The organism is Sphingorhabdus sp. (assembly GCF_023910635.1).
In the GTDB taxonomy this organism is placed as follows: domain Bacteria; phylum Pseudomonadota; class Alphaproteobacteria; order Sphingomonadales; family Sphingomonadaceae; genus Sphingorhabdus_B.
The window spans coordinates 1-115,343 of record NZ_JAAVVZ010000004.1; the positions used below are offsets into that span (position 1 = coordinate 1).

The following is a 115,343-nucleotide window of genomic DNA, read 5'->3' on the forward strand; positions in this document are numbered from 1 at the left end:
CCCTATGAATCACCGATCCTACAAAAAGGGAATCCCCTAAATTACAAATCTGCCAAAGTAGTGCTAGGGTCAGGACCACTTAAACCCATCTTCGCGGTTTGAGGCCATTTTGACGCCGCGAAGGTGGATTTAAGTGGCCTTGACCCTAAGCACATCAAAAACACCCTGCTAAAGGCGTTCGTGACATGACCGACATAAAGACCAAGTTTGAAATTCGTCCTTTTGAAACGCTCGGTGCGGCGAACCTTGGCTGGCTTGACGCACATCACCATTTTTCATTCGGCAGTTATCACGACGCTGCACGGATGGACTGGGGTGCAATCCGCGTGTGGAATGATGACGTGATTGCGCCGCAGTCGGGCTTTCCTCCCCATCCGCATGCCGATATGGAAATCATCACTTATGTCCGCACTGGCGCGATTACGCACAAGGACAGTCTTGGCAATGAAGGTCGCACGGCGGCGGGCGATGTGCAGGTCATGAGCGCGGGCAGCGGTATCCGGCATGCCGAATATAATCTGGAGAATGAACCAACCACGCTTTTCCAGATATGGATCATACCCAACCGAACCGGCGGCGCGCCAAGCTGGGGCGCAAAGCCATTTCCCAAGGGTGAAAGGTCGGGCGCATGGCAAATCCTTGCCAGCGGCTTTGACGAAGATAATGACGCCCTGCCCATCCGCACCGACGCCCGCGTGCTCGGCGCGACCATCAAAGCGGGCGACAGCCTGGAATATGCTGTCGGCGCAAAGCGGCATGCCTATATGGTGGCGGCAACCGGCGCGATTGAAATCGACGGGCAGCGCGCGAATGCCCGCGACGGTGTGGCAATCGGCGAAGGTAAGGTCATGATCACGGCCATGGAAGACGCCGAAATCGTTCTGGTAGACTCGCGTTAATCCATGCGTGTGATATTGGCAAAATGTGGCGATGGCTGTTACAGCCGTCATTATGGCCTTTGACCTTCCCGAAGAATATCTTGAAGAAACCTTCTTGGCCTCCACCGGGCCGGGCGGGCAGAATGTCAACAAGGTCGCCACCGCCTGTCAATTGCGTGTCGATGTCTATGCGCTGGGTCTGCAACCTTATGCCTTCCGTCAGTTAAAAATCCTCGCGGGTAGCAAGATGACGATATCGGGTGAACTGATTGTCACAGCCCGCAGTCACCGCACGCGGGAGGCCAACCGCCAGGATGCCCGTGCGCGTGTGATCGATCTGATCGACCGCGCACATATCCGCCAACCCCGCCGCGTCGCCACCAAACCAAGCAAAGCCGCCAAGGCACGGCGGGTTGATGCCAAAAAGGGCCGATCCACGATCAAGAAAAACCGTGGCAAGGTCAGTTTCGATTGAGAAGGCAAGAAAATGTACACGTTTGAAATTGATACCACAGTACCTAAATCCGAAGTGTACGCAGAAATGGTCCGCTCTGCCGATGCGTTGACCAGCGGTGAGCCTGATGCCGTCGCCAATATGGCGAATATCGCCGCCTTGCTTTGGGAATATCTGCCGGACGTAAACTGGACGGGTTTCTACCGCGTGGTCGATGGCGAACTTGTCCTTGGGCCCTTTCAGGGCAAGGCAGCCTGCATTCGGATACCCTTTGGCAAAGGTGTATGTGGGACCGCGGCGCAATCGGGCGAGACGCAGTTGGTGGAAGACGTCCACGACTTCCCCGGCCATATTGCCTGCGATGCCAATAGCGCGTCGGAACTGGTGGTGCCTGTGAGGCGTAATGGCACAGTTATCGCGGTGATTGACCTCGACAGCCCAACACTGAACCGCTTTGATGCCGAAGACGCAAAGGGTGTTGAGCTGCTTGCACGAATGATTGCGGACAGAATTTGACGGCACCTCTCAATGCCTTCGTCCTGATACTGTTTGGTTGAACGGCGCAGCCTCACGGCCGGTTCAATAGCACTTCAGTATCGGGATCGAAACATTCCCACCCATCAGGCCCAAGGCGCTCCAACGGCCTATAGCGGGTCTTATAATGCATCCGTTCCGCACCATTCACCCAATATCCCAAATAGACATAAGGAAGCCCTGCGGCCTTTGCGCGCAAAATATGGTCCATGATGATGAAGTTGCCAAGACCAGATCGGCCCGCAATCTCGGGATTGTAAAAGCTGTAGATCATCGACATGCCGTCGCTCTGCTGATCGGTCAGGCACGCGCCGACCAATTCGCCAATCCGGCCGAATCGGGGCGAAGTCCGGTATTCAATAACTTGGCTGCGCACGGGCGATTGTTCGACCATGTCCGCATAATCCATATCATCCATATTCGCCATGCCACCGTCGGGATGGCGGGACGAAAGATAACGGCTTAAAAGGTCATATTGCTCGGTCGTTGACCAAGGGCGGCAGGCGCTAACAACCAGATCGGCGTTGCGCCGCAAAATTCGGCGCTGTGTGGCGTTAGGCCGGAATTCGTCCGTGCGCACGCGCACCGATACGCAGGCCTTACATTCCGGGCAACTTGGCCGGTAAGCGACATTCTGACTGCGGCGAAAACCAATACGACCAAGCGCTTCGTTCAGTTCATCGGCATGGTTGCCGTTGAGCTCGGTAAAGACTTTCCGTTCGGTTCTGCCCGGTAGATAAGGACAAGGGCCAGGGCTGGTTACAAAAAATCGCGGAAAACGGACTGGTGCGCTCATATTCTCTCCGCTGGGCAGCCTTGGCCTTTAATCTATTATTTACCTTTTATGCACACCTCAACCAATGCTGGAAAGCGTATTTACCATCTTTCTTGCGATGCGTGATTATTTGTTCAGCTCTACCCGCTCGACCTTGTAGCCAGCAACATTCAAACCATCAACAAGTCCTTGTAATTGATTGGCATCCCGCGCTTCGCATTCAATGTCGGTGATCAACCCCTTGGCTGGCAGGGTCGTAAAAATCCGCTGATGGTAAATTTCGATGATGTTGATGTTATGCTCGTTGAACAAACGCATCACCTTGTACAGCGCGCCGGGGCGGTCCTGAAGGGTCAAACGCAAACGCGCCAAACGACCGGACCGCGCAAGGTCACGCAAAAGGACGTTTGCTAACAACCGCGTATCGATATTACCGCCGCACAAGACGACACCAACATTCTTGCCTGAAAATTTCTCAGGATAGGCCATCACCGCAGCAAGGCCCGCCGCACCGGCACCTTCGGCAACGGTCTTTTCAATCTGCAGCAGTAGGCTGACCGCAGTTTCCAATTCCGCCTCATTCACAAGTACAATTTCGTCGACCAGTTCGCGGATGACTTCGCTGGTGAATGTGCCGGGTATTTTGACCGCTATGCCTTCCGCCAAAGTGTCGCCTTCGCATGGCATCTGCAGATTATTCAGCAAAGCATACATGGATGGGTAAAGCTCGGCTTGAACGCCGATGAGGCCGATATCGGGCTTCAACGCGCGCGCGGCCGTCCCCATGCCAGATAGCAAGCCGCCGCCGCCAATAGGTACTACCAACATATCAAGGGACGGGATGCTCTCGAGCATTTCAAGCGCAACAGTGCCCTGCCCTGCGGCAACATTGGGGTCATCAAAAGGATGCACAAAGGTCAACCCCTGCTCGGCCTCAAGCTGCCGTGCATGTTTGTAGGCGTCGTCAAAAGTCTCACCAAACAGCACAACTTTGCCGCCAACACTCTCAGTCTGCATGACCTTAACCGTTGGCGTTGGCACTGGCATGACGATGGTCACTGGAATGCCAAGGCGGGTACCATGATAGCTCAGCCCCTGCGCATGGTTCCCCGCCGACGCCGCGATCACGCCCTTGTTGCGTTGTTCTTCCGAAAGCAGAAGGATCGCGTTCAGCGCGCCGCGCTCCTTATAGGCTGCCGTAAACTGCAAGTTTTCAAACTTCAGGTAAATATTTGCGCCCGTCAGCTTCGACAAAGTCTGGCTGTGCAGGGTCGGTGTTGCCACGATGGAATCGCGAATACGGTCATGGGCGGCGCGGACATGGTCCAGGGTCAATAAGTCAGACATATAAAAGGCCCTAACGCATCTGGTGTTAACTGAAAACAGACATTAAGACCAAATAATGACCAGAATAGCTTTTATCGGATTGGGCGTCATGGGCGGCCCGATGGCACGGCATCTCAAACAGGCGGGGCATGATTTGACGGTGTATAACCGTTCGCGTGCCAAGGCCGAAAAATGGGCCGAAGCTTATGGCGGCACGCTTGCCACCTCGCCAGCAGACGCGGCCAAAGACGCCGAGGTCGTCATTAGCTGTGTCGGCACGGATGACGACCTGTCGGGCGTGACGCTTGGCCGCGACGGGGCATTCTCGGCGATGACCAAGGGCAGCCTGTATATTGACCATACAACGGTTTCCGCACGGATTGCGCGGCAGCTCGGCGTGGAGGCGAAATCACGGGGGTTATTGATCGTCGACGCGCCCGTGACCGGCGGGCAGGCGGGCGCAGAGAACGGCACCTTGTCCATCATGTGTGGCGGGACCGAATCTTCTGTTGCGGCAGCTTCACTTATTATCGCGGCTTACTCCAAACGTATCGTACATGTAGGCGGTCCCGGCACGGGTCAGATCACGAAAATGTGCAATCAAATCGCCTTTGCTGGCGTTATACAATCCTTGTCGGAGGCGCTGCGTTTTGCGCAGTCCGCTGAACTGGACGTTGAAAAGGTATATGAAGCCATTTCCGGCGGCGCGGCGCAAAGCTGGCAAATGGATAATCGCTGGGCGACGATGGCAGAGGATAAGTTCGATTTCGGCTTTGCGGTCGATTGGATGCGCAAGGACCTTGGATTAGCATTCGAAGAAGCCCGCGCGGTCGGCGCGACTTTACCCATCACTGCAATAATTGATCAGTTTTACGCCGATGTGCAGCATATGGGCGGGGGTAGGCTAGATACCAGTGCGATTGTGAAAAGATTGCCTAAAGGATGAAAAAACCCGCATTATCCATGGCGTTCGGTCGTAAAGCTCCATCCTCGTTCCAAGCCCCGTTTGTGTCAAACAAGACATGGCTATTTCTGAAATTATGCGCGATCGCCCTGTTCGCGAGCACTGCCGCATCGCCCGCATGCGCCGATGGGCTTGTCGAAAACGTTAACGGCATCACGCTCGACGAGGATGGCAAGGTCATCCGCTTTAACGCCATGCTGGTGGGTAGCGACGGTAAGGTGACGGAGCTGCTCACCAAAAAGGATAAGCTTCCCAAGCAACTCGATTTCCGCTTGGACGGACGCGGCGCGACATTGTTACCCGGTCTGATTGATGCGCATGGCCATGTCATGGGCCTTGGCTTCCAATTGCTGACTCTCGACCTTTCTGCGACCAACAGCCTTTCCGAGGCACAAGCCGCGATCAAGGCCTATGCCGCAAAATATCCCGAACGCCGCTGGATTATTGGTCGCGGTTGGAACCAGGAAAAATGGGGCCTTGGTCGTTTCCCGACGGCCCAAGACCTTGATGCCGCCGTCAGCGACCGTCCCGTCTGGCTTGAGCGGGTCGATGGCCATGCGGGCTGGGCAAACAGTCGCGCCATGGACATCGCTGGCGTAAATGCGACAACAAAATCTCCGCCAGGTGGGCGTATCGAACTTATCAGCGGAAAGCCAACCGGCATATTTGTTGACGCCGCAGCGGTTCTGGTTGGCAAATTTGTGCCCGCACCCAAGCCGCTAGAACGCGATATTGCCTTGGGAGAGGCGCAGAAGAAACTCCATAGCTTAGGCATCACCGCCATTGCCGACATGGGCACAACTATGGACGATTGGCAAAGCTATCGCCGCGCAGGCGATGCTGGCTGGTTGACGTTGCGGATCTTCGCATATGCTGGCGGCATCGACAATATGGTCGCCATTGCCGGTCCGCGGCCAAGCCCATGGCTGTATAATGACAAGCTCCGGCTTGGCGGGGTGAAGCTATATCTCGATGGCGCCTTGGGCAGCCGAGGGGCGTGGTTGAAAAAACCTTATGCTGATGCACCGGGCCAGACAGGCCTCCAATTTCTCGCCAGCGCGGAAATTCGCAACCTGATGGTCCGCGCATCCATGGATGGCTTCCAGACCGCCGTTCATGCCATTGGCGACGCCGCCAATGCGGAAGTCATCAGCGCGATTGAGGAATTGTCCGAAACCTACAAGGGTGATCAACGCTGGCGGATTGAACATGTCCAAATCGTTGATCCCGCCGATCTGCAAAAGCTTGGAAAATATGGCATCATTTCCTCGATGCAGCCGGTGCACCAGACATCCGACCGGCTTATGGCTGAAGCACGGCTTGGGCCAGAACGGCTGAACGGTGCCTATGCGTGGCAGTCGATTGCACGCGCCGGGGGCAAACTCGCTTTTGGTTCCGACGTGCCGGTGGAATCGGCGGATCCCTTTGCTGGCCTTGCCGCCGCGATAACGCGCGAAGATGCCGAAGGCCAACCCTTTGGCGGCTGGCGGCCAGAAGAGCGCGTGTCACGCGAACAGGCGCTTGCCGGTTTTACGACAGGCGCGGCCTATGCTGCTTTTGCAGAGGGCAAATTTGGTTCGCTGACGCCAGGGCATTATGCCGACTTCATCTTAATAGATGTCGACCCTTTGCTTGCAAGCCTCCGAGAATTGCGTCATGCAACCGTCAAGGAAACGTGGGTGGGCGGACGGCCTGTCTATAAAAATGCTGCAGCAAATGCTGCAGACGAAAAAATGAACGGAGAGAAACGATAATGCGCGCATGGACATTGGCTAGCCGCCCAGTTGGGCTTCCGAACAACAGCAATTTTGCCATTGTTGAACATCCCGACGCGCCCCTTGGCGCGGATGAGTTTCGGGTAACCAATGGCTGGCTGTCGGTCGATCCCTATATGCGTGGACGCATGAACGATGCAAAAAGCTATGCCGACCCGTTCATGTTGGGCGAACCCATGACTGGCGGCGCAGTTGGCACTGTGACCGAAAGCAACAATGCCGATTTTCCCGTTGGCGCAAAGGTGCTGCACATGGCGGGCTGGCGTGACACAGTCGTCTTTGGCGGCGGCAAAACGCCTCCTGCCGGAATGCCGCCGGTGAAACTGCCTGACCTTGGCGTGCCAGACCAACATTGGTTAAGCATCATCGGCATGCCCGGCGGCACCGCATGGTTCGGCCTGCTTAAAGTTGCTGAAGCCAAGGCTGGCGAAGTGATCTTCGTGTCGGCTGCGGCCGGCGCCGTAGGCTCCACAGTGACCCAAATTGCCAAAGCCAAGGGCATGAAAGTCATTGGCTCGGCCGGTGGTGCCGACAAATGCGCGTGGGTAAAAGAACTGGGTGCGGACGCCGTGATTGACTATAAATCCGGCAAGGTGCTTCCGCAGTTAATGACTGCGCTAAAGGATATGGGCGAAACCGGTATTGACGTGTATTTCGACAATGTTGGCGGCGAACATTTTGACGCCGCGCTTGCCACATCAAAGGAATGGGCGCGCTTCGCCATTTGCGGCATGATTGATGTCTACAACGACTTCAAGGCGCAACCTATGCAGTATCTACCGATGATCATTGGCAAAAGGATCATGATTAAAGGCTTCCTCTACCCTGATTTCTACGCCCAAGTACCAGAGTTTAATGCGGACATGTCGGCCCTCATTCAATCGGGCGCTGTGAAAGGCCGCGAGACCGTGAAGGACGGTCTGGAAAAAACCCCTGAAGCTTTCATCGGACTGTTCAGCGGCGAAAACACCGGCAAAATGCTCGTTAAGCTCTAACGCAAAATGCTGCGCAGCATTTTGTGTATGGCGCGCGAGAACTGTAATCCAAAACGCACGGTTTCCGCGACGTCAAAGCCACTAATGTTGCAATTTTGACGCACAATAATAATTTAATGATTTTTGCGGTTAACGCCAATGACATTCGTGCGCCCTTTCGCTAAATTGTCACAAAATGTGTCAATTAGGAGAGAAAATATGTTGCGACGTGACAAATCCCTCAACCGTGCATTGAGACTATCCGCCGCCTGCCTCGCACTTGCCGTGCCCGGCATGGCATTCGCACAAGAAGCGCCTCAAGCCGAAGAAAATGCCGACGCAGAAATTGTTGTGACGGCGCAAGGCCGTAGCCAGCTGCTTTCCGACGTTCCTGTCGCGATTTCTGCTGTTAACGCCGAAACGCTGCAAAACAGTGGCGCGAATGACATTCGTCAGCTTAACCAAGTCGCGCCATCTTTGCTGGTGTCCTCAACCGGAACAGAAGCTAATGGCTCGGCCCGTATTCGCGGAATTGGCACCGTGGGCGATAACCCCGGCCTTGAAAGCTCGGTTCCCGTGTTCATCGATGGCGTTTACCGTTCGCGTTCGGGCATTGGCCTGAACGAACTTGGCGAGATTGACCGCGTCGAAGTGCAACGCGGCCCACAAGGCACGTTGGGTGGACGAAACTCTTCGGCTGGTCTGATCAGCATCTATTCGAAAAAGCCAAGCTTCACCTTCGGTGGCAGCGGCGAGCTGACCTACGGCAATTATGACTTCATGCGCGCCGCGACAAGCTTTACTGGCCCGATTTCGGAGCAATTGGCATTCCGTGTTGACGGCGTGTATGTAAAGCGGGACGGTTTCTATCGCGATGACCAAAATGGCCGCGACGTCAATAACCGCGACCGTTACTTCCTACGTGGGCAATTGTTGTTTGAACCCACTGACGCGCTGTCGATCCGTCTAATTGGTGACTACACCTTCCGCACAGAAGAATGCTGCGCGGCAACTTATGTTGATCGGACCGTCAATCAATTTATTGGCGACCTCAACAATCCAAGCACGACGGGCGTAGCTTCAACAGCATCATCCAACAACATCATCAACGTGTTGCGCGACTTGGGTCAGCCATTGGCAGCGTTCAACCAGGGCTTCGGACGCAATGTGTCGGTTAGTCCGAACCGCGTGTTCAGCGGCGAGACCAAGGATTACGGTTTCTCCGGCCAGATCGATTATGACTTTGGCGGCGCAACTTTGACCTCGATCACCGCGTACCGCCAGTATCGTTCGGGTCAGGCGTCTGACACCGATTATGGCGAAGTCGACATCCTCTATCGCGCACCAAGCGACGATGCCTATCGTCAGTTCCACACCTTCACGCAGGAACTGCGTCTGCAAGGTGAGGCATTTGACGGCAAGCTTGACTGGTTGGTCGGCGGCTTCTTTGCCAATGAAAAATTGACGGTGCGCGACAATCTGCGCTTCGGTAACCAATATGGCCGCTTTGCAAATTGCCGCATTGTTTCCGGTGGCAGCCTAGCTTCGGGTTATCTGCCGTCTGGCCAGGCATGTCTCAGCGCGCCCGTTCGCGGCGCCATTGCCGGAGGATTTACCGCGCTTGGTGCTGGTGGTCCTGCTATCCTTGCAGGGCTTGACCGTCTCGACACTATGAACAACGTCGGCACGACCAATGACCGGTATTTCCAGAACGGAACGAACTGGGCTGTGTTTACGCATAACATCGTGCACATCACCGATACTGTCGATCTAACTCTTGGCCTTCGCTATACCAAGGACAAGAAGAAATTTGATGCAACCTTCGGTAACGACAATACGGTCTGCACCGCAAATCAGGCGGCACTTGGACCGCTGCTTGCAGGGCCTCTTGGCGCAACGGCAGGCGGCATAATTGGCCTTTCCTGTCAGGGCAACTCGACCGCTGAACTCAACGGCGTTTCGATCCGTGATAACCGCAACGAAGATCAAATCACCGGGACTGCCATCCTCTCTTGGAAGCCTATCGATGATCTTCTGCTCTACACGAGCTTTGCACGCGGATATAAAGCAGGCGGTTTCAACCTTGACCGGTCGGCCCTGAAATCGCCAGTTCCAACCTTTGCTTCGGTTGGCGGTGCGCAGGCTTTGGTCGGCAATCTCCAGTTCGATCCAGAACTGGTGGACAGCTACGAACTGGGTGCGAAATTCTCAAATGGTCCATTTGGCCTAAGCGTTTCGGCATTCCGTTCGGACTTCAGCAGCTTCCAGCTGAATACCTTCAACGGCACTGTCTTCCTCGTTCAGAATGTCAACGGTTGTGATAACCTTGTTGGCGGCTCAAACGCGGACACAGACCTTAGCAATACAACCGGCAGCTGCGCCAAGGCCGACATCACTTATGGTGTTCGCACGCAAGGCCTTGAGCTTGAAGCATCGCTCACGCCTGCACGCAACTTCCGCATGGCGGCGGGTCTGACCTATGCCAAGACGACCTATCGGGATGACCTGATTGGGACGAAGAACGGCGCGCCGTTGGATCTCGCACTGCGCAAATTGCCGGGCGACAATCTATCGAACGCACCTGAACTCGTTGCCACCTCCAGCGTCACATGGACGCCGGACATTGGCAGCAATGGCATGAGCGGCCTTGTCTACATCGACGGTCGCATGACCAGCGATTACAACACCGGGTCCGACCTGTTCGCACAGAAAGAGCAAGATGGTTTCGCGGTATTCAACGCGCGTATCGGTCTGCGCGGTCCTGACGAAGCCTGGGGCATTGAGCTTTGGGGCCAAAATATCTTCAATCAGGATTATGCGCAGGTCGCATTCAACTCGCCATTCCAGGCGGGCCAAAGTTCAGCACCATTTGTGGATCCACAATATCCCGGTGGCCGCCAGATCTTCTCGCAGTTCCTTGCCGAACCGCGGACCTATGGCATCACATTGCGCGGCAAGTTCTAGGAACTTCGCTCACTTAAATGGAAAAGGGCTCGCAGCGATGCGGGCCCTTTTTTTGAGGATTGAAGGCTAAGTGTCTGTTCTTGGAATCTATCCTCATCCTGAACTTGTTTCAGAATGACGATAGAAATATCATATTGAAAAAACGCGCCTAATCGCGCCGTATGCGGTGCAGCTTAACTACCGAAACCCACGCTCAGGAAACCCGGCATCGGCCCATTCCAGCCATCGTCGCCTGCATCTGCCCCATTCGACTGGTCTGGCTTAGCGACTTCAGCCTTAGGCGCTGACTTCTCACGCGCTGGTTTGGCGACAGCTTTCTCACGCACTGGCTCTGGCGCTTCGGCTGCTGCCTCAGGCGTGTCAGACCGCGTTTCCTTGGCCTTAGCCGAAGGTGTTCGGCGCCCCCGCTTTGCAGGCGCGCGTTCTTCGCCCTCGACGGGTGCTTCTATTTTGCCCAGACGCGCAATCTTATTGCCGATCAGCTTTTCAATGCTTTCAATCGCTTCTTCGTCGGCCTTTGTGACAAATGTAAATGCCTTGCCCTTCGCGCCGGCACGGCCCGTGCGGCCAATGCGGTGAATATAGTCATCGGGATGCCATGGCGCATCGAAGTTAAACACATGGCTAACACCCTTAACGTCAAGCCCGCGTGCCGCGACGTCGGATGCCACGAGCAAGTCAATGTCGCCATTCTTGAACGCTTCCAACTGCTTCTGACGCGACGCCTGGTCAATGTCACCGTGAATTTCGCCAGACCGAAGGCCGTGCCGTTGAAGGCTTGTGTTCAATTCGCGTACAGTCGTCTTGCGATTACAGAAGATTATCGCGTTCGACACTTTTTCGGTCCGCAACAGGTCGCGCAAAACCTCACGCTTTTTCATAGGCGACACGTTGACCAAAAACTGTTCGATATTGACGTTCGCCGTCGCCGGACGTGCCACTTCGATATATTTGGGGTTCGACAGGAACTTGTCCGCCAGCTTTTTAATGGGTGGCGGCATCGTTGCCGAAAATAACAAAGTCTGGCGCGTTGTTGGCAGTTTTGTGCAGATATGTTCAATATCGGGAATAAAGCCCATGTCGAGCATACGGTCCGCCTCGTCGATGACGAGCATTTCGCAGCCAGTCAGCAAAATCTTGCCGCGTTCGAACAAGTCCATCAACCGGCCGGGGGTAGCAATCAAAACGTCAACGCCCTTTTCAAGCGCCTTGACCTGGTCCCCCATTTGTACGCCACCAATCAGAAGCGCCATCGACAGCTTATGATATTGGCCGTATTTTTCAAAATTCTCTGCAACTTGCGCGGCCAGTTCGCGTGTTGGCTCCAATATCAGGCTGCGCGGCATCCGCGCGCGCGCGCGGCCATTGGCCAGCACGTCAATCATCGGGAGAACGAAGCTTGCCGTCTTGCCCGTCCCTGTTTGGGCAATAGCGATGATGTCGCGCATCATCTGGACTTGCGGAATAGCTGCAGCCTGAATTGGGGTTGGCGTGTCATAGCCAGCCTCGCTCAAGGCTCTCAACAATTCGTCAGACAGGCCGATATCGGCAAAACGCATATGGTGTTCCGGAAAAAAATGGCGCAGCGCCACCAGAAACAAATTCTCAGGGACGAGCGTGGCCATTGGTCGCTACCGCAAGAAATGTCAAGATACATGCCCGATGGAACGGACGCTAGCGCGGGATCAGCAACCTGAATTTATCGATATCGCATTTGGCGCCGGTGCGTGCATGCAAAAGATCGCGATTGACGCATAATTTGCCGTCATACGACCGTTCCATATAGGTGCCGGCGTAAAATTCGCGGGCAAGGCAGCCGTCACCCAAATATGCACGAATCAGAATGCCGTCGCGCGTCACCAAATCCAGACTGCGGTCAGGACCAGGGCGCGAACCGCCAAGCCTGTTGACCCAAAGGCATTTGCCGATCTTTTTTTCTTTATATTTGATCTTGCCAACGGACTGTCGCTGCGCACCCGCCGTTACTGGCTCTGAACCCGGGGCAGGAAATCGAACAATGACACTTTGGTCAATACGCACCTGATTAAAGTGGGTCTTTAACCCCAACAAGGGCATGAACGAACTATCGATCGCGGCAACCTTAAAGTGCGCAAAAGCCTTATGCGACAATGTTGTCCATGCGACCGCAAAAAGGAAGATTGCCAATAGTACGCGCAAGAAACATTCCGGTATGAAGTTGAAGTTCGGATCGCTTTACCCGATAGGGTTGAACCTACCATGAATTGCAAGCTAGGGCCGTCGCGGACAATGGAAAAAACTGTGCCAGATGTAAAGATTTTATCGAAATTTCGCGCCATATTGGGACCGAAGGGCTATGCGGACGAAACCGACGTGATTGCGCCTTGGCTGACCGACTGGCGCGGCCGATTTACAGGCGCAGCCCCTGCCCTGCTTTCGCCAGCCAATACGCACGAAGTTGCCGCGGTGGTGAGGCTAGCGGCCAAGCACCGGATTTCTCTGGTTCCGCAAGGCGGTAATAGCGGGATGGTCGCTGGCGCAACGCCGGATAAGAGCGGTCAGCAGCTAATCCTGTCTTTGCGGCGCATGAACAACATAACCACGATGGACGCGGAAGATGGGCTAATATGCTGTGATGCGGGTGTTATTCTACAGAATTTGCACGAAGCCGCAGCGGCGATTGGACGCCGCTTTCCGCTGACCTTGGGCGGAAAGGGCTCTGCCACCGTCGGCGGGTTGATTTCAACCAATGCCGGCGGAACTCAGGTACTCCGCCACGGCACCATGCGGATGCTCGTGGCCGGCCTTGAGGCGGTCTTGCCCGATGGTTCCATCTACGACGCAATGGCCCCGTTGAAAAAAGACAATCGCGGCTATGATCTGAAACAACTGCTGATTGGTGCAGAGGGGACGATTGGTATCGTCACCAAGGCAGTCTTACACACGGTCCCGGCCCTGATAGATCGCTGCGTCGTGTGGGCCGGTGTTGACAGCCCTGCCCAAGCATATGACTTGCTATTGTTCATGCAGCGGCACGGCCGGGAACGCTTGGAAGGCTTCGAAATCCTGCCACAGCGCGCGCTGAATGCCGTGACAACCCATATCGCCGGAACCCGGCCGCCCTTGGATACCACGCATGGCTGGCACGCGCTGATGGAATTTGTGCAGGATGATCCAGGGCAGACGCCCCCCGGCGAACTGGCCACGCACCTGTTGGAAAAGGCCGTGCATGAAAATCTACTGGGCAACGCAACCATTGCGAGTAGCGACGCGCAAGCCGAAGCATTCTGGAAAATCCGCGATTCCATTGCAGAGGCTGAGCGCGCGGAGGGGCCTGCGCTTCAACATGATATCAGCGTCCCCGTGTCGGCGATGGCCCGTTTCATAGAGGATGAATCCCCTGTGATTGAAAGCACCTATCCCGGCACCAAAACGCTTGCCTTTGGGCATTTGGGCGACGGCAATATCCATTTTCATGTCAAGGCCCCGGCCGGAATGGATATGACATCCTGGTATGAAGGAGACGGCAAAGCAATCACGTCGCATGTCTACGACCGCGTGCGCGCGTATGGCGGTTCGCTGTCCGCCGAACATGGTATTGGACAGGCCAAAATCGCCGAGTTCGAACGTCTAGCAGAGCCCGCGCGGCTTGCCGCATTGCGGGCCATTAAAAATGCGCTTGATCCGCTGGGAATTATGAACCCGGGCAAGCTTGTTCCTCTTGCGTAAACCCGGCTGTCCGCTTAAACGGCGCCTTCAAAATTTCTTTATTAAAATTCAACGATGGAGTTACATATGGCCACCGCGCCCCAAGCCGCCAACCTCCCGCTTTTGTACAACGACCTGGTGCCGTTGAGCAGCAACGATCATGTGACGTGGAAGTCACGCATGCTCGAAAACGCTAAATTTCTTGAGGGCCAACATGCCATTCCGTTGACGATTGAAGAATTTGTGCCTGCGTCGCGCACCTATCCAATCATCTTCTCCGCATCGGAAAACCCCGTACCGCTCGTCTTAATGGGCATGAATGAAGGCGTGAACACTTTCATGAACGAAGAAGGGCACTTTGATCGCCCCGTTTACATCCCTGCATATGTCCGTCGCTATCCGTTCCTGCTGGCGAAACTGCGCCCGGACACCGAAGAATTGTCGTTGTGCTTTGACCCAACGTCCGGTGCAGTTGGCGAATTTGAAGAAGGCTTGCCTTTGTTTGAAGACGGCAAGCCAAGCGATAATACAAAAGCGATTTTGAAATTCTGCGAAGACTTTGAAAATGCTGGTGCGCAAACGCACGCCTTTGTTGAGGAAATCAAAAAGCTCGACCTTCTCATGGATGGTGAAGTATCCATTCAGCAAGAAGGCCAGGAGCAGCCCTTCATCTATCGTGGTTTTAAGATGATAGATGAAGACAAATTGCGCAAGCTTCGTGGCGATGCCGTTCGCAAGTTGAACCAAAATGGTATTCTTGCGCTGATCCATGCACATTTATTCTCTTTGCAATTAATGCGGGAAATCTTTGCAGTTCAGGTCGCTCAAGGTAAGGTACCGCAAGTGACGGAACTGCCTTCGAACTAAGCCAATCGATCGCTTCATGCCGTCAAGCGACCTATTTTGGGGAGTGACGGCATGGGCAAATATGGCAAAATCGCAATCCTGTTTCATTGGGCTATCGCGACATTGATTGTGGCCAATATATTATTGGCTACTTTAGCTGAAGATCTGCCTCGGGCAACGCGCGCGGTGTATATGAGCGCGCACAAGGCCATTGGTATTTCCATTCTAACCCTTACCATTGGCCGCATTTTATGGCGCCTTGGCCATCGCCCTCCGCCGCTACCTGGTCAACTGGCCGGCTTTCAAGCGACGGCAGGACGAACCGTGCATATTCTTTTCTACATTCTGATGATCGTCATGCCATTGACTGGCTGGCTCATGATCGGTGCCAATGGCAAAGCGGCGCCAGTGGACTTTTTCGGTCTATTCACTGTTGATATGGCCGTCGGCAAAAACGCGGCGCTTGCCGACTTTGCACAAGAAGGTCATGAATTTCTTGCCACGCCTCTTATCATTCTGATCGGGCTACATGTCTTGGGTGCGTTGAAACATCAGTTCATCGACCGCATGCCATTCCTTCAGCGCATGTGGCCCTGACATGGTCGCAGCACAGGCTAACGCACAATTCCTCGCAACCATCGGGCGGCTGGTCGGCAAACTGCACTTGTTTTCGGCCTAGGTCTTGAAACTGTAATAGCAATGCCCCATTCTCTTAGGTGGACGGAATCATCCCCTCCCGTTTCCGTCCACCGATGTCTGTGAAGGCATCAACTCCCTGAACCTAGGCCACCCCGGAACAATCCGGGGTGGTTTTTTATCATCATTCCGCAGCAATCAGGATCGCGGAACCCAAAGCTTCGTCGGCAAGCGCCGCCACTAGAGCAGGTATCATGGCGTTCATGCGGTCCGAACCCGCGCCAGGATGGCGCAAATCGGGGTCGAGATACAGCGACCGGTCAACTTCCAACTGAATGGCATGAATGTTCGCACCTGGCCGCGCGTGGCGGCGGAGAATATACGCGCCAGCATAAGGATGGTTAAGCGCGGCGTTAAACCCTTGGGATTGCAACCGCGCCATTAACAACTCGGCATATCGTGACGCTGCACTTTTGCCGAAACGGTCCCCAATGACAAATTGAGGCGCTGGTCCAGAAGTTACGCCACGGATCGGCGGCATGCTGTGCAGGTCAAGCAATATAGCAACGCCAAACCGCAGCCGCATTTGTTCAAGCACATCCGCAACTGCCTCATGATAAGGTCGGTGGAACGACGATATCCGGTGCTCCACCTCATCCAAGGTAAATTGCCGTTTCCACAGTTCACCCTCACCTGACAATCTTCGGGGAATCAGGCCAAGACCACCGCGTTGCTTGACCCCTGGTGGGGGATAATCACTTCGCAGCGCCCCTTGAACCATTTCTGTGTCAATATCCTGCTCGTCGCGGTTCAAATCAATCCACGCCCGCGCACGGCGCGCCATAATGACAGGATATCCCAACTGGACACAGCGCCGCGTCAATATGTCGGCATATCTGTCCTCAAGCCGCAGCAGGACCGCAGGCGGCAGCCTTAACGCATCCAACAGCTCCGATGGATAATCACGCCCGGCATGCGGCACGGACAGCAGTACAGGGACGGATGGTGCATCCGTTCCCCATCTTGCGAATCCATCTATATCCGTCGGTGCCATGCTTCTCTCTGAATTTTGCAGCCGCATGATTGGCAGATTCTCGGCAAAATGGGAAAAAATAAAACTGCGCGATTATGCAGGCGTTGTGGCCGTTTCAGCCGTCGGTGATGTTTACATTCATCGGCAACATTTGAGTGCGGCGACAAGAATGAGAAAGCCAACAGGCCAAACGCCAACTTCCTTTCCAAACCCTTCCATCTCAAGGATCTTGTTCTCAAAGTCGAACGCTTGTTTGCAAAGGAAAGTTTCGGCGAACTGAAATAGGCTTGAATGATAAGGCAAGCCCAGCTAGAGGCTCCCGCAGAGTGGGCGTATAGCTCAGTGGTAGAGCACTGTGTTGACATCGCAGGGGTCGCAAGTTCAATCCTTGCTACGCCCACCATATTTTCCTTGGCGATGTCTTCATTCATGAGCGTTCTAAGTTTAACCGGCACAATAGCTGCCGCTTAACGTCGGCTTGGGGGGCTTCCGGTCCAGTTTTTATGCGCCCGCGTAAATGCGCTTAGATCGCTATAGCCGAGCAACAAGGCGATCTCGCCAAGTGAGCGCGTATCTTCCATGAAATATAGTTGGCACATATCCTTACGGACAAGGTGGAGCAGATCTCGGAAGGACAGGCCGTCCTCCACCAGTTTACGCCGCAGTGTCCGTTCGCTCATGCCAAAGGACGCGGCCATTCGGTCCAACGTCGGCGGTGATTTGTCCAACTCACTTGTAAGATAGAAATAGCTGAAGGCCAATTGGGTTTTGCCTGCAAACATCCACTTGGCCGGAAGCTCATACCGTTGCGACTCTGCATCAAGCAGCGCCTGATTGGCGAACGGTGACGGACGAAATACCTGACGCCCAGCGATTTCCAAACGCGTTTGCGGCATTCCGAATTCTACCGGACAACCAAAAGCAGCGTCATAAATAGCCGTGCCAAATTGGGGCTGATGCTGAAAATGCACAGCCTGAAGCAGAGGTGGTTCGTTCAGCACCTGCCGCGACAAGCGCGCGAAGGCCATTACTGAAAACTCAACAAAACTGGCGTAACTCTGCACGCGGTCGGGTGCGTAATCCCAGATAAAAAACGGTGGCTTGCCATCTGAGTGGAAGGTCGTCCGCACCATATTCTGCCGCAGCGGTTGAATACGCGCATGCGCCCGAATCACGGAGGCAAGATCGAGTTCGAGACGCGTGACATAGCCAAAGTCAGAGAAGTTCTGCATCGCGGCCTTGTCGCCAAGCCGCAGGTGCACCGCTGGATCGTTAAAATAGGTCTGCAATGTTTTAAAATAACGCAACGCGACTGGCGCGGAAATCCGGCTTAAGGGGTTGCGCAGCTTTGTTTCATCAAGGCCAATGGCGGAAATAAGCTCTCGCTTGTTCGCGCCCTCTGCAACTGCGGCACGCAATATCCGGGAGGCAAGACTTGCCGACATTGTGTCGGGCGGGATAGCCTTTCCATTCTGCAGCAGATCGTCGATCCAGTTATAAATCGGATGTCTCCCTTTGGCGATATCACAGGGTTCAACACGCAACGCATTCCAACGCAAGCCAGTTTTCGTCCGCGGCTTGCGGCATTGATTTTCCATCGCTAAGCCAAAGGCATGAACCTAGCATCGCTTCTCGCCCAGTTTTCACCCGGCGCCACGACTCACACAATCTCCATTCCGCCAAGCTGGCATCAGGGACGCACGGCCTATGGCGGCCTGAGCTCCGCTCTGGCCTATCACGCGGCGAAGCTGGCAGCGGATGATCTTCCCCCTCTACAATCGGCTCAGATTGCGTTTGTGGGGCCTCTGGCGGGCGAGATAGAGGTTGGCGCGCATATTCTGCGGCGTGGGAAAAACACCGCGTTTATTCAGGCGGTGATTTCAGGGGCAGATGGCGTTGGCCTGACATGCAATTTCATTTTCATGAACCGCAGGCACAGCCATTTGGATTATGTGAATATCCCGGCTCCGGACTTCCCGCTTATCCCAACGACCGATAATGCGCGCAGCGGCCCACCAGAGTTTTTCACGGGTCATATGCAATATCCAGACAAACGACTGGAGCTTGGGATGGCGACCAATCGGCTCGCAAGCTGGCATCGGCTGACCGAGCATCAAGGGCTGGACTCAATTGCCGAGCTCATCTGTATCGGTGACGCCCTGCCGCCGTCGGCCATGGGACTCATGACCGAAAAGGGCATGGTGAGCTCCATGAACTGGCAGATCAATATGTTGACCGATGCGCCAACCACCGAAAATGGCTGGTGGTATCTATCCAGCGAAACGCACCACGCCGCCAACGGCGCAAGCAGCCAATATATGACAGTCTGGAACAGCCGCGGCGAAGCGGTGCTAACGGGTATGCAATCGGTCGCGATTTTCGTTTAAACTGTTGGCTTTGCCCGGGCATAGCGCATGGCAAGCAGGACAAGGCCAATAACGATAAAATTATCGACGAAGGTTTTGTAGAACAGCCAATTGTCAGTGGTCAGCAACTTTGCAGCGCCATAATTCAACGCCGCCATAAACAGCCCGATCACGCCCATGACGATTGCAAAGCGACCCGCATGAATATCCGAATATGGCATATAGCGCGCCAAGCCTTTGCCGATATACCGCCCTCCGCGCGCACCATCGATGATGAAGAAGCTGGCGGCAATCAATCCTGTGATTGTACCGCGCAGCTTTATCCATTCCTCGTCATTCAACCAGACTGCAAGGCCCGCCGATATGCAAAGCATGAGGATGCCAAACAAAGCAAGGCCGCCCGTGACATCTATTTTTGTGATGCGTTGGAACGCGACAAGGCCAAAGCCGACGACAACACCAACCAAGGCGGCGGTTTGTAAATCGGTCATTTTGGCTATGACGTAGAATAATAAACCAGTGGCCACATCAATGGCAAAAGGCAGGCGGTTGTGGCGCGCGAATACGCCGCTATGCGTGCCTTGTGCGCTTTGCGTTGTCTTCACGATTTCGCCAAAGCTGCTATGCTGCACCGCCGTGCTCTGATATTTTTCGGGGTAGACCGGAACGCGTCCTTTATGGCTTTCATACACCAGAACGCCATTAACACGCGCGACAATGCCAGTGGTCCATAGGCCCATATAACCCAGTTCCACCTCCAACAAACGTCCATCGGGGAGCGTCACCCGCAACAGATGGTTGCGGACAGATTCGGGGCCAAAGGACGGTGTGTGGTCCGCAGCTTGCGTCACACCCTGCATGGATAAAGCCGAATGCAAACCATCGCCGCGTGCCCGGCTGGAAACGCTAAACGCCAGCCCATCGACCGCAAATCGACGTGTCGGATATCGCCACCACGTAAAGCTCATGGCCTAGCCCAAAGCCGCCTGTTTTTCTTCGGCGAGGCGGTCAAGCTCGGCGCGGCTTTTCTTCTCGCTAGAGGATTTCAATTGCCCGCAAGCCGCCATGATGTCGCGGCCACGTGGCGTGCGGATGGGCGCGCTGATGCCAGCTTCAAAAATAATGCTGGAAAAACGCTTAATCCGTTCGGAGTCAGAACATTCATAGTCTGCGCCGGGCCATGGATTGAAAGGGATCAGGTTGACCTTGGCAGGAAGTTTATACTGCCGGATGAGGCTCACTAGCTGGCGCGCGTCCTCGTCACTGTCGTTTTTGCCCTTCAGCATCACATATTCAAACGTAATCCGCCGCGCGTTGCTGATACCCGGATATTCTGCGCAAGCGCGCAGCAATTCATCAATGCCATATTTGCGGTTCAAGGGCACCAGCTCGTCACGCACCTCTTTGGTGACTCCATGCAAGGATACCGCGAGGTTGACGTTAATCTCCTCGCCTGCGCGCGCCATCATCGGCACGACACCTGACGTCGACAGCGTAATCCGGCGGCGCGACAGGCCAAGGCCATCGCCATGCATGACAACCTTCATCGCGTCACGGACATTGTCAAAATTATAGAGCGGCTCCCCCATGCCCATCAGCACGATATTGGTCAGCATGCGGCCATCGGCCGTATAATGGCCGACGTCGTCGTCGTCATCTTCGTTGGCCGACGCAAAGGCCATATTTCCCTTTGGCCATTCGCCAAGCGCATCGCGTGCGAGCATCACTTGACCAACGATTTCGCCGGGCGTCAGATTGCGCACCAGCCGCATCGTGCCGGTATGGCAGAACCGGCAATTGAGCGTGCAGCCAACCTGGCTCGAAATACACAAAGTCCCGCGATCCGCATCGGGGATGAACACCATTTCATAATCCTGCGCATCATCGGTACGCAAAAGCCATTTGCGCGTGCCGTCTGTCGACACCTGCGCCTCGACCACTTCTGGCCTGCCAATGACAAAACGGTCGGCGAGCCAAGGCCGCATCGTTTTGGAAATATCGGTCATCGCTTCAAAATCGGTCACGCCGCGATGGTAGATCCAATGGAACACCTGCTTTGACCGGAGCTTTGCCGCCTTTTCATCCAACTGCGATTCTTCAAACAACTGCCGAATTTGGAGATGGCTCAACCCCATGAGGTCAATGCGTCCATCATTGCGCGGCGTAATGGCGCGCGGGGTGACAACGGGGTCGATATGGCCGGGAATCTGCATGTTAGCCGCGCCTATAGTAATAATTTCCGCGAAAAGCCAGCGTGGCGGCTTACGCGGTACGGACCACAGAAACCTGTGTCCCCGGTGCCTGATCCGAAATCGTGACAATTGCCCCCAACTGGCTTGCCAATGCCTCGACAATACCTGTGCCCAGGCCTGGTTTTCGGTCTTCTTCATCCTTGGGCATGCCGATGCCGTCATCAGCAACGACAAGTGTCCATGCCTTGCCATCTGATGTGAAGCCTACCTTGATCGACCCGTGTTGGGTCCGGCCCGGAAAGGCATGCTTTAGCGCATTGATCACCAGTTCGGTGACAACCAAGCCAAGGCTGACCGACGTATCTGGGTCAACGACGCTGTCATCACATTGCGTTGTGAGTTTTATCCGCCCGGGGTCGCCGATCATTGATGCGCCAATACTATTGCACAAATCCGCAAAGTAATTTTTGAGGCCTACATTATCGACAGCGGTCGATGACAGGTGCTTTTGCAGCATTGCGATCGACATCACGCGGTTATGCGCGTCGCGCAAATGCTCGCGGGTTTCGCTCGACTGCACCTTGCGAGCGCTTTGCAGCAGGACGCTCGCGATAATCTGAAGGCTATTCGCGACGCGGTGCTGTATTTCGTTGAGCAACAACTGTTTTTCGCGGACAAGATCATCGCGCACTTTATCGGCCAATCGCTGCGATGTGACATCGGTGATGGCAAGCACGACACGAATGCTTTCGGCTTCAAAATAATCCAGCGTATGGGCGTTTATCAAAAGGCGCAGCGTTCCCTTTTCCGGCCGCACGAGGTCCATTTCATAGACATCAATTGCAGCTTTGCCCGACACCGTCGCTTGCAACAGCGCGTTCAACTGTCGCACGTTCCATTCACCCCCGCCCAAGTCGGCCAGCTTTTTGCCCGTAACGCCCGCACAATCGACGTCAAATGCTAAGCAAAAGGACTTGCTGGCTGCGATAATCGTAAGATCCTCACGCAACAAAATAAGCGGTGAAAAAGATGACGATATTAATGCGACCGACATATTGTCGGCATGCTCGGGCAAACGGTTCAGTGGTTTTTCCATGGCATATAGCCGTTGTGAACTGGAGGTTCGCGGGACGAGAGCCATACCCAGGCGCAATTCGTATTCGAACAAATATCAAATGTGAACTTTTGTAACAGACCTGCGGCGTTCCAGTGAGTCAATTCGACTTTAACTTAATTTTATATTTGAGCGCATCGCAATGCGGCCGCATCAATGGCGCTTGGTGCGCCACGAAGACTATAGATATCAACAATTGACTTTCCGTTTTCTCCAATCGTCTCAATGCTCAGCGACTTTGCAGCACGTATGGCGGAGACAATCGCCAGATCCATCCGCCTGTCCACTGCCCACGCCGTGTTGCCTACGGCCTGCAATCTGAAACGTCGCCCACCGGCGCTTAAGGTCACATCGCCATTGGACGCCCGGTTCCGGGAGAGACGCACATATAGCTGCTGCCTAACGTTGCGATTCGGCCAAAAACCAACCGATAAAAACGCTGGCTGCGTCGGCGTGCGTAAACTTTCTTCAGGCGCGGCAATCGCGTAGCAACGGGGCGTCTGTGGCTCGTGAAACGCAGCCCAGCTTTGATATACGCCCAAGCGCTCTTTGGCGGACACGGGCGCGGATATCATAACCATATATAACAGCCACGCAGCCTCTTTCACGCGCGCTCGCCCTGCCCGCTGCCATCGATGACCAAAGCTTCGACACCGTCGCAGATCATGACCATGCTACCTTGGGCCAGACTGGGCGCAATGGGCGCGCCAAACTGCGCCATCGGTTCGATCCCAAGCAGCAACCCGCGCAGCACCCGCGCGGTCATCCCATGACAAATGATGAGCATATCCTGATCAAAGGACAATTCGCCAAGCCAGTGCGACAGACGATGCGCCACATCTTCATAATATTCACCGCCGTCGGGCCGAACCGAAAACAATTTATGTTCGGCGTCGACGATTGGGCCGATTTCAGCCGCAATGTCGGCATAGGTTCGGCTTGACCAACGTCCAACGTCGATTTCAAGCAAACGGTCGTCGCGGTTGGTCTCGTGCCAATCCGCATCAATTTCTTCCGCAATTAAGGCGAGCGTTTGCAGCGCGCGGCCTGCGGTGGATGCCCAAAGCTGCGGCGTTGCGTCCGGTCCGAGATATTCCGCCAACGCACGGCCCATCTCACGCGCCTGGACGCAGCCCTCCCATGTCAACGGCGTATGCAATTCGGCCTGACCTTGCATCCGTGCCACTTTGTTAAACACTGTTTCACCATGCCGCGCGATGAAAAGCCGTCGATTGTGTGTTGAAATTCCCATATAGCCCTTATTCCACAGGATATTGTTGGAGGCAAAAGCTATCGGCTTGCCCTAACGGTCAAAGCGGTTATGGAAGATTCGGTATATTAATTGGGTTTTTTGGCTGGTTTGCGGACCAGCCGGCCCGACAAGGGGAATGTGAATGAGAGCCACGATCGAACGCGCGACGCTGCTGAAAAGCCTGAGCCACGTCCAGTCCGTGGTGGAACGACGCAACACCATTCCGATATTGTCCAATGTCCTTATCGAAGCAAGCGAAGGCGGCAAGATCAAGTTGACCGCGACCGACCTTGATTTGCAGGTCGTTGAAACTTTTGCTGCCGATGTCGAAACCCCCGGCGCAACAACGGTTTCCGCGCACACATTGTTCGAAATCGCCCGCAAGTTGCCCGATGGTTCGCAAGTGCAACTGCACGCCGCCGATGGCCGCATGGCCGTGAATGCTGGCCGCGCCCGTTTCTCGCTCGCGACCCTTCCACGTGACGATTTTCCGACAATTGCCGAAGGTGACTTGCCCACCTCGTTTGAAATCTCTGCAAGCGCGTTGATCCAGATCATCGATAAAACGCGCTTTGCGATTTCGACCGAAGAAACGCGTTATTATCTCAACGGCATTTTCCTGCACGTTACCGACGATGCCGAACCCGTTTTGAAAGCCGCAGCGACCGATGGTCACCGCTTGGCCCGCGTGACCTTGCCACGCCCTGCTGGTGCGGAAAATATGCCCGACATCATCGTGCCGCGCAAATGCGTTGCCGAAATCCGCAAGCTGCTTGATGAAAGCGGCGACAATGTCATCCAGATCGACCTGTCGGCGAGCAAAATCCGTTTCACCTTTGACAGCGTCATCCTGACATCAAAGTTAATCGACGGAACCTTCCCCGATTATAGCCGCGTCATTCCGACCGCGAATGACAAATTGCTGCGCATCGACCCTAAGGCATTTTCACAAGGCGTGGACCGCGTCGCGACCATCGCCACCGAAAAAACCCGCGCCGTCAAAATGGCGCTAGATCATGACAAGATCACCTTGTCCGTCACCAGCCCTGAAAACGGCACGGCGGCAGAAGAAGTATCCGGTCAATATAGCAGCGATAGCTTCGAAATCGGCTTCAACGCACGTTATTTGATGGACATTTTGGGCGAAATCGAAGGCGACGTGGTTGAGTTGCACCTCGCCGACGCCAGCGCACCGACCTTGATCCGCGAGAATGATAAGTCGGCAGCGTTGTATGTATTGATGCCGATGCGGGTTTGAACGATTAGGGTTCGCACTGGATACCCCATTTAAACATGATGTTTGGTTACTTGCTACGATCTCTCACAAACGCCTGCGCTTCTCTTCGCAGTTGCCGCTTTTGCTCCGTGTTCAAATCAGCACCAAGTGTATGGCGAGCCTGCGCCAGCAATGGTGCGTCGACATCTCTAGGTAGGCTGCCTGTGCTTTCCAAATGCGCTTTGATCGAAGTTATCTGCTCTGTGTCAAAGCGGACCATTACGGTTCCAATCACGGCGGAAAAATCAACGTTTGTTCCAACTTGTGGACCTAGTTGATCAAGTATCGGACGCAATGGACCTTTAACAACGGATTTGGTACAGGATATAACCGTTTCGACAATTGATCTCGACCATTCAATATGGCTGTCAACTTCTTGCAGCAAATGAGGTGATTGCGTCCCGCGCGACGGCTCGACACCTAAAAGGTGTACTCGAACGCCGTATGTCTGTGCAACCTGCACACCAACACGTAAATCCTCGTCACCGGCAACAATCAACGCGTCACTAATTGCAGCATTTCGTGCCAAGTCTATAAGGTCGGTAACAATTAGTGAATCTACACCCTTTTGCTGCCCAAAGCTGTTTATGAAGCCGAGTCTAAGTTTAACGTTTGGCTGCTGGCTAAGCGACGTTTGCGATGGGCTTGGCCCTTGGAACGGCTTAATGCCATCATACCAATAGATTCGCAGCAGCCTGACATCAGGCGCTGCCTTTGCCGCAGCTTCAAAAAGCTCCTTAATTGCTTGTTCTGCATTAAGTTTTATGTCGGTGCGCGGTTGTTTGGAACCGGTTAAAAGCGCTGAAGACGCTGCAAACAAATAACCAGCATCAACGAAAACTGCAACTTGTTGCATGGGTGCCCTCTAGAAATGAAATGGGGCTCCCGCAGGAGCCCCTAAGTAGGCGAATAACGCAGATTATGATAGGCTCCGTTACTCGTTTCACTGCCTATAGACAAGAATTGTTTCCAAATCAATAATTTTTAGCGCCTACTCCGCCGCCTCAGCCATCAGCACATTTTGCGGACCCCGCACCACGACACCCGGCAGCGCGCCCGTCATCTTGCCTTCACGGAAGGTGACGACTCCGGCCTTCACAGTCGCGACATAGCCATCTGCCCTTTGAAGCAAACGTCTGCCACCGGCGGGTAAGTCGAACGCCAGCCATGGTTTGCTCAGCTTCAACCGATCCAGATCGATAATGTTGATATCCGCCAGATAACCTGGCTTCAGCACGCCGCGATCATTTAGTCCATAAAGCCGTGCAGTGTCATGGCACTGCCGTTTAATCGCATTCTCAAGCGTTATGCGTTTGCCCTGCCGGTCACGGACCCAATGTTGCAACATGAAGGTCGGGCTGGCTGCATCGCAAATCGTGCCGCAATGCGCGCCGCCGTCTGACAGGCTGTTCACACAGTCATCGCGGGTTTGCAGTTCCTCAAGAAAGTTCAAATTGCCATCGCGATAATTGAGGATGGGGAAATAAATAAACCCAGTGCCATCGTCCTGCATCAACAGGTCATATGCATATTCCGCTGGGCTGACTCCGGCGACAATGGCGCGCGCCATGACGCTTTCGTCCTGCCGTGGCTCATAATTAAATGCAGGCCCCATTTCGAAATGTACGGGCCAACCGCCCGCAACGATACGCAGAAAATCGATGATGTCACTTTCGGGAAACACCGATTCTTCGGATATCATCCGCGCCTTAAACGCAGGGTCTTTCAGGCAGGTTAGCTGCTGCGCCCATGGCAGCGCTTCAATCTCTACCCATGCTGGCTTGAATCGGAAAGGATGAACCGTTCCCTGCCATGCCATGATGATGCCATTGCCGCGCAAGGCGATTTGCGCGACGATGTTTGCGCCATTGTCATTTTCGGCAATCATTGAAGAAATCTGTTCCTCCAACGGCATTTCCTTGGCGATGGATTGCAACGCGGCAAAGGTTACGGGCAAGCCGGTTTCGCGGCTCAGCGCGCCCATCCAACCAAATTCATCCCAATCGCGTTTCATGTCGCTCGCCATTTCAAACACGCCATATCCGACACGGCCCATGGCGCGACCGATACCGATCAGCTCTTCCTTTGTGGCCGTAGTCCCCGGCACGAGTTCGCCGTCCACGGATTTGTGCAGCACGGTGCGCGATGTTGAAAAGCCAAGCGCGCCTGCTCTTATGCCTTCTTCGACAATGCGGGACATTTCTGCGATGTCGGCGTCGGTTGGGACCGCACCCGGCATCTCACGATCGCCCAGCACATAAGCGCGCACCGCCCCGTGGGGCACGTGCGTTGCGACGTCGATGGTGCGCGGACGGCGTTCCAGTGCGTCCAGATATTCGGGGAAGGTTTCCCAATCCCAAGTCATACCCTCGGCCAACGCAGTGCCCGGGATATCCTCCACACCCTCCATCAGGCCGATCAGCCAGTCATGCTTGTCTTTCTTTGCAGGTGCAAATCCAACGCCGCAATTGCCCATGACCACCGTAGTTACGCCATGCCAGCTCGATGGTGCCATCTCGCTGTCCCACGTCGCTTGACCGTCATAATGGGTGTGAATGTCTACAAATCCAGGCGCGACGACCTTGCCGCTCGCGTCGATTTCTTCGCGGCCCGCCGCACTGATTTTGCCAATGGCCGTTACAATGCCGCCATCAATCGCAACATCGGCAACAAACCGTGCCGCGCCCGTGCCATCAACCACGGTTCCGCCCCGAATAACCAGATCATGCATGCCGACTCTCCTCATTTTTCAGAAGGAGCGTATCAGCTTTAATCAGGCAATTAAACCTCCGCGTATCGAACAGACTTTCATCTCTGTCGAACCACTGCGTCCTTTGTCCATACCCATTCGCTGTTAAGCTTTGCGTCCCGCCAATAATCGCAAACGCAGCGCGTTCAGCTTGATAAAGCCCGCTGCATCTTTCTGATCATAAGCGCCAGCATCGTCTTCAAAGGTCACAACCTTTTCGCTGTACAGGCTGTTGGGCGATTTCCGGCCAACGACACTTGCAAGGCCCTTGTAGAGTTTCAATCGAACCGTGCCGGACACATGAACTTGGCTATGGTCTATCGCGGCCTGCAACATTTCACGCTCTGGCGAGAACCAAAACCCATTATAAATCAGTTCGGCATATTTCGGCATCAGCTCGTCTTTCAAATGCGCTGCGCCGCGATCCAGCGTGATGCTTTCGATGCCGCGATGGGCGCGGGCGTAGATTTCGCCGCCGGGCGTTTCATACATGCCGCGCGATTTCATGCCGACGAAGCGGTTTTCGACCAGATCAAGTCGGCCAATTCCATGTCTGCGACCCAATTCATTCAACGCCGCCAGCAAGGTCGCGGGCGACATGGCTTCAGCGTTGAGCGCGACACCGTCGCCCTTTTCAAAGTCGATAGTGATATATTCGGGCGTGTCTGGCGCGTCTTCGGGATTGACCGTGCGCGAATAGACATAATCGGGTGTTTCGTCCCACGGGTCCTCAAGCACTTTGCCCTCGGACGAGGTGTGCAGAAGGTTAGCGTCGGTCGAAAACGGGCTTTCGCCGCGCTTGTCCTTTGGCACGGGGATCTGGTGCTGCTCCGCCCATTCAATCAGGCGCGTGCGGCTCGTCAAATCCCATTCACGCCAAGGCGCAATGACCTTGATATCGGGATTGAGCGCATAAGCCGACAATTCGAAACGCACTTGGTCATTGCCCTTGCCCGTTGCGCCATGCGCAATGGCATCAGCGCCCGTTTCCGCTGCAATCTCAATCAACCGTTTCGAAATCAACGGCCGCGCAATCGACGTGCCCAATAGATAGTCACCTTCGTAGCGGGCATTGGCGCGCATCATCGGAAAGACAAAGTCGCGGACGAATTCTTCGCGCAGATCATCGATATAAATATGATGGTCAGGCACGCCCATCAATACGGCCTTGGCGCGCGCTGGCTCCAACTCTTCGCCTTGGCCCAAGTCAGCGGTAAAGGTGACGACTTCGCAGCCATATTCAACCTGCAGCCATTTCAGGATGACGCTGGTGTCGAGACCACCCGAATAAGCAAGAACGACTTTCTTGATGCTGTCTGTCATGTCACTTTGGTTCCGAAGCTAATGTATCTGCGGCGCGCCTAACAGCTTAGGCAAGGTTCGACAACTCCCAGAGCTGCCAAAGCCCGAGAAGCAGGAACATGCCAGCGGCGATTATGTGCACCGTGCGCAGCGAGATTTTCGTCACCAGCCTCTCGCCCAAATAGACCGCTGGCACATTGGCGATCATCATGCCCAATGTGGTCCCGACCGCCACGGCCCAAACCGCATGATATTGCGCGCCGAGCGCTATCGTCGCGACCTGCGTCTTATCGCCCATTTCGACGAAGAAAAAGGCGATGGTGGTCGCAACAAATGCACCGCGTTGCGATGCCACTTTGATATCATCATCCACCTTGTCCGGAATAAGCGTCCAAGCTGCCATTAGGACAAAACCTATCGCAACAGCATAACGGAAGGTGTCGCTCATAAAGATTGCGGCAAGCGCGCTGCCCGCCCATGCGGCAAGTGCGTGATTGGCGATCGTGGCTGTAAATATACCGGCAATCACCGGGAGCGGTTTTTTGAACCGCGTGGCAAGCAACATCGCCAAAAGCATGGTCTTGTCGCCAATTTCGGCAACAGCCACAAGCAAAGTGGACGTAAAAAAGATTTCCATAACATATCCGGGGTCAGGCAGTTTTTCGACGCAATGCCACCGGCCATCCCGCCCGACCGGAACGGATAACCGATGCCATTGGTCTCGCCTTGAACCGCATGGCCGTTTTCGACCGTGTGGCCCCACATGCACCATGACCTCTCGGCCAAATATGTTGATGCACGTCTCGTTCGGGTGGAACGACTGGCTACTCCCCAGATGACGTTCGTGCCTCTAATTTGAAGCGCCTAAAGATTCAAGCGAAACCTATTCCGATGTATCTGGGTTCCCGTCGGATGCAATAGGTGCATTTTTGCCTCGTCCCATTTGCCGGAGCTTAAACTGCCGCTTGTTACGCACATAGCGGACAAGGGTGAACGCCAGAATAACTGCCATTGCCGCGCATAACGCGTAGGCAAGAACCACTCTCGTTTCCATCGAATATAAAACCTTGCGAGCCCGTTTTCGGGCTTATTATTGAAGTGTGACCCAGAACGTCTGTTAGAACGAACTCTGTTTATCCGCAATACTTGTAACTTATTGTAACAAAATATAACCCATATTATGATGCGTTTACCGCAAAACGGAACTGTCTAATCGACATTGTGGATCGTCCGATCCTTTCAACCATGCGTGCCTCGGCAGTCAAGAGGTAATCAACAGCATTGCAGGTTATGCAGCAAAAATTTTACTTCCCCTGACAAGGCCGCGCTTAGAAGATCGTCAACGCCCAACAACCGGTTCGCGCCAAAACCAAGTGCCGTGCCGGGGTCTGCATGCCCGATTCAAGACGCGCCAGCGAATTAACGTGGCCGTGAACGCATAAAAGTCCCGTTTTTTCCTTTTGTCGATGGGCAACACCCGTTAGGGGGTGCGCAACGATTAGAATCTCCCCAGGCACCATTTTTGCTGGAGCCCGATTATGACCAAATATGCAACGCGTGCCGGACTCCGGATTGCCGAGCAGCTTGCCGAATTTGTCGAGAGCCATGCCCTTGTCGGCACGGGCATCGCTGCGGATGCTCTCTGGCGTGGCCTATCTGATATTCTAGCGCGCTTTGTGCCGCACAACCGGATGCTGCTGGCCAAACGCGACGATATTCAGGCCAAATTGGACGCATGGCACCGCGCCAATCCCGGCCCAATCATCGACATGGCCGGGTATCAAGCCTTCCTGCGGGAAATTGGCTATCTGGTCCCCGAACCCGCGCCTTTCCGCATTGGCACGCAAAATGTCGACGCGGAAATCGCAACGATGGCTGGGCCACAGCTTGTGGTGCCAAGCCTCAATGACCGCTTCGTCCTCAACGCCGCCAATGCGCGCTGGGGCAGCTTATATGATGCGCTTTATGGTACCGACGTCCTGCCGGCACCCGCCGCACGTCCCGGTGGCTATGACACCGACCGGGGTGACGCGGTCGTTGCTTATGCGCGGCATTTTCTTGATGACGCCATTCCGGGTTGGCAGGCGGCTTTAGCTGGCGGCGACAATCCCTATTTCGTGGCGAAGACGCAAACAGGTGACGCCGCACGCTACCTGTTCCAACATCATGGCCTGCATATTGAGGTCTTGGTCAATCCGCAGCATCCTGTGGGCGCGACCGATGCATTGCACATCGCCGATGTCATCCTTGAATCCGCACTGACGACGATCATCGATTTGGAAGACTCGGTCGCGGCTGTCGATGCCGATGACAAGGTCGCGGCTTATGCCAACTGGCTTGGCCTGATGCGCGGCGATCTCGTCGCCAGCTTTGACAAGGGCGGCAAAACTGTCACCCGTGCGCTTGAACCAGACCGCGTTTATGACCGGTTGACTTTGCCTGGACGCAGCCTGATGTTCGTGCGCAATGTCGGTCATTTGATGACCAATCCGGCGGTATTGCTCGCGGACGGGTGCGAAGCGCCCGAGGGAATACTCGACGCTTTGTTCACGTCGCTCTGCGCGCTGCACGACCTTAAGGGGCTTGGCACCCATCGCAACAGCCGCGCTGGTAGCGTCTATATCGTTAAACCCAAAATGCACGGCCCCGAAGAGGCCGCATTCACCAATGACCTGTTTGACGCGGTCGAAGATGTGCTTGGCCTTGCACGCCATACGATCAAGGTCGGCGTCATGGACGAAGAACGCCGAACCAGCGCAAACCTTGCCGCCTGCATTCACGCGGTCCGCGACCGTATTGTGTTCATCAACACTGGCTTTCTGGATCGCACCGGCGACGAAATGCACACGGCCATGCACGCTGGCCCGATGATCCGTAAAGCCGAGATGAAAGCCGCGTCGTGGATTCAAGCCTATGAAGCGCGCAATGTCCAAATCGGCCTTGCCTGCGGCCTCAGTGGCAAGGCGCAGATCGGCAAGGGCATGTGGGCCGCGCCCGATAGGATGGCCGACATGATATTGCAGAAAATTGGCCATCCCAAGGCTGGCGCGAACACCGCATGGGTGCCGTCACCCACCGCAGCAACGTTGCACGCGATGCATTATCATCAGTTCGACGTGTTCGCCCGCCAAGCCGAACTTTCCAAGGAAGCTACACCGGGGCTGGACCCGCTGCTGACCATTCCCGTCGCCCCCATTGGCCATAACTGGTCGGACGAGGATGTAGCTCAAGAGCTGGAAAACAACGCGCAAGGTATATTGGGCTATGTCGTGCGCTGGATTGACCAGGGGGTCGGCTGTTCCAAGGTGCCCGACATCCACGACATCGGCCTGATGGAGGACCGCGCTACGCTGCGCATTTCGTCGCAGCATATCGCCAACTGGCTACTCCACGGCATTGCCACCGAGGCGCAGGTCGATGCCGCGCTGACCAAGATGGCAACCAAGGTTGACGCCCAAAATGCGGGTGATCCGCACTATGAAAAGCTAAACACAGAAAGCCTTGCGCTAAAGGCCGCCCGCGCCCTGATTTTTGAAGGCGTCATGCAGCCCAATGGCTATACCGAACCGCTGCTCCATAAATTCCGGCAGGAGAAGAAAGCAGGGCGCTGACCCTAAGCCACAGCGTCAATAAACCGCTCCGCATCCAGCGCCGCCATGCATCCGGTGCCTGCGCTGGTGCACGCCTGACGGTAGATATGGTCCATCACATCACCGCAGGCAAAGACGCCGGGGACACTCGTTTCGGTTGCTTGCCCTTCAAACCCGCCGCGCACTTTGATATAGCCGCCTGCCATATCGAGATGGCCTTCAAAGATACCGGTATTTGGCTTGTGGCCGATGGCGATGAACACGCCATGCAGTTCGATATCTTCGGTGCCGTCGCCGTCGGTCGCGGCGATACGCATCCCTGTGACGCCCATCGCGTCGCCCAAGACTTCATCCAGCCTGTGGTTCCACTTGATCGTAACCTTGCCTTCTGCTTCACGGGCAAAGAGGCGGTCTTGGAGGATTTTCTCGGCCTTTAATTTATCGCGGCGGTGGACCAAGGTCACATGACTTGCGATATTGGCGAGGTATAACGCCTCTTCTACAGCGGTATTTCCGCCACCGATCACGGCAACTGGCTTATTGCGATAAAAGAAGCCATCACAGGTGGCGCAAGCTGACACGCCTTTGCCCATGAACGCGGTTTCGCTTGGCAGACCAAGATATTGCGCGCTTGCACCTGTCGCGATGATGACCGAGTCTGCGGTATAGTCGCCCGCCCCTCCCGTCAGCACAAATGGCCGCTGCGAAAAATCGACCTTCTCGATATAGTCATTTTCAATGCGCGTGCCAAAACGTTCGGCATGTTTGCGCATCCGTTCCATCAATTCAGGGCCCATGACCCCTGCATCATCGCCGGGCCAGTTATCAACTTCCGTCGTTGTCATCAATTGCCCGCCAACTTCAACGCCCGTGATCATCATCGGCGTCAGGTTCGCGCGTGCGGCGTAGACAGCGGCGGTATATCCCGCGGGGCCGGAACCAATGATGATAACAGGGGCGTGGCGATTTTCGGTCATGACTGGTCTTTCTGATTCTGTTGGCTGCGGACATAGGCACTAGCGCGGCGCTGGCCAAGGGCAGCGCCTGACTTATCCCCATTAAATTAGGGCTTCACATGTCCGCAGGTGCAACCTATCAGTCCGTCAACATTCAGAATATAGGGAGCAGTTCATGGCCAAAGTCACGGTAATTTCACGTAACGGCGAAGGTCGCGAAGTCGAAGCCGAAAACGGCCTGTCGCTCATGGAAGTGATCCGCGACAACGGTTTTGACGAATTGCTCGCTTTGTGCGGCGGTTGCTGCTCCTGCGCGACGTGCCATGTGCATATCGACCCTTCCTTTGCCGACCGCCTGCCAAAAATGAGTGCGGACGAAGACGACCTGCTCGACAGTACCGATCACCGCAACGAAACCTCGCGCCTGTCATGCCAGATCCCCGTCAGCGATGCGCTCGATGGCTTGATCGTGACGATCGCGCCTGAGGATTGAATTTGTATATTCCCACTGCGTCACCCTGAACTTGTTTCAGGGTCTATCGTGCAGCACGCCCGGAGCCCGAGAGGATAGATGGACCCTGAAACAAGTTCAGGGTGACGGTGAATGTCACGGGCTTTCGCCAAAAATGCCTCTCAGCGACGCTCACCCCCGCATCGCGCTGCCGAGCGGTTCCTCAATGACAGGATACCCATGGCCATCGGGGATGCATAGCCAGCTTCCGTCCGCGCGCTTGTCGATATACGTCAGCACCGTCGACACAGGATGTTCCGCCGCATGGGCGGCAGCGGCGTCAAAGTCACCGAACATCGCCAGCCGTTCCAAATTGCGCCGCGTGGGGAAGATGATCTTCACCTGGCCATGGTCTGCTTTTTCCAAAACTTCCGCCGCAGTTGCCCAAAACAGCATCCGGTTCTCGGTCTGGTCAACAGTCGCGAGCGGCGTCGTGTTGCCCGCATCCACCAGATAGAATCGCGTGTCAAAAACGCGGCTGGCATTTTCAAAGGCGGGCGGCCGCCAGCGTGACCATAAAACAAGCTGTTCAAAATCCGGCGTCCAGCCAAAACGGTTGCAGACTGCCTGCAGGCTTTGCCCATCATGCAACGCTGCACGCGCTTCTATGCAATTGGCGGCATCCGAAACGCCAGACAGCCCCAACGCAAGCCCGGCCTCCTCAATCGTTTCGCGGATCGCCGCAAGCCGTGCAGCAGCCTCATCCATCGGCAAAGGCGAACCCAACATCTGCGCATAATCGAAATCGGCAGGGTCAACCTTGCCACCGGGAAACACCGCAGCGCCGCCGGCAAAGGCCATGGCCTTGATACGTTCGACCATCAACAATAACGGCGCGCCGCCATCGGGGTTCTGCCGAAAAATGACCATCGTGGCGGCAGGCGTAGCGACGGGAAGCGGTTCGCCGCTGATCGGGTGGTTGCGCGGTTCAGATTCCATAAGTTTACTCAAGCATGCTTTCGAACATGTTAGAAGCGGAAAATCAATCGACAGTCGTTACTGCGCCGTTGCCGCTGTTGCTCCGACATGCCGCAAATGCGGAGCGATGCATGATACGGGAAAAGCCTAGCTTGAAATTCGATGAATTTTAGCCCACTTCCAAAACAACGCGCTTACTTGCGCTTTTAGAACAAATCTGGAACAAGCTGAACTATGTCACTCACCCACATCAAGGTGCGCGGTGCGCGCGAGCATAATCTCAAGGGCATCGATATCGACCTGCCGCGCGACAAGCTCATCGTCATCACTGGGCTTTCGGGTTCCGGCAAGTCCAGCCTCGCGTTCGACACCATTTATGCCGAGGGGCAGCGCCGCTACGTCGAATCGCTCTCCGCTTATGCGCGCCAGTTTTTGGAGATGATGCAGAAGCCCGATGTCGAGCATATTGAGGGGCTATCCCCTGCAATCTCCATCGAGCAAAAAACGACCAGCCGCAACCCGCGCTCGACAGTGGCGACCGTGACCGAGATTTACGATTATATGCGCCTGTTATGGGCGCGCGTTGGCGTGCCATATTCGCCCGCGACTGGCCTGCCGATCACCGCGCAGACCGTCAGCCAGATGGTCGACCGCGTGATGGCTTTGCCCGAAGGCACCCGCGCCTTCCTGCTCGCGCCCGTGGTGCAAGGCCGCAAAGGCGAATATCGTAAGGAACTCGCCGAATGGCAGCGTTCGGGTTACACCCGTGTGCGCATCGACGGCGAACTCTACGCGATTGAAGAAGCGCCCATGCTCGACAAAAAATACAAGCATGACATTGAGGTTGTGGTTGACCGTATCGTCGTCAAGGACGGCATCCAGCAACGGCTGGCCGAAAGCTTTGAGGCGGCGTTGAAGCTGGCCGATGGCTTGGCGTTTGTGGATCTGGCAGATACCACCGTGGCGGAGTTACAGACCAGCAACGCCGATAGCGTGCCAACTGCATTTGGCGAAGCGCGCGCCACCTTCTCTCCCCTCCCGCAAGCGGGAGGGGCCGGGGGAGGGCAGTCCGCAACCTCGGAAGGGCCCTCCCCTAACCCCTCCCGTATACGGGAGGGGAACATGAAGAATGTCGGCCTGCCCGCCAACCGCATTGTCTTCTCCGAAAAATTCGCCTGCCCCGTCTCTGGCTTCACCATCGCGGAAATCGCGCCGCGTCTCTTCTCGTTCAACGCCCCGCAAGGCGCGTGCCCCGATTGTGACGGCCTTGGCGAGCGGCAGGAATTTGACCCGCAATTGGTCGTCCCCAACGAACATCTATCCTTAAAAAAGGGCGCGATTGTGCCTTGGGCGAAGTCTAACCCGCCAAGCCCATATTATATGCAAGTGCTGTCCAGCCTGGCGAAGGCTTATGGTTTCAGCCTTGAGTCCACGTGGGAAGATTTGGCTCCGGAACAAAAGCTTATCATCCTGCACGGCACGGGCGGCATGGCGGTTGATCTGACGTTCAAAGACGGGCGCAAGGAATATACCGTGCGCAAGGCGTTTGAGGGTGTCATTGGCAACCTCAACCGCCGCTTGCTGCAAACCGATAGCGCGTGGATGCGCGAAGAATTGTCGAAATACCAAACGTCGCAGCCGTGCGAAACCTGCCACGGCGCGCGTTTGAAACCAGAGGCGCTGTCCGTCAAAATCGCGGGCGTCGACATCGCCACGCCCACCCGCATGAGCGTGGGTGACGCGCTGGTCTGGTTCGGCAGCGTCGACCAGACATTGACCAATCAGCAACAGCAAATTGCCAAGGCGATCCTGAAAGAAATCAACGAACGGCTTGGCTTCCTCAACAATGTCGGGCTCGATTATCTCAACCTTGACCGCACCAGCGGCACCTTGTCCGGCGGGGAAAGCCAGCGCATCCGCTTGGCTAGTCAAATCGGCAGCGGCCTGTCGGGCGTGCTCTATGTGCTCGACGAACCCAGCATCGGCCTGCATCAGAAAGACAATGACCGCCTGCTCGCCACGCTGCGCCGCCTGCGTGATTTGGGCAACACCGTCATCGTCGTCGAACATGACGAAGACGCGATCCGCACCGCCGACTGGGTGGTGGACTTAGGGCCCGGCGCTGGCGTCCATGGCGGCACGGTCATGGCCGAAGGCACGTTGAAACAGATATTGAAATCGAAAGACAGCCTGACCGCCGCCTACCTCAACGGCACGCGTGAGATTGCGGTGCCCAAGACACGGCGCAAGGGCAATAAGAAGAAGCTGACCGTCCACAACGCCCGCGCCAACAACCTGAAAAACGTCACCGCGAGCATTCCTTTGGGCACGTTCACCTGCATCACCGGCGTATCGGGGTCGGGCAAGTCCAGCTTCACGATCGACACGCTCTATGCCTCGGCGGCACGGTCCTTAAACGGCGCGCGCGTCATTGCCGGCGCGCATGACAAGGTTACGGGTCTGGAACATTGCGACAAGGTCATCGACATCGACCAATCCCCCATTGGCCGCACCCCGCGTTCGAACCCGGCAACCTATACCGGCGCGTTCACCAACATCCGCGACTGGTTCGCGCAATTGCCCGAAAGCGCCGCGCGCGGGTATAAGCCGGGGCGGTTCAGCTTCAACGTCAAGGGCGGGCGTTGCGAAACATGCAGCGGCGATGGCCTGATCAAGATTGAGATGCACTTCCTGCCCGACGTCTATGTGACGTGCGAGGAATGTAACGGCAAACGCTACAACCGCGAAACGTTGGAGGTCAAATGGAAGGGCCTCTCCATCGCCGACGTGCTCGACATGACGGTGGAGGACGCGGTGGAAACATTCAAGGCCGTCCCCCCCATCCGCGACAAAATGGCGATGCTGGCGGAGGTTGGCTTGGGCTATGTCAAGGTCGGGCAGCAGGCCACGACCCTGTCAGGCGGCGAGGCGCAACGCGTCAAACTCGCCAAGGAACTCAGCCGCCGGTCCACTGGCCAGACGCTCTACATCCTCGACGAGCCCACCACCGGTCTGCATTTCGAAGACGTCCGCAAATTATTGGAAGTCCTCCACCGCTTGGTCGAACAGGGCAACAGCGTGGTGGTCATCGAACATAATCTCGACGTCATTAAGACGGCAGACTGGATCATCGACATGGGCCCCGAAGGCGGCGTCAAGGGCGGCGAGATTGTCGCCGAAGGCACGCCGGAGCAAGTCGCCAAGGTCGCGGCAAGCTACACCGGCCATTATCTCGCGCCAATGTTGGCGAAGGCAAGCTGAGCTTCCCCTCCCGCAGGCGGGAGGGGCTAGGGGTGGGCCTGCAACGGCGAAACCGCACCAACATTCCCCTCCCGCGAGCGATCCGGGTGGGCCCCTCTCCCCATGCGGGAGAGGGTTGCGCAGACTTACGAGCTCGCTCGTTAGTCGAAGCTGGGTGAGGGGCTCCGCCCCATCGGCCACGCACCACGCCGCGTTCGTGCAGATGGAAACCCAGCGCCAATATAATCTCGCACAAAGACGCAAAGACAAGAAGAAGGTGTTGGCCCGACCCGTCATAGTAGAAAGCTATTTCGGGGATGACGCAGATGTTACAGTAATTGCCTAAATCACCCCTCCCCTTCAGGGGAGGGGAAGGGGGTGGGGTCTGTCGACGTTGCGCAAAGCTATATACCCCACCCCAACCCCGTGGAGCCTCTCGGACCAGTCCGGGGGACTGGACCCTCCACGCCTGAGGGTGAGGGGCTTAATTTCGCAATATTTTGAACAGCGGGACCATGCGAAGCATATTGGAGGGGCACCCGCCGGTTGGCGCAATCTCGCGGTCATGCCCGGTCGAAACCCTGCGCCAATATAATCTCACGCAGAGGCGCAGAGAGCGCAAAGAAGGTGTTGGCCCGACCCGCCATAGTATAAAGCTATTTTGGAGATGACGCAGATGTCATCGTGATTCCCGTAATTCCCTTACTTAAATTCAAAGCTCAGCAGTGCATATAATCGCTTCATGATCATTAAAATGTTTATGAGTAAATGAGTGCAGACCAGAATTGCCACCCACTTGAACAAAAACAAATTAGATTTTGTCGCTATAGGAAATAATAAAATTAACATTGATAGTGTAGAAAATAAAATCACATAAGATATAGTGATGCCTAATTCTCTTATCAAAGTTGCTCTACTAAAATACTCACTTATATAACGATCATTTACTATGCTATCTTCGCTTACACGCCTGGGGGCATGATATAATGGAACAAGCACACCTGTTATCGACATCATTACAGCAATAAAAACTCCCAGTAAGGTAAATAGACTTATATAAAAATTGTCGCTTAATTGAGGCCTAAACCAAAAAGTTACTATCGCAGCAGCGATGGGAAAAATAAAAACAAAAAATATATCGATTGCGCTAAAAAAGTGCACGCGTTCACCACGTACAATCTTATAATAATCTATGAAAATTGGAAATACGTTAAATTTCACTTTTCTTGACCATTAAGCGTTTCGTAAATTACTTTTAATATCTTGTTTGCTTCTGCTTCCAACGACTCGAAGGTTGGAACACCCTCTTCATCTTTGATAACAGATTCAGTCACATCTATAACGCCGACGTCACTGTGAGCCCCAAAAACCCCAACCGGGCGAACCTCATCGCCTATTTTGATAGATGCCGTGGCTTGTTCAAACTCAATTCCTTCGTACAAAATGACATTGGAAGAATCGGAAGGCAACCCATCAATCAAGTCGCTAAGAATTCCGAGATTACCATTGCGACTGGACGAAATTTTTAGTGTCATTTGGCCCACTTTTTGCGTCCGACCTCGAAAAAGTGCGTCAGCAAGATCTCTGGGTGGCCGGCGTGTAACCAATGTCAAACTCTTCACTGGCTTTCCGGCATAGAGTTTTTCCGATGTTCCGCTTGGCATCAACCGATGAAACTTTAACAGAAAGTCGGGATTTACAGATTCAAAAGCAGATTTCATCTGTTCAAAAATTAATGATATGCACGAACGCCCACTGAACGACGAAAATGCTGCCAACGCAAATTTTTCGTCATCAGGAAGCCAAAATTGATAATATAGATTGAGTGTCTCGGCGTCAGACCTTTTTCTCTTATAATTTTCTACACCTGTATTTGCATCTCTCAGACTAGCTGCATATCCATATCGCCCATAAGAAATGAGGCCTCGTGAATTACCGCCCGTACCCTGCTTTTTCTCAATGATACCCCAAGACTTCTCATGCTCTTGATGGTTAGTACTAACGCTTCTATCCAAAATGAATTTTTCAACAAATTCACCAAATGATGTTTTCAATTCTGAGTCGTCCAGTTGAACAAAATCATGGATTTTTTTTCGCGTTATAAAAATTTGATAAGTTCGAATTCCAACGGCGTGCGTCACGGGCTTGCTCCTATACTTTAGTCTTTGCTAACGTCCGAACTAGTTTAAGTCAACTTACTCAAAACATTATGATAATAATAATATGAATCACAGCGACACGCACGACAATCCTAAACTTCCCCGCGCCTCTGCGTCTCTGCGCCTCCGCGCCTCTGTGCCTCTGCGTGAACCAAAAACCCCTCCCCCTTGACGGGGGAGGGCTAGGGTGGGGGTGCGGTGCGCGTTTGCGGGCCGATATGCCGCGCACGAGATACAGACGGAGCGCCACTAACGCGGCCCGGCCCCCTCTCCGACCCTTCGGGCCACCTCTCCCGCAAGGGGAGAGGGGAAGGTTCGGCGCGAACAGGCGCAGCGGCTGTTTATCTTTCATAATCAGGCCGATATCGGCTATATGGAACGGCGTATCCGCGAAGAAACGATAAACGAATATGGCATTGAAGCGCTTGAAAGCTGAAGAAAGCTGGACCGGACGTCGCGTTGACTTTCCGGCGTTTAGCGACGCCTTGTCCAAACGCCGCGCTGAACTTGGTAATCCCGACCTACCCCGCAACAGCGGCGAAAACCGCACCGAAAGCAAAAAGGCTTTGCTTAAAGCCATAGAGGACGCTGGCGGAAAGTGGTGAGATACCCATCCCCCCTTGCAATGTAGGACTTCGCCTGTCAGATTCTGCATCGACACTCCCAAACCGCCCCCATGGCTGTCGGGGCATGCAATCAGCCAGCGATGCGTCTCCCGCCCGCGCTTACAGCGACAAAGGAGACACGGATTTTGCCTTTTACGGTATCTTTTGTCGCTTTACGGGCCCTACGCAGGGCGTTTTGGTGAGACTTTAGTGTGACTTTCCGCCTGCAGCCCCCGACGCACTACCTCGCCAAGGCACATTGACATGTGTAGACAGTCGCGGTCAGACGCCCCTGTCACGCGCCCGTCATTTTGGTCTGCGATGGGTAAGCCAGCTTTTTGAGGAGTATAGCATGCGTAAACTGTCATCCGCCCTTTTGGCATCCTGCCTGATCGCCGCGCCGTTGCTGGCGCAAAGCGCGCCTGCCCCTGCGCCTGCCCCCGTGCCAGTCGCCAAACCGCCGATTAACACCAGCCAGGGCTATCTTAAAGCAGGGCAAGCCGAACTGGCGCGGTTGGAGGCGGACAAGCCCAATGACCGCAAGGCGCGCAATGTCATCATCTTTATCGGCGATGGTATGGGCGTCAGCACGTTGACCGCCGGGCGGATTTTTGAGGGGCAGCAGCTTGGCCTCGACGGCGAATCCTATGTCGCGCAAATGGACCTTTTGCCGCACACCGCCTTGGTCAAAACTTACTCCCACGACGCGCAAGTGCCCGACAGCGCGCCGACCGCGACCGCAATTGTCGCGGGCGTCAAAACCAAAAATGGCGTGATTGGCGTCGGGCCAGAGGCAATTGAGAATGACTGCGCCGCGACCGCGCCGTTTAAGGTCCAATCCTTGTTCGGCATGGCGGAGGATCGCGGCCTTGCCACCGGCATCGTGTCCACCGCGACGATCACGCACGCAACCCCCGCCGCCACCTACGCCCATGTGGCGCAGCGCGATTGGGAGGTGGATGCCAATATGCCCGCTGCGGCCAAGGCCGCAGGCTGCACCGACATTGCCCGGCAGATGATGGAATGGCCACATGGTGACGGGCTTGAGGTCATGTTGGGCGGCGGGCGTCAGCACTTCATTCCGGCGACGATGGCGGACCCCGAATATGCCGACAAGAAAGGCAAGCGCGCCGATGGCATGAATCTGGCCGCAAGCTGGAGCGCCGCCAACCCCAAGGGCGCTTATGTGTGGAACCGCGACAGCTTCGCCGCAGTGGACCCCAAGAAAACGACCAAGCTGCTTGGTCTGTTTGAACCATCGCATATGCAGTTTGAGGCGGACCGGACGGCGGCTGGTAATAAGGAACCATCGCTCGCCGAAATGACGACGAAGGCGATTGCGATGCTGTCCAAAAACCAAAAAGGCTATGTCCTGATGGTGGAGGCTGGCCGGATTGACCATGCCCATCATGGCGGCAATGCCCGCCGCGCCTTGCAAGACACCGTTGCGCTCAACACCGCATTAAAAGCCGCGATGGACCAAGTGGATTTGCGCGATACGTTGATTGTCGTGACATCGGACCATAGCCATGTGTTCACGATCGCCGGCTACCCAGAGCGCGGGAACCCGATCCTGGGCGTGGTATCTGCGCCCATTGGCACGCCGTCATTGGCGATGGATAACAAGGGCTATACCACCTTGGGCTATGCCAATGGCCCTGGCGCGGTGAATGCGGCCGAACGCCCTGACCCCGCGAAGATGGACACCGAAGCGCTCAATTACCGTCAGCAATCGTTGATCCCGCTTATGTCCGAAACGCATGGCGGTGACGACGTCGTTGCCCGCGCGGCGGGGCCAAAGGCGCATTTGTTCAAGGGGACGATTGAACAAAACACCATTTTCCACATCATGCGCGCGGCCCTTGGTTTTAAATAGGGTTGCGCTTGTAAAACAAGGCGCGCTGCCCACATTCGGGCTTCGGGGGTTTCAGAGCAGAGGAAAAGCCATGAAACGCATATTATCAGTCGCCCTGTTGTCGTTCACGCTCGCCGCATGCAGTGAAGGCGGGGCGCTGAACGATACATTGAAGGTCAGCGTGCGCGAGTCTATCGTCGCCACCTGCACCACCGCAGCCAGCGAACAAATCCCCGAAGGCATTCAGGTCGATATCAATCAGGTTTGCGGTTGTGCCGCCGACAAGGTCATGGACGGCAAGAGCGTGTCTGACCTCGTCGCCAATCCGCCCAGCCCGTCCGAAGGCGTGGCAAAGGTGCAGGCCTGCTTAAAAGAGCTCGGCCCCGTGACGGTGAATCCGGCGGCGTAACCGCTTTGCATATATAAAGACCCCGTCCGGGGGAGGGGAACCGGACGGGGTCAATATTGTCCTCTTCGCCTGCTAGGGGGAATGTGAGGACGGACATTCAGGCCGCCGAAGCGGCCCGAAATTTTATGGCATCACGACGGTATCGACCAAATGGATCGTGCCGTTCGACGCAACCATATCTGCCGCAGTGACGGTAGACTTGCCGCCCTTGGCATCGGTCAGGACAATCTTGTTACCGTCCATGCTGGCCTTCAGGCTGCCGCCGTTGACCGTCTTGACGGTCGCGGTGCCCTTGCCATCCGTTATCAACTTGGCAAGATCGCCAGACTTCACATTGCCAGCAACGACATGATATTTCAGCAAAGCCGCAAGCTTGTCCTTGCTTGCGGGCATCATCAAACCGTCGAGCGTTGCCTTGTCCAATTTGGCAAATGCATCATTGGATGGCGCGAATACGGTGAATGGCCCAGTCCCCGACAAGGTTTCGCCAAGGCCCGCAGCGGTTATGGCGGAGACGAGTGTCGATACTTGCGGGTTGCCTTGTGCCAATGCGACGATACTCTTGTCCCCGGCGGCTTCGGTGGCAACAATCGTGTCAGATGCCATGGCATCGTCTTGTACGACTTCGGTTTCGGTTGGCGCAGGTTCGCTTCCGCTACATGCCGACAAAGCCAGCGCAGACAGGCCGACGGCCCATGTTAATGTCGATTTTTTCATGATCTAAGTCCTTCCAGATGATTGCCCAATGCACAGTAACCTTGGAAGGGGCTGAATGGGTGCACGAGGCAGAAATATAGTTGGGCTTTACGTGCGGCGCGATATACGGGCGGATGATGACTGGCCTTGCCCCTGTCCTGCGGGAAGCAACCGCTGCCCTCGAAGGCATCAGCCCGACACCGCGGCTAGACGCGGAGTTGTTGCTGGCGCATGCGCTCGGTATCGACAGATCAGCGATGCTGTTGCAGCAGCACGACTTAAGTGTGCCCGACAGCTATAGTGGCCTGCTCGCGCGCCGGGTGGCCGACGAACCCGTCGCCTATATCACCGGGGTGCAGGCGTTTTGGGACCTTGAACTTTGTGTGACGCCTGACGTGCTGATCCCGCGTGCAGACAGCGAGACGCTGCTTCAGGCGGCGATTGACTGGTTTGGCGAAAACAACGCACCCATGCGTATTGCCGACCTTGGCACGGGGTCAGGGGCGCTGTTGCTCGCGGCCTTGTCTATATTTCCGAATGCCAAGGCTATGGGCCTTGATACCAGCGCAAAGGCGCTTGCCGTCGCCAGCGATAATGCTAACCGCGCCAAATTTGCCGACCGTGTCCAATTTGAACTGCGCGATTGGACCAAAGCGGGCTGGGCCGACGGGCTTGGACAATTCGACCTTATCCTGTGTAACCCGCCATATATTGAAGACGGCTTTATGCTCGCCCCGATGGTGGCTGCGCATGAACCGCACGGCGCATTGTTTGCGGGGGCAGCCGGTCTGGATGACTACCGAATCTTAGTCCCATCGCTGCGCGCATTACTTAATTCATGCGGAGTCGCCTTTTTCGAAATCGGATATAATCAGGCACAAGCCGTTCAAAAATTGGGCGCAGAAGAAGGATTTTTGACGGAATTACATCATGATCTTGCTGGTAATCCGCGGGCCATACGCTTTTCGCTTGGAATCCCAGAATAGTAGGGCTAGGGCAGAGAGGCTTCACAGCAAAAAACGCCTTTTGATGGTTTTTTCGCGCGAAGCCGCCCCCCCAGCGCAGATGGACAAAGTATAAGGGTCAACGCTGACCCTCGCGCAACCCAAAACGGGTTCAGGGGTTCCATGCAATCGAAGTGCTAAAAAGAGGACGGGTCAGCCCTGATGAATACCAACAACAGGCAGCAGCAGAACAACAATCGTCGGCGCGGTCGCAATAATAATAATAACAACAACCGGCAACAAAATAACAATCGCAGTGGTTTTGACTATCAGAACCAGATTGATAACCGTGCGCGCGGCAACGCAGCGCAGATGTTGGAAAAATATAAGAAACTGGCTCAAGATGCACAGTTCAACGGTGACCGCGTTAACGCGGAATATCATCTGCAGTTTGCCGACCATTATTTCCGCGTGCTCGCCGATTTCCGTGGTCGCCAAGAAGCGCGTCAGGAACAGCAAGGCGAGCGCCGCCCACGTGACGATGCGCGCGACGACAATCGCGATGATCGCGACGATTGGCAAAATGACAACCGCACGCCCAATTATGATCGATCACCCAATTACGATGACCAGCCTTCATCGGGGAACGACGACGCGGAAGACGCATCCGACGAGGAATCTAACGTCAGCGAACAACGCGATATACGCGCGCGCCGCCCGGAACGCAGTGAGCGCCATGACCGCAGCGAACGTCCAGAACGCAGTGAGCGCCCGGCAAATAACCGGAATGCACATCGCGGCCCGCGCCGCCATCACAGCGAAGACGTTGACGATGCCCCGGCTGGCCTCGACCTTGCCGTATTGCCTCCCTCAATTGCAATATCGTCCGGTGAAGATGATGCCGCCGAAAAGCCAGCGCGTAAGCCACGTGCCCGCCGCGTGAAGCCTGTTGGTGGAGATGAGACCGCTACTGCGGCGGAATGATATCAACCTGCGGCAATGACGCCGTTTCTGCTGAAACAAGAAAACTGGCGCTGGATTATTTTCCGGCGCCGTCAACCCTCCGGCAAGGGCCTTGGTTTGTGGTTTTCGTCTAACGCGACGAAGGTAAATAATCCTTCGGTGACCTTCACCTCTTGTTGGCCACGCGCGCGTGTGGCGATCACCTCAACCCGAATACCCATCGATGTCCGCCCGCGATGTTCAAGTGTGGCGTAGACCGAGATGATGTCGCGTAACAATATCGGCGCGATGAATTCCATTTTTTCGATAGCGACCGTGGCACAGGCACCCTGTGCGATACGGCCCGCCAGTATGCCGCCGGCCTGATCCATCATCCCAAGCACCCAACCACCAAAGATGTGGCCATTGGCATTGATATCTGCTGGCCCCGGAATGACGCGTAATACCGGGTCGTTCCGTTGCGGCAGGTTTCGAATATTCTTCGTCACCGGTCGGCTTCATCTTCAAATGGATCATCAATGGCCTCATCATGGCCCGACCCGCTGGACAAGAAAACTAAGCCCATCAACGTTGCCGTGAGCATGATTGCACCAACAATTGCGCCTGTGGTCGCGATGAAGAAATGGATGGAAACCATACCATTCTGCCACCAGAATGTCCCCAATACGATGGCGGTCACAAGCAATGTGACGCCAAACATCCACCGCATGAGGCGCCAGTATCGCTGCCACGCGAAGTGCGCATATTCGGGATCATCGAGGCGGGAAGGACGAGTCATAGCTTGATAAGCCCGCCTTATGCTATAAGTTCCATCATGGGCAAGGACATTAGGGAGAGAGTCGATGACGATTTCTGCAATACTGGCCAATCACCATCGCGACGTGTTGACGGCATCGCCGCATGAAAGTGTGGGTGAGGTCGTTACCCGATTGGCTAAAAATCGTATTGGCGCGCTTCCTGTCGTCGACGGCACCTGCGTGATTGGCATCTTCTCCGAACGCGACATTGTATATGGCGTTGCCCAGCATGGCGCAGATTTTCTGACCAAGACGGTTGCCGATACCATGACCGCACCTGCCATTACTTTTGCGCCTGACACCGCAATATTGTCCGCCCTATCGCTGATGTCGAAACGGCGCATCCGGCATTTGCCGGTCATTAAGGATGATGCACTTATGGGCTTTGTCTCAATCGGCGATTTGGTCAAACACCGGATCGAGAAGATCGAAACCGAAGCCGCCGCCATGCGCGACTATATCAGCATGGCGTGAAAAAATCTCTGCCCGTTAAACCTATCGCGGTTGCGATGGCGTTGTCACATTGGCGGGAGAGGCGGCTACGGGCTGCGTTGTCACCGGCGGGGCCATGATGTTGATGGCAGGGTCATAAGCTCGCTTTGGCGCATATTTCATGTTCCAATCCGCCAGATCACGTTCATATTTGACATAGGCTTCGTAGAAATTGACAAACACATTGTCGATATCGGCGAGGCTGCCCATGGCATATTCGGGCAAAGCCCCTTTCGGCACCTGATTAGCCTCTTGCAGCTTGCGCAGCGCCATATCGCAATATTGCCCGCGCACGGGCGGCAGCGCGAAATAATTGTACAAATCCGTCATGCGCGTATCGCGGATGCGCAGGCCATTCTGCTTTGGATAGCGCTTCACATATTCGCGATCGACCGACTTACTGGTTTTCGACAGCAGCACCTTATGGATGACAATGAACTTGTTATACTCGGTCGCGATTTGTCCCCACACTGGGCCCTGACAGTTGAGCGCCGCAACGTTTAATGCAGCACGGAAATGCCATATCTGCTCGTCCCGGCTCAGGCCGCGATTTGGGGTCACGCGAATGCCATCCAAGCCCACAGGCGGTATAGTCATCGACAAAGCAGCGCCCCCCGGTGGCAAAGGCATTGCAGGAAGCGGTGGCGGTGGTGGTGGCGGAAGTTGAATCGCGGGGGGTGCGACCTTTACGGGCGGTGGTGCACAGGCGGCGGCGGCAGTGACGAGGATGAGTGCTGCTAGTTTTGTGATGCCTCGACGCATTATTTGGTCTCCGATACGCTGAACCTGACTCCAACAAGATTTTGCACGGAAAGAAAAGCCCTGTTCGACCAAATCCCCAAGAAAAATGGCCCAGTGGTTTACCACCGGGCCATAATGAACTGTTTAGGGTCAGGACCTAAGTTGAACCGCGGATGATTATTCGCGGTTGCCCAAGAAGCTCAACAGGAACTGGAACATGTTGATGAAGTCCAGATAGAGCGTCAGCGCAGCCATGACTGCGGCCTTACCGAGCATCTCTGGACCTTGAAGGTAGAAATACTCGCTTTTGATACGCTGTGTATCATAAGCTGTAAGACCGGCGAAGATCAGCACACCTGCGCAGCTAATTACCCAACCCAATGTATCAGAACCCACGAAGATGTTCACGATTGATGCCACGATCAAACCGACCATACCCATCACGAGGAAGCTTCCCCAACCGCTCATGTCCTTCTTCGTGGTGTAGGCCCACAGGCTGAGACCAGCAAATGCAGCCGACGTGGCAAAGAAAGTTTGCGCGATGGATTCACCGGTGAACATCATGAAGATGCGCGCCATTGAAAGGCCCATCAGGACCGCGAAGCCCCAGAACATCGCCTGCAGCGTTGCCGCAGAAAACTTGCCTTGGCCAAAGCTCATCGCCAACACGACGACCAGAGGTGACAGAATGATGACCCAGCTCATCAAGCTTGGGTTGACCATGAGATTTTGCGCCAGTTCGGTTTGCGCAAACAACATCGCGACGACGCCGGTCAGCAATACGCCCGACGCCATATAATTATAAACCTTGAGCATGTGCGAACGCAGACCGGCGTCAAAAGCGACGTCACCGGCGCGTGAGCCGACACCTGCAAGACTTGACTGGGTCCCGGTTACCCGTGGATCGGACCACTGTGCCATGACTTATTTCTCCTCAAAACACGGCAATATAGCCGCATGACCAGTATATTGGATGAAATCGTTCCAGATTCAAGCGAAACACGACAAGGCCTATGCCTATTTTTACAGATAATGACAGAAAGTGGGTCTTTGCCCCGCCCGTCGCCTAGGTCCTGACCCTAGATAATCGCAGCTATATCCAAATTACAGGCGTGATCACCCCATTCATGAATCGGGTTGCACCGCTTTGCTGTTCTGCTAGCCATAAGGCCAGATGGCGCAAACAGCCTGATAGGGAGAGTGATGTGCGTGTGACGACCGAAGGTGAAAACAGCAACGTCGTGTTACAAGAACCCGAAGCGCCTTTGCCTGAGGCAAGCAGTTATAGCTGGTATGTGCTCATGGTGTTGGTGGTCGTCTACATCCTCAACTTCATCGACCGGCAAATCCTGAGCATCTTGGCCGTTGATATCAAGGCTGACCTTGGCCTGACCGACGCAGATATGGGCTTTTTGGGCGGCGCAGCTTTTGCCGTGTTTTACGCTTTGTTCGGCATTCCCTTGGGGCGGCTTGCCGATAATTGGAGCCGGGTGAAACTGCTTTCAATTGGCCTTGCCTTATGGTCGATCATGACGGCCTTGTCGGGCTTTGCGCGTAACCAAGCAGAGTTGACGATAGCGCGTATGGGCGTTGGCGTTGGCGAAGCGACGGCAAGCCCCACGGCCTATTCCCTCATTTCCGATTATTTCCCGAAGCGGCAGCGCGCGACCGCGCTCGCGATTTATTCGTCAGGGCTGTATATCGGCGGCGGCGTCTCGCTGTTTCTTGGCGCGCTCATTGTTCAAAGTTGGGACGCAGCTTACCCGCAAGGTGGCCCGCTCGGTTTGGTCGGTTGGCATGCCGCTTTTGTGGCCGTCGGTATTCCGGGTATACTCGTTGGCTTGTGGGTCGCAACATTGCGTGAACCTGTGCGTGGTGCGATGGATGGCCTCGTCACACCAGCGCACCCTGCACCGTTCCGGGCATTTGCAAACGATCTTTCGATGATCGTCCCGCCCTTTACGTTGTGGGGAGCCTATCAGCGCGGTCCTACTGCGCTCGCCATCAACGTCGCAACCGGCGCGGCCATTGCGGCCTTTGCGTATTGGATGATCCAGCTCACGGGCAATCTGCCGCAATGGTCCGCCGTTGGTTTTGGTTATTATGCGGTCTTCTCATGGGCATCGACGCTTCGCGCAAAGGACCCTGCGACCTTCCGCCTGATTTGGGGCACACCTGCCTTTATCTGCACAACCATTGGCTATGGCCTTGTCGCGTTGGTTGCCTATGCGCTCGCATTCTGGTCCGCCCCTTATGCGGAAACAGTCCTTGGCCTGCCCAAGAAGGAACTCGCATTCATTCTGGGCGCCAACGGCGCTCTAAGCGGCTTTTTGGGCGTCATTATCGGTGGTCGCGTCGCTGATTTCTTGCGCACCAAGAATCCCGCTGGTCGGGTTCTTATCATCATTCTTGGCGTCCTCGGCCCAATCGTTCCAATCGGCATTGGCTACACTACGGATAACGCAACGCTATTCTACGTCATGAACTTCCTCGCTGGTATGCTTGGCGCAACGGCACTCGGCGCGGCAGCAGCCACAACGCAAGATCTTGTATTGCCCCGCATGCGCGGAACCGCGACGGCGGCGTTTTTCCTTGGCACCACGCTCGTCGGCTTGTCGTTCGGACCTTATATGGTGGGGCAGATTTCCGACCTTTCCGGAAATATGGTCGATGGCAAGCTGGTCGGCAATTTGCGCGTTGGCATCCTGTCGCTCATCGCCGTTGCACCTGTTGCCTTGGCCTTGTTGATCGCTGCCTATCGCACTGTGCCCAAGGCAGAACGTACGATAGTCGAGCGGGCGCGAGACGCGGGCGAACCGGTTTAATCAACCGATTAAATTCGGCTTGACGCCCGCGTTAACTTCCTGCCATTGATAAGGCATATCCGCAGGACAATTTTGCAGGGGATTTTTCAATGTCACTCGATAGCATTCCACGCACCGCCTATAATGAAGATCATGAAGCGTTCCGCCAGTCGGTGCGCCAATTCCTTCAAAAGGAAGTCGCACCCCACGCAAAGCAGTGGCAGGAAGACGGCATTGTCCCCAAATCGATCTGGCCCAAGGCGGGCGAAGTCGGCATGCTCTGCCCCACCGTGCCAGTCGAATATGGCGGCCTTGGCCTCGACTTTGGCTATAATGCCATTGTTGACGAGGAATCGGCTTATTATGGCGGCGTCGCCACTGGCTTTTCGCTACAGTCCGACATCGTCGTCAATTACATCACCAGCTATGGCAGCGAAGAGCAGAAGAAGCATTGGCTGCCCAAGATGATTTCGGGCGAGGTTATCACCGCCATCGCCATGACCGAGCCTGGCACCGGAAGCGACCTGCAAAGCATGAAAACCACTGCCAAGAAGGATGGCAATCATTATGTCATCAATGGCAGCAAAACCTACATCACCAATGGCCAAAATGCCGACCTGATCTTGGTCTGCGTCAAAACCGACACCGAAATTCAGCCCGCCTATAAGGGCATGTCGATTGTCCTCGTCGAGGCCGATCGTGAAGGTTTCAAACGCGGTCGTAACCTCGACAAAATCGGCATGGACGAAGCCGACACGTCGGAATTGTTCTTCGAAGATGTTCGCGTCCCCATGACCAATTGCCTGGGCGAAGAGGGCAAGGGCTTCATCTATTTGATGAGCGAACTGCCGCAAGAGCGCCTTTCCATCGCCGTATCGTCCATGGCGAGCACGCAAAAGGCATTTGACGAAACCGTCGCCTTTTGCCGTGACCGCATCGTTTTCGGCAAGCCATTGCTCGACTTCCAGAACACCCGTTTCGTGCTGGCGGACATCAAATCCAAGTTGCAGGTTGGCTGGGCGCATCTCGATTGGGCGTTGAACCGCCATTATAAAAAAGAACTGACCGCCGAAGAAGGCGCGGCCGCCAAATTGTGGCACACCGACTTGCAATGGGACGTGGTCGATGCCTGTCTGCAATTGCATGGCGGCGCGGGATATATGAACGAATATCCCATCGCCCGCATGTGGCGCGCAGCCCGCGTCACGCGGATTTTCGGCGGCACTAACGAGATCATGAAAGAACTGATCGGTCGGGGTCTTTAGAACGATCCATATTCTCGGACTACTCCATCACCCTGAACTCGTTTCAGGGTCCATCGTGCCACACAACCGCCGGTTGAGGCTTATAAATTGACCCTGAACCAAGTTCAGGGTGACGACTGTTGATAAAGGTTCCGTTATATGCCCAAACCGCAAAGCTGGCAGCTTGACCCTGCAAACTATCCCTTCAATCACCGCGCCGAAACGCGCTTTGCCGATCTGGATTTGTTGGGACATATCAACAATGTCTCAATGGCGGGATTGTTCGAACATGGTCGCGGTATGTTCAATCACGCCATCGCGGTCGAACGCCGTGCGCCGGGGCAACGCTGGCTGATTGTCAGCGTTGCGCTTGAGTATATTGCCGAGGCGCATTTTCCCGAACATGTGGAGATTGCCAGCGGCATATTGCGGATCGGCCGCAGCAGTTGGGACATCGCCTCTGCCGCGTTTCAAGGCGGCGAATGCAAGGCGACCTGCATCACCACCATCGTGCTAACCGATGCGAACGGCCCGACCGCCTTACCACAAGAATTGCGCGCGGAATTTGAACGGTTGCACGTTAAGTCGTCTTAATCGGCAAACACCCCTGCCCGCTTCTGCATTCCGGCCATCACCGCTTCAATCTGGTTGGGCTTGCGGATGACGCGGGCTTGGCGGACGCTTTCGGCCATCAATATCGCGTCTTCGTCCATATCGGCATATTCGTTGAACAATGCCTTTGCCTCGCGCATCGCCTCTGGGTTGCGGTCGGCAATTTCGCGGGCAATGACCATGGCGCGGGCATGTGGGTTTTCGTCCACAAACGTCGCAAAGCCAAGATTTAGCGCCTCGGCCCCTGAAAACTCACGGTTGGTGTAGGTCAGTTCGCGCAAGCTATCTTCACGCACCAACCCGCGCCACAAGGCATAGCCGCCCATGTCGGGGATAAGGCCCCATTTCATTTCCATCACGGCCATCCGCGCATCCGGCGCGACCACGCGGATGTCTGCGCCGCTTGCAATTTGCAACCCGCCGCCGAAACACACACCATGCACCGCCGCGATCACTGGCATCGGCAATTTGCGCCACAGCATGGCGACCTGTTGGAATGTGTTGGCGTTGCCGTGCGTCCTGTCGGTCAGGCTGCCCATCCCGCTGCTCGCGCTTGCGCCGCCGCTTGCCATGCTGGCCATGTCAAGGCCTGCGCAGAAACTGCGTCCTTCGCCCGACAATACCACCGCGCGTACGCCTTTCACGGATGCAAGCTCTTCACCGGCCGCGATGATCCCCTGAAACATCGCCGGGTCAAGTGCGTTCATCTTGTTCGCACGCGTCAGGCGGACGTCGGCGACATGATTGTCGATGGAAATGGATACGCGGTCGTTCATTCTTTATCCAATCGGGGTTGATTAAGGGCAAGACGGTTGCCCTCTGTATCCTCTATCTCTGCGACGAAGCCAGCATCGCCGATATCCTTTACAGGGTATAATATGGGTCTACCCAATTCTTGGGCCTTTTCTACCGTCGATTTGATGTCGCGCACCTGAAAATAGATAATCGCGCCATCTTTGGAAGGCCTATATACATCGCCTTTGGCAAGCGCTCCGGTTGCCCCCGGCGCACCCTCCGCAAATGGGAAAAGCGCCATTTCATACCCGTCGACGATCTGACGATCCAATTTCAATCCCATGATCTCTTCGTAAAAAGCAACCGCGCGGTCCATATCTGTCACTGGAATTTCAAAATAGAAAACCGGATGCTGATCCATAACCTTATCTTTCGGTTCCACAAAATGACACCCGCCAAGCGCCATCATTGCCAATACACACGCCGCTGTGAGTTTTTTTGCCTTCCTCATTATATTTTTCCAAGGAAGGCAGCCTCAACCAGCGGCAATTGATCATTACCAAAATACATCTTGTCTGTGTCAACAAATATGGTCGGCGAACCATAGCCACCGCGCGCTATTACCTCGTCAGTGTTGGCGCGCAACAGGGCCTTGACCGCATCGGTCTGTGATGCCGTCCGCATGGCCTCTCCATCAAGACCCGCTTTGTTCGCCAGCGCGACCAACACATCGGGGTCGTCAAGATTTTCCTGCGCGCCAAAATAGCTTTCAAAGGCGGCCTTACTGAACGTCTTTAGCGCCACCTGATCGCCTGCGAGCGAACATGCCATACGCATCGCATGGATGCTTTTTGCCGGATGATATATGCTGGGAAAATTGATTTCGACGCCCGCCAGCTTTGCCCAATCGCGCATAACCCGCCAATTGTGCTTAAACTTGGGGTTATTGGCCGCTTCTCGTGCCGCATATACAGACGGATTGACGGCATTGAAAACGCCGCCGACCAATATGGGACGCAAGCGGACAGACAGGCCAGTGCGTGCAATGACGGCATCAAGATTGTGGAACGCAATATAAGTCCATGGACTTGAAAGATCGTAAAAAAATTCAACCCGTTCGCCGTTCATGTTCCTCTCCTTTTACCAATATCAGCCATAGCATTGCGTCCTATTTTATGAAGCTGATAAATTTCGATGTACGCGCATGGACCAAAGTTCCAGCTTTTGTCCGCGAATTAGCACCGTTTGCCGCAGTTCGACAAAGGCAAGGTCGCTGTTAATTTGACTTTAACCATAACACGCCACAGAAGTGGATGCGGGAACGCCCGTGGGGATGGGAAGACGGTCGTGGATTATACGCCTTATGTTTGACGGCAAAGAAACACGGCTTGCCGGACACGGCTGGGACATGGATGTGTCGTTGCCCGATGCCATGACCAGGTCGATGCGTCAAAAATCCGAACCGCGTGCGTCTGGCGCTAGCTGGCTTCGCGGCCTGGCCGAACTCGATTTTGTGCCAGACCTTGGCGAAGATATCGGGTCGCTTCGCTGGTTCCGTGGGCTTGGCACCTTAACTGCTTTAAGCGTCGCTGCGCTTGCACTTCTACCGGATTACGGACCGATTTACGGCGTGCAGCCTTCAATGCCCAACGCGGCAGAGTTTGAAGAGGCGCGCGCACAAATGATTATGCCAATCGGTTATGGCAGCGACAGCGGCAAGCGCATGGCCGCCACCGACACCGTTGTAGCGCTGGCCGAAAGCCCGGAACGCCCGCGCATCGAGCTCACGGCATCTTTGGGACGCGGCGACAGCTTTGCCCGCGTGCTCCAACGTTCGGGCGTTGGTGGCAGTGAGGCCGCTAATGTCGTGAACATGGTATCGGGCGAAACGGCATTGTCGGAAATTGAGCCTGGCACCCCCATTGACATTGTCCTTGGGACGCGGCTGTCGAAAAATCAGCCGAGACCCCTTGAATCGGTAGCTTTTCGTGCGCGATTTGACCTCAATCTCGAAATCAATCGTGAAGGCGGCAGTTTAAGATTGAACAAAAAGCCCATAAACGTCGACAATACGCCGCTGCGTATTCGCGGGACGGTAGGTAGCCAGGGCATCTACCGTTCGGCGCGGGCCGCTGGCGCGCCGGCGCGTGCTATTCAGGATTATCTGAAAGTCATTTCCGGACGCACATCCCTATCAAACATCCGGCCGACTGACCAATTTGATATCATCATCGATTACAAGCGCGCTGAAACCGGCGAAGTTAAAGTGGGCGACTTGCTATATGCTGGCGTGGATCGCGATGGAAAATCCAATATCCAGATGCTGAAATGGACGCTTGCAGGCAACACCCAATGGTTTGAGGCATCGGGCGTCGGTGAATCGAAAGGCGCCCTCAGCCGCCCTGTCAATGGCCCCGTGACCTCCGGTTTTGGTCCCAGACGGCACCCGATTTTGGGCTATAAGCGGATGCATGCTGGTCTTGATTTCAAGGCAGGCTATGGCCAGCCAATTTTTGCGGTGACCGACGGCGTGGTCGCTTTTGCTGGACGCAATGGCGGGTATGGCAATTTTGTGCGGATCAAGCACAGTGGCGATCTTGCGAGTGGCTATGGTCATATGAGCCGGATAGCAGCGCGCCCCGGTAGCAGAGTCCGGCGGGGGCAAATTATTGGCTATGTCGGCTCCACCGGCCTGTCGACAGGACCCCATTTGCATTATGAGCTTTATCGCAACGGGCGCGCGGTAAACCCAATGTCCGTGAAGTTCACCCAGCGCGCGCAACTGTCCGGAAGTGACCTCACCCGTTTCAAGGGCAAGCTTCAAAGCGTGAAGTCGGTCAAGCCAGGCGCGGCGCTTACGCCATTGCAAACGGCAGCTAAAAAAGAAGAAGCGCCAAAGCGGGAAATTGATCGGCTGACACTTCGCGACAGCCAGATACCCTCCGGCGGATAAGGCGTTGAGGAAAGAGTGTATCGCAGCTAAGTGTTTTGGATGAGCGATATATCTTCTTTCCCAAACAGCCGCCTGCGCCGCACCCGCGTAACGGGCTGGAGCCGCGCGATGGTGCGCGAGACTATGCTTTCCCCTGCCGATCTTATCTGGCCCTTGTTCGTAACCGAAGGCGAAGGCATCGAGGAACCAATTGCGACCCTGCCCGGCGTATCGCGCTGGTCCGTTGACCAGATTGTGATGCGCGCTGCCGAAGCCATTGAACTCGGCATACCCTGCATCGCCTTGTTCCCGAACACGCAGGCTGACCGCCGCACCGAAGATGGCGCGGAAGCGTTTAATCCCGATAACCTCATGTGCCGCGCCATCCGTGCGATCAAACAAGCACATGGCGATCGGATTGGCGTTTTAACCGATGTCGCGCTCGACCCATATACCACCCATGGGCAAGACGGGCTGATCGATGATGACGGCTATGTCGTCAATGATGACACCGTCGCCGTGCTCGTCGACCAGGCTATCAACCAAGCCAATGCGGGCGCAGACATCATCGCGCCGAGCGATATGATGGATGGCCGCGTCGGTGCTATTCGCAAAGCACTGGAAATGAACGGGCATCATAATGTCCAGATCATGTCCTATGCCGCCAAATATGCGAGCGCCTTTTACGGGCCGTTCCGCGATGCGGTCGGCTCGCGCGGCCTGCTAAAGGGCAATAAGAAATGTTACCAAATGGACCCGGCCAACACCGACGAAGCCATGCGCGAAGTGGCCATGGACATTGCCGAAGGCGTAGACAGCGTCATGGTGAAGCCTGGCCTGCCCTATCTCGACATCGTCCGCCGGGTGCGTGACCGCTTTGACGTGCCTGTGTTCGCGTATCAGGTGTCGGGCGAATATGCGATGATCGAGGCCGCCGCAGCGGCGGGCGCAGGCGACCGTGATGCGCTGGTGCTGGAAACGCTGATGGCGTTCAAACGCGCGGGATGTTCAGGTATATTGACCTATCATGCGGCATTGGCGGCGCGGTTGCTTAGGGTCAGGACCACTTAAATCCACCTACCCCCGCATATTCATCTATGGAAACGCCAATGACACACACCCGCCACGACATCAGCATTATCACGCTGAACGGTAAAAAACCGATAATCCACGACAGCGCGTTTATCGCACCGGGTTGCCGTATCATCGGGGATGTCACCATCGGGGCAGACGCAAGCATCTGGTATAATTGCGTCATCCGCGCCGAAGTGAACCGCGTCGTCATCGGCGCGCGAACGAATATTCAGGACGGCAGCATCGTCCATTGCGATGGCCCGATGCCTGGGGTTGAGGACGGATTTCCCACCATCATTGGTGACGATGTGCTAGTTGGACATAATGTCATGCTGCACGGTTGCATCTTGCATGATCGCGCCTTTGTTGGCCTTTCTGCCACCGTGATGAACGGCGCAGTGATCGAAAGCGACGCTATGCTCGCCGCAGGCGCGATGCTGACCCAAGGCAAACGGATAGAGACACGGCAATTATGGGCGGGTTCTCCTGCCCGCTTTGTCCGTGATCTTGACGATGCCGCCGTCATGGGGATGCGGCTTGGCGTTGCGCATTATGTCAACAATGCCAAGGCACATGCCGCCGCTGTAACTTCGGCTTAAAACTTCGCCCTTATGGTAAAGCGGCCATTGATGGGCGCGCCGGTCGATATATTATTATTGTTATGCGCATCCGAATAATAATCGGTGTCGAACAGGTTTTCGACATTCAACTGCAATTGTAATGCATCGCTCAGATCATAATAAAACGCCGCATCAACGCGCGTGAACGCCGGCAGCTTCGTTGTGTTGGGGGCCGTCCGGATGGCGGCAAACTGGCTGGATTGGTGAATGATCCCAAGGCCGGCTGCAAATCGATCGTTAAAGTCATAGCGGTTCCACAGGCTCGCCTGATGCCGGGGAACCTGCCCCAAACGCACGCTCTCATTGCCAGCCAAGGTTGCATCCTGATAGCTGTAGCCGCCATGGACTTGCCATGATGACGTAATGTTGCCTGTGACCGCCAGTTCGATGCCTTGCGTCCGGGTCGTCCCGATATTGATGCTGACCACAGGATTGCGGGGATCAGGCGTCGTCGCATTGCTGCGTTCCAACTGAAACACGGCCAGCGTCAGGTTCAGATTGGGCTGCACATCCCATTTGGCGCCAATCTCGTAATTTGTGAACTTTTCCGGCGCGAGATTCTGCTGCGTCACCGTCAGCGCCAAAAACTGGTCGCCGGAGCGTGGCAGGAAAGACTGGCTGTAGCTGCCATATACAGAGATATTTTCCTGCGGCTTGAAAATCAGGCCAAGGCGCGGACTGACTTTTTCGTCCTTCCTAGCAAAGTGCCGGTCAACGACGGGAAACAGGTCTGTGCCGTCAATGTCGAAATTGTCATAACGCAGGCCAGCAACAACGTCGATATGGTCGCCAAAGCTGATTTGATCCTGAACATAGGCGGAGAAGAATGTGACGTCGGACACGGTATCGCGTGATAATGTGTTGAAACTAACCGTCGGGAAAATGGGATTGGCAAGGTTAAACGTGGCGTTGGATAACGCACCATTGAAACGCCGGTTGGCCGATTTTTGATCTCCATATTCGGTGCCGACCAGGATTTTATGCATCAGCGGGCCGGTTTCCACAGCCCATACCAAATTGGCTTGCGCGATGAAATTTTCACGTTGGGTCGGATCGCTATACGCGGCCAAAGCAACGGTGCCACTTTGCGCAGTCGCAGCACCATTGGGATAGACGTTCAGGTAGGTTTTGTCATAGTCGCCATATAATATTGTACCGCTAAAGCTCAGATTTGAAGTCAACGCACCATCAAGCCGCAGCTTAGCGATTTGCGCCTCCAACTTGGTATAATTGACGCCGGGCACGCCAAAAAATTGGTCGCGGTAGCCAGCGATCGGGCGGTTGGGCTGACCGGCACCATTGGCGATTGACGGGATGCCACGGTCGGTTGTGCGGTCGTCATGCACATATTCATAGGACAGCCCAAGCTTCCACGCGTCATTGAGTTTGAACGCAACATAAGGGTTCCACGCATAACGCGCACCGCCAACGAAGTCGCGGTGGCTGTCGAAGTTTTCGTACACAGCGTTGATGCGCACGGCTACGGCATCGCTCAAGGGCGCGTTGACATCCGCCGACAGATCATAAGCGCCAAGGCTGTTGATGCTGGCTTGACCTGCATAAACAAAATCATCGCTCAAAGGTGATTTCTGCACGCGGTTGATAATGCCGCCACCGCCGCCACGACCGAAGATCAGGGCATAAGGCCCTTTCAATATTTCGACCCGTTCGATGTTGTAAAGCCCGCGATAATATTGGACGTCATCGCGCACGCCATCCAAAAAGAAGTCAGCGGTGGTGTTTTGCCCGCGTAAGGTAATCTGGTCGCGGTTGCCCTCGCCTTGGCCCACAGTCGTGCCGGGAACATAGCGCAATATGTCCGCAAGCGAATGATGCGCCTGATCGTCCAACTGCTCGCGGGTCACGACGTTGATGGTCTGCGGAATATCGATCAGCGGCGTGTCGGTTTTTGTCGCGGTAACCGAATTGGTCGCAAGATAGCCCTCGCTTAGGCCAGTCACAATGATCGTCCGGCTGTCATCATAGGCTTCGACGTCAAACGCTTCTTCGGCAAATGCGGGTTGCCAAAATGCCGAAGCGGACAACACAGCGATAATGGACGCGGACAGGCGGAGCATAATGAACCTTTTTACGTTATTGCGAATGATTCGCAGATCTATTTTCGTCCACTATTGCGAATCGTTATCATATGCAATTGAATATTGTAATAATCGTTGGATTGATTTTGCATCTGGTTGCGGGTTTGCAGTATCAAGATTGGATTGAAGGAGGTTTTTAACGATGCAAGCAACGATTTGGCACAATCCGGATTGCGGAACCTCGCGAAAAACCTTGGCGATTCTGGAGGAAACCGAAGGTGTCTTGGTTGATGTCATCGCCTATCGCAAACAGCCATTTACGCGTGCAAAGCTTGAGCAATTGTTCCGTGACGCGGGCCTGACCCCGCGCGAAGCGTTGCGCACACGCGGTTCACCCGCTGAAGAATTGGGCCTTATCGAAGGTGCATCGTCAGAACGGATATTGGACGCGATGGTCGCGCACCCAATTTTGGTTGAACGTCCCTTTGTCGAAACGGCGAAGGGCGTCCGGCTGTGTCGGCCTCAGGAAAAAGTGCACGAAATTTTGTGAACGGCCTTAGGCCGCGATGGCATAAGGTTGAATTTCACCCGACAGATACAAATTGCGCGCCTTGGCCCGGCTCATCTTACCGGAGCTTGTCCGCGGCAAGGTGCGCGGCGGGACCAGTTCCACGACGCAGTTCATGCCCGTAACCGAACGAACCTTGTCACGAATTTGTTCACGTAGCTTGGCACGTTCGACTTCGTCCGTGGTGCGGCATTGCACCAGCACGGCGGGCGATTCTTCGCCACCCGGCATTGTGACGGCGAAGGCAGCAATGTCGCCAGCCTTAAAGCCCGGCAATTGTTCCACAGCCCATTCAATGTCCTGCGGCCAATGGTTTTTGCCATTGATGATGATCATGTCCTTGGCACGGCCAACGATGTAGATATAACCGTTCGACAGATAGCCCATGTCGCCGGTGTCGAGCCATCCATCGACCAAGCAAGCATCGGTAGATTCCTTGTCGCGGAAATATTCCTTCATCAAGGACGGGCCAGTGCACCACACTTTGCCAATTGTCCTGTCCGCAACTGCCGCGCGGTTTTCGTCGCGGATCTCGATGGTCATGTCTTTGACGGCACGCCCACAATTGACGATTGCGCGATACCGAACTGGGCGGTCCGGCGCGCCCGGGTGGCCCGTAAGTTCGGTCTCTTCAACCAACTCAACCTGAATGCCTTCACCCGGCGGCATGATGGATACCGCAAGCGTGGTTTCGGCAAGGCCGTAGCTTGGCAGGAACGCCGACGCCTTGAAGCCGGCATCGCCAAAGGCGTCCACAAATGCCTGCATCACGTCAGGCCGGATCATATCCGCGCCATTGCCCGCAAGCCGCCATTTGGACAGGTCAAAGCGGTCGTTCACATGGCTCTGGCTTGAAATCCGCCGCGCGCAAATGTCATAGCCGAATGTCGGCGAATAACTGATAACCGTGCCGTCGGCGGCGCTGATGACGTCAAGCCACGCCAGCGGGCGACGGGCAAAATCCTCCGTCTTCATGTAATCAGTCGACACCTGGTTCGCCACTGGCGACAGAAAACAACCCACGAGACCCATGTCATGATACCATGGCAACCACGACACGCAGCGGTCATTTTCGGTCACTTCCATGCCATGCGAGTGCGCCGACAGATTGTTTAACAATGCATTATGCGTCACCGCGACACCATGCGGGAAACGGGTCGATCCGCTCGAATATTGCAGATAGCAAATTTCGTCCGTGCCCGCCGCTGGCAATTCGGTTTCGGACGCAATCCGGTCGCTGAAGCTCTCCCAATCGAGCCCTTCAACGTCGCAAGCACGCGCAGCATCATTGGCCATGTCGGACAGTTCGGCGGGGAAAAACAATATCTTGGGATCACAGCTTTTCAACTGCACCGATAATTGATCGACATAGCTTTCCTTGCCGCCAAACGAGGTCGGTAGCGGCAGGGGGACGGGCCATGCGCCCGCGTAGACGCATCCGAAAAACAACGCCGCAAAATCTGGTCCTGTTTCAGCGACCAAGGCAACGCGGTCATCCTTACAAATGCCGTGGCTGATCAACCGATACGCCATTTTCAACGCATCTTCGCGCATCTCGCTATACGGATAAGGCCGCGCCAACTGGCCACGCATATCGTGGAAGTTCAATCCGCGCTTACCCAAGGCAGCGTAATCAAGCGCCGCACCAAGCGTTGCAAAGTCGGAAAAGCGGCGTTGCAAGCTGTCCTGCGTTGGCGTGGATGCGAGTGCGCTCATAAATTTTCCCATATTGTGATTGGGCAGCGGCCCGTGTCACTTTTCATATCCACTTTTCCTACCTGAGGATAGCAGTTCAAATTTCGACCCGACTGTGGCAAGAATAGGGCGTGAACCAACCCCGTCCTGCCAAAAAGCCCGCTCCACCGTTAAATGCGGAAAGGCTGCGTCAATTGGCGCTGCATTATGTCGGTAAATATGCCACCACGCAGTCGAAATTGGCGGGCTATTTAACGCGCAAAATACGCGAACGGGGCTGGGAGGATGAACGTTCTGCAGACATTGCCGGATTGACCGAGCAATTCACGTCGTTGGGCTATATCAACGACGCCCAATTTGCCGATGCCCGCAGCCGGTCCTTTGTCCGCAGGGGCTTTGGCGGGCGAAGGCTGAACGAGGATTTGCGCGCCAGCGGCATTGGTGACGCCGATGCCATAAATGCTAAAGCGCATATGGACGATAGCATCTTCACCGCTGCCGAAAACTTCGCCAGGCGAAAACGGCTTGGTCCCTTTGCACAGGAAGCCGCAGCACCGGAGAAACGGAATAAGCAGTTGAACGCTTTCCTGCGCGCCGGACATGGTTTTGAATTGGCGAAACGGTTTGTGTATGCCGAACCCGGTGATGAGATCAGCGAAGACTGAGTTTAGTCGTAAACGCGGTCTGCTGTTGCCACCGCCTCTGACGCCCGAAGCGCGGAAATGATGCGCATGAGGTGTTGCAGATCATGGACCTCCAAATCCACCTCAAATGTGTGGAATTCGACATCGCGCGCGGTCATCCGCAGGTGGATGATATTGGCCTTGTGATAGCCGAATATCCCTGCAATCTCACCCAATGTGCCGGGTCTGTTGTGGATGATCACCCGAAGCCGCGCCGACGCACCGTCGCTGCCCTGCCCCCAACTCAAGTCAACCCAGTCGGCGTCCGTCCCACTCGCCAACCGGTCGCATTCAATGGTGTGCACCTCAACCGGCTGCCCCGCCAGCCGCAGCCCGACAATCCGGTCGCCGGGGATGGGATGGCAGCATTCGCCAAGATGATATCCCACGCCCGGGGTCAAGCCACGGATTGAGATCGCGCTTTCCTGGCCCGGAAAATCAATATGGCTGCCATCGGCGTCGAAACCAGGCACGAGCGCCTCCATCACCGTGCGATCGTTGATTTTGCCCAAGCCAATGCGATGCATCAGCTCGTCCTCATCCTCCAGCTTTAACCGCTTCAGCGCTGCCGTAAGGGCCTTTTTGCCGATTTTGCCCGGCATACGCGCGGCGATTTCTTCATAAAGCTTGCGCCCAATCACAACCAGCTCATCACGTTCCCGGTGTCGGACATGGCGACGGATGGCGGCGCGTGCCTTGCCCGTGGTCACAAAGTTCATCCACGCCTGTTGCGGTTCTTGCGCCTTGGACTTCAGAATTTCGACCATGTCACCATTGCGCAACTGCGTTCGCAACGGCACATGACGGCCATTGACCTTGCCACCAACGGTTTTGTCTCCAAGGTCGGTGTGCACGGCATAAGCAAAATCAACGACCGTTGAACCCTTCGGCAACTGGTGCAGCGCACCTTTAGGCGTAAAGGCGAAAATGCGGTCCTGATACATCGCCATCCGCGTGTTCTCGAGAATGTCTTCGGCGTCTTGGCTTGTCTCGAGTATCTCGATCAGATCGCGCAGCCAACCCGCCTGCCCATCGGGCTTGTCATCCTGTTTATAGGCCCAATGCGCGGCAAAGCCATGTTCCGATTTGCGGTGCATCTCGGCGCTCCTGATCTGCACCTCCACCCGCATATTTTTGGCGAACATTATCGTCGTATGGATCGATTTATAACCGTTGCGCTTGGGTGTTGAGATAAAATCTTTGAACCGTCCGGGCACCATCTGCCAACGCCGATGCAGCACGCCCAAGGCGCGGTAACAGTCCTCGGTCGTTTCGGTAATGACGCGAAAGGCGTTGATGTCAGTCAGTTGTTCAAACGCGACATGGCGTTCCTGCATCTTTTTCCAGATCGAATATGGGTGCTTTTCGCGGCCAGAAATTTTGATTTTCAGGCCAGCCTGCTCCATTTCCCAAGCGATGGTCTGGTTGATCTGGTCAATCTCGACATCCGCCTTCTCGCGGATTTGTTTCAAGCGGCCTGTTATCGTCTGATAAGCCTCAGGCTCCAATTGTTCAAAGGCGAGCAACTGCATCTCGCGCATATATTCATACATACCAATCCGCTCGGCCAGCGGGGCGTAAATATCCATCGTTTCCTTTGCAATACGGCGCCGCTTGTCTGGGCTTTTGATGAAATGCAGCGTTCGCATATTGTGCAGCCGATCGGCAAGCTTGACCAAAAGCACGCGGATATCATCGGAGATTGCGAGCAAGAATTTGCGCAGATTTTCCGCCGCCCGCTCATTTTCGGTCTGTGCTTCAATCTTTGACAGCTTGGTAACGCCATCGACCAGCCGTGCGACCTCAGGACCAAAACGCTTTTCAACATCTTCGATAGTGGTCAGCGTGTCTTCCACCGTGTCGTGCAGCAACGCGGTGATGATCGTGTCCTCATCCATTTTGAGGTCAGTCATCAGCCCTGCAACCTCTACCGGGTGGCTGAAATAGGGGTCACCAGAGGCCCGCTTCTGCGCCCCATGCATTTGCACGGTGAACACATATGCCCGGTTAAGCCGATCTTCATCGACATCAGGCGCGTACGCCCGCACCCGCTCAACCAGTTCATATTGCCGCATCATCGGTCCAACTTGGGTCTTTTGCGTTGCGATGCAACAGGAAAATCATTCTAAACGCGTTCATCCTAAGTTCGCCCCAGCAAAAACTGACAATGTATGTAAAAACGGCAAGGGGGCGGTTGTTCTAAAATATCCTTTTGATCTTCTCCGCAAAAAACACTTTCCTACAATATATCTGATATGTTCTATACTGTTGGATGACACATACACCCACCTCACCCGCCCGTCCCGAAGATGCGTCAAGCGCTCAAACGGAAGCACCCCTTGCCAATGCGGACGCACCTGCACCCGACGGATATGATTCGCCTGAATATTATGATCCGCAGGAATATCGTTGGGTCCCTGTCCGGCGACGACCACGACATGATGGATGGACGGAAGAAAAACAAAGACGCTTTATCGAAGCCTTGGCCGACACGGGTCTTGTTAGCCACGCCGCAAAATCGGTAGGGATGAGCCGTGAGTCCGCCAACCGCCTCCGCCGTTCGGCGCATGGCGCGGCCTTTGCGCGGGCATGGGATGCGGCCCGGCAACATGCAGGCGGCGCGTTGGAAGATATTGCCTTTGAACGCGCCATCCAAGGCGTCGAACATAATGTATATGATGAATATGGCGAAGTAATCTGCACCAAACGGGTTTATAACGACCGACTTCTGACCTTTTTGCTCCGCCATTTGAAGCCCGAGCGTTATACCCAAAATGCGTCGGCAACCCCTGCGCCACCTGCGGACCATCTGGAAATGAGCCTGCGCGCGATGGAACCGCAACTGCCCGCGCCGCCCGAGGCGTTGATGGATACAGAGGCGCTTGAAGATGCATATGCGCTAGCCGATTTGGCAGACGGCATCTTGCCGCATTTTCTGTCGGAACAACTTCCAGATGAAGACGCAGTACGATTATTACAGGAGAAATGCGATGCGGGGCTGCAACGTCGTTTGATCGCGGCTGGTCTGGCAACCCAAAAAGACCCGCCACGGCGGCGTTTTAGGTGAGACCTTAGTGTGACTTTTCAACTATCCAACAGCGCAACAAAAATGCGCCGAAGGGTCGGTCCCTTCGGCGCAGTTTGCATTCGGCTCCTGACGCTGCCCAAAAAAGGAGCATTGGGGGTAGGAGAGCGGAGCCGAAAAATTCCGGTCCTGACCCTAATTCTTCGCGATGGCCTTTGCATTGTCGCCATTGCATGCCGCAACTTCTTCAGCCGTGAACACGCGCTCACCGGCGGTGAATGCCGTAACTGCACCGAATTCACGTGCTATGCTAATGCACATATTCTTTGGCGCAGTCGATGCGATTGGCGCGCGGCAGCTCGTGCCTTCGCACTTTACATATACGCTGCGCAACAGCTCTGGCTTGGCAGTGGTCGGCTGCGCCAGCTCGGCCTTATAATAGCTACCTTTGGTGGCGGCATGTGCCTGCGGCGCTGCGAACAAAAGCGTTGCGCTCAAAGCAGTGGCAGCAGCAAGCGCGCCCATGCGGGCGGAAATTTGGGAGAGAGTCATCATGTTATCCTTCAGCTTTGCTATATTTTCAAATCACAGCCCGAAGCTTTGGTTCCTTGTCTGTGGTTTGCACAACTGATAAATCAGTTGCGAATCAGTACTTATTATTATAAGTTTTTAATTGCAACTTAAATTTGCAATTTGGGTTGATTATTTTGAACAAGGGTCGCAATCTGCGATTGAGAGGATGTTTCATGGGTGAATTGCGGGAACCTTTGCACCAGCTCGCCGAATGTGGCCTCCCCATGGCGCTGGAGGCGATGGGTGAACGGTGGTCATTCATGATATTGCGCGCGGCCTTTAATGGCGTTCGGCATTTTGAGGAGTTTCTGTCCGAATTCAGCATTGCGCGCAACATACTGGCCAACCGCCTCACTCGCTTGACCGAAAGCGGAATATTACACCGCACCCCCTGCCCCGACGATCGGCGAAAGGTTGAATATCGCCTGACGGAAAAAGGGCTCGACTTACTGCCAACGATGATTGCCCTGCGCCAATGGGGCGAAAAATGGGGTACGGGCGTTTTGTCCAATCCGGTATTGGTCGATGACCGTGACAGGCAGCCAATCCTGCCGGTCACAATCCGTAGCCATGATGAACGGGTTCTTGGTTACATCGACCTATGCTGGATGAACGCGGCGGACATTACGCCGATCAGCGCCGACACGCATGAGGCGGATGATCGCGTCAGGAAGTTAAGCGCGATTTAACGTGCGCTCCTGACCTTAAAGCGGCCATTGAATTTTTGTTGCGAATCTGTTACACTTCGCAGCGTCAGGCCAAAAATGGTCGATGACTGCGCGTCCAATCCAGGCAGCGACAGGTTCATGACGTAAGGGACGAACGAAAAAAGTCTGATGGGTGACGCTCTGTTGCCTGAACAAGCTATTTCTCCCGAATAACCAGAAAGGTCGTAATATGACGTCCAACGCGGCGATATTTGATGTAGGCGATTATGTGGTATATCCCAAGCATGGGGTTGGCCGCGTAATTGAACTTCAGGATTCCGAAATCGCAGGGATGCAGCTTCAGCTTTATGTCCTGCGCTTTGAAAAAGAAAAAATGACGCTTCGTGTGCCTTTCAACAAGGCCGAAGGCGTGGGCATGCGCAAGCTTTCGAGCGACAAGACGCTGAAGGAAGCGATGTATACCTTGACCGGCAAGCCCAAGGTGAAACGCACCATGTGGTCACGTCGCGCGCAAGAATATGAAGCGAAGATCAACTCGGGCGACCTTGTATCGATCGCCGAAGTGACACGCGATCTGTTTCGTCCCGATGACCAGCCAGAGCAAAGCTATTCCGAGCGGCAGATTTTTGAAGCTGCATCCAGCCGTTTGGCGCGCGAGCTTGCCGCCATGGAAAAGACCGATGAAAAAGCGGCGCTTCAGAAAATTCTTGTCATCTTGAATGAGGCGGCACCGCAATATTACGAAAAAGCAGAATAAACTTTCCTTACCGGAAAAATCTGAAGGGCGCTGGAAACGGCGCCCTTTTTTTCGGGCTTTATGCTACCGCGTAACGCCCAGCCTGACATGCGGCTGTCGTCGGTGGTAAGGTAATTTATGGCCAAAGTAATCATCTGGTATGACGGTGCGTGCCCCCTGTGCATTCGCGAGATTGCATTGATGCGTCGGCTCGACGCGCGGCATGCGATCGATTTCCGCGACATAGCGCCTGCGAATGCGGTGTGTCCGCTTGACCGTCAATTGATGCTCGCGCGCTTCCACGCCAGCGAAGACGGCGTTATCCTATCTGGCGCCGCCGCCTTTGCCGCCATGTGGCGGGCCATACCATTGCTGAAACCGCTTGGCTTCATCGCCCGCAATGCGTTCGTTCTTCATCTGCTCGAACGCCTCTATAACCGCTTCCTCATCATCAGGCCGCGCCTGCAAAAATTACTGGACTAAATATGCTCCGCGACACCTTCCCTGCGACGCGAAATGCTGCGCTGTCTCGTCTCACGCAGTTTGCGCCGCGCGCTGGCCACGCTTATGCGTCTGGCCGCAATACTGACCCCGGGCCAGATCACGCAGGCGCTGTGTCGAAGCTCTCGCCATATCTGCGCTATCGCATGCTAACCGAGCAAGAAGTCGTCGGTGCCACGCTTGGCCAACACAGCCTGCCAGCAGCCGAAAAATATGTGCAGGAAGTTCTGTGGCGCACCTATTGGAAGGGCTGGCTCGAGATGCGGCCGTCGGTATGGACACAATATCAGCAAGAGCGTGACCGGCAACGTAACAGCTTCCCCAACGCCCGCGCGATCCGCAGTGCAGAAGCTGGCGAGACCGGCATCGAAGGGTTTGACGACTGGGCGCGCGAATTGGTGCAAACCGGCTATCTCCACAATCATGCAAGAATGTGGTTTGCTTCAATCTGGATATTCACCCTGCGCCTGCCATGGGCTTTGGGCGCGGACTTTTTCCTGCGGCATTTGGTCGATGCAGACGCGGCAAGTAACACCTTGTCATGGCGCTGGGTGGCTGGCCTGCAAACGGCTGGCAAAACCTATCTTGCGACGGCCGATAACATTGCGCGCTATACCAACGGCCGATTTGTCCCAAAGGGCCTGGCGACCGTAGCATCGATGCCGGCGGACGTGTCAACACCGGCGCTGCGTCCTTTGCCGCAAGCCGCGTTTTTCGACGCACATAAGCCTGCATATCTGCTGGTGACGTCGGAGGATATGCACCCTGAGTCTGTCTTTGGCGCACCTGCCAAAATCATCGGTGCCAGCATCTTGGTCGACCCGGAAACCTTGTGGGGCGACAATGCCAGAGCCTTTGTCGCGGCCACGACCAATGACGTCACTGAACGCGTTGGTAACGCCTTCAAATGCCCGACAACATTGCTCGGTAACTTGGATTCAGCGGCCCTTATTGCCCAAGCCCGCGCAGCAGGGGCGGAACAAATCGTCACATCCTATGCCCCAACTGGCCCAGTAGCCGATGCGCTTTCCGGCATCGCTCCAATATTGGCCGCCGAAGGCGTTACCCTGGTTCAAGTCCGACGCGCTTGGGACGAAAACTTCTGGCCACATGCAACGAAAGGCTTCTTCCCTTTCAAAGAAAATATTCCCAAAATCCTTAGGGTCAGGACCACTTAAATCCACCATCGCGGCGTCAAAATGGCAAAGATATCGAAGTGAAATGGCCGCCGCAGGCAGTAATTCTGCCTGCAAGGGCATTTTGCTTTGAGATCGAAGCCATTTTGGCGTCCTTCGGATTTGACCCATTTTATCCATTGCCACGTTGGCAAGCTTGGACTTAGAACCACTAAGCCCTGCGCTTGCCGCCTGGCACTGAACAGTATGGCCTCAAACCGCGAAGGTGGATTTAATAGGTCCTGACCCTAAGGAAATGGGCCTTTACAGATAGGCTGCAGATATCTGTTGCGTGATAAACGTCGAAGTGTATTGTTAGAACAATACACAAGGAGATAAGCCATGCGCAAGTCAATCTGCCTTCTGCCGCTCCTCGCCCTATCGCTTGTTGGTTGCGGCGAAACCATTTCCGGTGCGGTTAAGGATGTCAAAGCCATAGAGGAAAACGGCTTTGCCGACGGCAAGACAGTATCCAGCAGCGCCGTCACGACGGATGCATTCAGCACAGTTAAGGCGCTGGGCCCGGATAATATCGTGTTTGTCACCGGTGACGCTTTTACCATCAAGGCCGAAGGCAATGCGAAAGCGGTCGCCGCGCTGCGCTACAAGATGGATGACAAAGCGATTGTCATTGGCCGGGAAAAGGGCAGTTGGTTTGGCGATGAAGGCAAAGGCGTCACGGTAACGATCACTGCGCCCGCGTTGTCCGCCGCCTCGCTCGCGGGGTCAGGTGACTTTACCGCTGACCGGATGACGGGCGACATTGTCAAAGTGAAAGTCGCCGGATCAGGCAGCTTGAACGTCGCCAATGTAGAAGCGAAGAAGCTGGAGACCAAAATCGCAGGTTCCGGCAACGCTGTTGTTTCTGGCAAGGTTGACCTCGCCGATTTCGCGGTGGCAGGTTCCGGCAGCGTCAACGCGCAGAAGTTGAATGCAACTGACGCCGATGTGTCTATTGCGGGTTCCGGCGACGTTCGGTTAACCGCGACAGGTAAGGTCAAGGCAAAGGTCGCTGGCAGTGGTGATATCAATGTCACCGGCGGCGCGGCCTGTGATGCAAAATCCATAGGTTCAGGAAGCATAAATTGCTCCTAAATCAAGGCAGCCTTAGCGCATGAGCAATTGGTGGGACAGAAACGTCGTGCCGCGCTTAATCGGTTGCGCATGTACGCAACCTGCGGTGATGCGCGACAGAGCTAAAGTGGTACCCTTTGCCGCCGGAGATGTGCTGGAGTTGGGCTGCGGTGCGCCTAACCTCGATTATTATGACTGGAACAATGTGCGTTCGCTGTCAGGTGTGGACCCATCTGCTGAATTGCTTGCCCGCGCACAGCTCGCGTTGGAAAGCAAAGGGATAAAAGCCAACTTCATTCCCGGCGTCGCAGAGGCGCTCCCCTTCGCCAGCAGCAGTTTCGACTGCGTTGTCACAACCTTCACGCTATGTTCGGTGCAGGACCCAAGCGCCGCTTTATCAGAGGCAAAGCGCGTGCTTAAGCCCGGTGGTCGATTGCTGTTCGTCGAACATGGCCGTGCGCCAGATTCGTCGGCCGCTGCGTGGCAAAACCGTATCGAGCCGATCTGGAAACGGATTGCCGGAGGTTGCCATTTGACCCGGCCAGTGACTCAGGCCATATCTGACGCTGGCTTTGTGTGTAATGCGCCGCAAGGGCATTATATGAAAAGGACACCAAAATGGCTTGGCTGGGTCGAATGGGGCGAGGCAAGATTGGCGGACTAACCGTCGCTTTGTTGCTGTCCGCAGGCTTGAACATCGCGGCACCAGTGGCGGCGGAAGACCGCAAGATGCTGGTCGCCAGTTTTGAAAACATTTTGGTTACTGGTGACATTCATGTCGAAGTTCAGACTGGAAAGGCCCCGTCCGCCCGCGTGTCAGGCGACAAACGCGCTTTGGATGCGCTAAAGCTGGAACGGGTGGGTATGACCTTGCGGGTCCGGCTTCAGGGTGCCCTCAACGATGCGAAGGGCGCTCGAATGACTCAGCCCGTCGTGGTGCGGCTATCCACACAAAATATCAAAAACATGGCCGTCGCCGGCAACGGAAGTTTGAAAATTTCCAATGTCGAACAAGCCGACGCCGTCCGTATGCTGATTACGGGCAACGGTTCGATCTTTGTAGACTCGTTGGTTGCCGACAAATTTTCCGCAGACATCAATGGAAACGGCCAAATCGGTATCAGCAGGGGTAATGCCCGCCAAGGTCAAATCACGCTTAATGGCGCTGGCAAGTTTGACGCTGCTGACGTCAAAATGCGTATGGTTCGCCTTGAACATATCGGCAATGGCGACTCCAAAATAAATGTCGCCGAAGAAGCCGATATTTTTAATCGCGGCGCAGGCAATATTAGCGTTACTGGAAGTGGAAGCTGTTTCATTAAACAGGCTGGGAACGCCGCTATCAATTGTGCTCAGATCGAAAAAGGATCGCGTTAATGACCTTAAGCCCGTTTAGTCGGTACGGTGCCTTTGCCATCGCACTGTCTCTCACCGCCTGCAATATGCCTGCCAATGGCGTAACCTCGGCCGCTGGTTGCACTCCAGGCGCAGCCGCAGGCCAGTCCATAGCGGGACTGGAGCAAGTGATCTTATGCGTCACCAATGCCACCAAAACGCATAGCTTCACCGTTGAGGCCGCAAGAACAAGCGCAGAGCAAGCCAAGGGGCTTATGTTTCGGACGGACCTGCCCGACAATGCGGGTATGATTTTTCCTTTTCCAGAACCGCGCGTTGCGAGTTTCTGGATGAAAAATACTGTTATCCCCTTGGACATCATCTTCGTGCGCGCGGATGGCACGATTGAGAGTATCGCCGACAACACAATCCCTTATTCCACAACACCCGTTGTGTCGGGCGAGCCAGTTGCTGCTGTGCTGGAATTGCGCGGCGGTCTCGCGGCTGAACTGGGAATTGTTGCCGGCGACAAGGTGCAATGGACAACGAAATAAGGATTGCGCGGAATCATGCTTGGTCCTAATCGCAAAAGCCATGGGTATTCTAAGTAAAATCTTCACCTGGTGGGACGGCGCGACGATTGGCACGTCAATCTATAGCTGGCGCAAAGGCAAGGCTGTGGGCGCTGACGCCTTAGGCAATCGATATTATCAATCATCCGACGGCAAACGCCGCTGGGTGATCTATAACGGCCCCAATGATGCAAGCCGCGTATCGCCCGATTGGCATGGCTGGTTGCATGGCACACATGATGGCGATCCGGAGAGCTACTTGCCGCCACACAGGGGCTATGAAACCGCAGCGGTGCCAAATCTCACAGGCACCGATGCTGCCTATCGTCCAGCAGGGTCCATTGAGCGTGGCGGCCATCGTGCACGCGCGACGGGTGATTATGAGGCATGGAGTCCCGACGCATCATGATCCGCTCGCGCGGTTTAATCTGGTTGCCGCTGTTGGCAACGCTTGCCGCGTGCGGTGCTTCAGAGGACGAAACGCTTGCGCCCGCGAAATCGGGCGAGGCCCTTGCGACCAGCGACAAAATTGTGGCCATGTCCGGCGCAAATATTGGTACCCCCATGGCAGAACGCGTTGCCGTGCTTGGCCTTTTGAACAAGCGAAATGGTCAAACGCGGGACGTTGAGCTAAAACCTGGCGAAGCTATTCGCTTTGACAAGGTGGTCATCCGACTCAGGGCTTGCGAGAAAACAGCGCCGTGGGAAACTCCACCTGACGAAGGTGCATTTGTGCAGTTGCTCGTGAATGAGCGCCCCCCCGGCACGACTGAGGCCGAAAGATGGCGTAATGTTTTTTCGGGCTGGCTGTTCAAGGAAAATCCCGCAGCCAATGTTGTCGAGCACCCGATTTACGATGTGTGGATCAAGACTTGCAAAATGCGCTTCCCCGGCGAAGAAGCGCCCGTAGAGAAGAAATCTTCTGAAGAAGCTCCTGCAGCGGATCCAGCAGCCAAAGCGCCGTCAAGTGAACCCCAGTCGCCGCCTGAGGCCGCCCCCGCTGCGGTTGAAGAAGCCAGCCCTGACGGGGCTTGAACGGCGTTCGTTAGGGCAGCCTCAAGCAGTTTAAGATACGCGCTTTGCGTCATTTCGATTGCCCCTAGGCTGGCCAAATGGTCGGTCATGAACTGGCAATCGAGCAATTCAAACCCGCCCAGTCGAAGCCGTGCGACCAGCCACGCCAAAGCAACCTTCGACGCGTCGGTTTCGCGCGAGAACATGCTTTCCCCGAAAAACGCGCGCCCCAAGGCCAGCCCGTAAAGCCCGCCCACGAGGCGACCTTCCGACCAGCATTCGATGCTATGTGCCCGCCCCTGTTGGTGCAAGCGGCAGAAAGCCTCTTCGATATCTGGATTAATCCAGGTGTCGCGTCGGTCCGCTTGCGATTCGGCACATGTGGCAATGACCTGCGCAAATGCGGTGTCGGCAGTGACCACAAACCGATCCTGCCGGATAGTTTTGGCAAGCGACCTTGACACACGAAAGCCATCCAGTGGCATAACCGCCCGAAACTCTGGTTCAATCCAAAAGGTATCGGGGTCATCACGGGCGTCGGACATCGGGAATATGCCATTGGCGTAGGCCTGAAGCAGTAAATCCAGATCGATGGGCAAATGATGTCCTTTCGTGTCCGTCCTATTTAGGGTCAGGACCACTTAAATCCACCTTCGCGGCGTCAAGACGTCCTTCGGATTTGACCCATTTTGCCCATTGCCGCGTTGGCAAAGCTAGACTTAGAACCACTAAGCCTGCGCTTTGCCGCCTTGCACTGAACAGTATGGCCTCAAACCGCGAAGGTGGATTTAAGTGGTCCTGACCCTACCTATCTCGAATTGCGCCGACGCATGCAATGGATTATAGCGTACATAATCGCCCCGGCAGAGTTAGGCTCTTCAATGGCCAACTCCACCGGGGCGCATCATTTCAAGCAAAGTCAGGGACCGCATATGACCCGCCGCCGCAAAATATACGAAGGCAAGGCCAAGATTCTTTATGAAGGTCCTGAACCCGGCACGTTAATCCAATATTTCAAGGATGATGCCACCGCCTTCAATGCCCAGAAAAAGGGCACAATTTCCGGTAAAGGCGTCATCAACAACCGCGTGTCGGAACATGTCTTTACGCGGCTGAGCCATATCGGCATCCCGACGCACTTCATTCGTCGCCTCAATATGCGCGAACAGTTGATCCGTCAGGTTGAGATCGTCCCCATCGAGGTCATCGTGCGCAACGTGGCCGCCGGTTCCTTGTCCAAACGCCTTGGTATCGAAGAAGGCACGCCGCTTCCGCATACCTTGCTCGAATATTGTTACAAGGACGACAGCCTTGGCGACCCATTGGTTGCAGAGGAGCATATCGCCTGCTTTGGTTGGGCGACACAGGAGGAAATGCAGGACATTTCGTCCATGGCGATCCGCATCAATGACTTCATGTGTGGTATGTTTGCCGCCATCGGCATCCGGCTTGTGGACTTCAAACTTGAGTTTGGGCGCTTGTTCGATGGCGATTTTTCGCGGATCATCCTGGCCGACGAAATCAGCCCTGATGGTTGCCGCTTGTGGGACATTGAAACCGGTGAGAAGCTGGACAAGGACCGGTTCCGTCGTGACCTTGGCGGCGAAGCCGAGGCCTATCAAGAAGTCGCCCGCCGCCTTGGCTTGATGCCGGATGAAAGCGAAGGGGCCGTTCTCGATATGGTAAGCCACCGATTACGCAAAGGTAAGTGAATCAATAATTTACATAAGAATATATTGCAGTCTCCAAGCTTTTGCGGAAGACTGTAGCGTGTGAGAATCGCGCTTAACCTTCTATCTGCGGTTGCAATCTTTTTTGCTGGAGCGACATCCTCGCTTGCCGCGCCTGCAGAGCGGACTCAGCCGTGGAACGCCGAGACATCCGACCTCGAACCGGACGCCAGCATCATTTACGGGCGGCTACCCAATGGTCTGCGCTACGCCATTCGTCCGAATCAGCGTCCACAGAATCAGGTGCTGGTTCGCATGACCATCGACTTCGGCTCCGCGGCGGAGGCGGAGGACGAGCAGGGTCTTGCGCATTTCATCGAACATATGGCCTTTAACGGCAGTACCAATGTGCCTGAGGGCGAAATGGTCAAAATGCTTGAGCGGCTTGGTCTGTCCTTTGGTGCCGATACCAACGCCTCGACTGGCTATACGCAAACGGAGTATAAATTAGACTTGCCAAAGTCGGACCCGCATCTGATTGAACGTGCGCTGTTTTTGATGCGTGAGACGGCGCGGGAAATATCGTTCAAGCCGGCAGCAATTGACCGCGAGCGCGGGGTTATTTTGGCGGAAAAAAGCGCGCGCGAAAATTTTGGTTTTCAAAGCGGACGTGCGGCGAACAACCTGTTTTACCCGGGTACTTTTTACGCCACGCGTTACCCCATCGGCACAACCGATGTCATTCAATCGGCACCTGCGGAGCGGATGCGCGCGCTGTATCGCAAATATTATCGCCCGGACCGCATCAAAATCATCATCGTTGGCCCGGTAGATCCCGTGGCCATTGAACGCGAACTGGTGGCCAAATTTGCGGACTGGCGCGCGGATGCGCCGCCATTGGGCGCACTCGACCAGTGCCTATTGGATACCAACCGCGCATTATCCGCGCAGAGCTTCGTACATCCAGAGATTAGCGAGAGCATGAGTGTTCAGCAGTTTTTGCAGGATAAAAAGCGGCCTGACACCTTAGAACGCGGGATGATTGAGCTCAAAATGGGCATCGCAAGCGCGATCATATCACGCCGCATGGCGCGCCGATCCCGCGAAGAAGACATGCCGTTTTTGGGTGGCGGTGTGACTTTCGACTTCGGTCTGTGCGACCAATATGCAACCATTGGCTATGGCGTCGCGGGTAAGGACGGCAGTTGGCGTTCATTGCTCGCCTTTACCGAGCAAACTGTTCGCCAAGCCGTGGAATATGGGTTTGAAGAATCCGAGATTGCCGAACAGATAAAGCGTCTGGACGCACAATATGAAAATGCCGCCAAAGATGAAGGTACAGAATCAAGCGCCGCCATTGCAAACGCCTTGGTCAGTCTGGACGAGGACGTGTACAACTCGGACAAATATCGCCAGTTGTTGTGGCAACAGATACGCCCGTTTATAACACCGGCGGCGATCACTTCCGAATTTGCATTTTGGTTCCGCCAAATGGATCGACCGCAGATTTTCCTGACAACAAAGCAGAGCGCGGCTATTCCCGAGGATGAGATATTGGCCGCTTATGCCGTCAGTCAGGGAACGCCAATTGCTGCGCCGATGGCGCGGGCGGCGTCAAGCTTTGCTTACACAGACTTCGGCCCCGCCGGAGCTGTCATTGCCGACAAGACGATTGCAGATTTGGGCATTCGCACCATCCGCTTTGCCAATGGCGTGTTGCTGAACCTTAAAAAAACCGATTTTGAAGACAATCGAGTCCGCTATTCGCTGCGCATTGATGGTGGCCAGCTGCATTTTGGTACGCAAAATGCTGTCTTGGCCTTACTGATGTCGGCGACATATGTTTCTGGCGGCCTTAAAGCCCATGATATTGAAGATTTGCGATCCATCTTGGCCGGAACAACGGTGTCCCCCGCATTCGGTGTTGCCGACAGATATTTTGGCGCAGCCGGTGCTGTGGCACCAGCGGATTTGGTGCGGCAATTGCAAGTCATGGCAGCATATACCACCCATCCGGGCTATTCGGAAAATGCCCTTCGCCTGTTTCGCCGTCCGCTGCCCGAATTATATGCGCGATTGGACGCTGTTCCGGGGTCCGCGCTTTCGGTCGCCATGTCGAGCATCATGAACGATGATGATCCGCGCTTTACGCTGCCGCCTCTCAAGGCCCTACAGGGTGCAGATTTTGAAATGCTAAAGACGGTGTTGGGCGACGCATTAAAACAGAATCGCTTAGAAATCGCATTGGTCGGCGACTTGGATGAAGAAGCGGCCATCGCGGCTGTTGCACGCAGTTTTGGAGCCCTCCCGACGCGCGCGGATGGCGGGAAGGATTATAGCGCGCAACTTCAACCGGGCTGGAGCGCAAAGCGCGGGAATTTTGATATTCCCCATAATGGCGAGGCGAACCAGTTGGCGTGGCGCCGTATATGGACAACCACGGGCGATAATGACCAGAAAACCACCCAATCCATGGATCTTCTTGCACGCGTTGCGACGCTGCGTCTGACCGATGAATTGCGCGAGAAATTGGGTGCGACTTATGGCGTGTCCGCGCAGTCCGACATGTCCAACCTGTATCTGCAGCGGGGCACATTTTCCGTATCTACCGCTGGCGACCCCAAAGATATTGCGACGATAGAATCGACTGTCGACCAAGTCATATCGGCGTTGGTAAAGTCACCGGTTGATCCCGACGTGTTCGAAAGGGCGCGCAAACCCGTGCTTGAAAGCTACGCCGATTGGAAAAAGCAAAACGACACTTGGCTTGGTGTCGTTGCGGAGGCACAGACAAGCACCAACAAGTTGAGCCGCTTCCGACAAGCCGAGGCAAATTTTGCGTCGATAACCACGCAGGACCTGTGGGCATTGGCCAAGCTTTATTTGAGCAAAGCTGCAGAGTTCACATTCCGCGCACTACCCGATGAAATGGTCAGCGGTGGCCTAGAATCCGCCGAATAGCGTTCGAAGCCGTTTCGTCTCAATTTTGGCGGCTCACCTTTTCAAAAAAGCGCGGCCATGGCATCAATAATCGCCGCAGAGTCTAGCCGATATTCCCTGTATAAGTCAGGCAAATCCCCCGTCTGACCGAAACGATCCGTGCCCAGCGGACTGACACGCAGGCCGTGCACGCCGCCCAGCCAGGACAGAGCGCCGGGGGAACCGTCAATCACCGTCACAATGCCTGCGTCGGGTGCCAATATGGATAACAAATCCTCCACATGACATGTTTGCGCGTTCAGGTCTGTCCCGCGCGCAGCCTTGCTCGCGGACCATTCACGATGCAGCACATCGGGCGAGGTCACGTTCAAAACGCCTAAACCGGGAATATCATCCAACATTTGTTCATAGGCTGCCAACACCTCAGGCGCGATGGCCCCTGTAAATGCGATAGCCGCTTCTGCGCCTGCCGTGGGTGGCCGCAACCAATATCCACCTTTGAGAGCATCCGCCTCCCAATCCGTATTGGCCCGTTCGACTTGCGCGACCTGACGCGTACTCAACCGCAGATAGACAGAGCTTCCCTCCGGCTTTTGCAGATATTCAAACGCCCACCGCATGAATAGAGCAACTTCATCGGCATAGGCAGGTTCAAAATACGCAAGGCCCGGCTGCCCCATGCCAATCAACGGCGTGTTAATAGACTGATGCGCGCCGCCCTCCGGTCCTAGAGTCAAGCCGGACGGCGTTCCGACCAGCAGAAAACGCGCATCGGAATAGCAACCATAATTCAGCGCATCGAGACCACGGGCGATGAATGGATCATACACCGTACCAACCGGAATAAGGCGCGTACCGAAATGCGGCGCGGCCAGCCCAAGCGACGTCAGCAGCAAGAAAAAATTGTTCTCCGCAATCCCCAGTTCAATATGCTGACCCGCCGCATGTGCTGCCCATTTCTGGGCGGACGGAATTTTGGCCTCACGGAATATATCGGCGACGTCGGACCGTCGAAACAGCCCGCGCTGGTTCACAAAACCGCCGAGATTGGTTGTCTGCGTCACATCAGGCGCAGTGGTCACGATCCGGTCTGCCAGCTCTTCGGATGATTTGGCAAGATCGAGAAGTACGTTGCCGAATGCCGCCTGCGTTGATTGTACATCACCCGACGGAACTGCGAAGCGTGCGGGCACGTGTATCTGCGGTGCTACTGGCTCTTCCGGCTTGGCGGCAAGAACGCTATCCCCGATGAAATTTTTGAGCCGTGCCGCCATATTGCCACCAAGACCGGCAAATGGTTCCCACTCTTGGCCTGCCTCAATGCCCATGGCCATACGAAGCTGATCAATCTGACCGGGGTTCATCATCCCCGAATGATTGTCCTTATGCCCCGCCAGCGGTAGGCCATAACCCTTGACCGTATAGGCAATGAACAAGGTGGGCCGTTCATCATCGGCACTGTCAAATGCATCCATCAAGGATTCGACGCAATGCCCACCCAGATTGGTCATCAATGCGGCCAGACCATCGTCTTCAAAACTATCGAGCAGCTTTTTCACATGCGGTTTACCGCCAATATCGGCCGTCAGGCGCGCGCGCCAAGCCGCACCGCCTTGATATGTGAGAACGGCGAATTCCGCATTAGGGCAATTTTCGATCCAGTCCTCCAGCGATTTCCCGCCGGGCCGGGCGAAAGCGGCACGCTGCAGCTTGCCATGCTTTAAGGTGATAACCCGCCATCCCGTGGTTTCGAAAATATCGTCAAAGCGCCGAAACATCCGGTCTGCCGTCGTGCTGTCGAGCGATTGCCGGTTATAGTCGACTACCCACCAACAGTTCCTTATGTCGTGCTTATACCCTTCAATAAGGCATTCGTAGATATTGCCTTCATCCAGTTCAGCATCGCCCATCAACGAAATCATCCGGCCTGCATTGCCCTCGTCTATCGATCCGTGCGCAATCAAATAGTCCTGAACCAGACTTGAAAAGGCGGTAATCGCCACGCCCAACCCTACAGAACCCGTGGAGAAATCCACCGGAATTTTATCCTTTGTCCGCGACGGGTAGCTTTGTGCGCCGCCAAGAGCGCGAAACTGTTGCAATTGTTCCAGCGACTGATTGCCCAGAAGATAATGGATGGCCTGCAGCACTGGCCCCGCATGTGGCTTGACGGAAACCTTGTCATTTGGGCGCAGCGCATGAAAATAAAGTGCCGCCATAATCGCCGTCATCGACGCGCAGCTTGCCTGATGCCCGCCGACCTTTAACCCGTCCCGCTTTGGCCGGATATGGTTGGCGTTGTGCACAATCCAAGAGGCCAACCAACGAAGCCGCGAATCGAGGGTTTCGATTGCTGCTATTTTCTCTTCACGCCTGTCGGCGACAATCTTGGCCATGGCTAATTTCCGCTTAAATTAAAGCAGGACTGTAGCTAGCACATCCCAGCATGTCCTTGCGTATCATAACGGTCGATGCCATAGAATTTGATAGATTATGCTTAAATTTATTGAATTAGATATATAATATGCCAAAAAATTACTTAGATACAATTGACCGCAAGATCATTGATTGTCTTCAATCAGATGGCCGAATGTCCAATCAGGAACTGTCGGAACGGGTCGGCTTATCGCCCAGCCCCTGTCTGCGCCGGGTCCGCCAGTTGGAATCCGACGGCACTATCACCCACTATGTCGCTTTAGTTGACCCTGATAAGATCGGCCTCTGCGTCACGGCATTTGTCCGCGTGCGCCTTGATCAACAGGATGATCGTCATTTGGAAAATTTTGAGACGGCCGTCGCCAGCTTTCCCGAGGTCATGGAATGTTATCTGATGACGGGTGAGGCAGATTATCAATTGCGCATATTGGTCGCATCCTTGACGCAATTTGAGGATTTTCTACGCCATCGGCTGACCCGGGTGAAGGGTGTTGCCAATGTGACCACAAGCTTTGCACTTCGGCCTGTCATCTACAAGACGTCAGTTCCCACTTTGGAATCCATTATATGATCGTGCAGCAGCCGTTAAATGAGGCCCAACTAAAATTTTCCGGACACAACAATCTTTTCAATCGAGAATGACCGCAATACGGTCGCATAAGGGCTAGGGTCCTGACCCTAAAGACCCGTTGGTGGAGTGACGTGATGAAACTGGAAAATGACCCCCTCGCTGCGTTTTGGATGCCGTTTACGGCGAACCGGGCGTTCAAGACGACGCCGCGGCAGCTCAAATCTGCGAAGGACATGCATTATACCAGCGATGATGGACGACAGGTCCTTGATGGCACCGCAGGGCTTTGGGCGGTCAATGCCGGTCACTGCCGGCCCACTATTGTCGAAGCGATCCAGAAATGCGCCGCAGAGCTTGATTACGCTCCACCATTCCAATTGGGACATCCGCTGGCGTTTGAACTGGCTTCGCGCCTCGCAACGCTCATGCCTGAAGGCCTCGATCGGATATTCTTTACCAACTCGGGCTCTGAATCGGTTGATACTGCTCTCAAAATTGCGCTCGCTTACCAACGCGCGATTGGCCAAGGCACACGCACCCGCCTGATCGGACGAGAACGCGGCTATAATGGCGTCGGCTTTGGTGGCATTTCGGTTGGCGGCATCGTCAACAACCGGCGGCAATTCGGCACCCTGCTTACGGGTGTTGACCATCTTCCGCACACCCATAATCTGGAACATAACGCCTTTACGATGGGCCGACCCGAATGGGGCGCGCATCTGGCGGATAATCTGGAGGCCATTGTCGCGCTGCATGGCGCGGAGACCATTGCGGCGGTCATTGTCGAACCCATGGCGGGTTCAACTGGTGTGTTGGTGCCCCCAATCGGCTATCTCGAAAAATTGCGTGAGATTACACGTAAGCATGGCATCGTGTTGATATTTGACGAAGTCATCACGGCTTTTGGCCGTGTCGGCGGTACGACAGCATCAGAAACCTTAGGCGTTACGCCCGACATTATTACGATGGCAAAAGGCCTGACAAATGCCGCCGTGCCGATGGGCGCCGTTGCGGTCAGCCGCCATATCCACGACGGCGTTGTCGAAGGTGGTCCCGATGGCATCGAATTGTTCCACGGCTACACCTATTCCGGTCACCCCTTGGCCGCAGCGGCAGCCTTGGCAACATTGGACCTTTACAAGTCGGAAGGCATTTTCGAACATGCTGGTTCGCTCCACGGCTATTGGCAAGACGCGGTGCACAGCCTGAAAGGCAAAAAACATGTCATCGACATCCGCAACATGGGCATCGTTGCGGCGATAGAACTTGCGCCAGTTGCCGCCGGCGTTGGCAAGCGCGGCATGCAATTATTCCACAAATGCTTCGACAATGGCGTGCTCGTGCGCGCAACAGGCGACATCATTGCGCTGTCGCCGCCGCTCATCCTACAAAAATCCCATATCGATGAAATCGTTGGACGGATCAGTGAATTGATCGAAACTGTCGATTAAAGCGACAGGACAATTTTTCCGACATGCTGCTTCGTCAAAAATGCTTCCTGCGCTTTGACGATATCGGATAGGTCGTAGGTTGCTGCTACTACCGGCCGGATTTCCCCGCGTTCGATATATGATACAAGATTTGGAAACACATCCGGTTCCAGTACGGTGCAGCCAATCAGGCGCAAATCCTTAAGGTACAAAGTCCGCAGATCAAGGTCTACAATGGGCCCAGAGATGGCACCTGAAACGCCATAACGACCGCCGCGTTTCAGGACGTTTAGGATAGCGCCGAACTGCGATCCTCCTACAATATCTACAGCGGCATCGAAATATTCCTGCCCAAACAAAGCTTCAAGATTGGCATCGCGTGGAACCACCCGAGACGCGCCCAACGACCGAACGATCTCCGCTTTTGCGTCGGCTGCCAGGGCGATCACCTCGGCACCACGCCTTTTGGCAAGTTGTACCGCGGCGGAACCAACACCGCCCGATGCCCCGGTGATCAGCACGCGTTCGCCCGCCTGCACATTAATCCGCGTCAGGATGTTTTCTGCGGTCCCATAGGCGCAGGGAAAGCTTGCCAGCTCAATATCGGACAGCTTTGAAACAACGCGGTGCGCATGCATGGACGGCACGCAGGTATAATCCGCAAAGCCTCCGTCGACTTCGGAGCCGAAATAGAGAATATCAAAGGCGCGCGGGCCGCGAAAGACAGGTTCAACCAACACGCGTTCACCAATGCGCGCTGGGTCAACATCATCGCCCACCGCCTCAATGCGCCCGCAGGCATCGGCACCCTGAATACGCGGAAATTGAAAGGCTGCGCCCGACCAGCCGTCGTCGCCAGCGCCGTCTATACCAGATGCCGCGCCCGCGTCCGTGGCTTCTGCGACCGACTTGGAATACCAGCCGATGCGGGTGTTGATATCGGTATTATTGACGCCCGCCGCCGCAACGCGGATCAATACCTCATTTGCGCGCGGTGTAGGCACATGCACGTCGTCCCGAACATCAAGCCTGTCATAGCCGCCATGGCCGGTCAGCAGGACCGCGCGCATATTGGCGGTTCTTGTCACTCGGCCCGTTCCAGCCCGAATTGGTTGAGATACCATTTCTGAAAGTTGAGCACGCTGCCTTCCTGGTCGGAATATCGGCCAGGCCGGTAGCGGCTGGACATGATGCCCGCCTGATTATTCTCCGTAATCACTTTGTCCTGCGTTGTTGTGGCATGATAGCCCCAGATCATTTTTTCAATGTCGACTTCCGCCTCGGTCGCGCGTCCGTCCACCAGCCAGATCATCTCAACATCGGTTGCCAATGCGCCGCGCGGCGTGAATTGGAACAGGATGGCGAAATGATCATCTGCAACAATTTGGCTGAACGGGCTGAAGCTTAAGTGCATCCGTCCACCATCCGCTTTCGTACGCTTGCCCATCAGCGGAGCAGGCGCAGAGCCATCTTGCGTTTCCGAGGCCCAGCCATCCTTGTTCATGCGTTGCATCAGCAGGCGCAGGTGGCTGCTACTGGGTGGCTCATCAATAGTGCCGATTGGGCGGCCTGCTGCGGCGGCACTTTCTTCCCACGCTTTTAACTTAGGCGCGAAGCTGGCGATTGCATCAGCTGGCCCCGAACTTGGCCCAGCGCCAACGGCAACAATCGATTCCGATGCATGCATTGAGCAGAATTCCGGATGCGATGGCACGCAATGATAACATTCAAAGAAATTTTCCACGACCAGTTTCCAGTTTGCCGTCGTGGGGTAACTACCCGCATGTGCAATGCGCGCGTCGGCAAAGCCGTGATAATCGAGAATGGCCCCCATATCGCCGAAGGTCGCGTCGAAATCGACTGGCTCATCTTCGCTCATATTGATGAAGATCAGGCCGTGGAACACGCGGATATGGCACGAAAACAGGCTGTTTTCCGCTTTGTCGAAATCTTCTGGCATAAGCCGCGCAGAAATAAGCCGCCCATCCAGACCGAAGGTCCAAGCGTGATAGGGGCAGACCAGGCGCGGCGCATTGCCGCTTTCCGATTGGCAGATCGTCGATCCGCGATGGCGGCAAACGTTGAAGAAGGCGCGGACACTGTCGGCATTTTCACGAATGACAATGATCTGTTCATTGCCAACCCGAAACAGGAAATAATCGCCCTTATTGGGGATACGCGACACATGGCCGGCCAGTAGCCATTTCTGGCTGATGACTTGGTCAAAATCCGCCTTGAACACCGCGTCGCTGGTGTAAAATTCCTGATCAAAGCTGTACCCGACCTGCGTCTTTGCGGCGAGCTGTTGCATGATATTATGTGATGTTTCAGTCATCATATTTTGATCCGGGCATTTGAAGGGTCATAAAGGGGCTTAAGCGAAGCGGTCACAGGGTAACGCACACCCGCAATTTCGATCTCATAATCATCAGGTCCGATTGGTCCGACCACACCCCCGTCTGCCGCATCGACATAGCCAAGCCCGCAAGCACCGCCGAGGGTGTGGGCGTACATGCCCGAACGGATATATCCGGCGATCCGGTCACCCTGCCAGATGGGTTCATTATGATACAGCATGGGTTCGGGTGACTTTAAAAGAAACTGCACAAGGCGCTGCTTCAGGCCAGTCTCCTTTTGCGCCAACAACGCATCACGCCCGATGAAGCCGCCAAATTTGTCCATCTTCACCGCAAAGCCGAGTCCGGCTTCTAAGGGCGTATCTTCATCGGTGATGTCATGCCCCCAATGGCGATACGCCTTTTCCATGCGCAGCGCGTTGAGCGCATGATAGCCGCAATGTTTCAGACCGAAATTGGTCCCCGCTAGAACAATTTCATCATAAACGCCGGTCATGAACTCGGTCGGGATGTAGAGCTCCCAGCCCAATTCCCCGACATAGGTGATCCGCGAGGCACGCACGATGGCATAGCCAAGTTCGATTTCCTGCGATGTCGCAAAGGGAAATGCCTCATGCGACAGATCATTGGGGCAAATCGATTGAAGCAAATCACGCGCATTCGGCCCCATGATCGAAATAACCCCCATGGCGGAGGATATGTTGGTCAAAACGGCATGCGCATCCTCAGGAATATGCCGCGAAAGCCAGTTGAAATCCTTCGTTTCTGTCTCTGCCCCAGTCACGATGAGATAGGCCGTCTGCGACAACCGGGTGACCGTCAAATCCGCTTCAATCCCGCCTTTGTCATTGAGCCACTGCGTGTAAATCAGCTTGCCCGGTGCCACATCGACGTCATTGGCGCATACGCGGTTCAGGACGGCACAGGCATCGCGCCCTTCCAGCCGGAATTTCGCAAAGGAGCTTTGGTCAAACAGGCCCACAGCCTCGCGCACGGCCTTGCACTCTTCAGCATTCGCCTCAAACCAGTTCTGACGGCCATAGCTATATTCATATTTGGGCGTGCTGCCCGGCGCGCCATACCAATTGGGGCGTTCCCAGCCAAAAGCTTCCCCATGGCAAGCGCCTGCGGCGACCAGCCGATCATGAATGGCAGAGCGGCGGACGCCACGCGCGGTTTCATACTGCTTGAACGGATAATGCGTCGCGTAGAGCAGCCCAAGGCTCTCGGTCACGCGCTCACGCAAATATTTCCGGTTAATCTGGAACGGCATGTTACGGCGAATATCGACCGTCCACAGATCAGCAGGCGGAATTCCGTCGCGGATCCAATCGGCCATAACCTTGCCAACGCCGCCTGCGGATTGCAAGCCGATGGAGTTAAGGCCCGCCGCGATAAAGCAGCCCTTTAATTCGGCACTTTCGCCCAAATGGTAACGCACATCGGGTGTGAAGCTTTCGGGGCCGCAGAAGAATTTCTGTATACCTGCTTTTTCAAGCGCAGGAACGCGGCGCATCGCATCCATCAACAGCGGTTCGAAATGCTCAAAACTGCCTGCGATTTCGTCAAAGCAGAAATCTTCTGAAATGCCGTCCATACCCCATGGCCGGGCATTGGGTTCAAACGCGCCGACGAGCAACTTGCCCGCATCATATTTATAATAGCCGCAATAATCATAATCGCGCAGAACGGGGAGCGTGTTGTCGATACCCTCCACCCCTTCAAACAACACATAATAATGCTCGCATGCATGCAATGGCGCAGCCACGCCGATGCTTGCCGCCAGATCGCGCGTCCACATGCCGCCACATATCACGACATAATCGGCATCAATCGAACCTTCTGCCGTATCAACGCCCGTTATCCGGTCGCCATTGTGACGGATTTTGGTGACTTTCGTATTTTCGAATATTTTTGCGCCGCCGGTGCGTGCGCCTTTGGCAAGCGCCTGCGTTATGTCGACCGCGTTGGCGTAACCATCACTCGGGATATGAATGCCGCCGACGACGTCATCGACATTGACGATGTTCGCGAGCTCTTTGATTTCTTGTGGCGTCACCACATGGACAGGTAGATCAAACACTTTCGCCATGGAGGCGCTGCGTTTCAGTTCTTCAAAACGCTCTGCATTGGTTGCCATCGATATGGAACCGCACTGGCGATAGCCCGTCGCTTGCCCGGTTTCCGCCTCAAGCCCCCGATACAGCTCACCTGTATATTTTGCGAGCTTGGTCATGTTAATCGACGGACGCAATTGTCCCACCAGGCCTGCCGCATGCCATGTCGTCCCGCTGGTCAATTGCTTGCGTTCAAGCAGCACGACATCGTCCCAGCCAATCTTGGTCAGGTGATAGGCAATCGAACAACCGATAACACCGCCACCGATAATGACGACCTTCGCCTTTTTGGGGAGTTCAGCCACTAGATTACACCTTCATTTTTGCGTTATCGGGATCATAGGCCGGGTGCTCCAGTACCGTTCCAACGCGCCGCTCGCCCTGCAGCATGATGTCAAAACGCGACCCCGGCGCTGCAATCTCAATCGGCACACAGGCAAAGAACAGGCTTTTACCCACACGGTGCCCATAGCCACCTGACGTCGTAAGGCCGATGCATTGGTCGCCGACCAAACATGGTTCCGCGCCGCGCACGTCGACATTGGCGGCATCCACCTCACCGTAGACTATGCGGAAACGGTCTGGCGCTTCTAGTGTTGCTTGCTTGCCGACAAAGCCATCCTTGTTGAAATTGATGAAGCGCGGCATGTCGGCCTCGATCATTGTCAATTCGTTGGTCAGCTCCGACCCCCAAGCCTTATAGCCTTTTTCGATCCGCATCGTATTTGCGGCATATAGCCCGTAATTGACGATGCCATATTCCTGCCCAGATTCCCAAACGGCATCATACAGCGCCGCAAGATCCTCCATCGCCGGATGCAGCTCCCACCCAAGCTCACCGGCATAAGACACACGCAGCGCGCGCATTTTTATGCCCGCGATTGTTATCTCTTGACCGCTTAACCAGCGGAAACCCGCATTACTAAGGTCAGCATTGGTCAACTTTGCCAAAACGTCACGGGAAAGCGGGCCGTTCATCACCAGGACACCAAGGTCCATCGTCAAATTGCGGATGGTTACATCTTCCTGCGGTAATTTGCTTTGAATCAGCAAATCCCAATCGCGCTGTTCGGCGGCCGCCGCCGACAGGCAATAAAAATGATCATCGGCAAAGCGTGTCACCGTCATTTCGCCATAAATGCGTCCCTGAACCGACAGGGGATGAACCAAGCCGATACCGCCCAATTTTTTGGGCATGCGGTTGGCGCAAATACGGTTGAGGAAAGCCTCCGCATCGGGGCCACACACGTCATATTTGGCAAAACCGGACAGATCGAGCACGCCGACGCCTTCGGCAACGGCCTTCACCTCGGCGGCGACCGCGTCGAAACTATTGGTGCGTTGGTAGCCGCCTTGCTCCTCGGCCCCGTCAAGCGCGAAATATTTGGGCCGTTCCCAGCCATAGGTTTCGCCATAGACAGCACCCGCCGACAGCAATGTACCATATAAAGCGCTGGTCTTTTGTGGACGACCGTCGGGTTCTTCTTCACCCGGAAGCCGCGTCGTAAATGTCATCCGGTAATCGAGGAAAACCTTGTCGCGGCTGTAATGTTCGTCCGCATAAGGGCCATAACGGCGCGGGTCGAACTCGGTCATGTTGATGTCGGCATCACCAAACACCATCCATTGCGCCATATATTTGCCAGCACCGCCGCCTTGCGCAATACCAAAGCTGGTGCCGCAGCAATGCCAGAAATTCTTCAGCCCTACCGCTGGCCCCAATAATGGCCCGCCATCTGGGGTATGCGGGATAGCGCCATTGACAAAGCGCCTCAGCCCAACCTCGCCAAATATCGGCATCCGCTCAATCGCGCGTTCAAGCCATGGGGCAATCCGCTCCAGATCTTCGGGGAACAGCTCGCTGGTCGAATCCCATTCCGGGTGTCCGCCGCGTGGTGCCCATGCCTCGGCCAGGCCGGTCGTTTCATACACGCCTATCAGGCCGCTTTTCTGTTCCTGCCGGAAATAGCCCGATACATAAGGGCAGCGCATAACCGGGATTTCTTCCTCGCGATCCTTAAAGGCTGGAATGGGATCGGTGACGACATAATGATGCTCCATATTAGTCACCGGAATATCGATACCTGCCATTTGCGCGATTTGCCGCGCGTAGCAACCTGCGGCGTTCACGACGATTTCTGCTCTAATCGTCCCTTTTTCGGTTTCGACGTCCCATTCGCCGGTCGGCAATTGGGTCAGCCCCGTCACACGGTTTTTGCGGACAATCTTTGCGCCCATGTTTTTCGCACCAATGGCAAGCGCATTGCAAATACCGGAAGGATCAGCATGTCCGTCTTCGGTTGTACGCGCGCCAGCAATGACCCCGTCGAGCGTCATGAAGGGATTATGGCGCAGGATTTCCTCTGGCGGGATGATTTCCATGTCAAAGCCGATGATTTTGGAAAAGCCTTGTATATAGCGCATCCACGCCAACTCGCGCTCGTTCGTCGCAAGGCGAATTCCGCCCGATGTATGCCAACTCACATATTGCCCCGTCAGCCCTTCAAGCTTGGGATAGAGCTGATTGCTGTAAGCATGCATTTTGGCGAGGTTGTAGCTGCCGGTGATGTTCGGGCACTGCCCGGCGGCGTGCCAAGTAGAGCCGGAAGTCAGCTCATCCTTTTCAATCAACACGCAGTCGGTCCATCCAAGTTCAGCGAGATGGTAGAGCAAAGAAGCGCCCATTATGCCTCCGCCAATGATGACAACCCGCGCCGATGTTTGCATGACAGCCGTGCTCCTTTAGGCATTAAATTCGTCGAACCTTAGGGCGGGTTCAAGGTCAGGCACAAATGGGGAATATGACGGGATCGGTTAAAAAAATTTTTGGATCATAGCCGTCAGTGTCTGTAAGGACGGCAGTATAAAATTATGTTGTGAAGGTCAGCTATGCGGGTTGCGTTGATTACAGGTGCTGCACAAGGGGTCGGCTATACGACAGCGAAGACGTTTGCCGCGATGGGATATCATGTCGTCCTGACAGATGTGCAGCCGCTTGATGCGCAAATCGAAACGCTATCGGCACTTGGCGGAAGCGTGTCCGCTTTGTCGGGTGACATTTCCTCGGAAGCTTTCGTGACCGAACTGGCCGAAAAAGTTGCGTGCGATCACACGGCATTAGACGTCCTTGTGAACAATGCCGGTATCAGCATGATATGCCCCGCCGAAGACACAAGTCTAGACCATTGGCAGCGCGTCATGAGCATAAATTTGACCGGACCGTTTTTGTTGTGCCGGGAATTTGGCAAGCAAATGCTTGCGCGTCGGCGGGGTAACATTGTCAACGTCGCCTCCATTGCGGGTTTGCACGGCGTTATCGACCGTTCGGCCTATAACGCGTCAAAACATGGGCTGATCGGATTAACACGCACACTTGCCGCCGAATGGGGCGGTCGCGGCGTGCGCGTCAACGCTGTGTGCCCTGGCTGGATCAAAACCGAAATGGACGAAGCCGACCAAGGTTCGGGCGCTTATTCCGATTCAGACATTATCAACCGCGTGCCCATGGGCCGTTTTGCAAAACCAGAAGATGTTGCGCGCGCCATTGCGTTTCTGGCGCAGGAAGACAGCTTCATAAACGGCGTTAGCCTTCCCGTGGACGGCGGATGGGTCGCGGATGCCAGTTGGGACGATCTGCGTTTGAAAAAACGTTGAAGGATTTTGCATGGCGTTGCGCAAACGACGCCCCCTTTTTACCGTCATAGCCCAGTCACAGTTGATATCTAAAGCGAACACGTCTGTTCAAAAATCTTAACTGTAAAGCGACGTTCAATGGCGACCATTTCCATTTCGGTCCGGAAGTTAGATGTTCAAGCCTATGTCTTATGCACCGTCCGGGTGCTTTGGATCGCTGTACCGTTGGCGGTTTTGTTACCATTGCACCTCGTCTGGCATTTGCTGAAACTGCCTTCGCCATGGGCTATGCTGTTCCTGCGCATTTGCGCACGCGCACTGGGCGCGCGTGTAACGGTTTACGGAAATCCATTGCGCAAAGATGTATTCTTTGTCGCCAACCATATCTCGTGGCACGATATCCCGATTTTGGCGGGGATTACCGGGTCTTCTTTTGTGGCGCAGGATGGCGTTAGGGATTGGCCAATCATTGGCTGGCTCGCCAAACTGAACCGCACCATTTTCATCAGCCGCACCGAAAAGCAAAATGTCGCCCAGCAAGTGGCCGAATTGCGCGAAGCAATTGCGGAGAATTGGTCCGTAACGCTGTTTCCAGAAGGTACGACGTCCGATGGCCGTGGGCTTTTGCCGTTCAAACAATCCTTGTTTGCGACCTTGGCTCCGCCACCCAAACCCATGATGATTCAACCTGTGTTGCTCGATTTCGGCAATGATGGGCCACAGATAGCTTGGCTGGGCGAAGAAACCGGCTGGGAAAGTGCTTGGCGCGCCTTTACGCGGCCCGGCACCTATGATGTTGGTGTGCATTTCCTCGAACCGTTCGACCCCGGCGCGCTTGCTGACCGTAAACTTGTGTGCGCCCTTGCGCGGACACGGCTGGCTCAGGCATTATCTGCAAAGCTTGGTTACGACGTGTGCTAGGGTCAGGACCACTTAAATCCACCTTCGCGGTTTGAGGCCATTTTATTCAGTGCAAGGCGGCAAAGCGCAGGACTTAGTGGTTCTAAGTCCAAGCTTGCCAACGCGGCAATGGACAGTATGGGTCAAATCCGAAGGACGTCTTGACGCCGCGAAGGTGGATTTAAGTGGTCCTGACCCTAGAACAGCCCGTCACGCTTCCATAGGCGCAGGAATAGCAAAATAATTCACCCAATCGGCCAAATTTTTCAATTGTGGCCAGGCATCGACGGCGCTCTAACTTTTTCAATCAGCGGGTAACGCATTTTGAAAAAAACTGGGTGCAATCATGAAAATCGGATTTATCGGGCTTGGTAATGTCGGCGGGAAACTGGCGGGAAGCCTGATCCGTAACGGACATGATGTAACTGTCCGTGATCTTGATGACGCTTTGGTCGCCGAATATGTTGCGCGCGGCGCATCGTCGGCACCCTCCCCGAAAGCATTAGGTGAGGCGGTTGATTTAATCGTCACCTGCCTGCCATCGCCTGCCGCCAGTGCGGCCGTGGCCGAAGGCGAAGATGGCTTTTTGCAAGTGATGCGCCCGGGGCAAGTGTGGCTGGAAATGAGCACCACCGATTATAGTGAAATCATACGGCTCGGTGCGCTCGTCGAAGCGCGCGGCGCGATGTTTATGGAATGCCCCGTCTCCGGCGGCTGTCACCGTGCCGACACGGGCAATATCGCGATTTTCGCTGGCGGCCCGCGTGCTGCGTTCGAATGTGTTCTGCCTGTTTTGACAACGATGGGACGCCGCATATTGCATACAGGCGATCTGGGCACCGCATCGCAACTAAAGGTGATGACGAACTATCTATGCACCGTGCATCTCGTTGCGCTGGCTGAGGCGTTGACGACATGCAAGGCCATCGGCCTTGATATGAACACAACATATGAAGCGATACGGATTTCATCCGGCAACAGCTTTGTCCATGAAACCGAAAGTCAGGTTATCCTGAACGGGAGCCGCGACATCAACTTTACGATGGATCTGGTCAGCAAGGATGTCGGCCTGTTCGACAAAATCGCCCATGCTGCCAATGTGCCCGTTGAGCTATCGCCGCTTATCGTAAAGATATTCAAAGAGGGTGAGGCAGCCTTCGGGTCGCGTGAGTTTTCGCCGAATATCATCCGCCGCTACGAAGAACCGTTGGGTATTAAAGTGTTGGGCACGGGCTTCCCCGCCGATATGGTAGATGATGAACCCGAAGAACCCGGGTACGAGGTCGTTCCCAAACGCTAAATGGCCACAACGCTTGCCGACTGGCTATCTGCGACATTTTTGAACACCCAATCCATGAAAGTCCGGATTCGTGGGTTTTCCCGCATGTCTTTGCGGCAGATCAATCCCCATGCGCCGGGACATAAGGCCTTGTGGGCGATAGGCTGCACCAGCCGTCCTGCTGCCAAATCCTGATCCACAAACGGGCCGTTGACCAGAGCAATCCCCTCGCCATTTAGCGCCATTTCAAGCGCAACAGCCAAGGTGTCAACCATCAGATACGGCACGGAAGATTCGAACTCGGCACCGGCAGAAGCAAACCAAGTCTCCCAGTTTTGCACTTCAGTGTAAATGGCGACAAGAGGTTTGGTCATCAATTGTTCTGCGGCGGGATTTTGCCCCATGGCTGCTGCCACCTCAGGACTGCATACCGGGAATAGGGCATATTCATACAGCGGCACCCAATGAAACTTGGCCGGGTCGGGTTCGGTTGCGCAATAGACCAACCCAACATCAGCATGCACATCGTCAAATTCCCATTCAACCGCGCATGTATTAAGCGTAAGTTTGATTTCGGGATGGTCGGCCAGAAATTGCGGCACGCGCTTTGCAAGCCAGCGGATGGATGCCGTCACATAGGTTTGCACCCGAAGCGGCTTATCCAGCGCATTGCGATGCACTTCTTCGACGCCCTCCAGCAACGATTCAAACGCCGCCCGGACATAAGGGTAAAGCACTTTACCCTCTTCGGTCGAGACAATATGGCGTCCTTCTTGAACGAACAAAGTGACGCCCAGCGCATCTTCGATGAGTTGAACTTGATGGCTGACCGCAGGATGTGTCAGGCAAAGCTCATCGGCCGCGTCGCGGATGCTTTGGTGACGCGTCGCTGCTTCAAACCCTTTAAGCGCTTTCAAAGGCGGCAATTGCTTAAGGTCAATCTTTGGATGCATCGCTACTCCCTCCCCGGATTCGCGCCGTTGCAGGAGAATAGCACAGCAGAAAAGGACTGGTAAATTAAATTAACGCATCGATTTTGCGTCTTCCAAAATCATCGCAGCGCCCTTTTCCGCGACCATGACGGTTGGTGCGTTGGTATTTCCTGATGTAATAGTCGGAAATATGGACGCATCGACCACCCGCAAGCCCTCAACATTATGCACGCGTAAGCGAGCGTCGACTACCGAAGTGGCAGGGTCGGTCCCCATCATGCAACTGCTTGTCGGATGATACACCGTGTCGGCGCGGGCCCGAAAGTCAGCCAACAGGGCTTCATCACCATCAACCTCGACGCCCGGGATAAGCTCCTCGGTTATGATATCGGCAAGCGGCTTGGTCGCCGCGAGCTGGCGCAGTATCCGATTGCCGGCCAATACGTCGTCAATGTCCGCCTGCGTTGCCAGATAATTGGGATGGATGGCAGGATGTTCGGAAGGGTCCGAACCTTTAAGTTCAATATGCCCCCGACTGGTCGGTCGGCAGGGGTTGTGCGACAGCAAAAATGCCGAAAATGGATCGGGATTTAGCAGTTTGCGTTCCGACAAGGGGGTCTTGGTGTAGCTGACCGGGCTAAAATATAGCTGCAAATTGGGGTGCTCTTTGGTCGCATCGCTGCGCACGAACCCGCCGCTTTGATTAACGCTCAGCGACAACGGCCCTGCCCGGTCTGCGACATAACGCAAACCCGCCCGCAATTTGCCCAGCAACGGGTGGAGCACATCATTCAACGTTGCCGTGCGGACCTTGTAAAAATAGGACACGGCAATATGGTCCTGCAAGTTACGACCCACCGCTTTTGCATCCATCAACGGCGTAATGCCGACATTTTTCAAATGCTCCGCAGGACCGATGCCCGACAGCATTAACAATTGGGGTGAATTAATCGCGCCGCCCGAAAGGATGACCTCGCGCCGTGCCTTTGCCTGTTTGCGCACGCCCTTGCACGTATACGCAACGCCGACCGCGCGTCGTCCTTCGAACAATATGCGCGAAACATGCGCTAATGTCTGAAGCTTCAACGTTTTGCGCTTTCGCGCCGGATGCAAGAATGCGTTGGCGGTTGATGCGCGCCAACCGCCGCGCGTGTTAATTTGATAATATCCCACGCCCTCTGGCCTGCCGCCGTTGAAGTCACTGCTGGCAGGAAAGCCCAATGCCTGCGCCGACTCGATAAAGCTTCGGCAGACCGGATGTGCAAATGGCGAGATATCGGTAACATGCTGCGGCCCGCCTTGGCCATGATGTGCGCTATGCCAGTCGAAATCCTCTGACTTTTTGAAATAGGGCAATACATCGTCCCAGCCCCAGCCGTGGTTGCCTAAGGCTTTCCAGTCATCGAAATCACGCGGCTGCCCGCGCACATAGACCATGGCATTGATCGAACCAGACCCGCCAATCACCTTGCCGCGCGGCCAGTAGCTCCGCCTGTCCCCAAGCGCTTCAACCGGCTCGGTATCGTACATCCAGTTAATCCGCTTATCGAAAAAGGTGCGGCCATAGCCAATGGGCATTTGAATCCAGATGGACCGATCGCTACCGCCTGCTTCAAGCAATAAGACGCTATATTTTCCGTCTTCGGTTAGCCGATTTGCAAGCACACACCCCGCCGTGCCCGCGCCGACGATGATATAGTCGAATTCTTCGGTCACTGAACCGGGTGCTGCGTCATTTCGAGGTGAAGCATGTTACCCGTATAGGGGTTGGCGCGCGCGACATCTTCGTTCAATTCGACCCCTAAGCCTGGCGCAGTCGACGGGATGACATGACCGTCTTCAAAACGGATGGGCGATTTCAAAATGTCGGTATGAAACCCGCCCCAACTCTCAATGCTTTCAAGGATCAGGAAGTTGGGCGAGCAGGTCGCAATCTGGATATTGGCCGCACCGACAATTGGTCCGCAATATAAATGCGGCGCGATCTGGACATGATCAACCTCCGCCATGGCGGCGATTTTCTTCGCTTCTAATATGCCACCGACCCGGCCAAGATTCATTTGCAAAATCGCCGCCGCGCCCGCGCGCAACAGCCGTGCAAAATCATATTTGGTGGTCAATCGTTCGCCCGTTGCAATAGGGATCGACGTTGCCCTTGCCACCTTGGCCATTTCATCGGGCGCATCAGGCGGCACAGGTTCTTCCAACCACAAAGGGTCATAAGGCTCTAGCCGTTTGGCAAGGCGAATTGCACCCGCCGCCGTCATTTGGCCATGCGTGCCAAACAAAAGGTCGGCTTTCATGCCGACCGCTTCGCGCAAAGATTTTGCAAAGCGTTCGCACAGATCAAGCGCTTCCAACGACAATTGTCGTCCATCAAACGCGGAATAGGGCCCTGCTGGATCAAATTTCAATGCGGTAAAGCCTTGGGCCAAATATTCCGCCGACCGCTCCGCCGCCAAATCAGGGTCGTGATATACGTCTTTTGTATCGCCGGGTCGCGGATAGATATAGGTGTAGGCGCGCAATCGTTCATGCACCTGCCCGCCAAGCAATTTATAAACTGGCTTGTTCGCTTCTTTGCCGATGATGTCCCAACACGCCATTTCGAGCGCCGACAAAACGCCCATCAGCGTCAAATCGGGATGCTGGGTAAAGCCGCTGGAATACACTCTGCGCCACATATTTTCGATGTCGTGCGGGTCATTGCCTGCGACATAACGCGCAAACACATCCTCTATCATTTTGGCGACAAGATGGGGTTCGAACGGCACGCAATAGGCCTCACCAATGCCCGACACACCGCTATCGGTCGTTATCTTGACGAAGACAAAATAGCGTCCGCCAAAATGCGGCGGCGGATTGCCGACGACGAAGGTTTCGATGTCGGTCAGCTTCATGACGTGCGGAACCCGCTGATCGATTTAATCTCCAGAAAATCGCGAACGCCAAACTCGCCATATTCGCGGCCATTACCCGATTGTTTATAGCCCCCAAACGGCGCCATATAATCCTGGCTCGTGCCATTAATGCTCACACCGCCCGCCCGCATGTGCCGCGCGACACGGCGCGCACGGTCCATGTCGCCGGTTTGCACATACGCATAAAGGCCATAGGGCGAGTCATTGGCGATAGCGATGGCATCTGCTTCGTCTTTAAAGGGAATCAACACGAGCACCGGCCCGAACACTTCTTCTTGTGCGATACGCATCTTGTTATGGACGCCGGCAAAGACCGTGGGTTTCACATAATAGCCGCGATCAAAGCCCTCGGCCCGGCCAGTGCCACCGGCAACAAGCTGCGCACCTTCATCAATCCCGACCTGAATAAGGCCCTGTATCTTGTCATAATGTGCCTTGCTGACAACCGGGCCATAATGCGGCCCTTTTTTCATCGGGTCGCCAAGCACTGCCGCTTTTGCAACACGGGCCGCAATGGCAACCGCCGCGTCATAGACCGATTGTTCGACAAGCATACGCGTCGGTGCGTTGCAGGATTGGCCGGTATTGCCATAGCAATGCAGAACGCCGCGCGTGACCGCCGCCTCCAGATCGCAGTCCGCAAAGACGATATTGGCTGATTTTCCACCCAGTTCCTGGGCAACGCGCTTCACGGTATCTGCAGCGTTCTTTGCGATTTGAATGCCCGCCCGTGTCGATCCGGTAAAGGAGATCATGTCGACTTCCGGGTGGCTGGTCAGCGTATCGCCGACCGACGCGCCCGTGCCGTGGATCATGTTGAACACGCCGCGTGGGAAACCCGCCTCTTCGACCATTTCGGCAAAAAGCTGCGCTGACAAGGGCGCCATCTCGCTGGGTTTCAACACCATAGAGCAGCCGGTAATGAGCGCAGGGCCCACCTTGCAGACGATCTGATTTATCGGCCAGTTCCACGGCGTGATCAGCACGCAGACGCCGATGGGTTCATGCGTAACAATGCCATCCGTGCCGACATCATATTCCCACGTCATTTCGCGCACGGCTTTAACCGTCGCTTTCAAATGGCCGGGGCCGCTTTCCGCCTGCGCATCATAGGACAGATCATAAGGCGCGCCCATCTCGGTCGATATGGCAGTGACCATTTCGTCATAGCGTCGCTCAAAAATGCTGATCAGCTTTTCCACCAACGCAATCCGGTGTTCAAGCGTGGTCGCAGCATAGCCATCAAATGCCGCCCGTGCCGCGTGGACCGCCCGATCAGCATCGTCGGGTCCGCACACCGCAACAACGGCGCAGACGTCTTCTGTAGCAGGATTTACCGCATCCACCGTTGCCGTGGATGTCGCGGGCAAGACCCATGCGCCGTCAATATAGGATTTAAGCGGCGAATTAGACATAACCAATGGCTCTCTTTTGATCTTCAACAATGTATTTTTCGGCGCGCCAATAATGCCAGGCCGCCCACAAACCCGTTGGTGCGAGAATAAGCTGCGCAAGACGCAAAGAATCTGCATTGCCACCACCGGCAGCGTCAAAAAAGTCGCTTAGGCCGCCAACAATTGCCGGTGCGATGATGAGGTTAAGCACATTGGCAACAACCAAGGATATCGCAACGGCCATTGCCCGCATTTTCGGTGGAGCCAAGTTCTGGCACAGCGCAAATGCCGGGCCAATGTAGAAATAAATTGCCGGAATGAACAACCACCACATGAACTGTGCCAACGCCAGATCCCGCGTATAATAAGCAAAAAACGACGGGACAGTTGCCAATGCCGTTATCAAGGCCAAAAGCCGGGCGATTTTACGTGGATCGGTATACGCCGGGCGCGCCACCACCCATGCCGTCAATAAAGACGCACCAATCCCGCCAATAAGGTAAATCCAGCCCAACATACTGCCAGCTTCGCCTTCATCCATGCCATATGTGCGTTGCAGGAACAAAGGCGTGAACCACATCAATCCCCATCCCCAAAATGCAGATAGGCCGCTGCCGGTCATTGCATGCACGGCCGATTTTTGTGACCATAGAAATTTCATCGTTTCCATGATTGTCGGCGCTTTATCTTCCGTGACGACGTCCAAACGCCCGCGCTTTGGTTCCTTAATCGTTACCATGATGATCAGCGCCAAAATGATGCCAGGCACGCCCAGCACAAAGAAAGCGGCACGCCAGCCGTGCAATGTAGATACATATCCCGCAATGTCCGAACCAAGCCACGCCCCGATGGGCGCGCCGAGTGCGAACACGGTCATCGCCATGGAGCGCCGGTCGGCGGGGAAATAATCCGCGATGATGGAATTGCACGCTGGTGTGCCGCCAGCCTCACCGATACCAACGCCAACACGGGCCAACAGCAAGTCAAAATACCCGCGCGTATAACCCGTAATGGCTGTCATGAATGACCAAACGGCAACCGAGGCCGCCAGAAGGTTGCGGCGGTTCGTCCGGTCACACAACCATGACAAAGGGATGCCCATTACTACATAAAAAAGCGCGAGCGGCAGACCAAGCCATGCGGTCTCGGTATCGCTCAATTTCAACTCTTCGCTAATCGGTCCAAGCAATGTGGACAGAACATACCGGTCCGCGATGCTGATCGTATACACCAACATCATGATGATCAGGACATACCAACGCTGCCCCAGCGAGGACACTTCATCGGCACTTACTGGTGCGGTCGGCTCGTTGTTCGCCATCGTCATTCCCCTCAGGTTGCGGCCAGTTCTGGCCCTAATTTAGTGCGCAGCGGATCAAGGAAATTGCTGAAATTTTCCCATTGATCGACGCCGCTTTTGAAAATGGGTTGTCGCACCTGCTCCGAGCTCGCGGTGCGGACCGCGCGCTCGTTCTGGTGGAAATTGAGGCATGCCTCTTCAAAAGGAAGCCCGCAATAATCAAGCAAGCGCCGAACCTGTGTTTCCAGATCAGCGACGACGTCCTCATAGCAAACGCGCAGTATTTTGCCCGGCAGCACATTGTCCCAATGGTCCATCAGGCGGACATAGTCTGCGTAATATTGACCAATTTCTTCAAGTCCGTAGGTGAATTCCTGACCTTCGGCAAAAAGCTGTTTAAACCCGCTGAAACAGCACCCCATGGCCCCGCGCCGCGCATCGATAATCTTGGCGTTCGGCAAAATCATGTTAATGAGGCCAATGTGACGGAAATTGTTCGGCATTTTGTCGATGAAGAAGGGCGTGCCGCCCTTGCGGTATATCTGGGTGTCGCGGATAAACTCCTCGCCGAAACGGGCAACATCTTCGTGCGTCAAATCCGCTAAATTGGCGGGATATTCGGGTTCTTCCCCCACAACGCGCTGCCGGTCGAGCCGGAACGCCAACGCAAAGATATTCGGCAGCTCCATCGTCCCTTCAACCTGGCTGTGGGAGGCAAGGATTTGTTCCAGCAAAGTGGATCCCGCGCGCGGCAGCCCGACGATAAAAATCGGGTCACGGGCGGGACAACCTGCCCCTGAGAATTTCCCCAATAGGTCGGCCGTCACCAATTCGCGTTGCAGCCGCATTTCGTTCGACAGCCTGCTCGGATTATATTTCAGCTCCTCACGCTTCAAGCGATTGCCCAACTCATAATATTCGAACGAAGCCCCATATTCGCCCCGATCTTCCAGCGCCTTGCCCAACGCAAAACAGAGGTGATACCGATCTTCAAGCGCTGTCATTGGCGAAGCCTGCCGGTCCCGCATCTGCGCGATTTCCGCATCGTCGAACCGGTAGGTTTTTAAATTGGCCAAGCTCCAATACGCATCGCCGCAGTCCGGCCGCACCTGATAGGCACGGCGATAGGCCGTTATGGCATCATTTTGCCGCCCAACGGTTTTCAGCGCATGCCCATAGGTCAGATTTATGCCAGGATTGTTGGGCATAGACCCCAGCAGCGCTTCATAAATCAGCATGGCCGCATCAAAATTGCCGACGGCCAGATTTTCATTGGCATACAGCATTTCAAACTCCGGATTACCCGGTTCCTTTTCGCGCAATTCCGATGCTTCGCGCAACGCCAGTTCGAACTTTTGCCGCTTACGCAATACTTTGACATAATCAAAATGCGCGCTGACATTGTCGGGCTCCAGAACCTTGCAGGATTCGAGCAGAAACTCCGCCTCGTCATAGGCATTGAATTTCATGCCGATGTCGGCAAGCAAGCGCATCGCCTCCACATGGTGACCGTTGCGTTGCAGGAATGCGCGGCACAATTGCTCTGCTTTGTATATGCGTCCTTCTTGAATAAAGCTCGCCACGCTCAACAACTCAGGCGGAAGCGCAGACAGATGCGTATATTGCGCATGGGCAAAGTTAGCCGGCCCTTCGCGCCCAGCCGCATCGTGTAATTCGGAAAGAATGCGCCAGCTTGCGACAAGCGCACCATTATGCGTCACGGCCCGTTGATAGGCGGCGACGGCGTCTTCGATGCGGCCCGCATCGCGAAAACAATGCCCACGCTCTTGCCACGCACGGCCATAGCCTGAATCAACGGCAATCAATCTATCAAGCGTAATGAGTGCAGCCGGCACGTGCCGCTGCATCCGCTGCGTCACTGCCAAAGTGTATAGGGCATCAATGTTATCGGACGCAGTTTTGAGTATAGCAACGCACAAGGCTTCTGCTTCAGCCAAGCGGGCATTTTGTAAATGCGACCGCGCTTCACGCAAGTTGGCATCAATGGTTTCCGGCGAGGCCTCGGCCAGCATTGTCACCTACTCTCCCATATTGTGACGAACGATTGCACGAACCCTGCAGCACTTCGCATGCTTAAAGCAATGCACAAATGCAGATGTGGCAAAGCGCCCCCAGTTTCCCAGGGGCGCCCACCTTGTTTTTTAAATCTTGTACGAGAAGCGCAGTCCGATTGTGCGTGGACGCGATGTCGTTGTCCGAAGCTCACCGTCATTCCCGCTCTTGTAAAGATCGGGACGCTCGTCGGTCAGATTGTCTCCGAACACTTCCAAACGCCACTCATCCTTCGAAACGCCGAACGACATTCCTGCCGTGGTGTAGGAACCGAGGTTCTGCGCAGCATTTATCGGCGCAATCACGGTATCTGGTCGAACCGTCACACCGTTATAGACTGTGGTGGGGCCTCCATAGTAGATGTCGACATTGTCGATGACGTCAGAAATGCTCTTGCCGACATAATGAATGCCAATTTGTGCAAATGGCGTGAGGCCGGACGAAAGCTCCTTTTCCCAATGCAGACGTGCATTGAACTGAAATTTGGGGCTTAATGCAAGCGGACCACCGAGATCTCGGAGCACTGTAGTTGACTTCCGGTACTTCGTCATTTCAGAGTCGTTATACGAAAATGCGCTGTTAAACGTCAGCTCCGGCGTGGTGCGCCACGTTACATCGCCTTCCAGACCTCTGATCCGCGCATCAAGCAAGTTGGTGGTAAATGTTTGGTTCGAGATATTCTGATCGAACACCGTAATCTGGATGTTGCTCCAGTCGATCTGATACGCAGCGAAGTTTACCTGCAAACGGCGATCAAGTAGCGAGAATTTACCGCCAACTTCATAGTTTTGCACCTTGTCAGGCACGTAGGTGCCCAGACGAACAAAGTCGGCATTGGTAGGACAAATCGCACTTGGTACACGGCACGGACGACGGTTGAAGCCACCTGGACGGAAACCATCCGAATAGGTCGCATACACCAAGGAAGCGTCATTCAGTCGATAGGTCAAATTGGCTTTGTACAACACGCCGGTATATTTTGCAGGTGAGGCGTCAGCATAAAGCTGATTTAAGTTTGCACTAACACCATAAGTTGTCGGCGGCGTTGTGGCGGCGGAATATGTTTTCGTAGTGGCATTATAGACACCCCGAGCCCCGCCAAAACTGCCATTGGAAGAACCATTAATCGATGCCTTTTCGTTGTAATAACGAAGACCACCAGTAAGAATCAGCTTTTCAGGGATGATATCAAATGACGCTTCACCATAAGCCGCAAACTGCTTATCCCTACGCTGGATGTCGTTAAAGAAGCCGACTTTTACGGGACGAACACTCGTGTCATTTGCATTTACCGAAGCATTCGGCGCGCGACGGTAAATGTACCCAGCGGCCTCTTGCAGATAGGACCAGTCGGTATTGTCGAACAATTTGTTATCATCGTAGAACAAGCCGAAAGTCCCGCGAACGCGCTTATCGGCAGGCGTTGTTACACGCAGTTCTTGCGTCATGCGCTCCGTGCGGTTGCGAACCTGATAGCTTTTGCTTGGCGCGTAACATGTATTACCCGCGGTCTGGGCCTGGCTGCTATAATAAACACCCGCATCACATTCATAATAAGGCAAATATAGCCCAATGTTCGAATATCCGGCATAATCAGCAACCTGAGTCGCATTATGCTTCATGAACGAACCTGTATAAATCACATCAAGCGCGCTCAAGCGGCCATTAACGCCCCATGTCGATAAGCTTACGCGATCGCGCAGCGAGTTGTCATTGAACTTCGTTACCTTGAGGTCGCCCACATCAGGTTCAAAGTCAAACACACCATCGGTATCGAGCTCCTGACGCACATGCATCAGATCGACCGACCAATCTTCCGTCACATTCCACGTCAGCGCAATACGGCCGCCGCGATAGGTTGCGTCGTTATAATTGTCTTCGACAAAAGCGTCATTGTTGATGGTCTGACGGGTAGGCGCCTGGTAGAGGCTTCCCGTGCAATTCGAAACCCCAATGCACGAGGCGATTGCGCGCTTTACTAACAAGGGATTACCCGTTGGCAATTTGCCAGCGACGCCGACATTGCCGTTGAACGGCATCTGAAAGGTACCAGCAATATTGTCGATATAGCCACCCTGACGGTCGGTATAAAAGACTGCACGAACGGCCAGCTTATCCTGAACGATGGGGATGTTGATAAATGCGTCACCAGCGACGCTTTCTTCACCACCCTTGGTAAAGGCATAGCTGGAGTTAAAGCCTGCGCTGAAAGCACCTGTGTCAGGCTTATTGGTGATATAGCGGACTGCGCCACCCATTGCGCTTGCCCCGAAGAGCGTGCCCTGTGGACCTGCCAAAACTTCGACGCGCTGAAGGTCAACGGCGTAAAGGTCGAGATTGCGCCCGACGAGTGATGCTGGTGCATCATTAATGTAAAGTGCGACCGTTGGCTGCGCGCCCGCGGTACCGGCGATTTGCAGGCCCGGCGAGTCTGTCGAAAGACCACGGATAAAGATTGAAGATGCGCCTGGACCGCGCGAAGCAGACCGGACATTTGGAAGATATTCGATCAGCTTGTCGAATTTGGTTACGTTGAGGTCGCTCAGCGTGTCGCCACCCAAAGCCGTAATGGCCAGCGGCACCCGATTGGCCGATTCTTCGCGCCGCGTTGCGGTCACGACGATATCCGCAATACCACGGTCCTGTTCGTCAGCCGACTGTTGCGCAAATGCCGGATTTATGCCGATGCCGACACTCGCCGACGCAATGACAAGCGCAGCCGTCGAAATTTTCAAATAACTTTTCAATTTTTATCCCCTCAACCATCCCCCAACGTTGCGAGGGTTTTTAATCTCCACTGTGCAGACTGAAACTGGAGACCCACTCAAGCAACTGACCAAATTTTCGCGATTGGTAAAATAAATTCTGCAATCAATTACATCATCTACATATCCCGATTAGAAGACCTAATATATGTCTGAACGAGATGGTTAGTGCGGCATTGGGAGGCTAGGCGGTGCCCAATTTCTATGGGAGTAGGGTACAAGATGAAAACGGGCGCTGACTTTGTTTTATTAATCATGTGCGAGGACCGAAAGGGTATCGTCGCCGCTGTCGCCAACTCGATCGCCAGCCAAGGTTGTAACATCGTCGAAAGTTCGCAGTATAGCGACGAAAATACTGGTCGGTTTTTTATGCGCATTGCCGTTTCGTGCACTGCCGACACGACGCCCGAAGGTTTTAGCGCTGCATTTATGCCCGTTGCGACCGCTTTCCGGTTGGAGTGGCGCATCCACGACTTACGCAAAAAGCTCCGCGCGATGATCATGGTGAGCCAAGGCGGTCATTGCTTGAACGACCTGCTGTACCGAACCTCCACCAACCGACTGCCGATGGAAGTCACCAGCATCGTATCCAACCACTTGAATTGGCAGCGCCGCGCAGAGCATGAAGGCATGGCCTTTCACCATTTGCCGATCACGCCAGAAAACAAGTTGGAACAAGAGGCCAAATTGCTAGCGATGGTGGAGGAGCAGCAAGTCGACCTCATCATCCTCGCGCGGTATATGCAAGTCCTGTCGGACCAACTTTGCCGCAAACTCGATGGCCGTGTGATTAACATTCACCACAGCTTCCTGCCGGGCTTCAAAGGTGCGAAGCCTTATCACCGGGCTTACGAACGGGGCGTCAAAATGGTTGGTGCCACGGCGCATTATGTAACCGCCGACCTCGACGAAGGGCCGATCATCACGCAGGACGTGTCCATCGTTGACCATGCCGACACTGTCGACGATTTAATTGCGCAGGGCCAAGACACCGAAAGCCGTGTACTTGCGCGCGCAGTCAAGCTCCATTTGGAACATCGCGTGATGCTGAACGGTAACCGTACTGTTGTGTTCAAATAAGATCCGCGCAGAATAGCAAGATATTAAGGATAACTGATATGAAGACCCGCGCAGCCGTTGCATTTGAAGCCAAGAAGCCATTGGAGATTGTCGAGCTGGATTTGGAAGGTCCAAAGGCAGGCGAAGTGTTGGTGGAGATTATGGCGACGGGCATTTGCCATACCGATGCCTATACGTTGGATGGTTTGGACAGCGAGGGCATTTTTCCATCGGTTCTTGGCCATGAAGGCGCAGGGGTTGTGCGTGAGGTTGGCGCAGGCGTGACCAGCGTCAAGGCGGGCGATCATGTGATACCATTATACACGCCGGAATGCCGCCAGTGCAAAAGCTGCCTTTCGGGCAAGACCAACCTGTGCACCGCGATCCGTGCGACGCAAGGCAAGGGGCTGATGCCCGATGGCACGTCGCGTTTCTCGTATAAGGGCCAGACGATATTTCATTATATGGGTTGCTCTACCTTTTCGAACTTTACGGTTTTACCAGAGATTGCGGTTGCCAAAATCCGCGAAGACGCGCCGTTTCAGTCAAGCTGCTATATTGGTTGCGGTGTCACGACGGGTGTAGGCGCGGTTGTAAACACGGCCAAGGTGCAGGTCGGCGATAACATCGTTGTGTTTGGCCTTGGTGGTATTGGCCTCAACGTGATTCAGGGCGCGCGTCTGGCCGGGGCTGGCATGATTATCGGCGTCGATATCAACCCAGACCGCGAAGAATGGGGCCGCAAATTCGGGATGACGGCGTTCCTCAATTCCAAGGGGATGAGCCGTGAAGATGTGGTCGCCGCAATCGTTCAGATGACCGACGGTGGCGCAGATTATACCTTTGACGCCACGGGCAATACCGAAGTCATGCGCACCGCGCTGGAGGCCTGCCATCGCGGTTGGGGCACGAGCATCATCATTGGTGTGGCCGAGGCGGGTAAGGAAATTGCGACGCGTCCGTTTCAGTTGGTGACGGGCCGCAACTGGCGCGGCACGGCCTTTGGCGGGGCCAAGGGCCGGACCGATGTGCCCAAGATTGTCGATATGTATATGACCGGCAAGATCGAGATTGACCCGATGATCACGCATGTCATGGGTCTGGAAGACATTAACAAAGCGTTTGAATTAATGCATGCGGGCAAAAGCATCCGCAGCGTGGTAGTGTTCTGAATGGCGTCAATCGCAGACATTTTGGCCGTGCATAAGGATAGAGAAGGTCCGCTCCTGCCCATCTTGCATGACGTGCAAAAGGCATTTGGCCATGTCAGCGAAGATGCGATGCGCGAGATTGCTGGCGCACTGAACCTGACACGCGCCGAAGTTTATGGTGTCGTCAGCTTCTATCATGATTTCCGCAAAGAAGCTGAAGCCCGGCCCGTTTTGAAATTGTGCCGGGCCGAAGCCTGTAAGGCACGCGGCGTAGAGGCGTTGGTCCCCATCGCCGACAACCAAAGCCGCGTAAAAGTGGAGGCTGTTTATTGCCTTGGGTTATGCGCGGTTGGTCCATCTGCGATGGTGGGCGACACAGTCTATGCACGTTTGGACGATGCTAAGTTCAAAATGATATTGGAGGCGATGTGACCGTCCGGATATCCGATGATGCGGTGGCCATAGCTTGCGGGGCGGACGAGGTTGCGGCTGCGTTCATCGCAGCGGGCGTTGCCGTCGAGCGCGTTTCTAGCTGGGGTATGCAATGGCTGGAGCCATTGGTGGATATCGATGGCGTCGGCTATGGTCCGGTGTCGGTCGATCAGGTTGCGGACATTATTAACGGTAAAGTGCCATCCTTGGGTCGCATCGCGGATCATCCCTTTATCGCCACCCAAACCCGCCTGACCTTCGCGCGCGCAGGTAAAACCCGACCGCTTTCGCTCGACGATTATTACGCATCGCAAGGTTGGCTTGGGCTGGCAAAAGCGCGCGAAATGGGTGCTGAAGCGACCATTGATACGGTTATCACATCGGGTCTTCGTGGTCGCGGCGGCGCGGGTTTTCCTGCCGGCATAAAATGGCAGACGGTCGCGCGTGCCGACGGCGCACAAAAATACATCGTCTGTAATGCCGACGAAGGCGACAGCGCCACTTTTGCCGACCGCATGGTCATGGAGGGTGACCCCTTCATGCTGATTGAAGGCATGGCGATTGCCGGTTTCGCGGTCGGGGCGAACAAGGGCTATGTGTATATCCGCTCCGAATATCCGCACGCCATCGCCAAGATGGAAGCCGCTATCAAGCTTTCGGCCCATTTGGTTGCGCCATTTGTCGTCGAAGTCCGCGTTGGCGCAGGCGCCTATGTGTGCGGCGAGGAAACATCGCTGCTGAACAGCCTTGAAGGCAAAAGAGGCGAGGTGCGGGCCAAGCCGCCACTGCCCGCGCTGGAAGGGCTGTTTGGCAAGCCTACAGCCGTTAATAATGTGCTCACGCTTGCCGCGCTGCCATGGATATTGACGCATGGCGGTGACGCTTATGCTGCATTTGGTGCAGGCCGGTCCAGGGGCACTATGCCCATCCAGATTGCGGGCAACGTAAAGCATGGCGGCCTTTACGAAGTGGCCTTCGGCATCACGCTGGGCGAACTGGTCAATGATATAGGCGGCGGCACAGCGAGCGGCCGTCCGGTGCGTTGTGTGCAAGTCGGGGGCCCATTGGGCGCGTATCTACCGCCTGCGCAATTTCATCTCCCGCTCGATTACGAAGCCTTTGCTGCTGCCGACGCGCTGGTCGGCCATGCTGGCATCACTGTTTTCGACGATACCGTCGATATGGCGAAAATGGCGCGCTTTGCGATGGAATTTTGTGCTATCGAAAGCTGCGGAAAATGTACGCCTTGCCGCTTGGGAAGCACGCGCGGCGTCGAGACGATTGACCAGATTATTGCAGGCAAAAATGTCGAAGCGAATCTCGCGCTGATTGCCGATCTGTCCGAAACCATGAAGTTCGGGTCACTCTGCGCTCTGGGTGGCTTCACACCTTATCCGGTCATGAGCGCCATCAAGCATTTCCCTGAGGATTTCCGGTGAGAAGGCTGGGCGCTATCATTGCCGGTGGCAAGGCGACGCGCTTTGGCAGCGACAAGGCCGCTGCACACCTGAACGGTCGCCCGCTGATCGAACATATTGCCGATGGATTGCGCGAACAGGTTGACGCCTTAATTGTCTGTGGGCGTGCATGGCCAGGAATGGATTGGGTAGAAGACACCCCCTTTGCCGATATGGGGCCATTGGGTGGCCTGAATGCTGCGCTTTTATATGCGCAGCAAAACGGCTTTGACGAAGTATTGACCGCTGGCTGCGACGTCGTTCCTGTGCCGGAATTGCCGCGCAATATGCCCGATGGACGTGCCGTCTATATCGACGGGCATTATCTGTTCGGCGTTTGGCCCGTTGCGCTTGCACCTGTTCTTGACAGGCATCTGCGCAATCAGGATAATCTTTCGATGCGAAGCTGGATCACATTAACCGGCGCGCAAGCCGTGATATCTTCAGATGCATTGCACAATTTGAACACGCCTTTGGAACTTGCGCAATATGCTGCGCAACAATCGCAAATGGGTATAAGGTAGGTAGATATATGACATACCAGCCGCAAAAAGATTTCGGAACGCCGGAAAGTCGCTCGGACGAGGCGGTGTCGTTGACCATCGATGGCCGGGAAGTCACTGTGCCCGCTGGCACCAGCGTCATGCGCGCGGCGGCCGAACAAGGCACATCCATTCCCAAATTATGCGCGACCGATAGCGTCAAAAGCTATGGCTCATGCCGCCTATGTCTTGTGGAAATTGACGGCCGCAGGGGTACGCCCGCAAGCTGCACCACGCCCGTTGAACCGGGCATGGTTGTCCGCACGCAAACCCCGCAACTGGCCAAATTGCGCAAAGGCGTGATGGAGCTGTATATCTCCGACCATCCGCTCGATTGTCTGACGTGTGCCGCAAATGGGGATTGCGAATTGCAGGATCAGGCAGGCGCCGTTGGCTTGCGCGATGTGCGTTATGATGTGCAGGCGACACATCTGGGGCAAGAAAAAGATCACTCCAACCCCTATTTCGATTTCGATCCCAGCAAGTGCATTGCCTGCTCCCGTTGCATCCGCGCCTGTGACGAAGTGCAAGGCACGCTTGCGCTCACCATGGAAGGCAGGGGTTGGGACTCCAAGATATCCGCAGGGTTTGCCAGTGACAATTTCATGGGGTCGGAATGTGTTTCGTGCGGTGCCTGTGTGCAAGCCTGCCCCACGGCGACGTTGGTCGAGAAAAAAGTTGTTGAGGTCGGCACGCCGGAACGTAGCGTCGTTACGACCTGCGCTTATTGCGGTGTCGGCTGCACCTTCCGCGCCGAAATGCGCGGCGAACAATTGGTCCGTATGGTCCCTTATAAAGACGGCAAGGCCAATCGCGGCCATAGTTGCGTCAAGGGCCGCTTTGCATGGGGCTATGCCCAGCATCAGGAACGCATATTGAAGCCCATGATCCGCAAGTCGATCAGCGACCCGTGGCGTGAGGTCGAATGGGACGAGGCCTTTGCCTACACCGCGTCCGAACTGAAGCGGATTAGCGCGAAATACGGCCGCAATGCGCTTGGCGGCATCACGTCAAGCCGTTGCACCAACGAAGAAACCTTCCTTGTGCAAAAACTTGTGCGTGCGGGCTTTGGGAACAACAACGTCGATACGTGCGCGCGCGTGTGTCATTCGCCGACCGGATATGGCCTCAAAACCACCTTTGGCACCAGCGCGGGGACGCAGGATTTTGACAGCGTCGAAGACAGCGATGTCATCCTGATCATTGGTGCGAACCCCACCGATGGCCACCCCGTTTTCGCCAGCCGGATGAAACGCCGTTTGCGCGGACAGGATGGACGCCCCGGCGCAAAGCTTATCGTCATCGACCCGCGCCGGACCGATATCGTGCGCTCGCCGCATATCGAGGCGCAGCATCATCTTCCCTTACGCCCTGGCACCAATGTCGCGGTGCTGACTGCAATGGCGCATGTTATCGTGACCGAGGGTCTGGCCGATGAAGCCTTTATTCGCGAACGTTGCGATTGGGACGAATATAGCCATTGGGCCGAATTTGTTTCGCAAGCCCGCAACAGCCCCGAAAATCTACAGCCAGTCACTTTGGTCGATGCCGAAGAACTGCGCGCAGCGGCGCGTTTATACGCCACAGGCGGCAATGGTGCGATCTATTACGGCCTTGGCGTCACGGAGCATTCGCAAGGCAGCTCAACCGTCATGGCAATCGCCAATTTGGCAATGGCGACGGGCAATATTGGTCGCAGCGGCGTTGGCGTAAACCCGCTTCGCGGTCAGAACAACGTCCAAGGCGCGTGCGACATGGGCAGCTTCCCGCATGAACTTGCCGGATATCGCCACATAAGCGACAAGGGCGCGCGGGCCTTGTTTGAAAAGGATTGGGGCGTGACGCTGGATCCGGAACCCGGCCTGCGCATTCCCAATATGCTCGACGCTGCGGTCGATGGCGTGTTCAAGGCGCTATATTGCCAGGGTGAGGATATCCTCCAGTCCGATCCGAACACGGCCCATGTGTCCGCAGGGCTGGCCGCGATGGAATGTGTGATCGTCCACGATCTTTTCCTCAACGAAACCGCAAATTACGCGCATATCTTCCTGCCCGGATCGACCTTTTTGGAAAAGAACGGCACCTTCACCAATGCCGAACGCCGCATTCAACCCGTGCGCAAGGTGATGACCCCCATGAACGGGTTGGAGGATTGGGAAGTCACGCAGCGGCTCGCGCAAGCGATGGGGCTGAATTGGAACTATAGCCACCCGTCCGAAATCATGGACGAAATCGCGCGGCTTACGCCAACCTTTGCCGGCGTATCCTTTGCGCGGTTGGATGAGATGGGCTCGCTGCAATGGCCCGTGACCGCCGACGCGCCTGACGGATCACCCATCATGCACATTGACGGCTTTGTGCGCGGTAAGGGCAAGTTTGTTGTGACCGATTATGTCCCGACGGATGAGAAAACCGGCCCACGTTTCCCGTTATTGCTGACCACCGGGCGGATATTATCGCAATATAATGTTGGCGCGCAAACACGGCGGACCGAGAATGTCGCGTGGCATCCCGAGGATTTGCTCGAAATTCATCCGGTGGATGCCGAAGATCGCGGCGTCAAATCGGGCGATTGGGTGAAGCTAGCGAGCCGCGCGGGCGAGACCACGTTGCGCGCCAATGTGACCGACCGCGTTGCCCCGGGCGTTGTGTATACTACATTCCACCATGCGGTAACGCAGGCCAATGTTGTCACGACCGACTATAGCGACTGGGCGACCAATTGCCCCGAATATAAGGTCACGGCGGTGCAGATCAGCGCCTCGAACGGACCAACCGAGTGGCAAGAAGAATATGAGGCCTTGTCGGCCCGCGCGCGCCGCGTGGAAACCGGGATTGCCGCCGAATGAACAGTGAGGAGCGCCTCATCTACATGGCGAACCAGATTGCGACCAATCTGGCAACCGACGCTGCGCCGGTTGCTGCGGTTGCCGACCATATCCAGACATTCTGGGACCCGCGGATGAAAAGGATGATTTTTGCCCATGGGACCGATGGCCTGTCGCCGGTTGCGGCGGCCGCCATTCGCTTGCTGGCCGACGCGCAAAATGGCGGTTGAACAGGGCGCAAAACCGATACGCTTTGCGGTGCTTAAACCCGGTCATGGTTCGCCCGAAGCTATAGAAAGAGCCGTTATAGCTGAGGCACCCGTCGCCATTGAATATAATGGCATCGGCTATGCCGTGATGATGGCAACGCCGATTGATCTTGAAGACTATGCCGTAGGTTTCAGCCTGTCAGAAGGGTTGATTGAGCGCCCGGACGATATTCTGGCCCTTGATGCCCATAGGTCAGAATTGGGCTGGATATTGCGCATTCAGGTGCCGCAGAAAAATGCCGAAAAAGTGGTTACCCGCGCCCGTCAGCGTGTGTCAGAAAGTAGCTGCGGCCTGTGTGGCATGGACAATCTCGACGAAGTCATGCGTCCCTTGCCGCGTGTAACGGCACAGATTGATGTCGCCGATGCTGCAATTTTTGCGGCGCTATCCGCATTGCGGTCGCATCAGACGTTAAATGCGCAAACCGGGTCCGCACATGCGGCGGCGTTCTGCACGCCGGACGGTGCTATTCTGATGACGCGCGAAGATGTTGGCCGCCATAATGCGCTCGACAAGTTGATTGGCGCACTTGCCCGCGCCGACATCGATATCACTTCCGGCTTTATCATCCTGACCGCGCGGTGCAGCCTTGAACTGGTGCAAAAGACGATCCTTGCTAACTGTCCAATGCTCGTAACGATTTCGGCGGCGACCGATCTGGCGATCCATATCGCTGAAAAATCCGGCCTACGCTTGATCAGTCTGGCGCGCGCGGACTCGGCGCTTGCCGCAAGGCCCCAAAACGGCTGATCAGCCAGCTGCGTAGCATCGAAATGGCGGGATCGGCGAGATCATCGGCGTGGAGTTTCAAATAATAGCCATAGCCGTCTTCAATCACCGCATCATACGGCATCACGAGCCGCCCATCGGCAATTTCCTGCGCGAACATATCAATATCGCCCAAAAAGACGCCCTTGGCTGCCATGGCATATTGCGCCACCGCAATCGTGGTGTCGAAGGCAAGACCAGCATGCGTCGCGACGGCCAGCTGGCTCTGCCGAAGATAGGCCGTCCACAAAAGGTCGCGCGGCTCGCCATCGAGTTTGAGGTGCAAAAGCTCCTCACTTTTCAAAAAATCCTCCAGCGACTTGCCCTGAGCGCTGGCCGCTGTTGCGGGTGAACATAGCGGCGCAACGCGCACCATCCAGAGAAGGTCGGTAATCCGGTCATCGACATTGGGCCGGTCATACACAATAGCCATGTCGAAATCGGTTGAGGGCAGCCCCGTCACATGCGCGCTCGACACATCAAGGCGCAAATCGGGATGCTCAACGTGAAAATCACGGAGCATCGGAAGGAACAATTGTTGCAGCAGCGACGGCGGCACATGCAGCCGCAGCGAACGGCCAGCCACCTCATCATCGCGAATGGAATTCATCGTTTGCTCGATCCGGTCGAGGCATTTGCTCACCACCGGCAACAATTCTTCGCCAGCCGCCGTCAGCGAAAGCCGCGACGCGTCACGCACGAACAATTGCTTGCCCAGCAGCTCCTCAAGTCCGCCGACATGCCGGCTCATCGCACTTTGTGACACCGAAAGCGCCGACGCACCGCCGGTGAAGCTGAGATTCTGCCCAACCGCTTCAAACGCGCGCAGGGCATTTAATGGCAACCAGCGACGGTTAATGGTGCTACGATTGGATATGGTATCGACCTTTCAACTGCGCGCAAATCCGCTTCCGCAATATAGCCCGACATTTTGACATAGGGCTATGCGAAAATGCGATTTTGTTCGTTTTCATATCTGGCCCATTCCCGTTGTGGAGAGATTTGCATAAAGGCCCAATCATGGATTTGCAGCGTATAAGCGCGCTTTTTGAACAGCGCCGTGCAGGGCACACCTTGCCCCAGGCTTTATATACCGAAGCCGAGAGCTTTGATTTTGATATGGCCGCGATCTACGGCCAAAGCTGGCTGATGGCCGGTATGGAATGCGAATTGCCAAAAGCAGGCAGTTACATCTCCATGATGGTGGGCAAATGGCCTGTGGTTATAACGCGGGATAAGGAAGGCACGATCCGCGCGTTTCACAACAGTTGCCGCCATCGCGGATCAATGATTTGCGCGCTTGGCAGCGGCACAACGCCCAAGCTGGTCTGCCCCTATCACCGTTGGACCTATGATCTGGACGGTTCCTTATTCGCGGCTGGCCGGATGGACAGCAGCTTCGACAAAAGCGAACATGGCCTAAAACCTGTTGCGATTGAATGCATATCGGGCACGATCTTCATTTGCCTTTCGGATACGCCGCCACCCATTGACGACTTTCGTGCAAAACTGACCGAATATGCCGCGCCGCATAATCTGACACAATCAAAGCTCGCGTATGAAAGCGTTCTGGTCGAAAATGCCAATTGGAAACTGGTGATGGAAAATGCCCGCGAATGCTATCATTGCAGCACCGGCCATCCAGAATTGTCGAAGACATTTCCCGTCGGCATGTCAAAGCATTTTGACAGTGGTCATGATGCCCGCGTCATGGGGTTTGAGGCCCAAATGGACGCGCTTGGCCTACCGCAAACCCCCGTTGAGGGCCATTATTGGCAAATCGCGCGCTTTGCGTTGAATGAAGGTTGCGTTTCGATATCCGGCGATGGCAAGCATCTGTCAAAAAAGCTGATGTGTGAAGCCAATGGCGGCGATATCGGTTCGATGCGCTGGGCGGTTGATCCGCATTGCTTTGTGCATTGCACGGCAGACCATGTTTTCATGTTCAGCGCCATGCCAGTTGGCCCCAATGAAACCCATGTCACGGGCAAATGGTATGTGCATAAGGACGCCGTTGAAGGCGTCGATTATGACGTTGAAAAGCTTATCGCCTTATGGACCGTCACCAATTTGGAAGACAAGGCGCTGGCCGAGAACAATCAACTTGGTGTCAACAGCCTCGGCTACACACCAGGCCCTTATTCGCAAGAAGCCGAAATGCTGGCGCAACGTTTTACCGACTATTATTGTGACAAGGCCCGTGGGTATATTGCGACCCATGGCAAAGGATAACATCAAGGGGTTGCGCCCCGAAACGCTCGCGGTTGCTTTTGGCTATGACCCTGAAATGGGCATGGGGTCGGTCAAACCACCGATTTTCATGACATCGACATTCGTCTATCCATCGGCGCAACATGCCAAATATGTGCATGAAGCCTATTTTGACGGCACTGGGCCATTGGTTGGGGAAACCAACCATATCTATTCGCGACTTGGCCATCCCGGTCTGGATTTTCTGGAAACCCG

100 protein-coding genes, 1 tRNA gene, 1 pseudogene and 1 riboswitch (1 of these 103 running past the window's edge) are annotated in these 115,343 nt (G+C 55.2%); of the genes and pseudogenes, 58 read left to right on the top strand and 44 right to left on the bottom strand.

The genetic code is table 11. The features are described from left to right. The first annotated feature begins 185 nt into the window (after positions 1–185). From HEQ34_RS03010 to HEQ34_RS03020, 3 genes are read left to right on the top strand one after another with little or no spacing between them, the layout of a single operon-like run. A complete protein-coding gene (locus HEQ34_RS03010; protein WP_296197189.1) occupies positions 186–899 on the top strand; it encodes a pirin family protein in 714 nt (237 codons plus the stop codon). 52 nt (positions 900–951) lie between these two features. After that, positions 952–1,353 (top strand): alternative ribosome rescue aminoacyl-tRNA hydrolase ArfB, encoded by a 402-nt coding sequence (gene arfB, locus HEQ34_RS03015; protein ID WP_296197627.1) that lies wholly within the window; start codon positions 952–954, stop codon positions 1,351–1,353. 12 nt (positions 1,354–1,365) lie between these two features. Then, positions 1,366–1,848 (top strand): GAF domain-containing protein, encoded by a 483-nt coding sequence (locus HEQ34_RS03020; RefSeq protein ID WP_296197191.1) that lies wholly within the window; start codon positions 1,366–1,368, stop codon positions 1,846–1,848. A 52-nt stretch (positions 1,849–1,900) separates the two neighbouring features. On the opposite strand, the gene HEQ34_RS03025 is transcribed toward HEQ34_RS03020, so the two are convergent. Both HEQ34_RS03025 and HEQ34_RS03030 read right to left on the bottom strand, forming a co-directional pair. After that, positions 1,901–2,662, bottom strand: coding sequence for an arginyltransferase (locus tag HEQ34_RS03025; RefSeq protein ID WP_296197192.1), 762 nt, complete (start codon positions 2,660–2,662; stop codon positions 1,901–1,903). Between the two features lie 105 nt (positions 2,663–2,767). After that, positions 2,768–3,988 (bottom strand): threonine ammonia-lyase, encoded by a 1,221-nt coding sequence (locus tag HEQ34_RS03030; protein WP_296197195.1) that lies wholly within the window; start codon positions 3,986–3,988, stop codon positions 2,768–2,770. 55 nt (positions 3,989–4,043) lie between these two features. Here HEQ34_RS03030 and HEQ34_RS03035 point away from each other — a divergent pair, with 55 nt between their 5' ends. From HEQ34_RS03035 to HEQ34_RS03050, 4 genes are all read left to right on the top strand, one after another. Next, positions 4,044–4,913, top strand: a complete 870-nt coding sequence (locus HEQ34_RS03035) for an NAD(P)-dependent oxidoreductase (protein ID WP_296197198.1) — start codon at positions 4,044–4,046, stop codon at positions 4,911–4,913. Next, the gene (locus tag HEQ34_RS03040; protein ID WP_296197199.1) at positions 4,910–6,685 is read left to right on the top strand and encodes an amidohydrolase; all 1,776 of its coding nucleotides are present in this window, start codon (positions 4,910–4,912) and stop codon (positions 6,683–6,685) included. The genes HEQ34_RS03035 and HEQ34_RS03040 overlap by 4 nt, the downstream gene beginning before the upstream one ends. Beyond that, positions 6,685–7,701, top strand: a complete 1,017-nt coding sequence (locus HEQ34_RS03045) for an NADP-dependent oxidoreductase (protein ID WP_296197203.1) — start codon at positions 6,685–6,687, stop codon at positions 7,699–7,701. The genes HEQ34_RS03040 and HEQ34_RS03045 overlap by 1 nt, the downstream gene beginning before the upstream one ends. 198 nt (positions 7,702–7,899) lie before the next feature. Further along, positions 7,900–10,644 carry a TonB-dependent receptor gene (locus HEQ34_RS03050; protein WP_296197206.1) on the top strand — a complete coding sequence of 915 codons (2,745 nt, stop codon included), beginning with the start codon at positions 7,900–7,902 and terminating at the stop codon, positions 10,642–10,644. 173 nt (positions 10,645–10,817) lie between these two features. Here HEQ34_RS03050 and HEQ34_RS03055 read toward each other — a convergent pair whose 3' ends face one another. Both HEQ34_RS03055 and HEQ34_RS03060 read right to left on the bottom strand, forming a co-directional pair. After that, the gene (locus tag HEQ34_RS03055; RefSeq protein WP_296197629.1) at positions 10,818–12,203 is read right to left on the bottom strand and encodes a DEAD/DEAH box helicase; all 1,386 of its coding nucleotides are present in this window, start codon (positions 12,201–12,203) and stop codon (positions 10,818–10,820) included. 115 nt (positions 12,204–12,318) lie between these two features. Continuing rightward, positions 12,319–12,822 carry a hypothetical protein gene (locus HEQ34_RS03060; RefSeq protein ID WP_296197208.1) on the bottom strand — a complete coding sequence of 168 codons (504 nt, stop codon included), beginning with the start codon at positions 12,820–12,822 and terminating at the stop codon, positions 12,319–12,321. A gap of 90 nt (positions 12,823–12,912) precedes the next feature. On the opposite strand from HEQ34_RS03060, the gene HEQ34_RS03065 reads away from it, so the two are divergent. The 3 genes from HEQ34_RS03065 (at position 12,913) to HEQ34_RS03075 (ending at position 15,774) form a co-directional block, all read left to right on the top strand. Further along, positions 12,913–14,352 carry an FAD-binding oxidoreductase gene (locus HEQ34_RS03065; RefSeq protein ID WP_296197210.1) on the top strand — a complete coding sequence of 480 codons (1,440 nt, stop codon included), beginning with the start codon at positions 12,913–12,915 and terminating at the stop codon, positions 14,350–14,352. A gap of 66 nt (positions 14,353–14,418) precedes the next feature. After that, the gene (locus tag HEQ34_RS03070; protein WP_296197213.1) at positions 14,419–15,198 is read left to right on the top strand and encodes a SapC family protein; all 780 of its coding nucleotides are present in this window, start codon (positions 14,419–14,421) and stop codon (positions 15,196–15,198) included. A 51-nt stretch (positions 15,199–15,249) separates the two neighbouring features. After that, complete coding sequence (locus HEQ34_RS03075; protein WP_296197215.1) at positions 15,250–15,774, top strand: cytochrome b; 525 nt, start codon at positions 15,250–15,252, stop codon at positions 15,772–15,774. Between the two features lie 223 nt (positions 15,775–15,997). Here the strand turns inward: HEQ34_RS03075 and HEQ34_RS03080 are convergent, their stop codons facing one another. Continuing rightward, positions 15,998–16,867 (bottom strand): N-formylglutamate amidohydrolase, encoded by an 870-nt coding sequence (locus tag HEQ34_RS03080; RefSeq protein WP_296197219.1) that lies wholly within the window; start codon positions 16,865–16,867, stop codon positions 15,998–16,000. 307 nt (positions 16,868–17,174) lie between these two features. Here HEQ34_RS03080 and HEQ34_RS03085 point away from each other — a divergent pair. Beyond that, positions 17,175–17,249 (top strand) — tRNA-Val (locus tag HEQ34_RS03085). Positions 17,250–17,313: 64 nt separating this feature from the next. Here the strand turns inward: HEQ34_RS03085 and HEQ34_RS03090 are convergent. Continuing rightward, positions 17,314–18,444, bottom strand: coding sequence for an AraC family transcriptional regulator (locus HEQ34_RS03090; protein ID WP_296197223.1), 1,131 nt, complete (start codon positions 18,442–18,444; stop codon positions 17,314–17,316). A gap of 15 nt (positions 18,445–18,459) precedes the next feature. Between HEQ34_RS03090 and HEQ34_RS03095 the strand changes: the two genes are divergently transcribed. Continuing rightward, complete coding sequence (locus HEQ34_RS03095) at positions 18,460–19,233, top strand: thioesterase family protein (protein WP_296197225.1); 774 nt, start codon at positions 18,460–18,462, stop codon at positions 19,231–19,233. Here the strand turns inward: HEQ34_RS03095 and HEQ34_RS03100 are convergent. From HEQ34_RS03100 to HEQ34_RS03120, 5 genes are all read right to left on the bottom strand, one after another. Further along, entirely contained in the window at positions 19,230–20,180 is a 951-nt protein-coding gene (locus HEQ34_RS03100) for a septation protein IspZ (protein WP_296197229.1), read from the bottom strand. The genes HEQ34_RS03095 and HEQ34_RS03100 overlap by 4 nt on opposite strands. A 3-nt stretch (positions 20,181–20,183) precedes the next feature. Next, entirely contained in the window at positions 20,184–21,425 is a 1,242-nt protein-coding gene (gene rlmN / locus HEQ34_RS03105) for a 23S rRNA (adenine(2503)-C(2))-methyltransferase RlmN (protein ID WP_296197232.1), read from the bottom strand. Positions 21,426–21,474: 49 nt separating this feature from the next. Then, on the bottom strand, positions 21,475–22,500 hold the full coding sequence (locus HEQ34_RS03110) for a histidine kinase dimerization/phosphoacceptor domain -containing protein (protein WP_296197236.1): 1,026 nt from the start codon (positions 22,498–22,500) through the stop codon (positions 21,475–21,477). 140 nt (positions 22,501–22,640) lie between these two features. Beyond that, positions 22,641–23,099 carry a hypothetical protein gene (locus HEQ34_RS03115; RefSeq protein WP_296197239.1) on the bottom strand — a complete coding sequence of 153 codons (459 nt, stop codon included), beginning with the start codon at positions 23,097–23,099 and terminating at the stop codon, positions 22,641–22,643. 23 nt (positions 23,100–23,122) lie between these two features. Next, entirely contained in the window at positions 23,123–23,770 is a 648-nt protein-coding gene (locus HEQ34_RS03120; RefSeq protein ID WP_296197241.1) for a histidine phosphatase family protein, read from the bottom strand. A gap of 142 nt (positions 23,771–23,912) precedes the next feature. Here HEQ34_RS03120 and dnaN point away from each other — a divergent pair, with 142 nt between their 5' ends. After that, entirely contained in the window at positions 23,913–25,028 is a 1,116-nt protein-coding gene (gene dnaN / locus HEQ34_RS03125) for a DNA polymerase III subunit beta (protein ID WP_296197244.1), read from the top strand. A gap of 46 nt (positions 25,029–25,074) precedes the next feature. On the opposite strand, the gene HEQ34_RS03130 is transcribed toward dnaN, so the two are convergent. From HEQ34_RS03130 to HEQ34_RS03145, 4 genes are all read right to left on the bottom strand, one after another. Next, positions 25,075–25,902: an NYN domain-containing protein gene (locus HEQ34_RS03130; protein WP_296197247.1), complete on the bottom strand. Its 828-nt coding sequence runs from the start codon at positions 25,900–25,902 to the stop codon at positions 25,075–25,077. Positions 25,903–26,037: 135 nt separating this feature from the next. Beyond that, on the bottom strand, positions 26,038–27,777 hold the full coding sequence (locus HEQ34_RS03135; protein WP_296197251.1) for an amidohydrolase family protein: 1,740 nt from the start codon (positions 27,775–27,777) through the stop codon (positions 26,038–26,040). Between the two features lie 123 nt (positions 27,778–27,900). Further along, positions 27,901–29,118, bottom strand: coding sequence for an argininosuccinate synthase (locus tag HEQ34_RS03140; protein ID WP_296197253.1), 1,218 nt, complete (start codon positions 29,116–29,118; stop codon positions 27,901–27,903). A gap of 46 nt (positions 29,119–29,164) precedes the next feature. Next, positions 29,165–29,734, bottom strand: a complete 570-nt coding sequence (locus HEQ34_RS03145; protein ID WP_296197256.1) for a TMEM165/GDT1 family protein — start codon at positions 29,732–29,734, stop codon at positions 29,165–29,167. A gap of 71 nt (positions 29,735–29,805) precedes the next feature. Further along, a riboswitch (yybP-ykoY riboswitch) is annotated at positions 29,806–29,943 on the bottom strand. A 692-nt stretch (positions 29,944–30,635) separates the two neighbouring features. On the opposite strand from HEQ34_RS03145, the gene HEQ34_RS03150 reads away from it, so the two are divergent. Then, the gene (locus HEQ34_RS03150) at positions 30,636–32,708 is read left to right on the top strand and encodes a malate synthase G (protein ID WP_296197259.1); all 2,073 of its coding nucleotides are present in this window, start codon (positions 30,636–30,638) and stop codon (positions 32,706–32,708) included. A gap of 2 nt (positions 32,709–32,710) precedes the next feature. Here the strand turns inward: HEQ34_RS03150 and trxB are convergent, their stop codons facing one another. Next, positions 32,711–33,664 carry a thioredoxin-disulfide reductase gene (gene trxB / locus HEQ34_RS03155; RefSeq protein WP_296197261.1) on the bottom strand — a complete coding sequence of 318 codons (954 nt, stop codon included), beginning with the start codon at positions 33,662–33,664 and terminating at the stop codon, positions 32,711–32,713. 154 nt (positions 33,665–33,818) lie between these two features. Here trxB and HEQ34_RS03160 point away from each other — a divergent pair, with 154 nt between their 5' ends. After that, positions 33,819–34,136, top strand: a complete 318-nt coding sequence (locus HEQ34_RS03160) for a 2Fe-2S iron-sulfur cluster-binding protein (protein WP_296197264.1) — start codon at positions 33,819–33,821, stop codon at positions 34,134–34,136. A gap of 150 nt (positions 34,137–34,286) precedes the next feature. Here the strand turns inward: HEQ34_RS03160 and HEQ34_RS03165 are convergent, their stop codons facing one another. Further along, positions 34,287–35,093, bottom strand: coding sequence for an NUDIX domain-containing protein (locus HEQ34_RS03165; RefSeq protein ID WP_296197266.1), 807 nt, complete (start codon positions 35,091–35,093; stop codon positions 34,287–34,289). A 213-nt stretch (positions 35,094–35,306) separates the two neighbouring features. Between HEQ34_RS03165 and uvrA the strand changes: the two genes are divergently transcribed. Continuing rightward, the gene (uvrA, locus tag HEQ34_RS03170) at positions 35,307–38,333 is read left to right on the top strand and encodes an excinuclease ABC subunit UvrA (RefSeq protein WP_296197268.1); all 3,027 of its coding nucleotides are present in this window, start codon (positions 35,307–35,309) and stop codon (positions 38,331–38,333) included. A gap of 1,196 nt (positions 38,334–39,529) precedes the next feature. Here the strand turns inward: uvrA and HEQ34_RS03175 are convergent. After that, a complete protein-coding gene (locus HEQ34_RS03175) occupies positions 39,530–40,453 on the bottom strand; it encodes a hypothetical protein (RefSeq protein WP_296197270.1) in 924 nt (307 codons plus the stop codon). A gap of 428 nt (positions 40,454–40,881) precedes the next feature. Here HEQ34_RS03175 and HEQ34_RS03180 point away from each other — a divergent pair, with 428 nt between their 5' ends. The 3 genes from HEQ34_RS03180 to HEQ34_RS03190 all read left to right on the top strand — a co-directional run bounded on the left by HEQ34_RS03180 (position 40,882) and on the right by HEQ34_RS03190 (position 43,340). Next, positions 40,882–41,076, top strand: a complete 195-nt coding sequence (locus HEQ34_RS03180) for a hypothetical protein (RefSeq protein WP_296197272.1) — start codon at positions 40,882–40,884, stop codon at positions 41,074–41,076. A 352-nt stretch (positions 41,077–41,428) separates the two neighbouring features. Beyond that, the gene (locus HEQ34_RS03185; RefSeq protein ID WP_296197275.1) at positions 41,429–42,952 is read left to right on the top strand and encodes an alkaline phosphatase; all 1,524 of its coding nucleotides are present in this window, start codon (positions 41,429–41,431) and stop codon (positions 42,950–42,952) included. A gap of 70 nt (positions 42,953–43,022) precedes the next feature. After that, positions 43,023–43,340, top strand: coding sequence for a hypothetical protein (locus HEQ34_RS03190; protein ID WP_296197276.1), 318 nt, complete (start codon positions 43,023–43,025; stop codon positions 43,338–43,340). Between the two features lie 123 nt (positions 43,341–43,463). Here the strand turns inward: HEQ34_RS03190 and HEQ34_RS03195 are convergent, their stop codons facing one another. Further along, the gene (locus HEQ34_RS03195; protein WP_296197278.1) at positions 43,464–44,057 is read right to left on the bottom strand and encodes a fasciclin domain-containing protein; all 594 of its coding nucleotides are present in this window, start codon (positions 44,055–44,057) and stop codon (positions 43,464–43,466) included. An 80-nt stretch (positions 44,058–44,137) separates the two neighbouring features. Between HEQ34_RS03195 and prmC the strand changes: the two genes are divergently transcribed. Together prmC and HEQ34_RS03205 are read left to right on the top strand one after the other, a co-directional pair. Further along, a complete protein-coding gene (gene prmC / locus HEQ34_RS03200; RefSeq protein ID WP_296197281.1) occupies positions 44,138–45,022 on the top strand; it encodes a peptide chain release factor N(5)-glutamine methyltransferase in 885 nt (294 codons plus the stop codon). Positions 45,023–45,202: 180 nt separating this feature from the next. Beyond that, entirely contained in the window at positions 45,203–45,964 is a 762-nt protein-coding gene (locus tag HEQ34_RS03205) for a DUF4167 domain-containing protein (RefSeq protein ID WP_296197284.1), read from the top strand. 71 nt (positions 45,965–46,035) lie between these two features. Here HEQ34_RS03205 and HEQ34_RS03210 read toward each other — a convergent pair whose 3' ends face one another. Together HEQ34_RS03210 and HEQ34_RS03215 are read right to left on the bottom strand one after the other, a co-directional pair. Beyond that, positions 46,036–46,431, bottom strand: coding sequence for an acyl-CoA thioesterase (locus HEQ34_RS03210; RefSeq protein WP_296197286.1), 396 nt, complete (start codon positions 46,429–46,431; stop codon positions 46,036–46,038). Then, on the bottom strand, positions 46,428–46,721 hold the full coding sequence (locus HEQ34_RS03215) for a hypothetical protein (protein ID WP_296197291.1): 294 nt from the start codon (positions 46,719–46,721) through the stop codon (positions 46,428–46,430). The genes HEQ34_RS03210 and HEQ34_RS03215 overlap by 4 nt, the downstream gene beginning before the upstream one ends. 64 nt (positions 46,722–46,785) lie before the next feature. Between HEQ34_RS03215 and HEQ34_RS03220 the strand changes: the two genes are divergently transcribed. Then, positions 46,786–47,214 carry a CBS domain-containing protein gene (locus HEQ34_RS03220; RefSeq protein WP_296197293.1) on the top strand — a complete coding sequence of 143 codons (429 nt, stop codon included), beginning with the start codon at positions 46,786–46,788 and terminating at the stop codon, positions 47,212–47,214. A 21-nt stretch (positions 47,215–47,235) separates the two neighbouring features. Here HEQ34_RS03220 and HEQ34_RS03225 read toward each other — a convergent pair whose 3' ends face one another. Then, positions 47,236–47,994, bottom strand: coding sequence for a hypothetical protein (locus HEQ34_RS03225; RefSeq protein WP_296197295.1), 759 nt, complete (start codon positions 47,992–47,994; stop codon positions 47,236–47,238). Between the two features lie 156 nt (positions 47,995–48,150). Continuing rightward, positions 48,151–48,894 carry a Bax inhibitor-1/YccA family protein gene (locus tag HEQ34_RS03230; RefSeq protein ID WP_296197298.1) on the bottom strand — a complete coding sequence of 248 codons (744 nt, stop codon included), beginning with the start codon at positions 48,892–48,894 and terminating at the stop codon, positions 48,151–48,153. 320 nt (positions 48,895–49,214) lie between these two features. On the opposite strand from HEQ34_RS03230, the gene HEQ34_RS03235 reads away from it, so the two are divergent. The 3 genes from HEQ34_RS03235 to HEQ34_RS03245 all read left to right on the top strand — a co-directional run bounded on the left by HEQ34_RS03235 (position 49,215) and on the right by HEQ34_RS03245 (position 52,615). Further along, positions 49,215–50,798, top strand: coding sequence for an MFS transporter (locus HEQ34_RS03235; protein WP_296197631.1), 1,584 nt, complete (start codon positions 49,215–49,217; stop codon positions 50,796–50,798). An 89-nt stretch (positions 50,799–50,887) separates the two neighbouring features. Then, positions 50,888–52,042, top strand: coding sequence for an acyl-CoA dehydrogenase family protein (locus tag HEQ34_RS03240; RefSeq protein ID WP_296197301.1), 1,155 nt, complete (start codon positions 50,888–50,890; stop codon positions 52,040–52,042). Positions 52,043–52,180: 138 nt separating this feature from the next. Then, positions 52,181–52,615: a thioesterase family protein gene (locus HEQ34_RS03245; RefSeq protein ID WP_296197304.1), complete on the top strand. Its 435-nt coding sequence runs from the start codon at positions 52,181–52,183 to the stop codon at positions 52,613–52,615. Here HEQ34_RS03245 and HEQ34_RS03250 read toward each other — a convergent pair. The 3 genes from HEQ34_RS03250 to HEQ34_RS03260 are packed head-to-tail and all read right to left on the bottom strand — an operon-like array spanning position 52,612 to position 54,496. Further along, complete coding sequence (locus HEQ34_RS03250) at positions 52,612–53,409, bottom strand: crotonase/enoyl-CoA hydratase family protein (RefSeq protein WP_296197310.1); 798 nt, start codon at positions 53,407–53,409, stop codon at positions 52,612–52,614. The two genes, HEQ34_RS03245 and HEQ34_RS03250, sit on opposite strands and share 4 nt — an antisense overlap. Further along, positions 53,406–53,879 (bottom strand): VOC family protein, encoded by a 474-nt coding sequence (locus HEQ34_RS03255; protein WP_296197314.1) that lies wholly within the window; start codon positions 53,877–53,879, stop codon positions 53,406–53,408. Before HEQ34_RS03255 ends, HEQ34_RS03250 begins: the two co-directional genes overlap by 4 nt. Then, entirely contained in the window at positions 53,879–54,496 is a 618-nt protein-coding gene (locus HEQ34_RS03260) for a 2-hydroxychromene-2-carboxylate isomerase (protein ID WP_296197317.1), read from the bottom strand. The genes HEQ34_RS03255 and HEQ34_RS03260 overlap by 1 nt, the downstream gene beginning before the upstream one ends. Positions 54,497–54,731: 235 nt before the next feature. Between HEQ34_RS03260 and HEQ34_RS03265 the strand changes: the two genes are divergently transcribed. Genes HEQ34_RS03265 through HEQ34_RS03275 form a run of 3 tightly spaced genes read left to right on the top strand, consistent with a single transcriptional unit; the run spans position 54,732 to position 57,973 of the window. Further along, entirely contained in the window at positions 54,732–56,321 is a 1,590-nt protein-coding gene (locus HEQ34_RS03265) for a M23 family metallopeptidase (protein WP_296197319.1), read from the top strand. A gap of 39 nt (positions 56,322–56,360) precedes the next feature. After that, on the top strand, positions 56,361–57,371 hold the full coding sequence (gene hemB / locus HEQ34_RS03270) for a porphobilinogen synthase (protein WP_296197322.1): 1,011 nt from the start codon (positions 56,361–56,363) through the stop codon (positions 57,369–57,371). 38 nt (positions 57,372–57,409) lie between these two features. Next, the gene (locus tag HEQ34_RS03275; protein ID WP_296197324.1) at positions 57,410–57,973 is read left to right on the top strand and encodes a gamma carbonic anhydrase family protein; all 564 of its coding nucleotides are present in this window, start codon (positions 57,410–57,412) and stop codon (positions 57,971–57,973) included. On the opposite strand, the gene HEQ34_RS03280 is transcribed toward HEQ34_RS03275, so the two are convergent. Further along, positions 57,970–60,072, bottom strand: a complete 2,103-nt coding sequence (locus HEQ34_RS03280) for a TonB-dependent siderophore receptor (RefSeq protein WP_296197326.1) — start codon at positions 60,070–60,072, stop codon at positions 57,970–57,972. The two genes, HEQ34_RS03275 and HEQ34_RS03280, sit on opposite strands and share 4 nt — an antisense overlap. 163 nt (positions 60,073–60,235) lie before the next feature. On the opposite strand from HEQ34_RS03280, the gene arsC reads away from it, so the two are divergent. Beyond that, positions 60,236–60,583, top strand: a complete 348-nt coding sequence (arsC, locus tag HEQ34_RS03285; protein ID WP_296197329.1) for an arsenate reductase (glutaredoxin) — start codon at positions 60,236–60,238, stop codon at positions 60,581–60,583. A 6-nt stretch (positions 60,584–60,589) separates the two neighbouring features. On the opposite strand, the gene HEQ34_RS03290 is transcribed toward arsC, so the two are convergent. Next, entirely contained in the window at positions 60,590–62,317 is a 1,728-nt protein-coding gene (locus tag HEQ34_RS03290; protein WP_296197331.1) for a fatty acyl-AMP ligase, read from the bottom strand. Between the two features lie 110 nt (positions 62,318–62,427). Between HEQ34_RS03290 and HEQ34_RS03295 the strand changes: the two genes are divergently transcribed. After that, entirely contained in the window at positions 62,428–62,961 is a 534-nt protein-coding gene (locus tag HEQ34_RS03295; protein WP_296197336.1) for a RecX family transcriptional regulator, read from the top strand. Positions 62,962–62,963: 2 nt separating this feature from the next. Here HEQ34_RS03295 and HEQ34_RS03300 read toward each other — a convergent pair whose 3' ends face one another. Further along, positions 62,964–65,057: a bifunctional (p)ppGpp synthetase/guanosine-3',5'-bis(diphosphate) 3'-pyrophosphohydrolase gene (locus tag HEQ34_RS03300; protein ID WP_296197343.1), complete on the bottom strand. Its 2,094-nt coding sequence runs from the start codon at positions 65,055–65,057 to the stop codon at positions 62,964–62,966. A gap of 194 nt (positions 65,058–65,251) precedes the next feature. On the opposite strand from HEQ34_RS03300, the gene HEQ34_RS03305 reads away from it, so the two are divergent. Continuing rightward, a complete protein-coding gene (locus tag HEQ34_RS03305; RefSeq protein WP_296197350.1) occupies positions 65,252–66,046 on the top strand; it encodes a hypothetical protein in 795 nt (264 codons plus the stop codon). A gap of 153 nt (positions 66,047–66,199) precedes the next feature. Here HEQ34_RS03305 and HEQ34_RS03310 read toward each other — a convergent pair whose 3' ends face one another. Further along, positions 66,200–66,559 (bottom strand): hypothetical protein, encoded by a 360-nt coding sequence (locus HEQ34_RS03310; protein WP_296197352.1) that lies wholly within the window; start codon positions 66,557–66,559, stop codon positions 66,200–66,202. A gap of 191 nt (positions 66,560–66,750) precedes the next feature. Between HEQ34_RS03310 and HEQ34_RS03315 the strand changes: the two genes are divergently transcribed. The 10 genes and pseudogenes from HEQ34_RS03315 to HEQ34_RS03360 form a co-directional block, all read left to right on the top strand. Beyond that, on the top strand, positions 66,751–67,266 hold the full coding sequence (locus tag HEQ34_RS03315; protein WP_296197354.1) for a helix-turn-helix domain-containing protein: 516 nt from the start codon (positions 66,751–66,753) through the stop codon (positions 67,264–67,266). 208 nt (positions 67,267–67,474) lie between these two features. Beyond that, a complete protein-coding gene (locus HEQ34_RS03320) occupies positions 67,475–68,002 on the top strand; it encodes a CarD family transcriptional regulator (RefSeq protein ID WP_296197357.1) in 528 nt (175 codons plus the stop codon). A gap of 117 nt (positions 68,003–68,119) precedes the next feature. After that, the gene (locus HEQ34_RS03325; protein ID WP_296197358.1) at positions 68,120–68,464 is read left to right on the top strand and encodes a DUF393 domain-containing protein; all 345 of its coding nucleotides are present in this window, start codon (positions 68,120–68,122) and stop codon (positions 68,462–68,464) included. Between the two features lie 2 nt (positions 68,465–68,466). After that, entirely contained in the window at positions 68,467–69,660 is a 1,194-nt protein-coding gene (locus HEQ34_RS03330) for an FAD-binding domain-containing protein (protein WP_296197361.1), read from the top strand. 339 nt (positions 69,661–69,999) lie between these two features. After that, a complete protein-coding gene (locus tag HEQ34_RS03335) occupies positions 70,000–70,752 on the top strand; it encodes a head GIN domain-containing protein (RefSeq protein ID WP_296197363.1) in 753 nt (250 codons plus the stop codon). A 19-nt stretch (positions 70,753–70,771) separates the two neighbouring features. After that, positions 70,772–71,395, top strand: a complete 624-nt coding sequence (locus HEQ34_RS03340) for a class I SAM-dependent methyltransferase (RefSeq protein ID WP_296197365.1) — start codon at positions 70,772–70,774, stop codon at positions 71,393–71,395. Beyond that, positions 71,350–72,108, top strand: coding sequence for a DUF2807 domain-containing protein (locus HEQ34_RS03345; protein WP_296197371.1), 759 nt, complete (start codon positions 71,350–71,352; stop codon positions 72,106–72,108). Before HEQ34_RS03340 ends, HEQ34_RS03345 begins: the two co-directional genes overlap by 46 nt. Next, positions 72,108–72,620, top strand: coding sequence for a DUF192 domain-containing protein (locus HEQ34_RS03350; protein ID WP_296197373.1), 513 nt, complete (start codon positions 72,108–72,110; stop codon positions 72,618–72,620). Before HEQ34_RS03345 ends, HEQ34_RS03350 begins: the two co-directional genes overlap by 1 nt. A gap of 40 nt (positions 72,621–72,660) precedes the next feature. Then, entirely contained in the window at positions 72,661–73,047 is a 387-nt protein-coding gene (locus HEQ34_RS03355; protein ID WP_295498316.1) for an NADH:ubiquinone oxidoreductase subunit NDUFA12, read from the top strand. Positions 73,048–73,202: 155 nt separating this feature from the next. Then, positions 73,203–73,454: pseudogene (locus HEQ34_RS03360) on the top strand (DUF2155 domain-containing protein); the annotation flags it as partial. Positions 73,455–73,489: 35 nt separating this feature from the next. Here HEQ34_RS03360 and aat read toward each other — a convergent pair. Further along, entirely contained in the window at positions 73,490–74,251 is a 762-nt protein-coding gene (aat, locus tag HEQ34_RS03365; RefSeq protein WP_296197376.1) for a leucyl/phenylalanyl-tRNA--protein transferase, read from the bottom strand. 333 nt (positions 74,252–74,584) lie between these two features. Between aat and purC the strand changes: the two genes are divergently transcribed. Together purC and HEQ34_RS03375 are read left to right on the top strand one after the other, a co-directional pair. Beyond that, the gene (gene purC / locus HEQ34_RS03370) at positions 74,585–75,364 is read left to right on the top strand and encodes a phosphoribosylaminoimidazolesuccinocarboxamide synthase (RefSeq protein ID WP_296197379.1); all 780 of its coding nucleotides are present in this window, start codon (positions 74,585–74,587) and stop codon (positions 75,362–75,364) included. Between the two features lie 60 nt (positions 75,365–75,424). Further along, positions 75,425–78,283 carry a pitrilysin family protein gene (locus tag HEQ34_RS03375; protein WP_296197382.1) on the top strand — a complete coding sequence of 953 codons (2,859 nt, stop codon included), beginning with the start codon at positions 75,425–75,427 and terminating at the stop codon, positions 78,281–78,283. A gap of 41 nt (positions 78,284–78,324) precedes the next feature. On the opposite strand, the gene HEQ34_RS03380 is transcribed toward HEQ34_RS03375, so the two are convergent. After that, complete coding sequence (locus HEQ34_RS03380; protein WP_296197384.1) at positions 78,325–80,658, bottom strand: transketolase; 2,334 nt, start codon at positions 80,656–80,658, stop codon at positions 78,325–78,327. Positions 80,659–80,786: 128 nt separating this feature from the next. Between HEQ34_RS03380 and HEQ34_RS03385 the strand changes: the two genes are divergently transcribed. After that, on the top strand, positions 80,787–81,269 hold the full coding sequence (locus HEQ34_RS03385) for an Lrp/AsnC family transcriptional regulator (RefSeq protein ID WP_296197387.1): 483 nt from the start codon (positions 80,787–80,789) through the stop codon (positions 81,267–81,269). A gap of 134 nt (positions 81,270–81,403) precedes the next feature. Beyond that, entirely contained in the window at positions 81,404–82,720 is a 1,317-nt protein-coding gene (locus HEQ34_RS03390) for an aspartate aminotransferase family protein (protein WP_296197390.1), read from the top strand. Here the strand turns inward: HEQ34_RS03390 and HEQ34_RS03395 are convergent. From HEQ34_RS03395 to HEQ34_RS03410, 4 genes are read right to left on the bottom strand one after another with little or no spacing between them, the layout of a single operon-like run. Continuing rightward, entirely contained in the window at positions 82,717–83,787 is a 1,071-nt protein-coding gene (locus tag HEQ34_RS03395; protein ID WP_296197394.1) for an alcohol dehydrogenase family protein, read from the bottom strand. The two genes, HEQ34_RS03390 and HEQ34_RS03395, sit on opposite strands and share 4 nt — an antisense overlap. Then, the gene (locus HEQ34_RS03400; RefSeq protein ID WP_296197397.1) at positions 83,784–85,037 is read right to left on the bottom strand and encodes an aromatic ring-hydroxylating dioxygenase subunit alpha; all 1,254 of its coding nucleotides are present in this window, start codon (positions 85,035–85,037) and stop codon (positions 83,784–83,786) included. Before HEQ34_RS03400 ends, HEQ34_RS03395 begins: the two co-directional genes overlap by 4 nt. Further along, positions 85,034–87,478: an FAD-dependent oxidoreductase gene (locus tag HEQ34_RS03405; RefSeq protein WP_296197399.1), complete on the bottom strand. Its 2,445-nt coding sequence runs from the start codon at positions 87,476–87,478 to the stop codon at positions 85,034–85,036. Before HEQ34_RS03405 ends, HEQ34_RS03400 begins: the two co-directional genes overlap by 4 nt. 4 nt (positions 87,479–87,482) lie before the next feature. After that, positions 87,483–89,900: an FAD-dependent oxidoreductase gene (locus HEQ34_RS03410; RefSeq protein WP_296197403.1), complete on the bottom strand. Its 2,418-nt coding sequence runs from the start codon at positions 89,898–89,900 to the stop codon at positions 87,483–87,485. Between the two features lie 162 nt (positions 89,901–90,062). Between HEQ34_RS03410 and HEQ34_RS03415 the strand changes: the two genes are divergently transcribed. The 3 genes from HEQ34_RS03415 (at position 90,063) to HEQ34_RS03425 (ending at position 93,006) form a co-directional block, all read left to right on the top strand. Then, the gene (locus tag HEQ34_RS03415; protein WP_296197406.1) at positions 90,063–90,827 is read left to right on the top strand and encodes an SDR family oxidoreductase; all 765 of its coding nucleotides are present in this window, start codon (positions 90,063–90,065) and stop codon (positions 90,825–90,827) included. A gap of 117 nt (positions 90,828–90,944) precedes the next feature. After that, complete coding sequence (locus HEQ34_RS03420; RefSeq protein ID WP_296197409.1) at positions 90,945–91,727, top strand: 1-acyl-sn-glycerol-3-phosphate acyltransferase; 783 nt, start codon at positions 90,945–90,947, stop codon at positions 91,725–91,727. A 325-nt stretch (positions 91,728–92,052) separates the two neighbouring features. Then, positions 92,053–93,006, top strand: coding sequence for an NAD(P)-dependent oxidoreductase (locus HEQ34_RS03425; RefSeq protein WP_296197412.1), 954 nt, complete (start codon positions 92,053–92,055; stop codon positions 93,004–93,006). On the opposite strand, the gene HEQ34_RS03430 is transcribed toward HEQ34_RS03425, so the two are convergent. The 7 genes from HEQ34_RS03430 to HEQ34_RS03460 all read right to left on the bottom strand — a co-directional run bounded on the left by HEQ34_RS03430 (position 93,003) and on the right by HEQ34_RS03460 (position 104,352). Beyond that, positions 93,003–93,938: a LysR substrate-binding domain-containing protein gene (locus HEQ34_RS03430; protein WP_296197414.1), complete on the bottom strand. Its 936-nt coding sequence runs from the start codon at positions 93,936–93,938 to the stop codon at positions 93,003–93,005. The two genes, HEQ34_RS03425 and HEQ34_RS03430, sit on opposite strands and share 4 nt — an antisense overlap. Before the next feature lie 69 nt (positions 93,939–94,007). Then, on the bottom strand, positions 94,008–95,633 hold the full coding sequence (locus tag HEQ34_RS03435) for a GMC family oxidoreductase N-terminal domain-containing protein (RefSeq protein WP_296197417.1): 1,626 nt from the start codon (positions 95,631–95,633) through the stop codon (positions 94,008–94,010). Beyond that, complete coding sequence (locus HEQ34_RS03440) at positions 95,630–96,817, bottom strand: mandelate racemase/muconate lactonizing enzyme family protein (RefSeq protein ID WP_296197420.1); 1,188 nt, start codon at positions 96,815–96,817, stop codon at positions 95,630–95,632. Before HEQ34_RS03440 ends, HEQ34_RS03435 begins: the two co-directional genes overlap by 4 nt. Continuing rightward, positions 96,814–98,253 (bottom strand): aldehyde dehydrogenase family protein, encoded by a 1,440-nt coding sequence (locus tag HEQ34_RS03445; RefSeq protein ID WP_296197422.1) that lies wholly within the window; start codon positions 98,251–98,253, stop codon positions 96,814–96,816. Before HEQ34_RS03445 ends, HEQ34_RS03440 begins: the two co-directional genes overlap by 4 nt. Continuing rightward, the gene (locus HEQ34_RS03450; RefSeq protein ID WP_296197426.1) at positions 98,246–99,553 is read right to left on the bottom strand and encodes an MFS transporter; all 1,308 of its coding nucleotides are present in this window, start codon (positions 99,551–99,553) and stop codon (positions 98,246–98,248) included. Before HEQ34_RS03450 ends, HEQ34_RS03445 begins: the two co-directional genes overlap by 8 nt. Positions 99,554–99,564: 11 nt before the next feature. Continuing rightward, positions 99,565–101,565, bottom strand: a complete 2,001-nt coding sequence (locus HEQ34_RS03455) for a tetratricopeptide repeat-containing sulfotransferase family protein (RefSeq protein WP_296197633.1) — start codon at positions 101,563–101,565, stop codon at positions 99,565–99,567. Between the two features lie 129 nt (positions 101,566–101,694). Next, the gene (locus tag HEQ34_RS03460; RefSeq protein ID WP_296197428.1) at positions 101,695–104,352 is read right to left on the bottom strand and encodes a TonB-dependent receptor; all 2,658 of its coding nucleotides are present in this window, start codon (positions 104,350–104,352) and stop codon (positions 101,695–101,697) included. Positions 104,353–104,592: 240 nt separating this feature from the next. Here HEQ34_RS03460 and purU point away from each other — a divergent pair, with 240 nt between their 5' ends. The 8 genes from purU to fdhD are packed head-to-tail and all read left to right on the top strand — an operon-like array spanning position 104,593 to position 112,859. Beyond that, entirely contained in the window at positions 104,593–105,450 is an 858-nt protein-coding gene (gene purU / locus HEQ34_RS03465) for a formyltetrahydrofolate deformylase (protein ID WP_296197429.1), read from the top strand. Positions 105,451–105,488: 38 nt separating this feature from the next. Continuing rightward, positions 105,489–106,601, top strand: a complete 1,113-nt coding sequence (locus HEQ34_RS03470) for an S-(hydroxymethyl)glutathione dehydrogenase/class III alcohol dehydrogenase (protein WP_296196975.1) — start codon at positions 105,489–105,491, stop codon at positions 106,599–106,601. Then, a complete protein-coding gene (locus HEQ34_RS03475; protein WP_296197432.1) occupies positions 106,602–107,012 on the top strand; it encodes an NAD(P)H-dependent oxidoreductase subunit E in 411 nt (136 codons plus the stop codon). Further along, positions 107,009–108,451: an NADH-ubiquinone oxidoreductase-F iron-sulfur binding region domain-containing protein gene (locus HEQ34_RS03480; protein ID WP_296197435.1), complete on the top strand. Its 1,443-nt coding sequence runs from the start codon at positions 107,009–107,011 to the stop codon at positions 108,449–108,451. Before HEQ34_RS03475 ends, HEQ34_RS03480 begins: the two co-directional genes overlap by 4 nt. Continuing rightward, the gene (locus HEQ34_RS03485; RefSeq protein ID WP_296197438.1) at positions 108,448–108,993 is read left to right on the top strand and encodes a molybdenum cofactor guanylyltransferase; all 546 of its coding nucleotides are present in this window, start codon (positions 108,448–108,450) and stop codon (positions 108,991–108,993) included. Before HEQ34_RS03480 ends, HEQ34_RS03485 begins: the two co-directional genes overlap by 4 nt. A gap of 8 nt (positions 108,994–109,001) precedes the next feature. Then, positions 109,002–111,860 (top strand): formate dehydrogenase subunit alpha, encoded by a 2,859-nt coding sequence (gene fdhF, locus HEQ34_RS03490; protein WP_296197444.1) that lies wholly within the window; start codon positions 109,002–109,004, stop codon positions 111,858–111,860. After that, positions 111,857–112,069 carry a formate dehydrogenase subunit delta gene (locus HEQ34_RS03495; protein WP_296197446.1) on the top strand — a complete coding sequence of 71 codons (213 nt, stop codon included), beginning with the start codon at positions 111,857–111,859 and terminating at the stop codon, positions 112,067–112,069. The genes fdhF and HEQ34_RS03495 overlap by 4 nt, the downstream gene beginning before the upstream one ends. Next, entirely contained in the window at positions 112,059–112,859 is an 801-nt protein-coding gene (gene fdhD / locus HEQ34_RS03500; protein WP_296197449.1) for a formate dehydrogenase accessory sulfurtransferase FdhD, read from the top strand. The genes HEQ34_RS03495 and fdhD overlap by 11 nt, the downstream gene beginning before the upstream one ends. Here the strand turns inward: fdhD and HEQ34_RS03505 are convergent. Beyond that, a complete protein-coding gene (locus HEQ34_RS03505; protein ID WP_296197452.1) occupies positions 112,807–113,721 on the bottom strand; it encodes a LysR substrate-binding domain-containing protein in 915 nt (304 codons plus the stop codon). The genes fdhD and HEQ34_RS03505 overlap by 53 nt on opposite strands. Before the next feature lie 176 nt (positions 113,722–113,897). Here HEQ34_RS03505 and HEQ34_RS03510 point away from each other — a divergent pair, with 176 nt between their 5' ends. Further along, on the top strand, positions 113,898–115,109 hold the full coding sequence (locus HEQ34_RS03510; protein ID WP_296197456.1) for an aromatic ring-hydroxylating dioxygenase subunit alpha: 1,212 nt from the start codon (positions 113,898–113,900) through the stop codon (positions 115,107–115,109). Continuing rightward, on the top strand, positions 115,096–115,343 hold the 5' portion of the coding sequence (locus tag HEQ34_RS03515) for a cystathionine gamma-synthase family protein (RefSeq protein WP_296197459.1). The gene runs 1,012 nt beyond the window's last position; only the first 248 of its 1,260 coding nucleotides appear in the window; it begins with the start codon at positions 115,096–115,098; its stop codon lies beyond the right edge, outside the window. The genes HEQ34_RS03510 and HEQ34_RS03515 overlap by 14 nt, the downstream gene beginning before the upstream one ends.

Coding starts and splice junctions, on each gene's coding strand:
- HEQ34_RS03010 (WP_296197189.1), top strand. CDS start 186: ATGACCGACATAAAGACCAAGTTTGAAATTCGTCCTTTTGAAACGCTC.
- arfB (WP_296197627.1), top strand. CDS start 952: ATGGCCTTTGACCTTCCCGAAGAATATCTTGAAGAAACCTTCTTGGCC.
- HEQ34_RS03020 (WP_296197191.1), top strand. CDS start 1,366: ATGTACACGTTTGAAATTGATACCACAGTACCTAAATCCGAAGTGTAC.
- HEQ34_RS03025 (WP_296197192.1), bottom strand. CDS start 2,662: ATGAGCGCACCAGTCCGTTTTCCGCGATTTTTTGTAACCAGCCCTGGC.
- HEQ34_RS03030 (WP_296197195.1), bottom strand. CDS start 3,988: ATGTCTGACTTATTGACCCTGGACCATGTCCGCGCCGCCCATGACCGT.
- HEQ34_RS03035 (WP_296197198.1), top strand. CDS start 4,044: ATGACCAGAATAGCTTTTATCGGATTGGGCGTCATGGGCGGCCCGATG.
- HEQ34_RS03040 (WP_296197199.1), top strand. CDS start 4,910: ATGAAAAAACCCGCATTATCCATGGCGTTCGGTCGTAAAGCTCCATCC.
- HEQ34_RS03045 (WP_296197203.1), top strand. CDS start 6,685: ATGCGCGCATGGACATTGGCTAGCCGCCCAGTTGGGCTTCCGAACAAC.
- HEQ34_RS03050 (WP_296197206.1), top strand. CDS start 7,900: ATGTTGCGACGTGACAAATCCCTCAACCGTGCATTGAGACTATCCGCC.
- HEQ34_RS03055 (WP_296197629.1), bottom strand. CDS start 12,203: ATGCGTTTTGCCGATATCGGCCTGTCTGACGAATTGTTGAGAGCCTTG.
- HEQ34_RS03065 (WP_296197210.1), top strand. CDS start 12,913: ATGGAAAAAACTGTGCCAGATGTAAAGATTTTATCGAAATTTCGCGCC.
- HEQ34_RS03070 (WP_296197213.1), top strand. CDS start 14,419: ATGGCCACCGCGCCCCAAGCCGCCAACCTCCCGCTTTTGTACAACGAC.
- HEQ34_RS03075 (WP_296197215.1), top strand. CDS start 15,250: ATGGGCAAATATGGCAAAATCGCAATCCTGTTTCATTGGGCTATCGCG.
- HEQ34_RS03080 (WP_296197219.1), bottom strand. CDS start 16,867: ATGGCACCGACGGATATAGATGGATTCGCAAGATGGGGAACGGATGCA.
- HEQ34_RS03090 (WP_296197223.1), bottom strand. CDS start 18,444: ATGGAAAATCAATGCCGCAAGCCGCGGACGAAAACTGGCTTGCGTTGG.
- HEQ34_RS03095 (WP_296197225.1), top strand. CDS start 18,460: ATGAACCTAGCATCGCTTCTCGCCCAGTTTTCACCCGGCGCCACGACT.
- HEQ34_RS03100 (WP_296197229.1), bottom strand. CDS start 20,180: ATGAGCTTTACGTGGTGGCGATATCCGACACGTCGATTTGCGGTCGAT.
- rlmN (WP_296197232.1), bottom strand. CDS start 21,425: ATGCAGATTCCCGGCCATATCGACCCCGTTGTCACCCCGCGCGCCATT.
- HEQ34_RS03110 (WP_296197236.1), bottom strand. CDS start 22,500: ATGGAAAAACCACTGAACCGTTTGCCCGAGCATGCCGACAATATGTCG.
- HEQ34_RS03115 (WP_296197239.1), bottom strand. CDS start 23,099: ATGGTTATGATATCCGCGCCCGTGTCCGCCAAAGAGCGCTTGGGCGTA.
- HEQ34_RS03120 (WP_296197241.1), bottom strand. CDS start 23,770: ATGGGAATTTCAACACACAATCGACGGCTTTTCATCGCGCGGCATGGT.
- dnaN (WP_296197244.1), top strand. CDS start 23,913: ATGAGAGCCACGATCGAACGCGCGACGCTGCTGAAAAGCCTGAGCCAC.
- HEQ34_RS03130 (WP_296197247.1), bottom strand. CDS start 25,902: ATGCAACAAGTTGCAGTTTTCGTTGATGCTGGTTATTTGTTTGCAGCG.
- HEQ34_RS03135 (WP_296197251.1), bottom strand. CDS start 27,777: ATGCATGATCTGGTTATTCGGGGCGGAACCGTGGTTGATGGCACGGGC.
- HEQ34_RS03140 (WP_296197253.1), bottom strand. CDS start 29,118: ATGACAGACAGCATCAAGAAAGTCGTTCTTGCTTATTCGGGTGGTCTC.
- HEQ34_RS03145 (WP_296197256.1), bottom strand. CDS start 29,734: ATGGAAATCTTTTTTACGTCCACTTTGCTTGTGGCTGTTGCCGAAATT.
- HEQ34_RS03150 (WP_296197259.1), top strand. CDS start 30,636: ATGACCAAATATGCAACGCGTGCCGGACTCCGGATTGCCGAGCAGCTT.
- trxB (WP_296197261.1), bottom strand. CDS start 33,664: ATGACCGAAAATCGCCACGCCCCTGTTATCATCATTGGTTCCGGCCCC.
- HEQ34_RS03160 (WP_296197264.1), top strand. CDS start 33,819: ATGGCCAAAGTCACGGTAATTTCACGTAACGGCGAAGGTCGCGAAGTC.
- HEQ34_RS03165 (WP_296197266.1), bottom strand. CDS start 35,093: ATGGAATCTGAACCGCGCAACCACCCGATCAGCGGCGAACCGCTTCCC.
- uvrA (WP_296197268.1), top strand. CDS start 35,307: ATGTCACTCACCCACATCAAGGTGCGCGGTGCGCGCGAGCATAATCTC.
- HEQ34_RS03180 (WP_296197272.1), top strand. CDS start 40,882: ATGGCATTGAAGCGCTTGAAAGCTGAAGAAAGCTGGACCGGACGTCGC.
- HEQ34_RS03185 (WP_296197275.1), top strand. CDS start 41,429: ATGCGTAAACTGTCATCCGCCCTTTTGGCATCCTGCCTGATCGCCGCG.
- HEQ34_RS03190 (WP_296197276.1), top strand. CDS start 43,023: ATGAAACGCATATTATCAGTCGCCCTGTTGTCGTTCACGCTCGCCGCA.
- HEQ34_RS03195 (WP_296197278.1), bottom strand. CDS start 44,057: ATGAAAAAATCGACATTAACATGGGCCGTCGGCCTGTCTGCGCTGGCT.
- HEQ34_RS03205 (WP_296197284.1), top strand. CDS start 45,203: ATGAATACCAACAACAGGCAGCAGCAGAACAACAATCGTCGGCGCGGT.
- HEQ34_RS03215 (WP_296197291.1), bottom strand. CDS start 46,721: ATGACTCGTCCTTCCCGCCTCGATGATCCCGAATATGCGCACTTCGCG.
- HEQ34_RS03220 (WP_296197293.1), top strand. CDS start 46,786: ATGACGATTTCTGCAATACTGGCCAATCACCATCGCGACGTGTTGACG.
- HEQ34_RS03225 (WP_296197295.1), bottom strand. CDS start 47,994: ATGCGTCGAGGCATCACAAAACTAGCAGCACTCATCCTCGTCACTGCC.
- HEQ34_RS03230 (WP_296197298.1), bottom strand. CDS start 48,894: ATGGCACAGTGGTCCGATCCACGGGTAACCGGGACCCAGTCAAGTCTT.
- HEQ34_RS03240 (WP_296197301.1), top strand. CDS start 50,888: ATGTCACTCGATAGCATTCCACGCACCGCCTATAATGAAGATCATGAA.
- HEQ34_RS03245 (WP_296197304.1), top strand. CDS start 52,181: ATGCCCAAACCGCAAAGCTGGCAGCTTGACCCTGCAAACTATCCCTTC.
- HEQ34_RS03250 (WP_296197310.1), bottom strand. CDS start 53,409: ATGAACGACCGCGTATCCATTTCCATCGACAATCATGTCGCCGACGTC.
- HEQ34_RS03255 (WP_296197314.1), bottom strand. CDS start 53,879: ATGAGGAAGGCAAAAAAACTCACAGCGGCGTGTGTATTGGCAATGATG.
- HEQ34_RS03260 (WP_296197317.1), bottom strand. CDS start 54,496: ATGAACGGCGAACGGGTTGAATTTTTTTACGATCTTTCAAGTCCATGG.
- HEQ34_RS03265 (WP_296197319.1), top strand. CDS start 54,732: ATGTTTGACGGCAAAGAAACACGGCTTGCCGGACACGGCTGGGACATG.
- hemB (WP_296197322.1), top strand. CDS start 56,361: ATGAGCGATATATCTTCTTTCCCAAACAGCCGCCTGCGCCGCACCCGC.
- HEQ34_RS03275 (WP_296197324.1), top strand. CDS start 57,410: ATGACACACACCCGCCACGACATCAGCATTATCACGCTGAACGGTAAA.
- HEQ34_RS03280 (WP_296197326.1), bottom strand. CDS start 60,072: ATGCTCCGCCTGTCCGCGTCCATTATCGCTGTGTTGTCCGCTTCGGCA.
- arsC (WP_296197329.1), top strand. CDS start 60,236: ATGCAAGCAACGATTTGGCACAATCCGGATTGCGGAACCTCGCGAAAA.
- HEQ34_RS03290 (WP_296197331.1), bottom strand. CDS start 62,317: ATGAGCGCACTCGCATCCACGCCAACGCAGGACAGCTTGCAACGCCGC.
- HEQ34_RS03300 (WP_296197343.1), bottom strand. CDS start 65,057: ATGATGCGGCAATATGAACTGGTTGAGCGGGTGCGGGCGTACGCGCCT.
- HEQ34_RS03305 (WP_296197350.1), top strand. CDS start 65,252: ATGACACATACACCCACCTCACCCGCCCGTCCCGAAGATGCGTCAAGC.
- HEQ34_RS03310 (WP_296197352.1), bottom strand. CDS start 66,559: ATGATGACTCTCTCCCAAATTTCCGCCCGCATGGGCGCGCTTGCTGCT.
- HEQ34_RS03315 (WP_296197354.1), top strand. CDS start 66,751: ATGGGTGAATTGCGGGAACCTTTGCACCAGCTCGCCGAATGTGGCCTC.
- HEQ34_RS03320 (WP_296197357.1), top strand. CDS start 67,475: ATGACGTCCAACGCGGCGATATTTGATGTAGGCGATTATGTGGTATAT.
- HEQ34_RS03325 (WP_296197358.1), top strand. CDS start 68,120: ATGGCCAAAGTAATCATCTGGTATGACGGTGCGTGCCCCCTGTGCATT.
- HEQ34_RS03330 (WP_296197361.1), top strand. CDS start 68,467: ATGCTCCGCGACACCTTCCCTGCGACGCGAAATGCTGCGCTGTCTCGT.
- HEQ34_RS03335 (WP_296197363.1), top strand. CDS start 70,000: ATGCGCAAGTCAATCTGCCTTCTGCCGCTCCTCGCCCTATCGCTTGTT.
- HEQ34_RS03340 (WP_296197365.1), top strand. CDS start 70,772: ATGAGCAATTGGTGGGACAGAAACGTCGTGCCGCGCTTAATCGGTTGC.
- HEQ34_RS03345 (WP_296197371.1), top strand. CDS start 71,350: ATGGCTTGGCTGGGTCGAATGGGGCGAGGCAAGATTGGCGGACTAACC.
- HEQ34_RS03350 (WP_296197373.1), top strand. CDS start 72,108: ATGACCTTAAGCCCGTTTAGTCGGTACGGTGCCTTTGCCATCGCACTG.
- HEQ34_RS03355 (WP_295498316.1), top strand. CDS start 72,661: ATGGGTATTCTAAGTAAAATCTTCACCTGGTGGGACGGCGCGACGATT.
- purC (WP_296197379.1), top strand. CDS start 74,585: ATGACCCGCCGCCGCAAAATATACGAAGGCAAGGCCAAGATTCTTTAT.
- HEQ34_RS03380 (WP_296197384.1), bottom strand. CDS start 80,658: ATGGCCAAGATTGTCGCCGACAGGCGTGAAGAGAAAATAGCAGCAATC.
- HEQ34_RS03385 (WP_296197387.1), top strand. CDS start 80,787: ATGCCAAAAAATTACTTAGATACAATTGACCGCAAGATCATTGATTGT.
- HEQ34_RS03390 (WP_296197390.1), top strand. CDS start 81,404: ATGAAACTGGAAAATGACCCCCTCGCTGCGTTTTGGATGCCGTTTACG.
- HEQ34_RS03400 (WP_296197397.1), bottom strand. CDS start 85,037: ATGATGACTGAAACATCACATAATATCATGCAACAGCTCGCCGCAAAG.
- HEQ34_RS03410 (WP_296197403.1), bottom strand. CDS start 89,900: ATGCAAACATCGGCGCGGGTTGTCATCATTGGCGGAGGCATAATGGGC.
- HEQ34_RS03415 (WP_296197406.1), top strand. CDS start 90,063: ATGCGGGTTGCGTTGATTACAGGTGCTGCACAAGGGGTCGGCTATACG.
- HEQ34_RS03420 (WP_296197409.1), top strand. CDS start 90,945: ATGGCGACCATTTCCATTTCGGTCCGGAAGTTAGATGTTCAAGCCTAT.
- HEQ34_RS03425 (WP_296197412.1), top strand. CDS start 92,053: ATGAAAATCGGATTTATCGGGCTTGGTAATGTCGGCGGGAAACTGGCG.
- HEQ34_RS03430 (WP_296197414.1), bottom strand. CDS start 93,938: ATGCATCCAAAGATTGACCTTAAGCAATTGCCGCCTTTGAAAGCGCTT.
- HEQ34_RS03440 (WP_296197420.1), bottom strand. CDS start 96,817: ATGAAGCTGACCGACATCGAAACCTTCGTCGTCGGCAATCCGCCGCCG.
- HEQ34_RS03445 (WP_296197422.1), bottom strand. CDS start 98,253: ATGTCTAATTCGCCGCTTAAATCCTATATTGACGGCGCATGGGTCTTG.
- HEQ34_RS03450 (WP_296197426.1), bottom strand. CDS start 99,553: ATGGCGAACAACGAGCCGACCGCACCAGTAAGTGCCGATGAAGTGTCC.
- HEQ34_RS03455 (WP_296197633.1), bottom strand. CDS start 101,565: ATGCTGGCCGAGGCCTCGCCGGAAACCATTGATGCCAACTTGCGTGAA.
- purU (WP_296197429.1), top strand. CDS start 104,593: ATGAAAACGGGCGCTGACTTTGTTTTATTAATCATGTGCGAGGACCGA.
- HEQ34_RS03470 (WP_296196975.1), top strand. CDS start 105,489: ATGAAGACCCGCGCAGCCGTTGCATTTGAAGCCAAGAAGCCATTGGAG.
- HEQ34_RS03475 (WP_296197432.1), top strand. CDS start 106,602: ATGGCGTCAATCGCAGACATTTTGGCCGTGCATAAGGATAGAGAAGGT.
- fdhF (WP_296197444.1), top strand. CDS start 109,002: ATGACATACCAGCCGCAAAAAGATTTCGGAACGCCGGAAAGTCGCTCG.
- HEQ34_RS03495 (WP_296197446.1), top strand. CDS start 111,857: ATGAACAGTGAGGAGCGCCTCATCTACATGGCGAACCAGATTGCGACC.
- fdhD (WP_296197449.1), top strand. CDS start 112,059: ATGGCGGTTGAACAGGGCGCAAAACCGATACGCTTTGCGGTGCTTAAA.
- HEQ34_RS03510 (WP_296197456.1), top strand. CDS start 113,898: ATGGATTTGCAGCGTATAAGCGCGCTTTTTGAACAGCGCCGTGCAGGG.